We start from the raw sequence: 85,436 nt of genomic DNA, 5'->3' as shown, positions 1-85,436 counted from the left end.
GACACCCACATCTATGGGGGGGGGGGGGGGGGCGCGCGCGGCGCCGCACCCCGCCCCCCCCCTAATCACGGGGGGCCCCCGGGGGCGCCGGGGCGCCCCCGGGGGCACCCCCGTGCTACGGGTCGTCGGACGTCACTGTCGCCGCAAGGCCGTCCGGGCATGAAATCATGTCCGATACGTCAACCGGGTTGCTGCCGCCCCGGGTTGGCGTCGCACAAGTCGGGCGGCGCCCAGCGGGGCCGATGGCCTTCAGGGGGAGGAACGATGGCGGACAGCTTCGGACCGATGCGCGACGAGGACGCCCACGGCGTCGTCGGCATGGGCCCGGCCGACGGCACCCGCAAGGAGCCCATCCGGGTGTTGGTGGTCGACGACCACGCGCTGTTCCGCAGAGGGCTGGAGATCGTGCTGCACGCCGAGGAGGACATCCAGGTCGTCGGCGAGGCGGGCGACGGGGCCGAGGCGGTGGACAAGGCTGCTGACCTGCTGCCGGACATCGTGCTGATGGACGTGCGGATGCCCAAGCGGGGCGGCATCGAGGCGTGCACCTCCATCAAGGAGGTGGCCCCCAGCGCGAAGATCATCATGTTGACGATCAGCGATGAGGAGGCCGACCTCTACGACGCGATCAAGGCCGGGGCGACGGGCTACCTGCTCAAGGAGATCTCCACGGACGAGGTGGCGACGGCGATCCGCGCGGTGGCCGACGGCCAGTCGCAGATCAGTCCCTCCATGGCCTCGAAGCTGCTCACCGAGTTCAAGTCGATGATCCAGCGCACGGACGAGCGCAGGTTGGTGCCCGCGCCCCGACTCACCGACCGCGAGTTGGAGGTCCTGAAGCTGGTGGCCACCGGCATGAACAACCGGGACATCGCCAAGGAGCTCTTCATCAGCGAGAACACCGTGAAGAACCATGTGCGCAACATCCTGGAGAAGCTCCAGCTCCACTCCCGGATGGAAGCCGTGGTCTACGCGATGCGCGAGAAGATCCTGGAGATCCGCTAGCCCCGCCGAGCGGCCCGCCGAAGCCCCGGCTCTGGCTCCGGCCCGCGTTCCCGTCGCCCTACCGGCGACGGGTCAGCGCAGCGCGGCCGTCAGGGCGACGGCCAACTCCGGTCGGTTGACGCGCTCCACGCGCACGTCCTCGCAACCGACCCACTCCGCGGCCTCCCGCAGGGCCTGCGCCATGGGCGCGACGGCCTTGGGGGTGTCCAGGGACACCTGCTTGGCGACGAGGGTGCGCCCGTCACGAGCCGGGTCGACCCGGCCGAGGAGCCGTCCGCCGGAGAGCAACGGCATCGCGAAGTAACCGTGGACCCGCTTGGGCTTCGGTACGTACGCCTCAAGGCGGTGGGTGAAGCCGAAGATCCGTTCCGTCCGGGCGCGTTCCCAGATCAGCGAGTCGAACGGGGACAGCAGCGTCGTGCGGTGGCGTCCGCGGGGGGTGGTCTCCAGTGCGGCCGGGTCGGCCCAGGCGGGGCGGTCCCAGCCGGCGACCGTCACCGGGACGAGTCCGGAGTCGGCGAGCACCGAGTCGACCTGCTCGCCCTTGAGCCGGTGGTAGTCGGCGAGGTCGGCGCGGGTGCCGACGCCCAGGGACTGCCCGGCGAGCCGGACCAGCCGGCGCAGGCACTCGCGGTCGTCCAGCCCGTCGTGCAGCAGGCTGCTCGGGACGGCGCGTTCGGCGAGGTCGTAGACGCGCTTCCAGCCGCGCCGTTCGGTGCACACCACCTCGCCGTTCATCAGGGCCCGTTCCACGGCGACCTTGGAGGCCGACCAGTCCCACCACTCCCCGCCGTTCTTCGCGCCGCCCAGCTCCGTCGCCGTGAGGGGGCCCTCGGTGCGGAGCTGTTTGACGACCTGCTCGTAGGCGCCGTCCGGGAGGTCGTGGGACCACTGCGGGCGGTCGCGGTAGGCGCGGCGGCGGAACGCGAAGTGCGGCCACTCCTCGATGGGGAGGATGCACGCGGCGTGCGACCAGTACTCGAACGCGTGGGGCGCGCCGTCGGCCCCGGGCGTCCAGTACGCGCGGTCGACCACCGGGCGGCCCACGGCGCCCAGGCGCGCGTACGGCACGAGTTCGTGGGAGCGGGCCAGGACCGAGATGGTGTCGAGCTGGACGGCGCCGAGGTGGCGCAGCACGCCGCGAACGCCCGCCCGTCGGTCGGGGGCGCCGAGGAACCCCTGGGCGCGCAGGGCGATGCGGCGGGCCTCGTCAGCGGAGAGTTCGGCGGCGGGACGCGGCAGGGCGGTCATACGTCGAACGATAGACGGCGCCGCTGACAGCGGGGGCGGCCCGGTGCGGGCATCGGCCCCGACCGCACGGCAGTTGCGCACCCCGGCCGGCCCCGTCCCGGCCGACCACCTCGGCACAGCACACCCGGATCGGTCGGCCCGCCCCCGTGCCCGCCGCAGGGCACGTCGCGCCGCAGGGCACGTCGCGCCGCAGGGCACGTCACGCCGCAGGAGTCACGTCCGAGGCCGACCGCGCCGGGAGGTAGACGTGGCGGCTCGGCAGCCCCAGGTCGTGGGGGAGCAGCGAGCCCACCCAGCAGTCCCGCGCGACGCCCTTGTTCACCAGGGCCGCCCGCAGGGTGCCCTCCACGGTGAACCCGACGCGTTCCGCGACGGCCCGTGACCCCGTGTTGCCGACCTCGGCGCGCCATTCCAGGCGGGTGCACCCGAGTTCCCGGAAGCTCCAGCGGGCGAGGGCGAGCACGGATTCCGCGGTGTAGCCCCGGCCGCGGTGTTCGGCGGCGGTCCAGTAGCCGATCTCCCAGTGGTCGTCCTGCGGATGGTGCAGGCTGGCGGCGCCGACCAGCGGGCCTTCGCCGTCCTCGGTGCGCAGCCGGACGGCGAAGGCGTACTCCGTGCCGTCCTGCCAGGCGCCCGGCGCGATGCGCTGGACGAAGACGGCGGCGTCCTCGGGGGCGTAGGGCGAGGGGACGGTGGTCCACCGCTGGATGTCGGGGTCCTGGCAGGCGGCGAAGGTCTCGTCCGTGTCGGCGGGGGCGAACGGGCGCAGCAGGAGGCGTTCGGTGGTCAGGGTGACGGGTTCCATCACCTGATGATGCCCAGGCGGGGGTGGCGGGTGCCAGGTGATTTGTCGGGGCGGATGTGAGCATCCGATCACAATTCGTGCCGGGTCGCGGCACCTTCCGCGCCGCTGCTCCGTTGTCCTGGTGGCTGTCGTGGAGACGGACCTCCCGGTGCGGTGCGGTCCTCGCATACGATGGCCGTTGCTCAACGGAATCCGACCGTGCCAGGCCCGACCGGCAAGGAGATCTACCCCCGTGTCCGTCCTCCAGAAGATCATGCGTGCAGGCGAAGGCAAGATCCTGCGCAAGCTGCACCGCATCGCGGACCAGGTCAACTCCATCGAAGAGGACTTCGTCGCCCTCTCCGACGCCGAGCTGCGGGCCCTCACCGACGAGTACAAGGAGCGGTACCAGGAAGGCGAGTCGCTGGACGACCTGCTTCCCGAGGCGTTCGCCACGGTGCGTGAGGCCGCCAAGCGCGTCCTGGGTCAGCGGCACTACGACGTCCAGCTCATGGGCGGTGCCGCGTTGCACCTCGGTTACGTCGCCGAGATGAAGACGGGTGAGGGCAAGACCCTGGTGGGCACCCTGCCCACGTACCTGAACGCGCTGTCCGGCAAGGGCGTGCACCTGATCACGGTGAACGACTACCTGGCCGAGCGCGACTCGGAGATGATGGGCCGCGTCCACAAGTTCCTCGGGCTGTCCGTGGGCTGCATCCTGGCGAACATGACGCCGTCGCAGCGCCGCGAGCAGTACCAGTGCGACATCACCTACGGCACGAACAACGAGTTCGGCTTCGACTACCTGCGCGACAACATGGCGTGGTCGCAGGACGAGCTGGTGCAGCGCGGCCACAACTTCGCCGTGGTCGACGAGGTCGACTCGATCCTCGTCGACGAGGCGCGCACCCCGCTGATCATTTCGGGCCCCGCCGACCAGGCGACCAAGTGGTACAGCGACTTCGCGAAGCTGGTGAAGCGCCTCAAGCGCGGTGAGCCGGGCAACACGCTGAAGGGCATCGAGGAGACCGGCGACTACGAGGTCGACGAGAAGAAGCGCACGGTCGCGATCCACGAGCCCGGTGTGGCGAAGGTCGAGGACTGGCTCGGCATCGACAACCTCTACGAGTCGGTGAACACCCCGCTCGTCGGTTACCTGAACAACGCCATCAAGGCGAAGGAACTGTTCAAGAAGGACAAGGACTACGTCGTCATCGACGGCGAGGTCATGATCGTCGACGAGCACACGGGTCGTATCCTCGCGGGCCGCCGTTACAACGAGGGCATGCACCAGGCGATCGAGGCGAAGGAGGGGGTGGACATCAAGGACGAGAACCAGACCCTCGCCACGATCACCCTCCAGAACTTCTTCCGCCTCTACGGCAAGTTGTCCGGCATGACCGGTACGGCGATGACCGAGGCCGCCGAGTTCCACCAGATCTACAAGCTGGGTGTCGTTCCGATCCCCACGAACAAGCCGATGGTCCGCATGGACCAGTCGGACCTGATCTACCGCACGGAGGTCGCGAAGTTCGCGGCCGTGGTGGACGACATCGCGGAGAAGCACGAGAAGGGTCAGCCGATCCTCGTCGGCACGACCTCCGTGGAGAAGTCCGAGTACCTGTCGCAGCAGCTCTCCAAGCGGGGCGTGCAGCACGAGGTGCTGAACGCCAAGCAGCACGACCGGGAGGCGACGATCGTCGCCCAGGCGGGCCGCAGGGGCGCCGTCACGGTCGCCACGAACATGGCCGGCCGCGGTACGGACATCAAGCTCGGCGGCAACCCGGACGACCTCGCCGAGGCGGAGCTGCGTCAGCACGGTCTGGACCCGGTGGAGCACGTGGAGGAGTGGGCGGCTGCGCTGCCGGCCGCCCTGAAGCGTGCGGAGCAGGCGGTGAAGGAGGAGTTCGAGGAGGTCAAGGACCTCGGCGGGCTCTACGTGCTGGGCACCGAGCGCCATGAGTCGCGCCGTATCGACAACCAGCTGCGCGGTCGTAGCGGCCGTCAGGGCGACCCGGGCGAGTCGCGTTTCTACCTCTCCCTCGGCGACGATCTGATGCGGCTGTTCAAGGCGCAGATGGTCGAGCGCGTGATGGCGATGGCGAACGTCCCGGACGACGTGCCCATCGAGAACAAGATGGTCACGCGGGCGATCGCGTCCGCCCAGTCGCAGGTCGAGACGCAGAACTTCGAGACGCGCAAGAACGTCCTCAAGTACGACGAGGTCCTCAACCGGCAGCGCGAGGTCATCTACGGCGAGCGCCGCCGCGTCCTGGAGGGCGAGGACCTGCAGGAGCAGATCCAGCACTTCATGGACGACACGATTGACGCGTACATCGCGGCGGAGACCGCCGAGGGCTTCGCCGAGGACTGGGACCTCGACCGGCTGTGGGGCGCCTTCAAGCAGCTGTACCCGGTGAAGGTCACCGTGGAGGAGCTGGAGGACACGGCGGGCGACCGGGCCGGGCTGACCGCCGAGTTCATCTCCGAGTCCATCAAGGACGACGTCCTCGCCCAGTACCGGGCGCGCGAGGAGCAGCTCGGTTCGGAGATCATGCGGGAGCTGGAGCGACGGGTCGTGCTGTCGGTCCTCGACCGCAAGTGGCGTGAGCACCTCTACGAGATGGACTACCTCCAGGAGGGCATCGGTCTGCGCGCGATGGCGCAGAAGGACCCCCTGGTCGAGTACCAGCGCGAGGGCTTCGACATGTTCACGGCCATGATGGACGGCATCAAGGAGGAGTCCGTCGGCTACCTGTTCAACCTGGAGGTCCAGGTGGAGCAGCAGGTCGAGGAGGTTCCGGTGCAGGACGCGGGGCCCTCGTTGGAGAAGCGGGACGCGGTGCCGACCGGGGCGCGCCCGGAGATCCGCGCCAAGGGGCTGGACGCTCCGCAGCGGCCGGACCGGCTGCACTTCTCGGCGCCGACCGTCGACGGTGAGGGCGGTGTCGTGGAGGGTGACTTCCAGACGGGTGACGAGGAGCAGGTCCGTTCGGAGTCCGACGGCCTGACGCGGGCGGAGCGCCGCAAGCAGCAGCGCGGTGGGCGACGCCGCAAGAAGTAGGCGTGTGGAGCGCTTCCGCTGCGGCGGGGGCGCGGTGACGGGCCGGTCCCCGGTGGGGGCCGGCCCGTCGTGCGTTCTGAATCCGTCCGGTGCGTGCGGGGTCATCGGGGTCCGAGGTCGACGGCGGTGCAGCGCCAGCGCCGGTCGGGTGAGCGTTCCAGCCGGAACGCCATGGCGCTGAGCCGTTCTCCGGTGGCGATCCGGGCGAACGCCTCGACGGCGCCGGGGCGGGGCACGCAGTAGCCGACGTCGCGGATCACCGGGGCGGCGCCGGTCTCGCGCAGGGCGCCGTGTTCGGCGAGCCGGGCGAGTTCGTCGTAGGCGGGGCCGGCGGTGTGCCGGAGCATCGAGTGGATCGGGCGGCGGCCGGTGAGGACGGCCAGGAGCCGGTCGGCGAAGAGGTCGGTGGGGCGGGGCTGCGCGGCGTCCGCGCCGGGGGGCCGGTCGGTCGTCGGGCGGCGGGCGTCCCGGCGGCCCGGTGGCCGGGAGCGGTTGCGGGGCGTGCTGCGGGGGCCGGTCCGGACCGGGTCGGTGGCGGGTGGTGCCGTCGGTGGGGGGTGCGCCGCCCGGGTCATGACCTTGTGCATGGGGGAACCCCCGATCGTCGGCCCCCACGGGGGCTACTCGGCAGTAGCTCGTGGCCGTGGATCTTGTCCGCGGCCGGGTCGGGAGCGCAACGAGCGCGGGACGCGGGCCCCGGGGCGACGGAATTCACCTATCAGGGTGACGGGGGGTGCCGCTGCCCTGGCGGGGGCGGGGGGTCGGCGTCCGGGCCGACGGCGCGACGTCGACGGGGTGGGGCGGCGGCCGGTCCGATCGGGGACGTCCGCACGTATCCTGGGTCAACCGGTCCCCCGTGGATCAGCCTTCCGGGAGCCCTCCGAGGGAGCCCCGCCCCAGAAAGCGGCCCGTCATGCGCGTGTACGTCCCCCTGACCCTCCCCGGACTCGCCGAGGCGCACGCCGCGGGGGAACTGGGACCCGGACCGCTCACCGCGTACGCCGTCACCCCCGCGCTGCGCGAGTGGTACGTCTCCGACGACATCGAGGAACTGGAGTACGCGGCGCTGAACCGGGCCGCCGCGGCCTCCCTGCGGCTGCTCGCCGTCGACCCGGGGTGCCCGCGGCGCCGGGTCGTCGTCGCGGTGGACGTGCCCGACCAGACCGCCGTGGCCGACCCGGACCGCGGGCTCGACCCGGGGGCGCTGGGCGAGGTGCGGATCGCGCGGCCCGTCGCGCTGGCGAAGGCCGCCGCCGTGCACGTCGACTCCGACGAGGCCCGTGCGGACGTGACCGCGGCGGCGTCCGCCCTCGGCGCGGCGGACCTGGGCGACGACGACGCGCGGTTCGTGGTCGACGGGGCCGAGGACCACGAGCTGCTCTGGTACGCGACGCAGGAGATCCCCGGCCTGGTCGCGGACTGACCGCCCACCCCGACCGCCCGTGTCAGTGGCGACGGGTACGTTGGCCGGCATGGGGAAGCAGTCAGCGCACATCGTCTGGGACTGGAACGGCACGCTGTTCCACGACATCGAGGCCGTGGTGGCGGCCAGCAACGCCGCGTTCGCACAGTTCGGTCTTGGCCCGATCACCGTGCAGCAGTACCGGGAGCTGTACTGCGTGCCGATCCCCCGTTTCTACGAGCGCCTGATGGGACGCGTGCCCACGCAGAGCGAGTGGCTCGCCATGGACGGGGCGTTCCAGCGCCACTACGCCGGTCAGCTGGCGGGCTGTGCGCTGACCGAGGGGGCCGAGGAGTTGCTCGCCGGGTGGGGGGCCGCCGGGCGCAGCCAGTCGCTGCTCAGCATGTACGGGCACGCGGAGCTGGTGCCGCTGGTACGGGGCTTCGGGATCGACGCCTGGTTCACCCGGGTCGACGGCAGGGTGGGGCCGTCCGGCGTGTCCAAGTCCGAGGCGATGGCGCGGCACCTGGCCGCGCTCGGGGAGGTGCCGGCGTCCCGGGTGGTCGTGATCGGGGACGCGGCGGACGATGCGGTGGCTGCGCGGGCGGCGGGGGCGGAGGCGGTGCTTTACACCGGCGGTGCGCATAGTCGGGGGAGTTTGGAGGCGATGGGGGTGCCGGTGGTGGATTCGCTCGCCGAGGCGGTGGCGGTGGCTGAGCGCATGCTGTAGCGCGTTTGAGGGGTGCGCTGTCCTGCGGGGGTGCGCTGTGGTTGCCCGCGCAGTTCCCCGCGCCCCTTCGGTGCGCTTCCCTGCGGGTGCGTGGTGGCTGCTCGCGCAGTTCCCCGCGCCCCTGTTGGTGCGCTTCCGTGCGGGTTCGCTGTCCTGCGGGGTGCGTCCCGCTGTTGCGCAGTTCCCCGCGCCCCTGATCGGGGCACTCCAGGCCGGCGTGCACCTGCGGCAACACCCACACGAAGCATCGCCCCCGCAGGCGCCAGCGCCCCCGCAGCGGGGCGCCCTTCAGGGGCGCGGGGAACTGCGCGAGCAACCACGACGCACCCGCACGGGACAGCGAGCCCCTGCAGGGAAGCGCCCTTCAGGGGCGCGGGGAACTGCGCGAGTAACCACAGCGCACCCGCACGGGACAGCGAACCCCGCAGCGGAGCGCCCCTTGGGGGCGCGGGGAACTGCGCGGGCAACCACGACGCACCCGCACGGAGCATCGCACCCGCAGGGGTAAGGGCTACTGGACGTTCCTGAGGACCCTCAGGAACTCTCGCATCCACGCCGGGTGGTCCGGCCACGCCCGGGAGGACACGAGGACCCCGTCCACCACGGCCTCCGCATCCTGGAACTCCGCCCCGTTGACCGCCATGTCCGGCTCCAACGCCGGATACGCCGTGACCCGGCGCCCCCGCAGCGAGCCGATCGCCGCGGTGAGCAGCGGACCGTGGCAGATCTGGGCGACCGGCTTGTCCGCGTCGAAGAACGCCTTGAGGATCTTGCGCAGCTCGCCGTCGCCGCGCAGGTACTCGGGCGCCCGGCCGCCGGGGATCACCAGCGCCAGGTACTCGCCCGGGTCCACCTCGGCGAACGCGAGGTCCGCGGGCCAGGTGTAGCCGGGCTTCTCCGTGTACGTGTCGAAGCCGGGCTCGAAGTCGTGCACCACGAACTGGAGCTTCTTGCGGGTCGGGGCGGCGATGTGGACCTCGTACCCCTCCTCGCGCAGTCGCTGGTACGGGTACAGCACCTCCAGCGACTCCGCCGCGTCACCGGTCACGATCAGGATCTTCGCTGCCATCGCGGTCCTCACTCCATCCTGTGGTCACAGCACGATCGGGCCGTCCCGGCCGGTTCCCGCTCCCGTGCGCGGCGTTCGCCGCGAGGAACCCTTGCCGGGAGGACACCAGGGGAAACGCCGGGACGCGCACGGGGACACGCTTGCGTACCTCCTTCGTTCCCTCCCGTCACGTCCGTGCCATGCACCACGTCCGTTGCGGATGGAGGTGTGCGGAGTGTCAAAGTTTGCCTGCTGGTTTTGTACACATACGGCTCATGACGGCTCCCCGGTGCGGCGGGATAGCCTGGGACCCGTGATCAGCGCGATATCCCGCGGGGGCGCCGAAGCCCCTGCCCTTCGCCCGGTGCACGCGGACGACTTCCGTGCCCGGGCCGTCGCTGGTCCTCGCGCGCGGGGTGGTGGCCCGGTCACGGCCGACCCGGCTGATCTGGCTGAATCCACCCCGAGGATCGCGCGGCGCGGCATAACGTCACCCTTGACCGGACACCCCGTGTCGTGGCGTTCCGTCGCTTCACCCTTTTCTACGTCACGCAACGGCGCGCGACAGGAGCCAGAGGACCATGCAGACCAAGCTGGACGAAGCCAAGGCCGAGTTGCTCGCACGGGCGGCCCGGGTAGCTGAGAACAGTCCGGTCGGGAGCACGCTGCCGACCGGGACCGCGGGGGAGGGAGCCCCGGACCGGGAGACCCTGCTCGCGTTCCTCCAGCGCTACTACCTGCACACCGCCCCCGAGGACCTGGCGGACCGCGACCCGGTCGACGTCTTCGGAGCCGCCTACTCGCACTACCGGCTCGCCGAGAGCCGTCCGCAGGGCACGGCGAGCGTCCGGGTGCACACCCCCACCGTCGAGGAGAACGGCTGGACGAGCAGCCACTCCGTGGTGGAGGTCGTCACCGACGACATGCCGTTCCTGGTGGACTCCGTCACCAACGAGCTGTCCCGGCAGGGCCGCGGCATCCATGTGGTGATCCACCCGCAGGTCGTGGTGCGCCGCGACGTCACCGGCAAGCTGCTGGAGATCCTGCCCGGCCGGCGGACCAACGGCAGTCGCAAGGGCCTGCCGCACGACGCGCTGATCGAGTCGTGGATCCATGTGGAGATCGACCGCGAGACCGACCGCGCCGACCTCAAGCAGATCACCACCGACCTGCTCCGGGTCCTGTCCGACGCCCGCGAGGCCGTCGAGGACTGGGAGAAGATGCGTGACGCGGCGCTGCGCATCGCGGACGAGCTGCCGTCCGAGCCGACCGCCGACGACCTGCGCGACCAGGAGGTCGACGAGGCCCGCGAGCTGCTGCGCTGGCTGGCCGCCGACCACTTCACCTTCCTCGGGTACCGCGAGTACGACCTCCGGGATGACGACTCGCTGGCCCCCGTCCCCGGCACCGGGCTCGGCATCCTGCGCTCCGACCCGCAGCACGACGGCGAGGACCACCACCCGGTCAGCCCCTCGTTCAACCGGCTGCCCGCCGACGCCCGCGCCAAGGCCCGCGAGCACAAGCTGCTGGTGCTGACCAAGGCCAACAGCCGCTCCACGGTGCACCGGCCCTCGTACCTCGACTACGTGGGCGTCAAGAAGTTCGACGCCGACGGCAACGTCATCGGGGAGCGCCGGTTCCTCGGACTGTTCTCGTCCGCCGCGTACACCGAGTCGGTGCGGCGGGTGCCCGTGGTGCGGCGCAAGGTCGAGGAGGTCCTCCAGGGCGCGGGCTTCTCGCCCAACAGCCACGACGGCCGCGACCTGCTCCAGATCCTGGAGACCTACCCGCGCGACGAGCTGTTCCAGACCCCGGCCGACGAACTGCGGGCGATCGCGACCAGCGTCCTCTACCTCCAGGAGCGCCGCCGCCTCCGGCTCTACCTGCGCAAGGACGAGTACGGGCGCTACTACTCCGCCCTGGTCTACCTGCCGCGCGACCGGTACACCACCGGGGTGCGGCTGCGGATCATCGACATCCTCAAGGAGGAGCTTTCGGGGGCCAGCGTCGACTTCACGGCCTGGAACACCGAGTCGATCCTGTCCCGGCTGCACTTCGTGGTCCGGGTCGCGCCCGGCACGGAGCTGCCGCGGCTCAGCGACGCCGACAAGGACCGCATCGAGGCGCGGCTCGTGGACGCCGCCCGGTCCTGGGCGGACGGCTTCGCCGAGGCGCTGAACGCCGAGTGCGGCGAGGAGCGGGCCGCCGAGCTGCTGCGCACCTACGGCAATGCGTTCCCCGAGGGGTACAAGGCCGACCACTCGCCGCGGGCCGCCGTCGCGGACCTGGCGCACGTGGACGTCCTCAAGCGCTCCGCGGACGACTTCTCGCTCAGCCTGTACGAGCCGGTGGGCAGCGCCCCCGAGGAGCGCCGCTTCAAGATCTACCGCACGGGCGAGCCGGTCTCGCTGTCGGCGGTGCTGCCGGTGCTCAACCGGCTCGGCGTGGAGGTCATCGACGAGCGCCCCTACGAGCTGCGCTGCGCCGACCGCACCACCGCCTGGATCTACGACTTCGGGCTCCGACTGCCGAAGGCCGTCAGCGGCGGCAACGGCGACTACCTCGGCGAGGACGGCCGCGAACGGTTCCAGGAGGCGTTCGCCGCGACCTGGACGGGCGCCGCCGAGAACGACGGCTTCAACGCGCTGGTCCTGGGCGCCGGACTGACCTGGCGCGAGGCGACGGTGCTGCGCGCGTACGCGAAGTACCTGCGGCAGGCGGGCTCCACGTTCAGCCAGGACTACATGGAGGACACCCTCCGCAACAACGTCCACACCACCCGGCTGCTGGTGTCGCTGTTCGAGGCGCGGATGTCGCCCGAGCGCCAGCGCGCCGGCACCGAGCTGACGGACGGCCTGCTGGAGGAGCTGGACGGCGCCCTCGACCAGGTCGCCTCGCTGGACGAGGACCGCATCCTGCGCTCCTTCCTCACCGTCATCAAGGCGACCCTGCGCACCAACTTCTTCCAGCACGTCCCCGGCGGCGGGCACCACGCCTACGTGTCGATGAAGTTCGACCCGCAGGCCATCCCGGACCTCCCCGCGCCGCGACCGGCGTACGAGATCTGGGTGTACTCGCCGCGGGTGGAGGGCGTGCACCTGCGGTTCGGCAAGGTCGCGCGCGGCGGACTGCGCTGGTCCGACCGGCGCGAGGACTTCCGTACCGAGATCCTCGGCCTGGTCAAGGCGCAGATGGTGAAGAACACGGTGATCGTGCCGGTCGGTGCGAAGGGCGGGTTCGTCGCCAAGCAGCTGCCCGACCCGGCCGTGGACCGCGACGCCTGGCTCGCGGAGGGCGTCGCCTCGTACAAGACGTTCATCTCGGCGCTGCTCGACATCACCGACAACATGGTCTCCGGCGAGGTCGTGCCGCCGTCGGGCGTCGTCCGGCACGACGAGGACGACACGTACCTCGTGGTCGCCGCCGACAAGGGCACGGCGACCTTCTCCGACATCGCGAACGGCGTCGCCGAGGAGTACCGGTTCTGGCTCGGGGACGCCTTCGCCTCGGGCGGCAGCGCGGGCTACGACCACAAGGGCATGGGCATCACCGCGCGCGGCGCCTGGGAGTCCGTCAAGCGGCACTTCCGGGAGCTGGGCCACGACACCCAGACCCAGGACTTCACGGCCGTCGGCGTCGGTGACATGTCGGGTGACGTGTTCGGCAACGGCATGCTGCTGTCGGAGCACATCCGACTGGTCGCGGCCTTCGACCACCGGCACATCTTCATCGACCCGAACCCCGACGCGGCCGTCTCCTACGCGGAGCGCCGCCGCCTGTTCGAACTGCCGCGTTCCTCGTGGGCCGACTACGACAAGGCCCTGCTCTCCGCCGGCGGCGGGGTCTTCCCGCGCAGCGCCAAGGCCATCCAGCTCAACAGCCACATCCGCGAGGCCCTCGGCATCGACCCGGGCGTCGCGAAGATGACGCCCGCCGACCTGATGCGGGCCGTCCTGCACGCCCCCGTGGACCTGCTGTGGAACGGCGGCATCGGGACGTACGTGAAGTCCTCCGCCGAGACCCACGCCGAGGTCGGGGACAAGGCGAACGACGCGATCCGCGTCAACGGCGCCGACCTGCGGGCCAAGGTGGTCGGCGAGGGCGGCAACCTCGGGTTCACCCAGCTGGGCCGGATCGAGTTCGCGGAGAGCGGCGGCCGGATCAACACCGACGCCATCGACAACAGCGCGGGCGTCGACACCTCCGACCACGAGGTGAACATCAAGATCCTGCTCAATGCGGTGGTCACGAACGGTGACCTCACCGTCAAGCAGCGCAACAAGCTGCTCGCGGAGATGACCGACGAGGTCGGCGGCCTGGTGCTGCGCAACAACTACGCGCAGAACGTCGCGCTCGCCAACGCCGAAGCCCAGTCCGCTTCGCTGCTCCACGCGCACCAGCGGTTCATGCGCCGCCTCACCAAGGACGGCGAACTGGACCGGGGCCTGGAGTTCCTGCCCAGTGACCGGCAGATCCGCGAGCGGCTGAACCAGGGCCGCGGTCTGACCCAGCCGGAGCTGGCGGTGCTCCTCGCCTACACCAAGATCACGGCCGCGGACGAGCTGATCCGCACCGGGCTGCCCGACGACCCGTACCTCCAGCGGCTGCTGCACGCCTACTTCCCGGCGGCGCTGCGCGAGCGGTTCCCGGAGCAGATCGGGGCGCACGCGCTGCGCCGGGAGATCATCACCACGCTCCTGGTCAACGACACGGTGAACTCGGGCGGTTCGACGTTCCTGCACCGGCTGCGCGAGGAGACCGGGGCGTCGCTGGAGGAGATCGTGCGGGCGCAGCTCGCCGCGCGCGAGATCTTCGGGCTGAGCGCCGTGTGGGACGCGGTCGAGGCGTTGGACAACCAGGTCGCGGCGGACGTCCTCACCCGCATCCGGCTGCACTCGCGCCGGCTGGTCGAGCGGGGCACGCGCTGGCTGCTGAACAACCGTCACCAGCCGTTGGAGCTGGCCGGGACCATCGAGTTCTTCCGCGACGGGGTCGCCCAGGTGTGGGCGGAGCTGCCCGCGCTGCTGCGCGGCGCCGACCTGGAGTGGTACGAGCGCATCCGCGAGGAGCTGACCGGGGCCGGGGTGCCCCAGGAGCTGGCGACCCGGGTCGCCGGCTTCTCCTCGGCGTTCCCGACGCTGGACATCGTCGCGGTCGCGGACCGCACGGACAAGGACCCGATGGCGGTCGCCGAGGTGTACTACGACCTCGCGGACCGGCTGCGGATCACCCAGCTCATGGACCGCATCATCGACCTGCCGCGGGCGGACCGCTGGCAGTCGATGGCCCGGGCCTCCATCCGCGAGGACCTGTACGCGGCGCACGCGGCGCTCACCGCGGACGTCCTCGCGGTGGGCAACGGGGCCTCCTCGCCGGAGCAGCGGTTCACGGCGTGGGAGGAGAAGAACACGGCGATCCTCGGGCGGGCCCGCTCCACGCTGGAGGAGATCCAGGGGTCGGAGGACTTCGACCTGGCGAACCTGTCGGTGGCGATGCGCACCATGCGGACGTTGCTGCGCACGCACATCTGACCGGCCGGGCCCGCTCCGGGCCCTCCGGTTCGCGGTTCCCGAAGGGGTGCCCCCGCATCTGATCGAGATGCGGGGGCACCCCTTTCGCGTGCCCCCGCGCACCGCACGGGACCGTCCCGTCGGGATCGGCAGGGAGCGTCACACGGCACCAGAAAGTCCGCAAATACGGGCAATTGTGACTATTGGGTCTATGGTGGACCTGATTGTCAGACCGAGGGGTGCCGTTCCGTGACCGTCCATGTCTCCGACAGCCCGCCGGGCCCGCAGTGCGCGCAACGTCCGCCACGCTCACCGCACTCGCCGGACCGCTCCGCGCCCGAACGGGGGCGGCTCGGTCGACTCGCCCTGGAGATCGTGAAGTTCGGGATCGTCGGCGGGTCCGGAGTGGCCGTCAACTTCGTCGTCTTCAACCTGTTGCTGCACGCGCACGGCACCGGCCCGATGACCGCCACGGTGCTCGCCAGCTGCGCCGCGATGGCCAGCAACTACCTGGGCTTCCGCTTCTTCGCCTACCGCGACCGGGCGGCCCGCACCCAACGGCAGGTGGTCCTCTTCTTCGCGTTCAGCGGACTCGGCGTGCTGCTGGAGAGCCTGTTGTTCTCGGCCGCCTACCACGGGGCCCAGCTGACCGGGCCGCTCGCGTCGAACGCCGCCAAGGCCCTGTCGATCGGGCTGGCCTCCGCGTTCCGCTTCCTCGTCTACCGGACCTGGGTGTTCCCGCACGACCGCCCCGACCAGGCCCACCAGGCGCACGGTCCCGCCCGCACCGCAGGGGTCCCGCACCGCGCCCGGCCCTTCGCCCCCGACACCCTCCCCGGCAGCCGCCGCCCCGCCGAGCGTGCGGACGAGCGCGCGGCCCGCAGCGGACGATGACCCTGGCCCGGGCGCGCACCGTGCCGTCCGACCCCGGGGCGCGCGGCCCCGCAGCCGAGCCCCCCGCGCGCAGCGCCGCCGCCGCGCTCGCCCCGCGCGCCGCCTGGTCCGCCGCCGCGCTGCTCGTCGTACTGCTGGCCCTGGTGAGCGCCCGGCTGCCGTGGGTCGGGGACCTCGGGATGCACGCGGCGACCCTGGAACGCCTCCGCCACGACCTGCTGCACCCCGGAAACCCGCTGGTCGCCGAGGACACGCCGAGCCCGTACTACTCGCCGTGGACCGTACTGCTCGCGACGGCCGCCGAGCTCGGCGGACCGTCCACCTTCGGGGCCCTGCGGGTGGCGGCGGCCGTGGGGCTCGGCACGCTGCTCAGCGGGGTGTGGCGGTTCGCCCGGGTCCTCACCGACCGGCTCGCGGCCGTGCCGGTGGCGCTGCTCTGTCTGACGCTGCTCTGGGGCACCGACGTCTTCGCCTGGAGCGGGTTCACCGGCCTGGGGTCGCTGGCGCTGACCGTCTCCTACCCGAGCACCCTCGCCCTGGGCCTCGCCTTCCACCTGTGGGCGTGGCTGTGGCGGGCGCTCGCCGGGCGGGCGTCCTGGCCGGTGTTCCTGTGGCTGGGGCTGCTGGTGGGGGCGATCGTCCTGGTGCACCAGTTCACCGGGGTGGTGGCCGGGCTCGGGGCGCTGGCCCTGGTGCTCGGCGCGCGGCCCCGGCCCGACCGCGCGGTGTGGGCACGGCTCCTCGGCGGGGGACTCCTGGGCGCCGCACTGGTCGTGGCGTGGCCCTACTACGACGTCCTCACCCTGCTCGGCACCACCGGGCTCGATGAGATCCACCGGTCGCTGTACGGGGACCCGGTCGCCCGGTTCGGGCTGGCGGCGCTCGGCGTGCTCGCCCTGGCCGCGCGCTGGGGGCGGGACCGGCGCGATCCGCTCGTCCTCTTCTTCGCCCTCGGGCTGCTGGTCGTCGTCCTCGGCGGGGCGAGCGGTCACCACGCCTGGGGCCGGGCCCTGCCCGCGGTGCTGATCCCCGCGCAACTCGCCGCGGCTGTCGAGGCGTTCGGGGCCGGTCGGCGCAGCTGGCGCACGGGGTACGCGGTGGCGCTGGCGGGGGCGCTGGGTTTCGGGGCGTGGGCCCAGTCCGGGACGCTGGGGTACGTGGTGCCGCCCGAGCGGTTGCCGGCCGCGGTGGCCGCCAAGGCGCGCGAGCCGTGGCACGGCTACCGGTGGATCACCCCCTGGGTGCGGTACGGGGACGTGGTGATGGCCCGCACCCACCCCGCCCGGCAGATCCCCGCACACGGGCCGTACACCGTGGCCCCCGGCTACCCGGACGTGCTGCTGCCCGACGCGGCGCGGCGCGGGGCCGCGGTCGAGCGGTACTACGCGCCGGGGACCGGGCCCGGGGAGCGGGCGCGCATCCTGGCCGACTACCGGGTGCGGTGGGTGCTGGACGCGCCCCGACGGCCGGCGGACGGATTGCGGGAGGTCGCGGTGGGCCCGGGCGGCGAGCGCTTGTACCGGGTGGGGCCGTGAGGGGACGCCGCGCACCCGCCCACGGAGTCGAACGGTACGGAAGGGAGCCCGAGTGCAGGGGAGACAGGACGTGCGAACGTTGAGGAGGCGCCGTGGCCACGGATGACGCTGCGCGGAAGGCCGCGCCCCCCGACCCCGCGGCGCGGGCGGCGGACGAACCGCCCCGGCTGAGCGTGGTGGTCCACGGCGCGAACGTGCAGGGACACCTCCACGACTGCCTCGACGCCCTCGTGAGCGGCCCGGCCGCCCCGGTGGAGGTGATCGTCGCGACCACCACCCCCGCCGCGCACCGCCTGGCGGAACGGTTCGCCACACATGACCCCCGGCTCGTCCCGGTGCCGTTGGCCGACGGCACCCCGGACGCCGCCGCCCGGTCCGCCGGCGCCGCCCGGGCCACCGCGCCCTGGCTGCACTTCGTCCCGGCGAAGGACCGCGTCCCGGCGGGCGCCCCGCGGACCGTGGCCGAACTGACCGCCGAGCAGCCGCCCGAGGTGGACGTGCTGCTCCTCGACCACGTCCACTCCACCTGGCGCACCTCGGGCAGCCCGTCCCCGGACGGCACGGTCCTCGCCCGCGCCGGCCGGGTCCCCCGCACCCTGGCCGACTGCCCCGACCTGCTGGGGGTCACCCCGCTGCTGGGCGCCCGCGTCCTGCGCACCGACTTCTGGCGCGCCCACCCGGAGTGGCACGCCGGCACCCCGCAATCCCCACAGCCCTCCGAGCCCCACAAGCCCCACAAGGACTACGAGGACTACGAGGGCTACGAGCCTGCCGCGGACGACGCGTACCTCGCGTACGCGGCCCTCGTCCACGCCCGGCGGATCACCGCCTTCGACCAGGTGGCCGTCGACGACCGCCGACTGCGCCCCGCGAGCCTGCCGCCCCCCACGCCCGCCCGGACGTACGCGGAGGTGGCACGGTACGAAGCCGTGCAGCGACTGCTCGCCGAACTCGACGCACCCCGCGAGGTCCGGGCGGCCCTGTACGACGTGATGGTGCACGCCTGGCTGCGGACCATCGCCCGCGGCGCCGCTCCGGGGCCGGTGGCCCGCGAGTTCTTCCACCGCGCGGCCCGGGCCGCCACCCGCTGGCGCCCGCCCGGGCACCCCGCCCCCGAAGGGCTCGACGGCATCCGGTACCGGTTGCTGGAGCGGGACGCCTACCAGCCGTACCGTGCCGTGCAGGGCGTCAACCACAAGCGCCGCGAGGTCCGGGGCCAACTGGTCCGCCGGGGCCGCAAGGTCGCCGCCAAGCTCCGGGACCACCGGTACCGGCAGGCCCTGGACCGGCCCGTCGAACCGGACCTCGCGGTCTTCTCCGCGTACTGGGACCGGGGCGTCGCCTGCAACCCGGCCGCCGTCGCCGCGAAGCTCGCCGAACTCGCCCCGGACGTCCGGCAGGTGTGGGCGGTCGCCGCGGCCAAGGTCCCGCTGCTGCCGCCCGGCACCCGCTACGTCGTGCCCGGCACCCCGCGGTACTGGGAGGTCATGGCCCGCGCCCGGTACCTCGTCAACAACGTCAACTTCCCCGGCGCGGTGGTCAAACGCCCCGACGCCGTCCACCTCCAGACCCACCACGGCACCCCGCTCAAGCGGATGGGCCTGGACCAGCAGGACTACCCGGCCGCCGCCCAGGGCCTCAACTTCCGGGCCCTGCTCGCCCGCGTCGACAAATGGGACTTCAGCGTCTCCGCGAACGCCCACTCCACCGAGATGTGGGAGCGCGCCTACCCCTCGCGCTACGTGTCGCTGGACCACGGCTACCCCCGCAACGACGCACTGCACCGCGCCACCCCCGCCCGCATCCGGGCGGTCCGGGAGCGCCTCGGCGTCCCCCGCGGCCGGACCGTGTTCCTGTACGCCCCCACCCACCGGGACTACGAGGCCACCTGGACGCCCCGGCTCGACCTCGCGGAACTCGCCGAACACCTCGGCGAGGACACCGTGATCCTGGTGCGCGGCCACTACTTCTACGGGGGCGCCGCCGCCCCCGGCCCGCTCGCGGGGCTGCGGCGCGACGGCCGGGTCGTCGACGTGTCCGCCTACGACCCGGTGGAGGACCTGCAACTCGCCGCCGACGGGCTCATCACCGACTACTCGTCCCTGATGTTCGACTACGCCAACCTCGACCGGCCCGTGGTCGTGTACGCCGACGACTGGGACACGTACGCCAGGACCCGCGGCGTGTACTTCGACCTGCCCGCCGGCGCCCCCGGCCAGGTCGCCCGGACCCAGGACGAACTGACGGAGGTCATCCGCTCCGGCGCCTGGCAGGACGCGGCGGCGGCGAAGACCCGGGCGGCGTTCCGGCGCCGGTTCTGCGAGTTCGACGACGGCCGGGCCGCCGAACGGGTGGTGCGCAGGGTCTTCCTCGGGGCCGCGGAGGAGGAGCTGCCGCCCGTGGTGCCGGTCGACGAACGGCCCGCCGTCCCCACTCCGCAGGAGGCCGACGCGACATGAACCCGCCGGACGTCCCCCCGCCCCCGCCCCCGTCAGCCGCCCCGTCCCCGCACGTCGTGCACGCCGCCACTGCGCCCGGCGAGCCCGACGTCACCGTCACCGTCATCGTCCACGACGACGCGGACCGGCTGCCGCGCGCGGTGGAGTCGCTGCGCCGCCAGACCCACCGGGCGATCGAGATCGTCATCAGCGACGACCACTCCACCGATGACACCCCGAAGGTGGCCCGCCGGCTCGCCGCGACCGACGACCGGATCACCGTCCTACGGCTGCCGGTGAACAGCGGCGGATGCAGCGCCCCCCGCAACCGGGCCCTGGACATCGCCCGCGCCCCGTACCTGATGTTCCTCGACAGCGACGACGAACTGCCGCCCCGTGCCGTGGAGGTGATGCTCGCCGCGCACCGGGAGCGGCCGGTGGACTTCGTGCTGGGCGCGGTGGAGCGGGTGCGCACCGACACCGGGCGGACCTCCACCTGGATGCCGCACCTGGTGGCCGAGCGGCGGACCGTCGCCGGCATCGAGTCCGAGCCCCGGCTGCTGTTCGAACACCTGGCGACCAGCAAGATGTACCGCAGGGACTTCCTCGACCGGCACCGACTGCGGTTCCCCGAGGGCATCCACTACGAGGACCAGCTCTTCTCCGCCCAGGCGTACTGCCTGGCCCGGGAGTTCACCGTCCTCACCGACCCCGTCTACCGCTGGTACATCGCCCCGTACGCGACCGCCGCCGACGCCTCCATCTCCAACCAGCGCCACCTGCTCGCCAATGTGCGCGACCGCGTCCACGTCCAGCGCCTCATCGACGCGTTCCTGGTGGAGTCGGGGCACGCCGGGCTGCGCCCCGAGAAGGACCACAAGTTCCTCAAGCACGACTTCCGGATGTACGCGGGTGACCTGCCGTACCGCGACGACGCCTGGCTGGCCGCCTTCGCCGACCTGGTGAACCCGTACCTCGCGACCCTCGCCCGCACGGCGTACGCACGGCTGCCGCGGGCCGAGCGGGTGGTCCTCCAACTGGTGCGGGACGGGCGGCTCGCCGACGCCCGGGTGGCCGCGCGGGGCCTGGGTCAGGGCGTGGCGCCCCGTACCGTGACGGCGGGCACCGGCGGGCGGCTGTACTGGGGGGACCGGGTGCCCGGGTCCTCGGCGGGGCGGCGGGAGCTGGACCTCGCCGACCAGCGGGTGGACACCAGCCCGTTCCCCAGTGCGCTGTTCCGCCACGAGATCCTTTCCGTCACCCGGGCGCCCGGCGCCGCGGTGGACCTGGCGGTGCGCACCTACGACCCGGGGCTGCGGTTGGCGGTCGGGCCGCAGGCCGCGGTGCTCGCCGTCGCGCCCGGCGGGGGACGGCTCGAAGTGCCCTTCCGGATCGACCCGGTACGGCCCGGGGTGTTCGAGGGCCGGGTGCGTCTCGACCTCGCGGCGGCCCCCGTCCCCCTGCACGGCTTCGCCGGTGTCCGGCACCCGGTGCTCGTCCTCACCCAACGGGGGCTGCGCAACACGGGACTGCTGCTGGCGCCGCTCGGCTTCCCGACGTTGCGGGCCCGGGTCGAGTACCGGCACGGGCTGGCCCCGCACCTGGTCACCGTCGAACCGGAACCCCGGGGCGCGGGGCGGCTCCAGATCCGCTGGGCCCCCACCGGCGTCACCGCGCGGATCACCCGTCCGGTGGCCGGGCGGCTGGCTCCACTGCTGCGCTGACCCGGACCGGGACCGGGCTGGTCGGGCCCCGGTCAGGCGCTGGGGGCCGGCTTGCGCAGCACCTCGGTCAGCGCCGAGATGCTGTGTTCGCCGTGCCCGGCTTCGGCGGCCCGGCGCACCAGGTCGTTCAGCGGCCCGACCCACTCCGTCTCCACCTGCGCCTCGACGCCGAACTCCGCGTCGTACGCGGCCCCGGCGAGGAAGACGTTCACGGTGGACTGCGGGTCGCCGTAGTCACCGCGGTCGATCTCCTGCGCGTAGCCGGGCAGCAGGCCCTTGATCATGTCCAGCCACTTGCCGGCGAAGCGGACCGTGGACTCGGCGCTCAGCCCGCGGGACTGCACGGCGGCGGCGCCCTGGAAGAACCCGACGAGCGCGGGCAGCAGGATCGCCCCGACCGCCATCTCGTAGAGCGCCGCGAGGTCGACGTCGTCCCCGAGGTGCACGGTGTCCCCGCCGAAGACCTCCAGCGTGCTCCGGTACGCGTCGAAGACCTCCCGGTCGCCGCCGTAGTACAGCAGGGTGCCGGCCGCGCCCACGGCGGAGGGCACGTCCTTGACCGCCCCGGCGAGGAACCGCGCCCCGTGCGCGGTGGCCCAGGCGGCGGTCTCGCGGGCCCCGCCCGGGGTGCCGCTGTTGAGGGTGACCAGGGCGCGCCCGGCCAGGGCCGTGGCGGCCGGGGCCAGGGCCTCGCGGGTGTCCTCGAAGCCGGTCAGACAGGTGATCACCAGCTCGCCCGCCGCCACCGCCTCGGTGACCGACCCGGCGTGCGTCGCGCCCTGGGCCACCAGCGGCGCGGCCTTCTGCGGGCTGCGGTTCCACACCGCCGTCGGGTGTCCGGCGTCCAGGAGGGCCGCGGCGAGGGCCCGACCCATCAGTCCGAGTCCGATGACGGTGACGGGGGGCTTCGAGGTCATGTTCCGCTCCGGTGCGCAGGGGTGGCCGCGGTGTCCACGCAGCCGTGGACAGCGGTCCGTCCGGCGGCGTTTCACCGCCCGGACGGCGTCCCCACCAGGGTCGTCGCGGCCCCCGGCCGCCACAAGTACCGACTAATTGGTGGGGTACTCACCTCAAGGTCAGTGCGGGGGCCGCCTCCGGGTGTTCGCGCAGCCAGCCCTGCCAGGCCGAGGTGACGATGTCGTGCAGCCCGTGTCGGGGTCGCCAGCCGAGCACCTGGGCCGCGCGGTCCACGTCGGCCACCAGCCGGGCGGGGTCGCCGGCCCGCCGGGGGAGCACCTCCGGTGCGAGGTCGCGCCCCGCGGCCCCGGTGACCGCCGTGATCATCTCCCGTACCGAAACGCCGTGCCCCCGACCGATGTTGAGGGTCAGTTCGGCGCCGCTCCCGCCGGCCGCGGCGAGTCGCCTCGCGGTGGCCACATGGGCCTGGGCGAGGTCCGCCACATGGACGTAGTCGCGGACGCAACTGCCGTCGTGGGTGGGGCGGTCGCCGCCGAAGAGCTGGGGCCGCAGCCCGTCGGTCAGTCGGCGCATCACGAGGGGGACGAGTCCGGCCGCCGCGGTGTCGGCGAGTTCGGGGGAGGCGGCGCCCGCGACGTCGAAGTGGCGCAGGGACGCCGTGGCGATCCCGTGCGCCCGGCCCGCGGACCGCACCAGCCACTCCCCGGCGAGCTTGGTCTCGCCGTAGGGGCTCACCGGTGCGCAAGGGGTGTCCTCGGTGATGAGGTCGGCGGTGGGCGCCCCGTACACGGCGGCCGACGAGGAGAAGACGAACGAGGTCACACCGGCCTCGGCCACCGCCTCCAACAGGATCCGTAGGCCCTCCACGTTGTCGTGGTAGTAGCGCAGCGGCTGTTCGACGGACTCGGCGACCCGCTTGCGGGCCGCCAGGTGCACCACGCCGGTGACGGAGTGGCCGCTGATCGCCCGGGCGACGAGCTTCGGATCCAGTGTCGAGCCCACCACCAACGGCACGCCGTCGGGTACGCGTTGGGCGTTCCCGGCGGACAGATCGTCGTAGACCACGGTCCGCTCGCCCGCCGCGCGCATGGCGCGGACGACGTGCGCCCCGATGTATCCGGCACCGCCGGTGATCAGCCAGGTCATGGTCGGCTCGTTCACCCTGTCCTGTGGTCGGTGCGCGCGGGCTCGACGCGCGCTCAAGTGTGCGGGGGAAAGGAGTGGGTCGTACGGAAGGGCGAAGGACGTATCTCCGTACGGGGCGCAGTCTGTCAGAGCACGCCGCCGCCGCGCTGAGCTGCGACGCATCGAATTGCTGGTTTCCCCATATTCTGACTTCGCGTCAATAGCGTGCGCAAGAGACACCTTTGGGTGGTACGGCAGGGGAACGTGTGAACGGGGTGACGTTCCGGTGGGCGTTTCAGGGCCGTCGGCGCGGCTCCAGCAGCCGCACCAGTCGGCGTCGGAGGACTCCGAGCGCACCGCGCGGACCGAGCGCGATCCGTAGCGCCAGCGAACCGGAGTGGGTGGCGTACGGCTGGACGAGCCGGAGCCCGCGGCCCGCGCTGGGCAGGGCCCGGCGGCGCAGCAGTCCCGGGCCGTCCGTCGCGTGGGCGCTCGTGAGCCGTTCGGTGCCGTCGGCGAACCGCAGCAGGACACGGAGGTCCCAGGTGCCGGCGCCCAGACGGCGCAGGGGCACGGTGGCGTCCGCGGTCCAGGTGCGGTCGTCCGGCGCGGCGTCGTCCGGACCGCTGCGGAACCCGGCGGGGCACCGTGCGCCCACCCGGCCGGTGCGCCGCTCCACGAACTCGGCCTCCGCCCGCACGGGTTCGGCCCGCGCCACCCGTCCGTAGAACTCGTGCAGCCGCAGCCGCAGCGTGGTGCCCCGCAGTCGTGGGCGCAGTTGCGCCGAGACGGTGAGCGGCAGGGTGCGCAGCGGGCGGGCGGCGAGCCGGTCGAGCGGGACGGGCAGCTCGTTCGACCAGACGGGGGTGGCGTCCGGGTCCCGGGCGTGCGGCGGCAGCAACCTGGCGGGCCGGGAGGCGAGTTCGCGTAGGCGGGGGAGGTCCTGCGGCTGGGGTGCGGCGAGCAGGACCCGGGCGAGGAGACGGCCGGGGCGGTCCGCCGGGCTTAGCTCGTCGGGGTCGAAGGTGCCCAGGTAGGAGCGGGTGTGCGCCCACCACTGACGCCGGTACTCGGGGGTGCGCCGGTCCAGTTCCCGGGCGTACATGCGCAGGCCCAGGTCCAGGAAGGCGGCCCGACTGGCTCGGGCGAGGGCGTGTTCGCCGGCCGTGCGCAGCACCTCCACGGCGGTCCGGTGGGCGTCGGTGCGGGCCCGCCAGTTGTCGATGCCCGCGCGGTCCAGGGAGATCGACAGCCGGGCCGCGTCCCGCCGCACCTGCCACAGGTACACCGGGTCGGGGATCAGGGCGAGCCGCGGGCCGGCCGCGAGGACCCGGGCGGTGAAGACGAAGTCCTCGTAGGGGAAGCGCCCTTCGGGGAAGCGCACGTCGTGCTCCCGGAGGAAGTCCGTGCGGTACAGCTTGTTGACGCAGAGGGTGTCCCGGGTCAGTTCCGGCCGCTCGGACGGGTGGTCCAGGACGGCGGGCGCGGCGGGCGGGGCGTAGAGGCGGGGCTGCCAGGGCCGGTCGGGGCCGTGCGGGAGTTCCCGGCGCACGCACAGGCCCGCGGCGACCTCGGCGCGCTGCTCCCGGGCGGCGGCGAGCAGCAGGGCGGCGGCCCGGGGCGGCAGCAGGTCGTCGCTGTCGAGGAACAGGGCGTACGGGGCCGAGGCGGCGGCGAGCCCGTCGTTGCGGGGGGTGCCGCAGCCGCCGCTGTTGTCGGCGCGGCGCAGTACCCGTAGCCGCGGTTCCCGGGCGGCGAGGGCGTCCAGCAGGTCGGGGCTGCCGTCGGTGGACCCGTCGTCGACGGCGAGGACCTCCCGGACGACGGGCCCCTGGGCGAGCGCGGAGCGCACCGCGCCGGTGATGTGCGGGGCGTCGTCGTGACCGATCACGACCACGCTCACCTGGGCGTGCTGCGGGTTCCGGAGATCCATGCGGCCCCCTTCGCGTGCGCGTCCGCCGCTGCGGCGCCCGTGCCGCGCCACAGTCGGGCGAAGGACAGGGCGGTCGCGGCGACGAGCAGCCCGTTGCGCAGGAGCAGCAGGGTGCAGCCCGTCCAGGTCGAGTGGGTCACCTCCGCGTAGAGGACCGGGTAGATCACCGTGCTGAGTGCGGTGGCGGCGAGGACCAGGGCCGCCACGGGCCGCTGGCCGGTGCGGCGGGAGGTGAGGCAGACGGCGGCGAGCCCCAGCAGCCACACCAGGTACTGGGGGCTGATCACCCGGCTGGTCACCGTGAACAGCAGCACCGCGCACAGGGCGGCGTCGAACCCGGTGGCCGGCGTCCAGTGGCGGGCCCGCAGCCGCCACACCACGAGCAGCAGCGCCGCCGCGGCGGTGAGCGCCAGCGAGGCCGCGGACACCGCGTCCACGTACGGGCCGACGAACTCCATCGCCCCGTAGCGGTAGCGCACCGTGCCCGGCCAGCCGGCCTGCCGGGCGAAGCCCAGCAGGGTGCCGCCGAGGGATTCGATCTGCACGCCGCGGGCGCCCTGTTCGTGCAGGAAGCCCAGCGGGTTGCGGAAGGTGACGGCCAGCAGGACGAGCAGCGCTCCGCCGGTGGCCGCGGCGGTCGTCCACGCCCGTCGGGTGTCCGGGCCCGGGGGCGTGCCGAGCAGCGCCAGCACCGGCCATCCCTTCACGGCGGCCCCCAGTGCGGCGCAGGCCCCGCCCGTGCGCGGGGAGCGGGCCAGGGCGAGCAGGCCGAGCACGGCGAACGCGGTGACCTGCACGTCGTAGCGGGCGAGCGGGAGGTGCAGCAGCAGCGGCAGTCCGAACAGCCACAGCCGGGCGCCGTCCGGGGAGCGCCCGGGGCGGGTGCCGGCGCGCACCAGGGCCGCGGTCACCGTCGCGTCGGCGAGGAGGGTCAGGGCGACGAACGCCTCGAAGTAGCTCAGCCACGGCACCAGGTGGGGCGCCAGCAGCACCGGCCCGGCGCCGGGAGGGTACTGCCACAGCGGGTCGCCCACCGGGAAGCTCCCCTCGGACAGCTGCCCGGCCCAGCGGGCGTAGAGCCCGTGCACCTCCCGGGGGATGCCGCCGGAGCCGAGGAGGTCCGCCCCGCTGTGCACCAGCACCAGCAGCATCACCGTCCGGGTGGCGAGCCAGCCGGCGGCGTACGCCAGGGGCGTGCGACGTCCGTGCGCGCCTGACCGTGGGGGCGCGAGCGGGAGCGTGACGGGGGTCGCGGTGGGGGCGGGGGAGTCGTCGGGGGTGATCTGATGGGTCATCAGTCGGAGCGTATGCCTCGAAAAGGGTGATTTCACGGCAATACGCCCATGAGTCGCTTGGTCGTCCCACCCCTGCCCTACGCACAGGCGCACTGGTGTACGGACGCGCCGGGCGCACGCCTCACCGCACCCGCGCCAGCACCTCTCCCGTGCGCGGGTTCCAGTCGACCACCACCGCCTCCGGCGGCACCCGCTGCTCGGGGGCGAGCAGCAACCACCGCACCCGGTACCGCCGGACGATCGCCTCCCGCCGCGCGGGCGAGGAGGTCGGCGCCAGATACGTGTGCACCGTCGAGCGCCGGCGACTGCGCTCCCGTTCGTCCAACGCCGGGTCGGGCCACGCGGGCGCCAACACGTTCACCCCGTACCCGGGCAGCGACCGGGTCGGCCGGTACCCGTCGGTGAGGACCACCGCACCGCGCTCCACCCGGGCCGCCACCCACCCGTACGAGGGCCAGCGCGGCGGCTGCGGGAACCCGACCGGGTCCAGCGCCCCCGGCACCACCGCCCCCGCGTGCACCGTCAGGAACCCCGCCAGCGCCCCCGCCACGGTCGCCGCCCCCAGCGCCCGCCGGCGCCGCGACCAGGGCCGGGGCACGGCCAGCTCCACCGCCAGCGCCAACTGCGGCGCCAGCACGGCCGCCGCCCACAGCCGCCCGTACGTGAAGTGCCCGGAGAACCACCCGTACGCGACCACCAGCAGGGCCAGCCCGAACAGCACCACCAACGGGTCCCGCGGGTCGCGGCGCCAGCGTGCCCACAGCGCCGGCAACCCCAGGGCGACCAACCAGAACCGGGCCCGCACGTCCTCGTACAACAGCGCGTGGATCGCGTCCGGGCCCGCATCTCCCAGCAACGAGAACACCGAGAAGTACGGCCAGGCCGCCGCCACCGCGCACGCCACCAGCACCAGCAGCGCCCACGGCCGGGCGAACCCGCCGCGCCGCCACGCCCCCCGCTCCGCCCAGCGCCGCCCGTACGGCGGCACCGCGAACGCCACCACCCCGAGCGCCGCCGCCACCCCGGTGATCGGGTGCACCAGCACGATCAGCCCGAGCAGCGCGCCCAGCCCGGCGTGCGCCCATGGCCCGCGCGCCGGGGAGCGGACCAGCGCCGCGGTCCACGCCCACGCCCAGAACGTCAGACCGGTGGCGAACGTCGACGGGTACGACAGGTTGCCCGTCATCGACATCAGCCCGAAGAACCCGGACCACCACAGGCGTTCGGTGCCCCACAGCAGGGTGACCGTCCCCAGCGCGACCACCGGCGCCCACCGCCGGGTGTCCGGCCCGGCCACCGCCCGGGTCAGCCGACCCAGCCCGGTGAGCAGCACCAACAGGTTGACCGGCCCGGACAGCTTCACCACCGCCCACCCGGCGAGCCCGGTCACCTGCGCGACCAGCGCCTGCGCCACCGCGTACGGGGTGAAGTACGGGCTGCCGTCCCCCGGCAGGTCGACCATCGGGTGCCGCGGGCGCCACAGGTCGTCGGTGAGGCGCTCCACGACGGCCGCGTGCTGCCCGACGTCACAGCACATCGGGAGCCGCCCGTGGGCGAGGGACACCACCAGCCAGAACAGACAGCCCCCCACCAGGTACGGCGTCGGCCGCAGTCGACGGGACCCCAGGGCGGTCGCGCCCCCGGTGCGCCCGGGAGCCTTCAGTTCGGTGCTCATGGTGCGCTGGACCCCGTGTTCGTGGTGGGCGGTCGTCGCCGTGTCCCGGCAGGGGCTCCGGGAGCGGTCGGGTCCCGGAGCCCCTGCCGGTGTCCCCGTACGCCTGGACGGGGGCGGCGGGCTCCCGCGTTGCCGGGGCGACGGAGAAGACGTGGCACCGCCAGCAAACGGGACGGGCCGCGGTCCGTGTCGCTCCGCGCCCCCTCCACGCCGCCGACCACCCCAACGAGTGACGGCCGGGCCGGGCCCGGGTGGGCCGGTCCAGCGACCGACCGCCGACCCGGGCCCCGACGGGCCGCTACTTCACCGCCCCCGCCATCACCCCCGAGACGAACTGCCGCTGGAAGGCGAAGAAGACGGCCAGCGGGATCACCATCGAGATGAACGCCCCGGGCGCCAGGACGTCGACGTTGTTGCCGAACTGCCGCACCTGGGTCTGGAGCGCCACCGTGATCGGCTGGTTGGAGGCGTCCGTGAAGATCAGCGCGACCAGCATGTCGTTCCACACCCACAGGAACTGGAAGATCCCGAGGCTCGCGATCGCGGGCCCGCCGAGCGGCATCACCACCCGGGTGAACAGCCGCAGCTCACCGGCACCGTCCAGGCGCGCCGCCTCCAACAGCTCCCGGGGGATCTCCGCGAAGAAGTTCCGCAGCAGGAACACCGCGAACGGCAGCCCGAACCCCACGTGGAACAGCACCACCCCGGCGACCGAACCGAACAGCCCGACGTCCCCGAACAGCCGGGCGATCGGCAACAGCGCCACCTGCACCGGCACCACCAGCAGCCCGACCACCCCGAGGAACCACCAGTCCCGCCCCGGGAACTCCAGCCAGGCGAAGGCGTACCCGGCCAGTGACCCGATCACCACGACCAGCACCGTCGTGGGTACGGCGATCAGCACCGTGTTCCACAGGGACTCGGTGATCGAGGCGTTGTCGAGCAGCCGGGAGTAGCTGTCGACGGTCAGCTGCGCCGGTTCGGTGAGGACCGTCCACCACCCGCTCTCCGCGAGGTCCTCCGGCTCGCGCAGCGAGGACAGCAGCAGACCCGCCGTGGGCACCAGCCAGAACACGGCCACCACCAGCAGGAACACCCTCACCAGCCCCCCGCTCGCGGCCCGCGCGAGCCGGGTCGCCACCGGGGTCCGCTTCCGCGCCGCCGGGGCGGCCGTCGTACCGTGCGTGCTCATCGCCCGCCCTCCCGCCGCAGCCGCCGGATGTTGAAGACCACCACCGGGATCACCAGCAGCAACAACAGCACCGAGATCGCGCTCGCCACCCCGGGTCTGCCGTCGCTGAACGCCGAGCGGTACAGCTGGAGCGCCAGGACGTTCGCATCGTCCTGCGAGGAACCGGGGGCGATGATGTAGACCAGGTCGAAGATCTTCAACACGTTGATCATCAAGGTCACCAGGACGACCGCCAGCACCGGAGCCAACAGCGGCACCGTGATCCGCCGGAACACCTGCCACTCCGTCGCCCCGTCGACCCGGGCCGCCTCCAACAGCTCCCGGGGCACGCTCGCCAGCCCCGCCGCGATCAGCACCATCGCGAAGCCCGCCCACATCCAGACGTACGACACGATGATCGCCGGGGTCACCAACCCCGGCCCCAGCCAGTCGACCCCGCGGTACGGCTCCGCGAAGTTGGCGGCCGGCAACCGCAGGAGGGCGCCGTCCGCGGCCTGCGGCAGGGTGAACGTCCCGTCGGCCGCCGCCCGGGTCCGGGCGACCACCTCACCGTCCTTCACCGCCTCGATCCGCATCCCCGGGTACCCGAACTCCCCGTCGTCGACCCCGGCGAGGGTGCCCACCCCCTTGCCCCGGGTGAAGTCCTGCCAGGTCGTCCCGGTGACCTTCCCCGGATCGGCCTCGGCGGCCCGCGCCTGCTCGGCCCCGTCCGGCATCCGGTCCGGCGCCACCCCCACCAACGGCAGGACCACCGGCACACCGGCGCGCACCGGCTCCCCGGTGACGAACGCCCCGCCGCCGGCCTCCCCGAGCGGCGAATCCCGACCCGGGTGCGCCTTCGGGAACGCCGACGACTCGGCGAACGTGTCGTGCACCCCCACCCACACCGCGTTGGCGACCCCCCGGTCCGGGTCCTGGTCGTACACCAGCCGGAAGATGATGCCCGCCGCCAGCATCGAGATCGCCATCGGCATGAAGATGACCAGCTTGAACGCCGTGCCCCAGCGCACCCGTTCGGTGAGCACCGCGAAGACCAGGCCCAGCGCCGTGGCGACCGTCGGCGCGAGCACGATCCAGAACACGTTGTTGCGGAACGCCGTCCGGATGCCGTCGTCCGTGAACAGCTCCCGGTAGTTGTCGAACCCGGCGAAACCGCCACCGGTGTCGCTGACGAAACTGCGGATCAGCGAATACCCGATCGGGTAGACCACGAGCGCGCCGAGCAGCACCGCGGCGGGCAGCAGGAACAGCGCCGCCACCGTCGTGCGGGTGCCCGTCACGCTGCCGCGCCGCGGGCGCCGGGCGGGCACCGGTCCGGAGCCGCCCGTCGTTGCCGAGGTCATCGCCGGATCAACCCTTGTACGCCTTGGCCGCGTTGGCCTCCAGCTTGCGCTGGGCCCCGGCCACGTCCTTCGGACTCTTCAGGAAGTCCTGGAGGTCCTTCCACATGCCCTTGCCGGGGGTGCCGCCGAACGCCTGCGGCGCCTGGTCCGACAGGTCGAACCGGAAGTCGTCACCCGCGCCGACCAGCGCCTTCGCGATGTTGCGCTGCACCTCGTTCGGATACGTCGACGGGTCGAGGTTCTTGTTCGGCGACAGGAAACCGCCTTCCTTCGCCCAGACCTCCGCCGCGTCCGGGGACGCGAGGAACGTCAACAGCGCCTGGCCCGCCTCCGACTCCTTCAGCAGGACCGCGGCGTCACCCCCGCTGACCACCGGCGCTTCGGCGCCGACCGCCGGGAACGGGAACACCTTCGCGTCCTTGCCGACCTCCGCCTTCGCCTGGGCGATGTTGACGCCCACGAAGTCGCCCTCGAAGACCATGCCCGCCTTCGGTTGGTCGCCGCCCGTGAACGTCTGCTCCACCGACCGCGGGAACTCCGTCTGGAGCGCCCCGTCCGCGCCGCCCGCGAGGTAGTCCTCCTCGCCGAACAGCTGCCCGAGGGTGGTCAGGGCCTCCTTCACGGACGGGTCCGTCCACTTGATCTCGTGCTTCGCGAGCCGGTCGTACTTCTCCGGACCCGCCTGCGACAGGTACACGTTCTCGAACCAGTCGGTGAGCACCCAGCCGTCCGCGCCGCCGACCGACACCGGGGTCACCCCGGAGTCGTACACCGTCCGCACGGTCTCCAGGAACTCCGACCAGGTCTTCGGCTCCTGCGCGCCCGCGTTCTCGAAGACGGTGGTGTTGTACCAGACCAGCGACTTGTTGGCCGCCTTGAAGTACACGCCGTACTGCTCGCCGCCCACCGCGGCGAGGTCCCGCCAGCCCTTGGCGAAGTTCTTCGCCAACTGCTCCTTCGCCGCGGCGCCCACCGGCTTCGCCCACTTGTTGTCCACGGCCTGCTTCACCGCGCCGACCTGGGGGAGCATCGCCACGTCCGGCGGGGCGCCGCCCGCGATCTTCGAACCCAGGAAGTTGATGATCGGGTCCTGCGCCGGTACGAACGTCACCTTGGCGCCGGTCCGCTTCTCGAACTCGGCCAGCACCTTCTTGAAGTTCTCCTGCTCCGGCCCCGTCCAGACGGCCGCGACCTCCAGCTCCTCGCCGTCGAGCTTCGGCAGCTTCAGGGTCGCCCCGTCCGGTGCGGCGCTGGCGTCGCCTCCCTTGCCGTCGCCGTCGCCGTCGCCACAGGCGGTCAACCCCAGTGCCAGGGCTCCGACCACGGCCACGGCGGTGAGCCGGGTGGTGCGGCCCCCGGTCGTCCTGATCCCTCGTCGACTCGTGCTGCGCATCACTGCCCCGTCCTCTTGACTTGACGTGCTCGTCGCGCGTGCGGACGTTGTCCCGTGGGGTCTGGTGTACGCCCGGGTGGTTTGTTCCGACAAGGGTGGTCGGCGTCCCAACTCACCGATCGTGACGCCCTCGTGACTTCCCGCGAAGTCCGCGGGGTGCGGGGCGCGCGTACGGTTCCCTGCGGGTGCGCGGTGCTCACCCGCGCAGTTCCCCGCGCCCCTTCGGTGCGCTTGCCTGCGGGTGCGTTGCTTCCTGCGGGGCCTGGGTGGTGCCTCCCGGGGGTACGTCGTCCCGCGCGGGTACGCGATGGTCACCCGCGCAGTTCCCCGCGCCCCTGACGGGGCGCTCCTGGCGGGCGGGCCGCACCGAACAACGGACCTGCTCATGGACGCGCCCGATCAGGGGCGCGGGGAACTGCGCAAACCAACAGCGCACCTGCACAGGACAGCGCACCCGCGGGTGGACGCACCTGAAAGGGGCGCGGGGAACTGCGCGAACCCACCGCGGACCCGCGCAGGAGCAGCGCACCCGCGGGGAAGCGCCCCGAGAGGGGCGCGGGGAACGGCGCGGGCAACCACCGCGCACCCGCACGGAACAACGCACCCCGCAGGGGACCGGCGGACAGGCCCCGTCATGCCTAGAGCAAGGACGGAACCGTCATCGCCGAGACGGACCGAGCAGCCCGCTCCACCGCACTGGCCAACAACGCCAGATCCGTGGGCCCGTTCCCCAACTCCCGTACCGACCGCCGAGCGGGCGGATCCCCCATCCGCTCCCACTCCACCACCACGACGGTGGGCCGCAGCGTCGCCGTCCGCGGTATGCGCCCGGTGACCCGTCCCCCCTGGAACTCGGTGACCCGCCCGTCCCCGCCCCGCAGGGTCCCCCGCCCGGGACCGGGCTCCTCGGGCCCGCCCCGCACCGCGTCCAGCGAGACCCGGACCCCGGCCCGCCGCGCCACCTCGCTCGCGTCGACCCGCGCCCCGCTCACCGCGCCCGCCACCAGGTGCACGCCCAGGCGCTCGCCCTCCCGGGCGACCGCCTCCAGCGCCCGCACCACGGACCCGGCCGACGGACGCCCCGTGGAACCCAGCGCGGGCGACAGCAGGGCGTCGAGGTCGTCGACGACCACCACCAGGCGCGGCAGCGCCGGCGCGGGCGCGGTCCGGGCCCCGGCGGGCCGCAGCCGCAGGGTGGAACTGGGCGGCGGATCGAGGTCCCCCGCACCGTCCGCGCCGGGACGCGCACCGGAAACCCGGGAGCCGAAGGAGGGGCCCCGCTGGGCGACGACCCGCCCGGCCGGCTGCTCGCTGCCGTGCCACTGTCCGAAGTCGAGGAGCCCGAGCAGCTCGGCCCGCCGCTTGAGTTCCGCACTGAGCGCCTGCGCGAACTCCCGCATGCGTACGGGGTCGTTGGCCGCGAGATGCGTGGTGACGTGCGGCAGCTCCCCGCACACGGTGAGCCCGCCCCCGGCGCCCGCGGGCTGCGCACCGGGTCCACCGGTGGTGTCCCGACCGTCGACCAGGATCACCGAGAGCCGGTCGGGCCGCTCGGCCGCCGCGAGCGACGCGGTGACGGCCCGCAGCAGTTCGGTGCGACCACTGCCCGCCGGGCCCTCCACCAGCAGATGGGTGCCCTCCCGGACGAGGTCCACACCGACGGGCCCGCGCGGCCCCGCGCCGAGCACCACCCGGGCCCGCCCGCCCGCCGCCTGCGGGTCGTCGAACGCGTCGGCCCAGCGGGCGAGCAGTGACGCGGGGGTGGCCCGGGCGAGGCCCAGTTCGTCGAGGAGCCGTGCGGTCCGGGGCAGGGGCACCGCGGTCCGCGAGGTCCGGGCGCCGCCCTCCGCGCGCAGCGGCGCCAGGGCCCGCGCGAACCGTTCGGCCCACGCCCCCGACACCGCGTCCACCGCGGCCTCGGTGCCCTCGCCGGCGACGGCTCCGCCGGCGATGCGCACCAGTCGGACCTCGGTCGCCACGTCCCCGCCGAGCAGGGCGACCGCCCCGCACTCCCGGAGCGGGGGCAGTACCGCACAGGCGGCCCCGTACCCCTCGTGGACACCGGTGCCGGTGGTCGCCGCATCGGCGCTGCTCGGGAGCGCGGCCGTCTCCGCCAGGCACACCACGTGGACGCCGGCCGCGGGCCCGAACGCGCAGAGCCGCGCCACCGCGTCCCGCAGGGCCGGGGTTCCCGGATCGCCGTCCACGACGAGCACGGTCAGTGTTCCGTCCGCCGCACGGGCGTCGGGGTCCCCGGTCGGGCCGTCGCCGTGTTCCGCGAGCACCCGGTCGAGTTCCGCGGTCCGCGCGGCGGCCTGGTCCGTGTCGTGGGCGAGGAGCAGCCGGCAGTCCTGGCCGCGGCCGGGGCGGGTGTGCGGGAGCCAGCCGAGCCAGCTCCATTCGGCGACCCGTTCGGCGACCGGACGGGTGCGGTCCGTGCTGAGCAGCACGATCTCCAGCGATTCCGGTGCGTGCAGGGCGGCGAGCTGCGCCACCACCGACCGGGCGACCCCGACCAGCCGGGGGCGGGGCCCCGCGAGGCCCAGGGCGCCGGCCTCGCGCAGATCGACCGTCACCGGGACGCCCGCCAGCACTCCCGGGCCGCCCGGAGCGGGCCGGTCCGTGGTGCCGAGCCGTACCGTCAGCGCTTCGGGGTGGTCGTGGCCGCGTTCCCACAGCCGGGGGCCGGGGCCGAGCGCGGTGAGCAGCAGCGCGGCGGGGTCGGGCCACAGTTCGGGGGCGGCCGTGGGGTCGGCGGTGAAGGGCCCCTCCGCGTACCCGGTGTGCTCGTCCGGTGCGTGCGGGCCGTCCGTCCCGGCGGGCTCGGGGCGAGGACCGTCGTGGTCGTGGTCGTGGTCCGGGCCGCGTTCGCCCCGGAGCCTGCGCGCCCAGGCGGTCAGTCCGCCCCGGCGGCGGGCTCCCGCGCGGGTCGACCCGGTGCCGTGCGCGTCCTCGTCGGCCCGTTCGTGCCCGGAGCCCGGTATGCCCGGGACGCGGTGGTTCCCGGCGTGCGTGTCGTGCGCCCCCGCGGGGGGCGCGTGGTGGGGCGCCGCGCCCGGGGTGACCCGGTCGGTGGACCCGTACGCGTGCCCGGTGGTTCCGTTCGTCGTCGCGATCGCGGTCCGTGGGGTCCGCGGCGGTACGGGGTCGACCCCTGCATCGGGTGGCTCCGGAGTGTCGACGCCCACCCGGACGAACCCCTCGCCGTCCGGGTCGGTGCGCACCGGGCCGGGCAGTTCCCGGGGGTCGGCCAGCCGGAGCGTGGACTCGCCGAGCCGCAGCAGGGCCCCCGGCTCCAGCGGGACGGGCCGCTTCCCGATCGCGGCGCCGTACAGCCGGGTGCCGTTGGTCGAACCGAGGTCCGCGACGGTGACCCGGCCGTCCTCGGTGAGCGTCACCGCACAGTGCAGTCGGGACACGTCCGGGTCGTCGAGCGGGACCTCCGCGTCGGCCGAGCGCCCGATCCGGACGGGGCCGCCGTGCAGCAGGTGCACGCCGCCCGCGTCGGGTCCGCCCACGACCTGGAGCTGGGTGACCGCGCCGGTGGGGTCGGGGCCCGGGTCGGTGGGGGCGCCGAGCGAGAGCACCGCTCCGTCCACGAGCGGCGGCTCACCGAGCACGGCGCGCTGCGGGTCGAGGCGGTCCGCGCCGGCATACACGGCGGTCGGCCCCTCGCCGCCCGCCACGGCCGAGGCGAGCCCGGAGACCACCGCGGCCAGCGGGGTGCCCCCGGGCGCGGTGACCAGGACGTCCCGCGCCGTCGCGCGCCCCGGAGCTTCGGGGCGCGGCCCGAGGACGGTCAACCGGATCTGCATCGCCGTCAGCGGTCCCTTCTGCGGATGCGCCCAGCACGGATCGTCCGGGGGTGTGCTGTGATTCCCCCCACCGCACTCCGGGCACGTAGACCGAATACGGGGGCATCCTCGCACCTGCCACCGACAACACGCCCGGCCGCCATCGGTTCGTGATCTTGATTGGCTGGCTCTGCGCGTAAAAGTGCCTGTTCGGTGTCGTCCGTGGTCCCTTGCGTTCCCTTTGTCTTCCCTGGGTCTTTCGGTTGTCCTCCCCTTGTCTTCCACTTTGTCTTCCACTCGGGACCGTCGTCGGCAACCACTGCGCCCGGGCGGACGTCTTACGGCGGGACGAACCCGGGGGCCGAACGGCGGGGACGGCGCACCGGACGCCTCCGTCCCGCCGGGCGCCCCGGGCCGGTCGACCCCCGTCGGGTCCGGGAAACCGGGCGGGTACGGCGGGCGGCACTAGAGTGGGGCGGAACATTCGGTGCCCCGGCACCCGCCACGGCCCCGCACGGAGCCGGGCGCGGGCGGCGGGAACAGCGGTCTCCGGCTCCCCGGGCGGGCGGACCGGTCCGAATGGCACGGGGCGGGCGCGGGTAGTCCGAAGCGGTCCGGTCGACACCCCGTCGACCAGGTCGACCCGGCCGGCGCCGGGCGGAGTCGATCCGCCCGGAGCCCGGCATCCGTACGACCCGACGAGACCGACTCGACCCGAACAGATCGCGATCACGACCGACCACCACCCGACCACAGTGCGACGAGAACGCGACGAGTACCGACGAGACCGACCCAGAGCAAGGCTGAGGAAGCCCCGAGCGAGCAGGGAGCGCATGACGTGCGGCCGGTAGGAAGCAAGTACCTCCTGGAGGAACCGCTCGGACGGGGCGCCACGGGCACCGTCTGGCGGGCGCAGCAGCGCGAGACGGCGGGCGCCGAGGCGGCCGTGCCCGGTCAACCCGGCGAGACCGTGGCCATCAAGGTCCTCAAGGAGGAGCTGGCCAACGACTCCGACATCGTGATGCGGTTCCTGCGCGAGCGCTCGGTGCTGCTCCGACTCACCCACCCCAACATCGTCCGGGTGCGGGACCTCGTGGTCGAGGGCGATCTGCTCGCCCTCGTCATGGACCTGGTCGAGGGCCCCGACCTGCACCGCTACCTGCGCGAGAACGGTCCGTTCTCCCCGGTCGCGGGCGCCCTGCTGACCGCGCAGATCGCCGATGCGCTCGCCGCCAGCCACGCGGACGGCGTCGTCCACCGCGACCTCAAGCCGGCGAACGTCCTGCTGCGACAGGACAACGGCGAGATGCACCCGCTGCTCACGGACTTCGGCATCGCCCGACTCGCCGACTCGCCGGGCCTGACCCGTACCCACGAGTTCGTCGGCACCCCCGCGTACGTCGCCCCCGAGTCGGCGGAGGGCCGCCCGCAGACCAGCGCCGTCGACATCTACGGCGCCGGCATCCTGCTGTACGAGCTGGTCACCGGCCGTCCCCCGTTCTCCGGCGGGTCCGCCCTCGAAGTGCTGCACCAGCACCTGAGCGCCGAGCCGCGCCGCCCGTCCCACGTGCCCGAGCCGCTGTGGACGGTGATAGAGCGCTGCCTGAGCAAGAACCCCGAGCAGCGGCCCAGCGCCGAGAACCTCGCCCGCGGGCTGCGCACCGTCGCCCAGGGCATCGGCGTGCACGCGAACTCCGCGCAGATCGCCGCCGCCGAAGGGGTGGGCGCCCTGCTCACCCCCGACCCGGCGCCCACCGCCGTCCCCGAGGTGCCCGGCGCCGCCGACCCGACGGCCGTGCTCCCGCACACCGGAGCCCCCGGCGCCCTCCCGTTCGGCGCGCACGACCCGAACGCGGCGACCAGCTACCTCCCGCCGGTCCCGGGCGGTGCTCCCGGCGCGGCCGACCCGACGGCGGTCCTGCCGCACACCGCGCCGCAGGGCGCCGCCGACCCCACCGCCGTGCTGCCGCCGGTCCCCGGCCACTCCCCGGGCGGTGCCGACGACCCGCACCCCTGGCAGAACCAGCTGCGGGCCGCCCGCGACCGCAACGAGCAGACGCAGATCCACCACCTCGACCCGAACGAGGACCCGCTGCGCCGGCGCCCCCAGCGCCAGGTCGCCCCGCGCCCGCAGCAGCCCCCGCAACAGCCGCCCCAGCAGCAGCCGCAACAGCGGTACGCGCCGCAGCACCAGGCCCCGCAGCACCAGGCCCCGCCGCCCCAGCAGTACGCGCCGCCCCCGCAGCAGCAGCCCCAGCGGTACGCACCCGCGCCGGTGCCCGAGCGGCAGCCCCAGCACTACGCCCCGCCGCGCGAGCCCGCCCCCCGCGAGCCGCGTCCGCCGCGCGAGCCCAGGCAGCGCAGCGCCAATCCGATGCGCATCCCCGGGCTCGGCTGCCTCAAGGGCTGCCTCTTCACCTTCCTGATCCTGTTCGTGGCGGGCTGGCTGGTCTGGGAGCTGAGCCCCCTCCAGGACTGGATCGGCACCAGCAAGGGCTACTGGGCGCAGCTGAGCGACTGGGCCGGTCAGGTCACCGGCTGGGCCGGCGACGTCGCCGGGTGGCTCGGCGACCTCGGAGGCGGGGGCAGCGGCGCCTGAGCCCCGCCCGAAGACGGTCGGGTAGGAGATTTGTCGACACCCAGGGGGCGATTCGCCCCGGCGGTGTGCTGGTCGCCGACCCGGCCGCGTAGCTTTGTCGCCAACACGCGTCCGTAGGAGCAGTCTTGGCACGGAAGATCGGCAGCCGGTACAGCGCGAACCAGATCCTGGGCCGCGGCAGCGCCGGCACGGTGTGGCTGGGCGAAGGTCCGGAAGGGCCCGTCGCCATCAAACTGCTGCGGGAGGACCTCGCGGCCGATCAGGAGCTGGTGGGCCGCTTCGTCCAGGAGCGCACCGCCCTGCTCGGCCTCCACCACCCCAATGTGGTCGCCGTCCGTGACCTCGTCGTGGACGGCAACGACCTCGCCCTCGTCATGGACCTCGTCCGCGGCACCGACCTGCGCTCCCGGCTCGACCGGGACCGCAGGCTCGCCCCCGAGGCGGCCGTGGCGATCGTCGCGGACGTCGCCGACGGGCTCGCCGCGGCGCACGCGGCCGGGGTCGTCCACCGCGACGTCAAGCCCGAGAACGTGCTGCTCGACATGCAGGGCCCGCTCGGGCCCGGCGGCAGTCACCGGGCGCTGCTCACCGACTTCGGTGTGGCCAAACTCATCGACACGCCCCGCCGGGCCAAGGCCACGAAGATCATCGGCACGCCGGACTACCTCGCCCCCGAGATCGTGGAGGGTCTGCCGCCGCGCGCCGCCGTCGACATCTACGCCCTCGCCACCGTGCTGTACGAGCTGCTCGCCGGCTTCACCCCCTTCGGCGGGGGGCACCCCGGTGCGGTGCTGCGCCGGCACGTCACCGAGCGCGTCGTGCCGCTGCCCGGCATCCCCGACGAGCTGTGGCAGCTGATCGTCCAGTGCCTGGCCAAGGCGCCCGCCTCCCGGCTGCGCGCCTCCGAGCTGTGCGGACGGCTCCGGGAGCAGTTGCCCCTGCTCGCCGGGATGCCGCCGCTCGACGTGGACGAGCCGGAGGCCGGCGAGCAGGAGGCGCCCCTCGCCGAGGAGCCGGCGGAGCCCGGCGGTTCGGAGGGGGCGCCGGCGGTGCGGCGGGGAGCCGTGCCCCTGGTGTCCGGGCCCGCGCCCGACTCCAACCGGGACACCCACACCAGCATGCGGGTGCCTGAGCAGGACGAGCTGGACGGGGGTGCGCACGGGACGGCGCGGGCGCCGAGGGCGGCGGGGGCGCCTAGGCCGGGGTCCGCGCGGAATCGGGCTGTCGTTGCTCGGCGGCGGAGGGTCGCCCTCGGGGTGGTCGCCGCGGTGCTTGTCGCGGTCGCCGGGGTCGCGGCGTACGCGGTCACCGACGAGGAGCCCGCCCGCCCCCCCGGCACGTCCACCTCCCCGTAGCCCCCGGCGGGGTGCGCTGCGGTCGCCCCCCTTGGGTACGCCCATTCCCGGGTGCGCTGCCCGGGCGGGGTGCGCTGCGGTCGCCCGCGCAGTTCCCCGCGCCCCTATCGGGGCGCCGATGGGCGGGCTCGCTGTGCCCGGTGCAGCAGCGCCCCCCAGGGGCGCGGGGAACTGCGCAAACCCACAGCGCACCCGCACAGCAACAGCGCACCAGCAGGGAAGCGCACCGTTAGGGGCGCGGGGAACTGCGCGGGCAACCACCACGCACCCCGCAGGGGACCGTACCGAAGGGACGCGGGCCCAGCGGCCGAGAGCGGTTACGCTGGAGCCGTGGCAGTCGTCGATGTATCCGAAGAGCTCAAGTCCCTCTCCTCGACCATGGAGTCGATCGAGGCCGTCCTGGACCTCGACACGATGAGGGCGGACATCGCTGCGCTGGAGGACCAGGCCGCGGCCCCCTCCCTCTGGGACGACCCGGACGCGGCACAGAAGATCACCAGCAAGCTCTCGCACCTCCAGGCGGAGGTCCGCAAGGCGGAGACGCTGCGCGGCCGGATCGACGACCTCGCCGTCCTGTTCGAGCTGGCCGAGGCCGAGGACGACGCGGACACCCGCACCGAGGCCGAGGGCGAGCTGACCAACGTCCGCAAGGCGCTGGACGAGATGGAGGTCCGCACCCTCCTCTCCGGTGAGTACGACTCCCGCGAGGCCCTGGTCAACATCCGTGCCGAAGCCGGTGGCGTCGACGCCGCGGACTTCGCCGAGCAGCTCCAGCGCATGTACCTGCGGTGGGCCGAGCGTCACGGCTACAAGGCCGAGGTGTACGAGACCTCCTTCGCGGAGGAGGCGGGCATCAAGTCCACCACCTTCGCCGTGCAGGCCCCGTACGCGTACGGCACGCTCTCCGTCGAGCAGGGCACCCACCGCCTGGTGCGGATCTCGCCCTTCGACAACCAGGGGCGCCGCCAGACCTCGTTCGCGGGTGTCGAGGTGCTGCCCGTGGTCGAGCAGTCGGACCACGTCGAGATCGACGAGTCCGAGTTGCGCATCGACGTGTACCGCTCCTCGGGCCCGGGTGGTCAGGGCGTCAACACCACCGACTCCGCGGTCCGGATCACGCACCTGCCGACCGGCATCGTCGTCTCCTGTCAGAACGAGCGCTCGCAGATCCAGAACAAGGCGACCGCGATGAACGTCCTCCAGGCGAAGCTGCTCGAACGCCGCCGCCAGGAGGAGCAGGCCAAGATGGACGCCCTCAAGGGCGACGGCGGTAACTCCTGGGGCAACCAGATGCGCTCCTACGTCCTGCACCCGTACCAGATGGTCAAGGACCTCCGTACGGAACACGAGGTCGGCAACCCGCAGGCAGTGCTGGACGGTGAGATCGACGGATTCCTGGAAGCCGGAATTCGCTGGCGCAAGCAGCAGGAGAAGTAATCGCAGCCGTATGACGGCTTGCGTATATGTCGACATGACAACCCCGGCCGTCGTTCCGCGCACCTCTTCCGGATGATTTTCGGAGGTGCCACCGGTACTCGGGCGGAACCCGGCGCGAGGCCCGTGGTTCCGGCCCGACTGCCATTTCCGGTGCGGCAGTTGTGGCGAAGATCGGTGTTCTGCGTCACCGTCGGATAAACGTGCCACCCCCAACTGCCCTTATTTCGGGCATCGTGCGCGCAATGGCCTTGACGCGTTTACCGAAAGTGGGAAGGGTGAGCGCGGCATGCGCATCTCTGGGGCGCGCGTGAACGGGGCGATGGTGCGCGGCGCGCGAGAGCGACGTGCGGTACTTCCCCCTGGTGTCCGCGACCCCGGCGCTGCTCCATTGACGATGAGCTACTGGGGGTAGCAACCAGATGACCAAGAAGACGCGGGTCCGTGTCGCACGGATCGCGGCCGGTGCGCTGATCGCGGCGGGGGCGTCCCTGACCGCGGCGGGCGCGGCCCAGGCGCTCAACAGCAACGGCGTAGTCACCACCGACGCCCCGAACGACGAGCCCACCGGCATCCCGACGGCGCCCACGACCGGCGGCACCACGGACGGGGCCTCCACCAGCGGCACGACCGGCACCACTGGGACCACCGGCACGACCGGGACGACTGGGACCACCGGTACGACCGGCACGACTGGGACCACCGGTACGACCGGCACGACTGGGACCACCGGTACGACCGGCACGACTGGGACCACCGGCACGACCGGCACCACCGGGACGACTGGCACGACCGGCACCACCGGCACCACTGGGACCACCGGTACGACCGGCTCCACTGGGACGACCGGCACCACCGGGACGACTGGCACCACTGGGACCACCGGTACGACCGGGACGACTGGCACCACCGGTACGACCGGAACCACCGGTACGACCGGAACCACTGGCACGACCGGCACCACTGGAACCAGCGGCACCACCGGGACCACCGGAAGCAGTGGTACTAGCGGAACCACCGGGACCACTGGCTCCACCGGCTCCAGCGGCTCCAGCGGTTCCACCGGCGGCGACGACGGTGGCGACGACGACGGCGGCACCGAAAGCACCGGCGGCAACGGCACCACCGGCGGTACGGGTGGCAGCACCAGCGGCGGCAGCACCGGTGGCGAGGGCACCAGCCCCGACAGCGGTTCCGCCCCGCTCCCGCAGGGTCAGGGCAAGGACGGCCTGACCGACACCGGCTCCCAGCCGGTCGAGCAGGGCAAGGCCAAGGACGAGCTGGCCGAGACCGGCGCCATGGAGACCACGTTCCTGCTGGTCGGCGCCGCGACGATGATCGCCGGCGGCATCGGCTTCCGGCTGCTGCCCCGACTGGCCACGGGCAGCCGCACCGCCTGATCCACCCGCCTGATCCACCCCACGGGTCCGTCCGGACCGGGGTGCCGGGTGGCACGCAAGGACACAGAGAGGGCCCGGAGCATCGCTCCGGGCCCTCTCCGCACGTATCGGGCGCCGACCTGGCGGCGGTCGGGTCACATGGACTGGCGCGCTAGCAGGGCCAGCGTCAGGACCAGCACGGCCAGTAGGCCGATCAGGCCCGCGGGGTTCATGCCGGACCAGGGACCGCCGTTCTGCTGGAGGCGCTCCCGGTTGGCACGGCAGACCGGGCAGCGCCCCTCACTGACTGGGGCAGCGCAGTTCGCGCACACCAATCGGTCGTAGGTCATGCCCTTCCTCCTCCCGCGCGGCGGAGCCTGCCGCAACGACCTTCTCTCCGCGCAACGCTCAGGGAAACGCGAGCGTTCCCCCTACCACTGTGCCAGCTTCCGCGGATTTCGGCGCGGCCCGACCCGGGCGCCCGGATTCCGGTGTCCCCGCGGTGCCCGACACCGTCGGAAACGGGCTTCGCACGGCCGGTCGTCGACCGACCCGATCAGCGACAAACCCGTGCAGACAAACCCGTGCAAGGGCGAGCGAACGGGCGGCGCCGACTGCGCTCGTACCCCGCAGTCGCGTATGGTCACGGACACCTACCTCCGGCTACCCGTGGTGCACCCGTGATCCGATTCGACAACGTGTCCAAGAGCTACCCCAAGCAGAACCGCCCGGCCCTCAGGGACGTCTCCCTGGAGGTCGAGCGTGGTGAGTTCGTGTTCCTCGTGGGATCGTCCGGTTCCGGAAAGTCCACCTTCCTGCGGCTGATCCTGCGCGAGGAACGGGCGAGCCACGGCCAGGTGCACGTCCTCGGCAAGGACCTGGCCCGGCTGTCCAACTGGAAGGTGCCGCACATGCGCCGCCAGCTCGGCACGGTCTTCCAGGACTTCCGGCTGCTGCCGAACAAGACCGTCGGCGAGAACGTGGCCTTCGCCCAGGAGGTCATCGGTCGTTCCCGCGGCGAGATCCGCAAGTCGGTGCCCCAGGTGCTGGACCTCGTCGGCCTCGGCGAGAAGCAGGGCCGGATGCCCGGCGAACTCTCCGGCGGTGAGCAGCAGCGCGTCGCGATCGCCCGTGCGTTCGTCAACCGACCGAAGTTGCTGATCGCGGACGAGCCGACCGGCAACCTCGACCCGCAGACCTCGGTCGGCATCATGAAGCTGCTGGACCGGATCAACCGCACGGGGACGACCGTCGTGATGGCGACCCACGACCAGAACATCGTGGACCAGATGCGCAAGCGCGTCATCGAGCTGGAGAAGGGCCGTCTCGTCCGCGACCAGGCGCGCGGCGTCTACGGCTACCAGCACTGACCCGACGTACGCGACGTACGCGACACACATCACGTACCGAAAGGCAGAAAGCACGCGATGCGCGCCCAGTTCGTCCTGTCGGAGATCGGCGTCGGTCTCCGTCGCAATCTGACGATGACCTTCGCGGTCGTCGTTTCGGTGGCCCTCTCGCTCGCCCTGTTCGGCGGCTCCCTGTTGATGCAGGACCAGGTCAGCTCCATGAAGGGCTACTGGTACGACAAGGTCAACGTCTCGATCTACCTGTGCAACAAGAACGACGCGGAGTCCGACCCCGCGTGCGCCAAGGGCGCGGTGACCAGCGCGCAGAAGGAACGGATCAAGGCCGACCTGGAGAAGATGTCGGTCGTCGACAAGGTCCTCTACGAGTCGAGCGACGAGGCGTACAAGCACTACAAGGAGCAGTTCGGGGACTCCCCGCTGGCCGCGTCGCTGACCCCGGACCAGATGCAGGAGTCGTACCGGGTCAAGCTGAAGGACCCGGAGAAGTACCAGGTCGTGGCGACCGCGATCTCCGGACGGGACGGCGTCCAGTCGGTCGAGGACCAGAAGGAGACGCTGGACAGCCTCTTCGAACTCCTCGACGGCATGCGCAAGGCGGCCCTCGCCGTGATGGCGCTGATGCTGGTGGTGGCGCTGATGCTGATCGTCAACACCGTCCGCGTGTCGGCGTTCAGCCGGCGGCGCGAGACGGGCATCATGCGGCTCGTCGGTGCCTCCGGCTTCTACATCCAGGCGCCGTTCATCATGGAGGCTGCCGTCGCCGGTCTCATCGGCGGTGGAGTGGCCTGCGGATTCCTGCTGGCCGGCCGCTACTTCATGATCGACAACGGGCTGGCGCTGGCAGACAAGCTCACCCTGATCAACTTCATCGGCTGGGACGCGGTCCTGAAGACGCTGCCGTTGATCCTCGCGATCAGCGTGCTGATGCCGGCGCTCGCGGCGTTCGTCGCGCTGCGCAAGTACCTGAAGGTCTGACGGTCACCTCCCCGCCGGGGGCGCGCCCGGCGGGGAACGAGCGGCGGGTGCGTGCCGTGCCTTGCCACGGGCGCGGGCTCACGTCCATGGGCGGGCCGCACCCCGTGGTGTGAGATTCGCCCCGGGCGCCGCCTCGCCAACCCGCAGTGCGGTGCCCGACGTTGTCCTAGACTCACCGGCATGTCAGGCCCGGACCTGTTCTCGAATCCCCGCCGCGTCCGCCGCGGGGCGGCTCTGACCTTGGTGTTCACCAGTGTCCTCATCACCGGTGCCGCCGCCGGCTCTTGGACCGGCCCCGTCGGGGAGAGCGCCGCCCGGCCGGTGGCCCGGGGCGTTCCCACCGACCCCGCGCCCGGCCGGCCCGTCGCGCCCGACGAAGTGGCCGACGCCGCCGTCTCGGCCATGCTGGACGGCAAGTCCCCGTTGGAGGCCGCCGAACGCGCGGTCAGCCGGAGCGGGGACCGCTGGGGAGCGGTCTACTCCGAGGGCGAGTACGCGGAGTTCGCCCGGGCCCTGGACGGCGAGTACACCGGCGTCGGACTGTGGGCGCGGCGCGCCGAGGGCGGACTGATCGAGGTGACCCGGGTGCGGCCCGAAGGACCCGCCGGACGGGCCGGGGTGCGCGAGGGCGACCTGATCCGGCGGATCGACGCCACGCGGGTGGACGGGCGCCCCGTTACCGAGGTCATCGGTCTGCTCCGCGGCGACGACCCGGCGGCGGACGGCGGCCCGGCCGCCGCCGGAACCGAGGTGCGGCTGCGGCTCCAGCGCGGCGAGCGGACCTGGACCGAGACCCTGCGCAGGGCGGTCCTCACCACCGAGCCGGTGACCGTGGAGCGTCGCGGCACGGACCTCGACCCCCGGGTGCTGATCAAGGTCGCCGCGTTCACCCAGGGGTCCGGCGCGGAGGTCCGCTCGGCGGTGCGCGCCGCCCCGCCCGGCGCCGGCATCCTGCTCGACCTGCGCGGCAACTCCGGCGGGCTGGTCAGCGAGGCGGCCGAGGCGGCGTCCGCCTTCCTCGACGGGGGGCTCGTCGCCACCTACGACGTGCGGGGCGAACAGCACGCCGTGCACGCACGGCCCGGCGGTGACACCGCGCACCCGGTGGTCGCCCTGGTCGACGGGGGCACGATGAGCGCGGCCGAGCTGCTGACCGGCGCCCTCCAGGACCGTGGACGCGCGGTGGTCGTGGGCTCGCGGACCTTCGGCAAGGGCTCGGTCCAGTTGCCCAGCGCGCTGCCGGACGGTTCGGTCGCCGAGCTGACCGTCGGGCACTACCGCACCCCCTCGGGGCGCACGCTCGACGGCGAGGGCATCACCCCGGACCTGGAGGCCGACGGCGCCGCGCCCGGGACGCCGCCGCCCCCCGCCGACCTCGACGCGCCCGGCCCGACCGACCGGGGTTCCGGGGGCGACGGGCCCGACCCCGTGGAGCGGCAGGCCGAGACCGTCCTGAGCGGACTGGGCGACCAGCCGTAGCGCACCGGGACCGCCGCGGCGCGGTCCCCACAAATGCGCTGGCCGAGTACCCCCCGTGTGGTGCGAAAATGGCGGCACTATGGCTAAGGAAAAAGGGCGCAAGCTGATCGCGCAGAACAAGAAGGCGCGGCACGACTACCTCCTGCTCGACACCTTCGAGGCCGGGCTGGTCCTCACGGGCACCGAGGTGAAGTCGCTGCGCCAGGGGCGGGCCTCCCTGGTCGACGGCTTCGTGCAGCTCGACGACGGCGAGGCGTGGCTGCACAACGTGCACGTACCGGAGTACCACCAGGGCACCTGGACGAACCACTCGGCCAAGCGCAAGCGCAAGCTGCTGCTGCACCGCGCGGAGATCGACAAGCTGGTCGCCAAGTCCCAGGAGACCGGGCACACCATCGTGCCGCTGGCCCTGTACTTCAAGGACGGCCGGGCGAAGGTCGAGATCGCGTTGGCGCGCGGCAAGAAGGAGTACGACAAGCGGCAGACGCTACGGGAACAGCAGGACCGTCGGGAGACGGACCGGGCGATCTCGGCGGCCCGCCGACGCCAGCGCGCCTGAGCCGGAATCGCACGTCGAGCCGGGGCCGTACGCCGTCGGGCGGACTCGGCCGCGGGAATGCGCTGGCCCCGCGCGGTGCTGTTCCCGTACGATGGTGATCGCACCCCAAAGCGAGAGCGAGCGGGGTGTGGACCTTGAAAAAAACACATGGGGATGATCGGTTTCGACAGCGGCTGTCGAAGCAGGGGAAGCGTGTCGAGGAAGCGGCAATGATCTCGTAAACCATATGTCGCAACCAATAATCGCCGAAACCAAGCGCGATTCCTTCGCCCTCGCTGCCTAAGTAGCGACGCGTGAAGTGTCAGCCCGGGGGTGTTCCCGACCCGGATCCTGGCATCAGCTAGGGAACTAAACTCCTAGACCCGGTCACGGGGCCTAGGAGGAAATCTCACAGTGACTGAGCCCGTCGGAGACTTGTTCGCGTGATCTCCGGGGCCGAGAAAATCGTAGCGAACTGCACACGGAGAAGCCCTGGTTCTGCACCGTTGGACGCGGGTTCGATTCCCGCCATCTCCACATCCCTAGAAGGGCCCCCGACCTGTGAGAACAGGTCGGGGGCCCTTCTGTTTTCCCCGGTCTTGCCACCCGTAGGGGAGGGGAGGCGCCCCGCCGTCACCCCCTGACCGGGCGCCCCTCGGTCGGGCGCCCCGAACGGGTGTCCCCGGTGGCCGGTGCCGTGCGAGAGCGGTTTCCGGACAGCTCGCCGGGGGGTCCGCGTTGTCCACGTTCTGGCTCGGAACCTCCACCTTCGCTCACGTGCGCTACATTCGTCGCCTGAGCAATCGTGGTAGTGGGGGCGCTCGGACCGGGTGGGGGCCTGGTGAAGCGACGTGTGCTCGACGTCGCCGGCGCGCTCACGAAGTTCGTGTGGGGGGATGCGCGCGCGCATGGAAAATTGGCGAGAACACACCCAACCTGGGCAGACGCATGATCCGAACGAGGTCACCGTCCAGATGGACGGCGTCGGCGAGGAGCTGGGGGAACTCCTGTCCGAGTCCACCACCCGGGCCCGCCAGACGACGGTGGCCCCGGACGGTCCCGTGTTCGTGGACGAGACGGGTCGGCGCAGCCGGCTGTACCGCAGGATAGGCATGGCCGTCGTCATCGGCTGCGCGGTCTACGCGTGCGTCATCGTGGCGACGGTCGTCTCCGGCAATTCGAGCGCCCCCTGGCTGCCCATGCCCGACACCCAGGCCGAGCCCGCCGGGAAGGTCGACACCTCCCCGGGCCCCTCCGCCTCCGCCGAGCCCTCCACCTCGGCCTCGGCGCCGTCCAGCGCCCCTGCCTCCGCGACCGCGGAATCCGTGGCACCCGCCGCCGACCCCGGCCCGTCCGCCGGCGGCCGTACGCAGGCGCCGGCCGCCGATCCCGGCACGGCCACCCCCGAGGCGTCCGCCGACGCCCCCGACCCCGAGCCCACGGGCACCCGCAGCGGCGCGCCTGTCCGCCCCGAGATCGGGATCAGTCGCCCGCCGATCACCGGTGGCGTCCGTGAACCGGACGCGACCGACCGTCCCGGCGACGGCACCGCCCCGCCCACCGCCTCCGCGTCCGCCCCGGCCTCACCGAGCGGCGAACCGGAAGAGTCACCCGATGACGACGGCCAGCCCCTCGCGGCCCCGGAGGACGCTCGGTCATGAAGTCCCGCAAGCGCGGTCGCCGGGCCTCTCCCCGGCGCCGCCGCCTTCCCCTGCGCTATCTGCTGCCCAGCCTGGTCCTGGCGGCGCTGATGGCCATGCTCATGCTGCGCGGCTACGTGCACAGCGAGATCCTCGCGGACCACCGGATCGCCCCGTCGACCCACAACGACCAGGTCCCCGACGCGATCCGCAAGGGCAAGCCGGTGATCGACGTGCGGGGCGGCAAGCTCAACACCGTCGGCGTGCCGGACGACCGGATCGTCCTCACCTTCGACGACGGCCCCGACCCCGAGTGGACCCCGAAGGTCCTCGACACGCTCAAGAAGCACGACGCGCGCGGCGTGTTCTTCGTGACCGGGACGATGGCCTCCCGCCACCCGGGCCTGGTCAAGCGGATGGTGGACGAGGGCCACGAGGTGGGGCTGCACACCTTCAACCACCCCGACCTGTCGCTCCAGTCCACCCGCCGCATCGACTGGGAGCTGTCGCAGAACCAGCTCGCCCTCGCCGGCGCCGCGGACATCCGCACCTCCCTGTTCCGGCCCCCGTACTCGTCGTTCGCGCACGCCTTCGACAACCGCAACTGGCCGGTCACCAAGTACATCGGCGGGCACGGCTACCTGACCGTCGTCAACAACACCGACAGCCAGGACTGGAAGCGGCCCGGCGTCGACGAGATCATCCGCCGGTCCGTGCCCAAGCCGGGCAAGGGCGCCATCGTCCTGATGCACGACTCCGGCGGCGACCGCTCGCAGACCGTCGCCGCGCTCGACCGGATGGTGCCCGACCTCCAGGCCAAGGGCTACGAGTTCACCCACCTCACCGAAGCCCTCGACATGCCGAGCGCGCACACCCGCGTCAGCGGTCTCGACCTGTGGAAGGGCAAGGCGTGGATCTTCCTGGTCCAGGCCGCCGAGCACCTCACCGGCATCCTCGCCGGCGGCCTCGCCGTGATCGGGTTCCTCGTCATCACCCGCTTCGGGCTGATGCTCCTGCTGTCGTTCCTGCACGCCCGCAAGGTCCGCCGCCGGAACTTCCGCTGGGGGCCGACGATCACCGAACCGGTGTCGGTGCTGGTGCCCGCGTACAACGAGGCCAAGTGCATCGAGAACACCGTCCGGTCCCTGATGGACAGCGACCACCCGATCGAGATCCTGGTGATCGACGACGGTTCCTCCGACGGCACCGCCCGCATCGTCGAGGACATGCGGCTGCCCAACGTGCGCGTGGTGCGGCAACTCAACGCGGGCAAGCCCGCCGCCCTCAACCGCGGCATCGCCAACGCCCGCTTCGACCTCATCGTCATGATGGACGGCGACACCGTCTTCGAGCCGTCCACCGTCCGTGAACTCGTCCAGCCCTTCGGCGACCCCAAGGTCGGCGCCGTCGCGGGCAACGCCAAGGTCGGCAACCGGGACTCCCTCATCGGGGCCTGGCAGCACATCGAGTACGTGATGGGCTTCAACCTCGACCGCCGCATGTACGACCTGCTGCGCTGCATGCCGACCATCCCCGGAGCGGTCGGCGCCTTCCGCCGCTCCGCGCTGGAACGCGTCGGCGGCATGAGCGACGACACGCTCGCCGAGGACACCGACATCACCATGGCCATGCACCGCGACGGCTGGCACGTCGTCTACGCGGAGCGGGCCCGGGCCTGGACCGAGGCACCCGAATCGGTGCAGCAGCTGTGGTCCCAGCGCTACCGCTGGTCGTACGGCACCATGCAGGCCATCTGGAAGCACCGCCGCGCCCTGGTGGAGCGCGGCCCCTCCGGCCGCTTCGGCCGGGTCGGACTCCCGCTGGTCTCCCTGTTCATGGTCCTCGGCCCGCTGCTCGCCCCGCTGATCGACGTGTTCCTGCTGTACGGGCTCGTCTTCGGGCCCACCGGCAAGACGGTCGTCGCCTGGCTGGGCGTCCTCGCGATCCAGGCCGCCTGCGCGGCGTACGCCTTCCGGCTCGACCGGGAGAAGATGGTCCACCTGATCTCGCTGCCGCTGCAACAGATCCTGTACCGGCAACTGATGTACGTGGTGCTGCTCCAGTCCTGGATCACCGCCCTGACCGGCGGCCGACTGCGCTGGCAGAAGCTGCGCCGCACCGGTGTCGTCGGCGCCGCCCCGGGCGGCGCGCCCCGGCCGGACGACGCGCGCGACCGGAGGCCGGTGGCATGACGTACCCACCGCAGGGGCCCGGGTCGGGCCCCGGGGCCGGCACGCCCGACTGGGTCACCGCCGGCTGGGACACCCACCAGTCCGCCCCGGCCGCGCCGCCCGCGCCGGCGGCCCCGGCCCCGGCCCCGGCCCCGGACGAGTCGCCGCAGCCGTCCACCAAACGGGCCGCGGGCCGTGACCGGTACCTCGACCTGCTGCGCACCTTCGCCCTGGTCCGGGTGGTCGTCTACCACATCTACGGCTGGGCCTGGCTGACGATCGTCTTCCCCTCCATGGGCGTGATGTTCGCGCTCGCCGGCGCCCTGATGGCCCGCTCCCTCAAGCGCCCCGCCTGGGGAGTGATCAAGAGCCGGGTCCGCCGGCTGCTGCCCCCGCTGTGGCTGTTCGGCGCGGCGGTCGTGCCGTTGATGTTCCTGGCCGGCTGGGACCCGGGCAACGACCCCAACCAGACGGGCAACTGGGGCTGGATCAAGCTCCTCAACTACCTGCTGCCCGTCGGTTCGCCCGTCTACCCGCTCAGCGTCGGGCACGAGGGCGGGCTGCTGGACCCGGAATGGGCCATGTACGCCGCCGGGCCCCTGTGGTACCTGCGCACGTACCTGTGGCTGGTCGTCGCCTCGCCGCTGTTGTTGTGGGCGTTCCGCCGGGCCCCCTGGGTCACGATGCTCGCCCCCCTGGGGCTGACCGCCGTGGTCGGCACCGACCTCGTGGAGATCCCCGGTTCGACCGGTTACGCGATCGAGGGCTTCGCCGTCTACGCGGGCTGCTGGGCCCTCGGCTTCGCCCACGAGGAGGGCGTCCTGCGGCGGCTGCCGCGCTACGTCACCATCTCGGTCGCCGCGTTCATCATGGCGTTCGGCCTGTGGTGGGCCGCGGGCCACCAGACGAAGTTCGGCATGGACCTCAACGAGATCCCGCTCGCCCAGGCCACCTGGTCGTTCGGCGCGGTGGCGATCCTGCTGGTCTACGCGCCCTCCTGGCAGCAGTTGCCCGGTCGCTTCGCCCGTTGGGACAAACTCGTCACGCTGTTCAACAACCGGGCCGTGACGATCTACCTGTGGCACAACGCCCTGATCGTCGCCACCATCCCGATGATCTCCGAGCTGTACAGCCTGCCGTTCATGACGGAGGGCTCGATGCGGGTGCTCACGGCCACCTTCCAGTTCTGGATGCTGGTCCTGATCTGGCCGCTGATCGCCTTGATGATCCTCTCCGTGGGCTGGTTGGAGGACGTCGCCGCCCGGCGCCGGCCCCGGCTCTGGCCGACCACCCCGCCGCGCCGCGGCTCCCCGCGCCGCCGCACCTGACCCCACGGTCCGGGGCGGGGCCCGCGCCCCGTCCGGACGGCGACCCGCTCCGGACCGCCCGACGTGTCGCGGCCTTACCGCCGGCGCGGCGGCCCCCGGCACCGGCCCGTCACGCGGGCGTCCTACTCGGTCGCTCGTCGGCGGGGCGCCCGTGGTTCCGGTCGACCCGGTGACCGTTCGGCCCCGCTCGCCGGCGCGGCGGCCCCGCCGGTCCCTCACCTGTCCATGCCGGCGCCGGCAACGAGTGCCGCCCGCCCCGCCGCGGTCGGCCACCCGGTCGCTCTGGGGTCGGCCGCTGGCGCGGTGGCCCCCGCCCGGGTCGGTCGCGGGCCGGCGACCCCGGCCCCGGGTGTCGGCGCGGCGGCCCCGGTCGGTGCGTCACAGGGGCACCCGCCCCGGGCGCGGGCACCTCGGCCGCGGTCCGTCATACGGCCACCTGACGGGGTGCCGGTACCGGCACCGGCGCGACGGCCACGGTCCGGTACGCGACCGCTCCGGGCGCTGGCGCGACGGCCCGGACCCCCGGCACCCGGCCGGTAGCCCCCGCCCGGCCCGCCGCACGGCGACCCCGCTCCGGACCGTCAGACGCGTGGCTGGTTCGCCTCGGGCACCTGCGAGGGTGACCGCGGCTCCGGTCCGCCCTGCGGTCCGGTCGACCGCGGCGGGCCCCCGGTCGGCAACCTGGTCGTTCCCGCTTCGGCCGCTGGTGCGGTGGCCCCCGCCCGGGTCAGTCGCGGGCCGGCGACCCCACCCCGGTGCCCGGACGGTGGCCACGGTCCGGTGCGTCACGCGGTCACCCGCCCCGGCGGCACGGTGGCCCCCGGCCCCGGGCGTCCGGTCGGCAGCCCCCGCTCGGCCCGCCGCACGGCGACCCCGCGCGGGGTCTTCCCCGGGCGCCCCCCGACGGGCACTGTAGGGACGACCGCTTGGCCCACGGCACCGTGAAGGGCCGGTGACCGCGCATGCCCCCGCTCCCCTCCGAATCCGCCGAGCCGTCCTCCCCGGCCGGCCGCCCCTGCCTCGACCTGCTGGACACCGCACACGCCGGGGACCGGCTGGACACCCTCGACGCCCTGCGCGCCTGGTGCGCCGAGACGGGTCTCGTCCCGCCGGGCACCCCGCTGCGCACCGCGACCACCCGCTGGCTCACCGCGTTCCGTGACCTCCGCACCCAGGTGACGGTCCTGGTCCGGGCCGAACTCGCGGCCCGGGTCGATCCCGCGCTGCCCGTCGCCCTCGCCCGGATCAACGCCCTGGCCAGATCGGCGCCCCCCACCCCGCGCGCCGTGCGCACCGACGACGGCACCCTCACCCGGGCCCTCCACCCCGACCCGGGCTGCGCCGCGCTCCTGGCGCTCGTCGCCCGGGACGTCATCGACCTGCTGACCGACCCCGAGGCGCGGGCCCGACTGCGCGAGTGCGCGGCCGACGACTGCTCGCGGGTCTACCTCGACACCTCCCGCGGCGCCCGCCGCCGCTGGTGCTCCAGCGAACGCTGCGGCAACCGCACCCGGGTGGCCCGCCACCGGCGCCGCGCCCAGGTGGCCCGGGCCTGACCTGGCCGCCGCCCGCCACACTCCGGCATAACCGGACATGCCCCGTTCCAGCCCTCACCCACCGTGCGCCCGTCGCTACAACTCCCGCTGTTGCGCGGTCACTTCGCAGCTCCGTTGAACAGCTTCCCGACCCGGCGCGTATCCCGGGGTGCAAGCGAGCGGTCGGGCCCCGCCCGGTCGAATCGGGGACACCGGAGGTAGGCGTGCGCAAGGATTCAGCCGTGGCCGATGAACGCCCGCCAAGGGCCCGACATCGATTGGTCCAGCCCACGTCCGAACCGGACGAGGAGCTGATGCGCGCGCTGTACCGGGAGCACGCCGGCCCCCTGCTCGCCTATGTGCTGCGGCTGGTCGCGGGAGACCGTCAGCGGGCGGAGGACGTGGTCCAGGAAACCCTCATCCGGGCCTGGAAGAACGCCGGTCAACTGGGCCGGGCAACGGGTTCGGTACGCCCCTGGCTGGTGACGGTGGCCCGACGTATCGTGATTGACGGCCACCGCAGCCGGCAGGCCCGGCCGCAGGAGGTCGAACCGTCACCTCTGGAGGTCATCCCCGCGGAGGACGAGATCGACAAGGCGTTGTGGCTGATGACACTTTCGGACGCGCTCGACGACCTGACGCCCGCTCACCGGGAGGTCCTCGTCGAGACCTATTTCAAGGGCCGCACGGTCAACGAGGCGGCCCAGACACTCGGCATACCCAGCGGGACCGTGCGGTCACGGGTGTTCTACGCCCTTCGCTCGATGAAGTTGGCACTGGAGGAGCGGGGGGTGACGGCATGACACCGAACGAGGCGAATGACGTCCACGAGACGGTGGGCGCCTACGCCCTGGGGATCCTGGACGAGCACGAGGCGAGCGCCTTCGAGAACCACCTCGCCGGCTGCGAGTGGTGCGCCGGCCAACTGGACGAACTGGCCGGCATGGAACCCATGTTGGCCGCCCTCGCCGATCTGCCGGCGGCCCCCGGGCTCCCGGCCGGCAACCCGGCGGTCGCCCGGCAGCTCACGACGCGGCCGAGCCCCCGGCTCGCGGAGCGGCTGGTCGACGAGGTCGCGGCCCGGCGCATCCGCAAGAAGCGCCGCGGACTGTACTTGGTGGCCGCCGCGGCGGCCCTGATCGTCGGGGGTCCGCTGGCGGTCGTCGCGGCCACCGGCGGTCAGGACGCCCCGCCGCCCACCGCCGGCCACGGAACCCGCCCGACGAGCCCGGCGGAGGACGCCTTCTTCCACCACATGGACGAGAAGGTGGTGGCGACCGACGTCAAGACGAAGATCACCGCCACCGTCGGGATGGAACACAAGGCGTGGGGCACCCACACCGTGCTGGAGCTGAAGAACGTCAAGGGCCCCGAGAAGTGCAGTCTGATCGCCGTCGGCAAGAACGGCGAACGCGAGACCGTGACCACCTGGTCGGTGCCCACCTGGGGGTACGGGATCGCCGGCGCCGAGCGCCGCGAGGCACGCAACCCGCTGTACGTGCACGGCGGCGCCGCGATGGCTCGTGAGGACATCAGCCACTTCGAGGTGCGGACCCTGGACGGGAAGGAACTGGTGAAGGTGGAGGCGTAGTTCCGACGGCCGCTCCTCAGTGCCGGCCGGGTTCCCTCACCCGGCCGCCCCCGCGCACCGGCCCCCCACACCGGCCCCCGCGCACGTACGCCCGGCACACCCCGCAGCGCGGGGCAGCGTCCGGGCGTCTTGTCGTCCCGGGCGCCGGAAGCCCCCACGGAGCGGGCGGTCGGGACGGGCCCGGCGGGACGGGTCCGGCGGGCGACGCCGGTGGACGACGGGGCCGGGCGGGCGGACCCGTCTCCCGAGGGCGGCGGCGCGTGGCGCCCGGCGGGTCCGGTGGCGTACGGTGGACGGCTGCCATGCACGTCAGAAGGGGGCCCGGTGGCCGCTCAGCACGCCGCTCTCGACTCGGTCCGTGAACGCGAGATCGGTGTCGAACAGGATCATCTCGACCAGGTCTACCGACGCCTTGAGGAGAAGATCCAGGACGCCGAATTCCTGATGCGGGACGCGGCCAGGCTCAGCCAGGTCGGCACGCCCGGCGCACTCGCCGAGCGCGATGCGCAGGTCTTCCGCGCCGGAGCGCATCTCAACCGTCTCAACAACGAGTTCGAGGACTTCCTGTTCGGTCGGATCGACCTGCTGGAGGGCAAGGACGGCCAGCGGGGGCCCGACGGCGCGTACACCTCCGTCGAACCGGCCGACGGCGTCATCGGCGTCGACCCCGAGGACCCCGCCCGCCAGGTCGCGGACATCGCGGAGACCCTGCACATCGGTCGGATCGGCGTCCTCGACGCGGACTACAGCCCGCTGGTCATCGACTGGCGGGCGCCCGCCGCCGCGCCCTTCTACCGCTCGACGCCCGTGGAACCCGGCCGGGTCGTCCGCCGCCGGGTGATCCGCTCCCGGGGCCGCAAGGTCCTCGGCGTCGAGGACGACCTGATGCGCCCCGAGGTGACCGCCTACCTCGACGGCGACGAACTGCCCGTGATCGGGGACGGCGCGCTGATGGCCGCGCTGGGTCAGGCCCGCGGACACACCATGCGGGACATCGTCGCCTCGATCCAGGCCGAACAGGACCTCGTGATCCGCGCCCCCGCCGCCTCCGTCACCCTGGTCGAGGGCGGGCCCGGCACCGGCAAGACGGCCGTCGCGCTGCACCGGGCCGCGTACCTGCTCTACCAGGACCGGCGCCGCTACGCCGGCGGCATCCTGATCGTCTCGCCGACCCCGCTGCTGGTCGCCTACACCGAGGGCGTGCTGCCCTCGCTCGGCGAGGAGGGCCAGGTCGCGATCCGGGCGCTCGGCAACCTCGTCGACGGCGCCGAGGCCACCGTGTACGACGCCCCGGCGACCGCCCGGGTCAAGGGCTCGTCCAGGATGGTGCGGGTGCTGCGCAAGGCGGCCCGCGGCGCCCTGGAAACGCCCCCGGCAGCGGCTGCGGCTGATGTCTCGACGCACCGACTGCGGGTGGTCGCGCACGGCCGCCGCCTGGAACTCGACGCCGACCGGCTCGCCCGCATCCGCGAGGCCGCCCTCGGCGGCACCGCCCCGGTGAACCTGCTGCGCCCGCGGGCCCGCCGGCTGCTGCTGGACGCGCTGTGGGCGCAGTCCGGCTCCGCCTCCCGGCACACCGATCCCGAACTCGCCGCCGAACTGCGCTCCTCCTTCGACGAGGACGTCACCTCGGAGGACTCCTTCACCGGCTTCCTGGACGCCTGGTGGCCGGAGCTGACCCCCCGCCGGGTGCTGGCCGCGATGGGCGACGAGAAGCGGCTCGCCCGCTGGTCGCGCCGCATCCTCAACCCGGGGGAGGCACGGCGGGTGGCCCGCTCCCTGAGCCGCGGCGCGCTCTCCGTCCACGACGTGGCGCTGCTCGACGAGCTCCAGGCGATCCTGGGCACCCCCGCCCGCCCCCGCCAGCGCCGCGAGGCCGACCCGCTGGACCAGCTCACCGGCCTGGAGGAGCTGATGCCGGTGCGCGAGGAGTCCCGCCGCGAGCGGGCCGAGCGACTGGCCGCCGAACGGGTCGAGTACGCGCACGTCATCGTGGACGAGGCGCAGGACCTCACGCCCATGCAGTGGCGGCTGGTGGGCCGCCGCGGACGGCACGCGACCTGGACCGTGGTCGGTGACCCGGCGCAGTCCTCCTGGTCGGACGTGGACGAGGCGGCCGAGGCCCGGGACGAGGCGCTGGGCAGCCGCCCCCGCCGCCGCTTCACCCTCACCGTGAACTACCGCAACCCGGCCGAGATCGCCGAGCTCGCCGCGAAGGTCCTGGCCCTGGCGATGCCCGGCGCGACCTCGCCGTCCGCGGTGCGCTCCACGGGCCTGCGGCCCCGGTTCGCGACCGTCGGCGACGAGGGGCTCGGGGCCGCCGTGCGCGCGGAGGCCGAACGGCTGCTCGGCGCGGTGGACGGCACGGTCGGCGTCGTCGTGGCCATGAACCGCCGGGCGGAGGCCGCGCGCTGGCTCGCCGGGCTGGGGGACCGGGCCGTCGCCCTCGGCAGCCTGGAGGCCAAGGGCCTGGAGTACGACGCCACGGTCGTGGTGTCCCCGGCGGAGATCGCCGACGAGTCGCCCGCCGGGCTACGGGTGCTCTACGTGGCGCTGACCCGCGCGACCCAGCAGCTCACGGTGTTGTCCGGGGCGCGTGACGAACCCGATCCGGACGGTGTTCCCGACCTGCTGAGGGAGTGAGGCCCACTCCCCAGGGTGACCCGGCACCGTCCGTTCGGCCTGATGCGGGGCGGACCCGGGCGACGGGAATTGCCTTGCGGGGATCCTTTGTTACCGTGGACGTGACACCGGCCCGATCCAAGCCCCCGGGCCCAACCTTCGTCGCTACGAGCGACCACTTGCCGCGAGGCGAGCATGGCGGGTCGGTGTCGTCCAGCAAGACCGAGAGGCCCGCGTCCTTCGTGACGCGGGCCTCTCGGCTGTGACGCGGGCCTCTCGGCGGCCCCGGCGGATTCCGTATGCTGGAAGAGAACTTCCGTAAACAACGGTCCGGCTGCGTGAACAAAAGCTTCGCAATACGGGGCGGCTACCACGTACCCGACGGTAGGTGCGACCATCGGAAGGCGCTGTCCGGCCCCGCCGGGCGGCGCGCACGTGACACGACGACGTGCACGCGACACAGAGGGAAGAAGAGGAAGTCGGCCATGGCAACGGCGCCCAGCGTCTCCTACTCGATGACGGTCCGCTTGGAGGTGCCCGCCAGCGGAACCGCGGTATCGCAGCTCACGACCGCCGTCGAGTCCTCCGGGGGCTCGGTGACCGGCCTCGACGTCACCGCCTCCGGCCACGAGAAGCTGCGCATCGACGTCACCATCGCCGCGACCTCCACCGCGCACGCCGAGGAGATCGTCGGCAAGCTGCGCACCATCGAGGGCGTCGTCCTCGGCAAGGTCTCCGACCGTACGTTCCTCATGCACCTCGGCGGCAAGATCGAGATGCAGTCCAAGCACCCCATTCGCAACCGCGACGACCTCTCCATGGTCTACACGCCCGGGGTGGCGCGGGTCTGCATGGCCATCGCCGAGAACCCCGAGGACGCCCGCCGGCTCACCATCAAGCGCAACTCCGTCGCCGTGGTCACCGACGGTTCCGCCGTCCTCGGCCTCGGCAACATCGGCCCCAAGGCCGCGCTGCCCGTGATGGAGGGCAAGGCCGCCCTCTTCAAGCGCTTCGCCGGCATCGACGCCTGGCCGCTGTGCCTGGACACCCAGGACACCGACGCGATCGTCGAGATCGTCAAGGCCATCGCCCCCGGCTTCGCGGGCATCAACCTGGAGGACATCTCCGCGCCCCGCTGCTTCGAGATCGAGGCACGGCTGCGCGAGGCCCTCGACATCCCCGTCTTCCACGACGACCAGCACGGCACCGCCATCGTCGTCCTCGCCGCCCTCACCAACGCCCTGCGCGTGGTCGGCAAGGCGATCGGCGACGTGCGCGTGGTGATGTCGGGCGCCGGCGCCGCCGGTACCGCCATCCTCAAGCTGCTGCTCGCCGCCGGGGTCAAGAACGCCGTCGTCGCCGACATCCACGGCGTGGTGCACGGCGGGCGCGAGGACCTGGTGTCCGCCGACTCCGAGTCGCCGCTGCGCTGGATCGCCGACAACACCAACCCCGAGGGCCTCACCGGCACCCTGAAGGAGGCCGTGCGCGGCGCGGACGTCTTCATCGGCGTCTCCGCCCCGAACGTCCTCGGCGGCGAGGACGTCGCCGCGATGGCCGACGGCGGCATCGTCTTCGCCCTGGCCAACCCGGACCCTGAGGTCGACCCGACGATCGCCCGTCAGACGGCCACCGTGGTCGCCACCGGCCGCTCCGACTTCCCCAACCAGATCAACAACGTGCTGGTCTTCCCGGGCGTCTTTCGCGGTCTGCTCGACGCGCAGTCCCACACCGTCAACACGGACATGATGCTGGCCGCCGCCACCGCGCTGGCGGGCGTCGTCACCGAGGACGAGCTGAACCCGAACTACATCATCCCGAGCGTGTTCAACGACAAGGTCGCCCCGGCGGTCGCCGGAGCCGTCCGGCAGGCCGCCAAGGCCGCTGCTGCCGCCGCCGAGCGGGGCTGACCGCCACCCGGAGGAACCCACGGGGTCGGCGCGTCGCGAAAACCGACCGCCGACCCCCCGCTTAGGCTTGCGGCCAGCAGGGGACCGGCCGACCCAACAGCCCCCTGCGCTCCGCTTCCGGGACCGAACGGAGCGTCACCGTTTCGCGGCGGTGGCGCTTTTCGTGTGACTCCCAGGGGTGCCGGATTGGCGTTCCCGCCGCAGGTGGGGGCAGGATGCCTCTCTGGGCGCGAGGGTCCGGCGACGGACCCGGGTCAGGGGCCCGACCGAGGAACCTGGCAGCATCGGCTTCGATCTCACGCCTCAACGGCAAGATGAACACGGGAGTACAAACATGAACCGCAGTGAGCTGGTGGCCGCGCTGGCCGACCGCGCCGAGGTGACCCGCAAGGACGCCGACGCCGTGCTGGCCGCGTTCGCCGAGACGGTCGGCGAGATCGTCGCCAAGGGCGACGAGAAGGTCACCATCCCCGGCTTCCTGACCTTCGAGCGCACCCTCCGTGCCGCTCGCACCGCCCGCAACCCGCAGACCGGTGAGCCGATCAACATCCCCGCCGGGTACAGCGTGAAGGTCTCCGCCGGGTCCAAGCTGAAGGAAGCCGCCAAGGGCAAGTAAGGCGGCCCGTGCCCGCGCCGGAGACGGCGCGGGACCCACACAGGCGAAAGGGGCGGCACCCGGGCCAGGGTGCCGCCCCGTCGCGTTCCGTACCGCCCGTCCGGTCCCCGGCCCCCCCGTCCGGCGCCCGGGCGGCGCGCACGAGGACCCCGGGGCGGCCCGCACGGGCCCACGAGGCGCGTGTACCGCCCACCGAGGCGCCAGGAACGCCCTGCGGCACCCGAAGGGCCCCGGACGACCGTCCGGGGCCCTTCTCGACCGTGTACGGCCCGCTCAGTCGCTCAGCGGGGCCCCGCCCGGCAGCTCCACCTTCGCGCCGAGCGCCTGGAGCTTGTCCATGAAGTTCTCGTAACCCCGGTTGATCAGCTCGATCCCGTGCACCCGGGAGGTGCCCTGCGCGGCCAGCGCGGCGATCAGGTACGAGAACCCGCCCCGCAGGTCCGGGATGACCAGGTCCGCGCCCTGGAGCCGGGTGGGCCCGGACACGACCGCGGAGTGCAGGAAGTTGCGCTGCCCGAACCGGCAGTGCGAACCGCCCAGGCACTCGCGGTACAGCTGGATGTGCGCGCCCATCTGGTTCAGCGCCGAGGTGAAGCCGAGCCGCGACTCGTACACCGTCTCGTGGATGATAGACAGCCCGGTGGCCTGGGTCAGCGCGACCACCAGCGGCTGCTGCCAGTCGGTCTGGAACCCGGGGGCCACGTCCGTCTCCAGCGCGATGGCGTTCAGGGTGCCGCCCGGGTGCCAGAAGCGGATGCCCTCGTCGTCGATCTCGAAGGCGCCGCCGACCTTACGGTAGGTGTTCAGGAACGTCATCATGGAGCGCTGCTGCGCCCCGCGGACGTAGATGTTGCCCTCGGTCGCCAGCGCGGCGGACGCCCAGGAGGCCGCCTCCAGCCGGTCCGGGAGCGCCGCGTGGGTGTAGCCGCCGAGCTTGTCCACACCGGTGATGCGGATCGTGCGGTCCGTGTCGATGGCGATGATCGCGCCCATCTTCTGGAGCACGCAGATCAGGTCTTCGATCTCCGGCTCCACCGCGGCGTTCGACAGCTCGGTGACGCCCTCGGCGAGCACCGCCGTCAGCAGCACCTGCTCGGTCGTGCCGACCGACGGGTACGGCAGCCGGATCTTGGTGCCGCGCAGCCGCTGCGGCGCCTCCAGGTACTGGCCGTCGTCGCGCTTCTCGATGCGCGCGCCGAACTGCCGCAGCACGTCGAAGTGGAAGTCGATCGGACGGCCGCCGATGTCGCAGCCGCCGAGGCCGGGGATGAACGCGTGGCCGAGCCGGTGCAGCAACGGGCCGCAGAACAGGATGGGGATGCGTGAGGAACCCGCGTGGGCGTCGATGTCCGCGACGTTCGCGCTCTCGACGTGCGTCGGGTCGAGCACCAGCTCGCCCGGTTCCTCGCCGGGGCGCACCGTCACGCCATGGAGCTGGAGCAGACCGCGGACGACCCTGACATCACGGATGTCCGGAACGTTGCGCAATCTGCTGGGACCGCTGCCGAGCAGGGCGGCGACCATGGCCTTGGGCACAAGGTTCTTCGCGCCGCGGACACGGATCTCGCCCTCCAGCGGGGTTCCGCCGTGGACAAGCAGGACATCGTCGTTGACGGTCATGTATCTCGCGTTCCGAGTGAGACGGGCAGGGGGCCGAGCAGCTAGCGTAATGGCCGCGCACCCCCCTTCTGTAAGCCCGCTGCGGCCACGGGTCCGTCATGACTTCGCCACAACACGAACCGGGGTCATTCGGGCACACGGGGTGACCTCCGGCGTCCGCCGCCCAAACCCGTCAGCGGGCGGGCGGACAGCGCACGTCCCGGTCCGGGAGTTGACGCCCCCGGGGCGGGGAAGATGCGGGATCATGTCCTCCATGACCGAGGTGTCCTCGCTCACAGGGCGGCTGCTCGTGGCAACGCCCGCCCTGGCCGACCCCAACTTCGACCGCGCGGTGGTGCTGCTCCTCGACCACGACGAGGAGGGCTCGCTCGGCGTGGTCCTCAACCGCCCGACGCCGGTGGGCGTCGGCGACATCCTGGAGGACTGGGCCGAACTGGCCGGCGAGCCGGGCGTCGTCTTCCAGGGCGGCCCCGTCTCGCTCGACTCGGCGCTCGGCGTCGCGGTGATCCCCGGCGGCGGTTCCGCCGAGCGGGCGCCGCTCGGCTGGCGCCGGGTGCACGGCGCGATCGGCCTGGTCGACCTGGGCACCCCGCCGGAGCTGTTGGCCGCGGCCCTCGGCTCGCTGCGGATCTTCGCGGGGTACGCGGGCTGGGGCCCCGGCCAGTTGGAGGAGGAGCTGCGCGAGGGCGCCTGGTACGTCGTGGAGTCGGAGCCCGGGGACGTGTCCTCGCCGGTGCCCGAACGGTTGTGGCGGGAGGTCCTGCGGCGGCAGCGCAGCGAGCTGGCGATGGTGGCGACCTATCCGGACGACCCGTCCCTCAACTGACGGGGACGGGACCCGCACCCCGGCGCCCGTGGGACCGGATACCCCCGGGTTTCAGTACCCTTGGCAGCTATGAGCACTCTTGAGCCCGAGCCCGAGCGCGGGACTGGTACGGGGACCCTCGTCGAGCCGACGCCGCAGACTTCGCACGGTGACGGTGATCACGAGCGCTTCGCCCACTACGTCCAGAAGGACAAGATCATGGCGAGCGCGCTCGACGGCACTCCCGTCGTCGCGCTCTGCGGCAAGGTCTGGGTGCCGGGCCGCGACCCGAAGAAGTATCCGGTGTGCCCCATGTGCAAGGAGATCTACGAGTCCATGGGCATCGGCGGCAAGGACGGAAAGAACGGCAAGGACGGCAAGTAGGTCCGTCCTTCGGTACGGAACGAGTTGCGTGGCGGGGCCCTTCGGTGGGCCCCGCCACGCGCATTTCACCGTCCGGTGCGCTGTCCCGTGCGGGTGCGCTGTCGTTTCGCGCAGTTCCCCGCGCCCCTATCGGGGCACTCTGGCAGGGGTGCGCGGTCCCCCCTCGGCAGGACAGCGCACAGCGGGCGAATCAGGGGCGCGGGGAACTGCGCAAACCAACCACGCACCCGCACGGGACGGCGCACCGCAGGGTGATCGCACCCCGATAGGGGCGCGGGGAACTGCGCGAAACGACCACGCACCCGCACGGGACGGCGCACCCCCACAGAGTGAACGCCGGCCCGGCGAGGGCTACGTCCCAATGGTCCAGACCTGTCGGGATCAAAACGCCACAAAGCACAGCACCCCGTTGCGCACCCTGCATTCGCCGGTCACGGACTGGTTGAGACCGCCCGCTGAACCCTTGATGAACCCAGGGAACCGCCTTAGCCTCCGTCTTGTTGTGCACCGCGAAACACTCGTTGCGCATATTGCAACGTGAACTCGGAGGACCGCTCGATGAAGCTCCCGCAGAAGTTCATGAACCGGGCAACGCCCGGCCAGCGTCGACGGTCCGCCGCCCTCGCCGCACTGACCGTCGCCGCCCTGACCGCGACCGCCTGCGCCCCGCAGAGCTCGGACAACTCGTCCGACAAGGACGAGAAGTCCGGCACCCTGCGCGTCTGGCTCTTCCAGGAGGTCAACAACAAGCCCAAGGAGGACGTGGTCAACCGGGCCATCGACTCCTTCAAGAAGGCCAACGACGGCGCCGACGTCAAGGTCGAGTACATCCCCGTCGAGACCCGCGCCGAGAAGATCAAGGCCGCGTTCAACGACCCCAAGAGCGCCCCGGACATCGTCGAGTACGGCAACACCGACACCGCCGGCTACGTGAAGGACGGCGGGCTCGCCGACATCACCAAGGAGTTCGGCGACTGGGCCGACGCCAAGGACACCGACCCCACGGCCCGCGAGTCGGTCACCGTCGACGGCAAGGTCTACGGCGCCCCCTACTTCGTCGGCGTGCGCGCCCTGTACTACCGCACCGACATCCTCAAGGAACTCGACCTCGCCGTCCCCAAGACGCAGGCCGAGCTGATCAGCACCGCGAAGAAGATCCGCAAGGCCAAGCCGGAGCTCTACGGCCTCGCGGTCGGCGGCGCGTACACGTACGGCGCCATGCCGTTCCTCTGGTCCAACGGCGGCGAAATAGCCTCGGAGAGCGGCGGGAAGTACCAGTCCGCCCTCGACAGCGCCGCCTCCCAGAAGGGCATCAAGGCGTACACCTCGCTGTTCGGCGACGACAACTGTCCGGCCGCCAAGTGTGCGGGCATGGGCGGCAACGACACCGTCACCGCCTTCGCCTCCGGCAAGGCGGGCATGGCGATCGGCGGCGACTTCAGCCACGCCGCGGTGGAAGCCGGCAAGGTCAAGGACAAGTACGCCGTGGTCCCGCTGCCCGGCGTCAAGGAGGGCGACATCGCCCCCGCCTTCGCCGGCGGCAACAACATCGGCGTCCTCAAGAGCACCGAGCGCCGCACCCTCGCCGTGAACCTCGTCAAGGAGATCGCCGGCAAGAAGACCCAGGGCGAACTCTTCGAAGCGATGGGCTTCCTGCCCACCTTCACGGACGTCCGCAAGGACGCCGCGGCCGAGCAGCCGTTCATCAAGCCCTTCATCGACACCCTCGCCTCGGGCGCCAAGTTCGTGCCCGCGTCGCCCGCCTGGGGCCAGATCGACGCCTCCCTGGTGCTGCCGACGATGTTCCAGGAGGTGGTCAGCGGCCGCAAGGACGTGGCGACCGCCTCCAAGGACGCGGCGAAGAAGATGAACGACGCCTTCTCCTCCGCGGGCTGAACCGAGAGTCCTGACCCATGACGCACGACATCACCGTCGACAAGCCCCCGACGGCGTTGCGCGGGCGGGGGCGCCGGCCGAACAGGTCCGGCGCCCGGCCGCCCCGGCGCCCCGGGCGCTCCGCCTGGACACCCTGGCTGTACCTCGCGCCGGCCCTGGTCGTCCTGGCCGGCCTCCTCGTCTACCCGATCTACCAGCTCGGTCTGATCTCCTTCCTGGAGTACACCCAGGCCCAGGTCAGCGGTGGCGAACCGACGACCTTCAAGGGGTTCGACAACTACGCCACGCTCTTCCGCGACGAACAGTTCTGGCAGGTCCTCCTGGCCACCGTGCTGTTCGCCGCCGCCTGCGTGGTCTCCACGCTCGCCATCGGCTGCGCGCTGGCCGTCCTGCTCACCCGCATCCGGGCCGTGCCCCGGCTCGCCCTGATGATGGCGGCCCTCGGTGCCTGGGCGACCCCCGCGGTCACCGGCTCCACGGTGTGGGTGTTCCTGTTCGACCCCGACTTCGGCCCCGTCAACAAGGTGCTCGGGCTCGGGGACCACTCGTGGACCTACGACCGGCTCAGCGCCTTCGCGCTGGTCCTGTTCGAAGTGGTCTGGTGCTCGTTCCCGTTCGTGATGGTCACCGTCTACGCGGGCATCCGCGCGGTGCCCTCCGAAGTGCTGGAGGCCGCGTCGCTGGACGGCGCCTCGCAGTGGCGGATCTGGCGGTCGGTGCTCATGCCGATGCTGCGCCCCATCCTCGTGGTCGTCACCATCCAGTCCATCATCTGGGACTTCAAGGTCTTCACCCAGATCTACGTGATGACCAACGGCGGCGGCATCGCCGGCCAGAACATGGTCCTCAATGTGTACGCGTATCAAAAGGCGTTCGCGTCCTCGCAGTACAGCCTCGGCTCCGCCATCGGCGTGGTCATGCTGCTGATCCTGCTCGTGGTCACGCTCGTCTATCTGCGGCTGCTGCGGCGCCAGGGGGAGGAACTGTGAGCGGCACGGCGGTGGAGGGCGGCCACGCGGACGCCCCGCGCGACGGCGGCCCCGGCACCCTGGTGGACGCCCCCGCCGAGGACCGCGCGGACGGTTCCCCGGCGGACGGGACACCCGAGCGCGGCGGGAGCGGCGGCGGGCGTCGGCTTCGGCTGGGCGGCGGACTGATCCAGCGACCCTGGCGGCTGGCCGCCGAACTGACGGCCCTGGTGGTCGCCGCGGTGGTCGCGTTCCCCCTGTACTGGATGGTCCTCTCGGCCTTCAAGCCGGCCGGGGAGATCGAGTCGACCGAGGCCCGTCCCTGGACGTTGAACCCCTCGCTGGATTCCTTCCAACGGCTCTTCGGGCAGCAGGATTTCGGTCGCTACTTCCTCAACAGCCTCATCGTCGCGGTATCCGTGGTCCTGGTGTCCGCGATCATCGCGTTCCTCGCCGCCACGGCGGTGACGAGGTTCCGTTTCAAATTCCGCACCACCCTGCTCATCATGTTCCTCATCGCGCAGATGGTGCCGGTGGAAGGGCTCGCGATCCCGCTGTTCTTCCTGATGCGGGACCTCGGTCAGCTCAACACGCTGGGCGCCCTGATCCTGCCGCACATCGCCTTCTCGCTGCCGTTCGCGATCTGGATGCTCAGGGGCTTCGTGAAGGCCGTTCCGGAGGCCCTGGAAGAGGCCGCCGCACTCGACGGCGCGAGCCGCAGTCGATTCCTCTGGCAGATCCTCTTCCCGTTGGTGTTCCCGGGTCTCGTGGCGACGAGCGTGTTCTCCTTCATTTCCGCGTGGAACGACTTCCTCTTCGCCAAGTCCTTCATCATCAGCGACACCTCGCAATCCACGTTGCCGATGGCCCTGCTCGTCTTCTTCAAGCCGGACGAGAACGACTGGGGCGGAATCATGGCGGCGTCTACAGTGATGACCATTCCGGTGCTGATCTTCTTCGTGCTCGTGCAGCGCCGTTTGGTGTCCGGGCTCGGGGGAGCGGTCAAGGACTGACCGGACCCGCGGCACCCGACGAGCACCGGCCAGCACCGACGAGCAGACGAGCAGACGAGCGCGATGACACCACCGACCACGACCACCGACGACCAGGGAACCGGGGACCGGAGAGGGGACGGACGCTCAGTGCAGGGCGGACGGACAACGGATGACACGAGTGATTCCACCACTGATGCGGGGACGGGTGACGTGATGACGGGTGACGCCGTGACGAACGCGACCGAGCGGACCGGAGCCCCGGCGCACGACGGGGCGCTGATCCCCGCCCCGCTGCGCCTGGCGCACGCCGGGGACCAGCGCCTCGCGCTGCACGCCGGGACGCTGTTGGAGACCGGACCGGGCACCGAGGACACCGCCCGGTGGCTGCGGACGTACCTCGGTGCGGCGACCGGACTGTCGCTGGGGGAGGCCCCCGCCGACGGAGCACCCGCCGGTGACGGCGACGGCGCCCTGATCGACCGACTGGCGCTGGCGATCGACCCCGAACTGCCGCAGGAGGGCTACCGGCTGACCGTGGCGGCGCCCACCGCCCGCATCGAGGGTGGCAGCGGGGCCGGCGTGTTCTGGGGCGCCCAGACCCTGCGCCAGCTGCTCGGCGCCGAAGCCCACCGCCGGGCGCCCGTCGACCCGGCCCGGAGCTGGACGCTGCCCGCGGTCACCGTCGAGGACTCGCCGCGCTTCGGGTGGCGGGGCATGATGCTCGACGTCTCGCGCCACTTCACGCCCAAGGAAGGCGTACTGCGCTACCTGGACCTCCTCGCCGCGCACAAGCTGAACGTCTTCCACTTCCACCTCACGGACGACCAGGGCTGGCGCATCGAGATCAAGCGCTACCCGAAGCTCACGGAGGCGGGCGCCTGGCGCTCCCGCACCAAGTGGGGCCACCGGGCCTCCCCCCTGTGGGAGGACAAGCCGCACGGCGGCTACTACACCCAGGACGACATCCGCGAGATCGTCGCCTACGCCGCAGCCCGGCACATCCGCGTCATCCCGGAGATCGACGTACCGGGCCACTCGCAGGCGGCCATCACCGCCTACCCGGAGCTCGGGAACACGGACGTCATCGACACGGCCGCGCTCTCCGTCTGGGACACCTGGGGCGTCAGCCCCAACATCCTCGCCCCCACCGACCACACGCTCCGCTTCTACGAGGGCGTCCTGGAGGAGGTGCTCGACCTCTTCCCCGTGGAGACCTCGCCGTTCATCCACATCGGCGGCGACGAGTGCCCCAAGGACCAGTGGAAGGAGTCCCCGGCGGCGCAGGCCCGCATCCGGGAACTGGGCCTCAAGGACGAGGACGAGCTCCAGTCCTGGTTCATCCGCCACTTCGACACCTGGGTCTCCGAGCGCGGCCGGCGGCTCATCGGCTGGGACGAGATCCTGGAGGGCGGCCTCGCACCCGGCGCGGCGGTTTCCTCCTGGCGCGGCTACGGCGGCGGCATCACCGCCGCGCGCGCCGGTCACGACGTCGTCATGTGCCCGGAACAACAGGTGTACCTGGACCACCGTCAGCACGGCGGCCCCGACGAGCCGGTACCGATCGGGTTCGTCCGCACGCTGGAGGACGTCTACCGCTTCGAGCCGGTGCCGCCGGAGTTGACCCGCGAGGAGGCCCGCCGGGTGCTCGGCACCCAGGCCAATGTGTGGACCGAGGTCATGGAGAACCCCTCGCGCGTGGACTACCAGGTGTTCCCGCGCCTGGCCGCGTTCGCCGAGGTGGCCTGGAGTGCGCTCCCGCCCTCCGCCGAGCGGGACTTCGACGGTTTCGAGGACCGGATGACGGAGCACTACCGCAGGCTCGACGCGCTCGGCGTCCAGTACCGGCCGCCGGCCGGCCCGGCGCCCTGGCAGCAGCGGCCCGGACTGATCGGCCGTCCGATCGACGGACCGCCGCCGAACGTGTGAGTTTCCCGCGGGGGCGGTCACTCCAGGGTGACCGCCCCCGCGGCGTGTCCGCGGGACGTCCGCCGGGTGTCCGCCGCGGCCCGCGCACGCCTTCCCCGCGGAGGAACCGCGAAGGCGGTCCACGGCCTCCGGGAGCGGCCCGCCCCGCCCCCCGGACCCGGCGGAGATGTCACACAACTGCCGCCAAAAGAGTGGCAAGAGGTGCGCACCGCCAAGCACGTGGGAAAACGGACGATTCCCCCGGAGTTCGGAAGAAAAACTCCTAGCGGACCCCCGCGTCGGGCGCCGGTGAAGATGTGCCAGAGTTGCCACGGCCGGCCTGTGAGCACGTACCGTACGGCCACAGGACGACCAGGCGGGACAGCGGGAAGGGGCAGCCGGTTTGACCACGCACGCACCGCAGGCGGCGCGATCCGTGACGCTGCCGAGCACACTCGACGACGCGGTCGCGGCCCTCGCCGCGACGCCCGCGGCCGTGCCCGTAGCGGGCGGCACGGACCTGATGACCTCGGTCAACTCGGGTCAGTTGCGGCCCGCGGCCCTCGTCGGGCTCAGCCGCATCAGCGAGATCCGGGGCTGGCAGTACCAGGACGGCCACGCGCTCCTGGGCGCCGGCCTGACCCATGCCCGCATGGGCCGCCCCGACTTCGCCGCGCTCATCCCGGCGCTCGCCGCCGCGGCCCGCGCCGCCGGCCCGCCGCAGATCCGCAACGCGGGCACCCTGGGCGGCAACATCGCCACCGGTGCCCCCACCGGTGACGCACTGCCGGTGCTCGCGGCGCTCGAAGCCACCGTCATCGTCGCCGGCCCCGGCGGCGCCCGCCGGGAGATCCCCGTCTCGCACCTGCTCGCGGGCGTGGCGGGACTCGGCGGCGGCGAACTCATCGGCTACGTGCGCGTACCGCTGCTGCACGCCCCGCAGATCTTCCTGAAGGCCACCGGACGCACCGGCCCCGGCCGGGCCACCGCGTCCGTCGCGCTGGTCCTCGACCCGGCCCGGCGGGGGGTGCGGTGCGCGGTGGGCGCCGTCGCCCCGATGCCGCTGCGGCCCCTCGACGCCGAGCAGTGGGTGGCCTCGCTGATCGACTGGGACGGCAGCCGCACCCTGGTCCCCGAGGCCCTCGAAGCGTTCGGCGAGTACGTCGCCGCGGCCTGCATCCCGGACGCCGCCCCGGCCGAGGACGGCACGCCGCAGCCGCTGCCGCCCGCCGTACTCCACCTGCGGCGCACCGTCGCGGTGCTGGCCCGACGAGCACTGGGGAGGGCACTGTCGTGACCGACCGACACGGCGGCGCGGGCGGCTGGGAGCCGATCCCGCGCGGCGAGCACGATCCCGAGGCGGGCGCCGACGCCACCGCCTTCGTCCGGCTCCCCGAGGGCTTCGACCTGCACGCCCACTCGCCGCTCGCCGCCCCCGGCCACGGCTACGTGCCGCCGCGGATAACGGCCGCCCCGACCACCGGACAGCCCGTCGACCCCGCGGCGCCCCCCGCCGGAACGTGGGCGCCGCAGGGCGCCGCCGGGCCCGCGCGCACGGTGGGCTGGCCCGAACCGGCCGCGTCCGGTGGCCATGTGCAGCACCCCCCGCGCGACACCGACGTCCCGTACGGTCCCGACACGGGCGACGGACCCGCCGGTACCGGCCGGGAGCACGCCTTCGAAGCGGGGCGCACCGCCCCCGGACGCTCCGGCTACGACCCGGGGGAGACCGCCCAGTGGACGTTCCCGGACGTCGTGCCCACCGAGGGGTCCGCACCGGGCGGGCCGGGGCACGAGCCCACGCAGGACGGCACCGGGCAGTGGACCATCCCGCTGGCCGCGAGCGACCTGCCGGACGAGTCCGGTGAGTTCACCACCTCCACCCTGGCCTCGCAGTGGGGCGCCACCGCACCGGCGACCCTGCCCGGCGGGGCCCCCGCGCCCTGGGCCACCGGCCCGGGCCCGGACTGGACCGCCCCCGCGGCAGACCACGGCACCCCGGCACACGGCACGCCCGCGCACGGCACGGACACCGCGCACCCCGCGGACGCGCCCACCGGAGCGCAGGGCCCCGGCGCGTACCCGACCGGTGCGCACCCGCCGGCCGCCGAACACCCCGTACGGAGCGAGGGCGAGGCCGGACCCGCGCCGGCCCCCGACAGCGGCGCGCCCGAGGCCGCCGAGGACGGACCCGGGGCACCCGTACCGGTGCCGGCCGCCCAGGACGCCCCCGAACACCCCGCCGACGACCCGGCCGCAACCGCTCCGGGCCGCGTCCGCGAGGACACCACCGCGGCCGACCCCGCCGACGGCACGGACCCCGCCGGACGCACGGCGGCCGACGAACCCGCGGAGACCCCGGAGGGCGCCCCGCAGGACCACGTCGAGCACGACGGAGCGGCGGACGAGGACCCCGCGGCACCGGCGCCCGCCGCGGCCGAGGAACCCCTCGTCCACCACGACGAACACCCCCTCATCTCGTACTCCCTGCGGGTCAACGGCGTGGACCGCCCCGTCACCGAGGCGTGGATCGGCGAATCGCTGCTCTACGTCCTGCGCGAGCGCCTCGGCCTCGCGGGCGCCAAGGACGGCTGCTCCCAGGGCGAGTGCGGAGCCTGCAACATCCAGGTCGACGGTCGCCTCGTCGCCTCGTGCCTGGTGCCCGCCGCCACCACGGCCGGCAGCGAGATCCGCACCGTCGAGGGGCTCGCCGCCGACGGCCGGCCCTCCGACGTGCAGCGGGCCCTCGCCCGGTGCGGCGCCGTCCAGTGCGGGTTCTGCGTACCCGGCATGGCGATGACCGTCCACGACCTGCTGGAGGGCAACCCCGCCCCCACCGAACGCGAAGCCCGCCAGGCCCTGTGCGGCAACCTCTGCCGCTGCTCCGGCTACCGCGGCGTCCTGGAAGCCGTCCGCGAGGTCGTCGAGGAGCGCGAGGCGCACGCGGCGGCCGTCGCCCCCCCGGCACCCTCCGAGCCCACGGCCCCCGCCGACACCGGCGAGGCACCGCCCCACCTCGGCGGCCCCGGCGAACCCCGCATCCCGCACCAGGCCGGCCCCGGCGCGGGCGGCGTCCACCCCCACGCGCACGACCCCTACGGTCCGTACGGCCAAGGCGGAGGCCAGGCATGAGCAACGAGGCGACGGCCATGGTCACCACCTCCGCCGGCACCGAGCCCGGACCCGATCCGTCGCCCCACGGCATCGGCTCCTCGCTGCCGTCCCCCGACGCCCGCGCCAAGACCGAGGGCACCTTCCCGTACGCGGCCGACCTCTGGGCCGAAGGGTTGCTGTGGGCGGCCGTGCTGCGTTCGCCGCACGCCCACGCCCGCATCGTGTCGATCGACGCCTCGCACGCCCGCGCGATGCCCGGCGTGCGCGCCGTCATCACCCACGAGGACGTCCCCGGCAACGGGATCGGCGCCGTCTACGGGCGCGGCGTGCGGGACCGCCCCGTCTTCGCCTCCGAGGTCGTGCGCCACCACGGCGAGCCCATCGCCGCCGTCGCCGCCGACCACCCCGACACCGCGCGGATGGCCGCCGCCGCCGTCATCGTCGAGTACGAGGTCCAGGAACCCGTCACCGACCCGGAGAAGGCGTTCTCCGCCGAACCGCTGCACCCCGACGGCAACCTCATCCGCCACATCCCGCTGCGCCACGGCGACCCCGAGGCGACCGGCGCCGTCGTGGTGGAGGGCGTGTACCGGGTCGGCCGCCAGGACCCCGCCCCGATCGGCGCCGAGGCCGGCCTCGCGGTACCGCGCCCCGACGGCGGCGTCGAACTGTACGTCGCCTCCACCGACCCGCACGGCGACCGGGACCTCGCGGCGGCCTGCTACGGGCTCGACCCCGAACGCGTCAAGATCGTCGTCACCGGGGTGCCCGGCGCGACCGCCGACCGCGACGACCCCGGCTTCCAACTCCCCCTGGGGCTGCTCGCCCTGAAGACGGGCTGCCCCGTCAAGCTGACCGCGACGCGCGAGGAGTCCTTCCTCGGCCACTCCCACCGCCACCCCACCCTGCTGCGCTACCGCCACCACGCCGATGCCGAGGGCCGGCTCGTCAAGGTCGAGGCCCAGGTCCTCCTGGACGCCGGCGCCTACGCCGACACCTCCTCCGAGGCGCTCGCCGCCGCCGTGGCGTTCGCCTGCGGGCCCTACGTGGTCCCCAACGCCTTCGTCGAGGGCTGGGCCGTGCGCACCAACAACCCGCCCTCGGGCCACGTGCGCGGCGAGGGCGCCCTCCAGGTGTGCGCGGCGTACGAGGCGCAGATGGACAAGCTCGCCCGCAAGCTCGGCGCCGACCCGGCCGAGGTGCGGATGCGCAACGTCCTCGCCACCGGTGACGTGCTGCCCACCGGCCAGGCCGTCACCTGCCCCGCGCCGGTCGCGGAACTCCTCACCGCGGTACGGGACTTCCCGCTGCCCGCCCTGCCCAAGGACACCCCCGAGGACGAGTGGCTGCTGCCGGGCGGACTGGAGGGCGCCGGGGAACCCTCCGCGATCCGCCGGGGCGTCGGCTACGGGCTCGGCATGGTCCACATGCTCGGCGCGGAAGGCACCGACGAGGTCTCCACCGCCACCGTCAAGGTCCACGACGGCGTCGCGACCGTCATCTGCGCCGCCGTCGAGACCGGCCAGGGCTTCGGCATGCTCGCCCGTCAGATCGTCCAGGAGACCCTGGGCGTCGACGAGGTGCACATCGCCCCCGTCGACACCGACCAGCCGTCCGCCGGAGCCGCCTGCCGGAGCCGCCACACCTGGGTCTCCGGCGGGGCCGTGGAGCGCGCGGCCAAGATGGTCCGCACCCAACTCCTCCAGCCGCTGGCCCACAAGTTCGGCATGTCCACCGAACTCCTCCAGATCACCGACGGGAAGATCACCTCCTACGACGGCGTCCTGTCCACCACCGTCAGCGAGGCCCTCGAAGGCAAGGAACTGTGGGCCACCGCCCAGTGCCGCCCGCACCCCACCGAGCCGCTGGACGAGAACGGCCAGGGCGACGCCTTCGTGGGCCTCGCGTTCTGCGCGATCCGGGCGATCGTCGACGTCGACATCGAACTCGGCTCGGTGCGCGTGGTGGAACTCGCCGTCGCCCAGGACGTCGGCCGCGTCCTCAACCCGGCGCAGCTCAGGGCCCGCATCGAGGCCGGTGTCACCCAGGGACTGGGGGCCGCGCTCACCGAGAACCTGCGCACCCCGCGCGGACTCGTCCGCCACCCCGACCTCACCGGTTACGCCCTGCCGACCGCCCTCGACGCCCCGGACATCCACATCGTCACCCTCATCGAGGAACGCGACGTGGTCGCCCCCTTCGGGGCGAAGGCCGTCAGCGCGGTGCCCGTCGTGACCAGCCCCGCGGCCATCGCCTCGGCGGTGCGCGCGGCGACCGGCCGCCCGGTGGCCCGGCTGCCGATCCGCCCCCAGGCCGCGGTGGTCACCACCCCAACCGCCTGACCCGCCCCGCCCGGCCTCCGCGCCCGGGGCGCTGTCAGTGGTGCCGCGTACCGTCGAAGTCGTTGGGGATCACGCCCGGTTAGCCGGTGCGGAGCCCCGCCGACCGTTCGTTGACACGCCACGGGGGGTTCCATGGCCACGACCGAGACGATCAGGTTCACCGAGGACGAGCTGCCGCGCTCCCTCACCCACGGGCCCACCCGGCGCCACCTCACGGGCCCCGGACTGCCGGCCGGGGGAGGGCACCTGTTCCGCTTCGGCCCGCCGCGCACCCTGGCGGGCGACCTCCTCGTCCTCGGCGGTCTGAGCCCCGGCGGCGCAGGGTCCGACGGGGTGCGGGGGCAGCACCCCGGGCCCCTCGTCACCCTCGAAGGCGCCACCGGACGACTGTTCCTCACACCCCGCCCCGACCTCGACCCCGGGCGCCCCCACCCGTACGACGGCCCCGGGCCGCGACCGGCACCCGGCGACCCGCTCGCCCCCGACCTCGCCACGCTGCTCCGGTTCGCGCGCGCGGTGCGGGAGTGCACGGAACCGGCGGACCCGGGCGGACCACCCGCCGTCCACGACGGCCCTCGCTACGGACCCGGCGCCGCCGCCCTGGCCCGCAGCCACCTCCTCGACCTGTTCCGGGCGGAGCTGCATGGAGCGCCCGTCCCGGTCTTCTGGCTGGTCACCGCCTGGGTCAGACCACTGGCCCGGGTCCCGACCCCCGGTATCCACCTCCAGATCGACCTGCCCGGCCGGCTGCTCGACGAGGAGTTCGGCGCCGGGGAGGTCAGCCGCTGCGAGGACGCCGACCTGCCCGCCGCACTCACCCACGAACCGACCCGCCGCTTCCTCAAGGACGTCGGACTGCCCGAGGAAGAGGACGACTTCGTCGCCGCCCGGCTCCCGCTGCGGACCCTCGCCGAGCACCACGCCGGGGCGCATCCGGTCACCGGCCGGCCCGCCGACCTCCCCGCCCGGGCGGCCCGGCTGATCCCCGTCGGACATCTGATGCACGACACGGACGTCGTGGTCGACGGCGCGACCGGTGCGGTCCTCTCCTGGCACTGGGCCGCCCCCTGCCCCCGCCCCCTCAACACGGACGTCTCCACCCTGGCGTTCACCCACTGGCTCGGGCACCGGGCGCGCGAGTGGGACGCCGACCGCGACCGCCGGCTCACCGCGCAGTCCGGGGACCTGCTCGCGGGCGCGGTCCACGCGGTGCTGAAGTCCGTCGACCCGGTCACCGCCCGCCACCCGGAGACCGCCTGGACCCCGCCCGGAGGGCGCCCCGACCGTTTCGCCCCCCTGCACCTGCCCTACGACGAGACGTCCCCCGCGACGTTCGCCTGGGAGTCGGCCGACTGAGGACCCGCGGCGATCGCCCGGACCAGGGTCGTGATGACCTCGGCCCGCTGCGCGGCGGTCAGGCCCGCGTCCGCCACCAGACGCTCCGCCGCCAGGTACCGGGCGAACTCCAAGGGCTGGTCGAAGTACGCCTTGAGGTGCCCGGCTGCGGTCTCCTGCGACTTCACGAACGTACTGCTCACGAACCCGGACAGCGCAGCGGACACCGCGCCCAGGGCCCCGGCGACCACCGCCCCCGCCGTCGTGCTCGCGTTCAGCGCCACGATGACGAACGCCGTCAACAGCACGAAGCCGATGACCATCGCCACCTGCGCGTTGCGGAACGACTGCCGCGCCTGCTGCGTGGCGATCTCGTGGTAGAGGTCCAGTCGGCTGTGGGTCAACTGCCACAGCTGCGCCAGCGCCAACCCCCGCCCGGCCGCCGGCTCGTCGGGCCCCGTGGCCCCGTCCTCGGTCTCCTCCAGCCCCGGCACCCCGCCCACCGCGGTGCGGGGAGCGGGTACGTCAGGGTGCGAGAGTGCGGCCTCCAACCCCTGCTCCGCCTGCCGGACCCGCATGCGCCCCTCGGCGACCTGCCGCGGCTCCTTCGGGTCCAGCGAGGTGAAGACGGCGAAGGCCAGCCCGATGGTGGCCAAGGTGGCCGCGCCCCCGATCGTCAGGCTCTCGGACAGCGGCCGGCCCTCGTGAACGGCGATGACCGCGAAGGCGACACCCGAGAGGGAACTGCTCAGAAGGGTGGCTCCCACCCAGAGCGTGCGCTTGGTCGACATGACTGATCATTCTCGCGAGGTGCCGCGGGCCGCGCCACCGCTTCCCACGAACCGGGACGGGCCGAAGGGCGACACCCCGTTCCGGGTGCTGCCGAAGTACTACTGGGCGGTGACCGGGTCGAGCAGGCCGGTGGTCTGGGCGGGGATCGCGACGAGGCTGCCGCGGTGCATGTCCCAGTGCTTGGCGAGCCACTTCCGGTGGCCCGCGTCGACCGGGACGGTCAACGGCCGGCCGTGGAGCCGGTCGTAGACCGGGTAGGCGCGGGTGCTCGCGGCCACGTCCAGAGTGAGGGTGTGCGGGTCGATCGCGATCTCTCCGAGGTCGAAGAGCCGGTGCACGTCGCGGCGCAGCAGGAGACCGCCGCTCGCGTGGTGCACGCTCTTCTTGGCGTAGCTGTAGAGGTGGGCGGCTTCCAAGACCGTGGCGGGCATGCTGCCGGTGAAGGCGCAGACCTCGCCGAACGTGGTCAGCAGGGCGGCCCGGAACGCGGGCTGGCCCTTGCGGACGCGGACGACCGACTCGGCGTGGCCGCCGGCGATGACGTCCTCCGCCCGGTCGATGACGCTGAGCGGGGTGGCGTTCCTGCCCGACTCGACCCGGGCCCGGAACTCGTCCCAGTGCAGCCGGCGCAGCGCGTTCTGGGACTTCTTCTCTTCGCACAGCGCGCGCAGTTCGGGCGCGGTGAGGTGGCCGTGGAGGTCGATCCAGCCGGCCTCGTAGCGGGCGCGGTAGGTGAGGACGTCGACGGTCTCGACGGCGGGCCGGTCGAACTCGGCCCTGCACTCCTTGGTCCAGCACCGGTACGTCGGCGTCATCGTCTTGCGCGGGGCGATGTCGGCCTTCCCGCACTTCGGGCAGGAGCTGAGGTCCTTCGTCCCGGTTCCCGTCTCGATCGTCTCGATCACCGACAGGCCCAACGAGCTCTCGCCGTCCCACAGCACGATCCGGTCGCCGACCCGGACGCTGGTCGCGTTCGGCACCCGACTGTCCCAGCTGTAGTGGGTGGCGCTGTTGTCGTCGTACCCGCCACCGACCCGCTTGGGGTCCTTGCCCAGGTACATCAGCCACGCCGTCATCTGTCCCCTCCCGTCGATCAGACCCGCGCCGTGTGACGCGTCGCCCCGCTGATCAACGTACCGAGAGCCACTGACACTCCACCCCGCTACGGTCCTCCTCGCCGTGCGGACGGACCTCGTGCGACGGGTGGACGGCCGCACGGACGGGAACTGAGACGGGCGCACGGACGGGCACACGGATGGGCGGCACCCCGAGGGGTGCCGCCCATCCGTCCTGCTTGCTCAAGACATGGAGGCCGTGGCGGGAATCGAACCCACGTAACTCGCTTTGCAGGCGAGTCCCTAAACCACTCGGGCACACGGCCGTGTGTTGAAGACGTGTTCACCGTAGGAGAGGAGCGCACTCCTGCTCAAGGTGTGGCGCCGCTGTGCCACGGGACCGCAATCCGCCGTTCACAATCGGGCGGCGGCCCGTTGCGCCGCGCCCTCCCTGCCGCGCCCCTCAGGGGCCGGGAAGAATCCAGGGGCGCGTCACGGGCGGCCCGCCTAGGCTGAGCCCTCGCCCGCACTGGCTTGGGAGTCATATGACCAGCAGGTTCACGGAGTTGACCGTCGACTGTCACGATCCGGAGCGGCTCGCGGCCTTCTGGTGCGCGGTCCTGGACTTCAAGGTGATCGACCGGAGCGCGCACAAGGTCGAGATCGGCTCCTGGGAGCCGACGGCCGAGGAGGTCCGGGCCCGACAGATGCCGCCCACCGTGCAGTTCATCCGGGTGCCCGAGGGCAAGGACGCGAAGAACCGGCTCCACCTGGACGTCAGCCCGATCGACTCCAGCACCGCCGACGAGGTGGCCAGGTTGCGGGAACTCGGCGCCACCGAGGCGGACGTGAGCCAGGGCCCCGGTCGGAGTTGGGTGGTCATGGCCGATCCCGAGGGGAACGAGTCCTGCGTCCTGCGCACGCTGGCACCCTCCGGTCAGTGATCCGAACGCCGCCGGAACTGCCCCTCTGACGGCAATACTTGGGGGCTACCGCCCTATGGGACCACGGTGTGATGTGGCGCCCGGGCAATGGCTACCGCAGGGTGATGCGGGGCCGGGTACCTCGGCCCTACCTTGTGGCCATGATCCGAATGAGCCGGGCGGCCACCGCAGCCGCCCTCGCGATGTCCCTCGCCGTGCCGCTGGGCCTGGCGAGCACGGCGACCGCCCAGGACCGGTCGGCGTTCCCGTCAGCGGCGCCCTTGTGGGCGCCCCCGTCGGCGTCCTCGCCGGCATTCCGATCGGCGGAGTCCGTCCCCGCCCACCCCGCCCGACTTCCGCGCCCCACCGGAAAGCACGGCGTGGGCAGCAAGGTCCTGCACCTGGTGGACCACTCCCGCGCCGACCCCTGGGTGCCCACCGCGGACGGGCGGGAGCTGATGGTCACCCTGCACTACCCGGCCGCCCGCTCGGCCAAGGGCAGCCCGACCCGGTACGCCACGGTCGAGGAGACCCGAAGGATGCGGGACGGCTTCGCGCTACCGGCGGCCATCCCCGCCGAGCAGATGAGTCGGATACGGACGCACAGCAAGGTCAACGCCCCCATCGCGAAGGGACGTTACCCCCTGGTCCTGCTGTCGCCGGGCTACGGTGCCGGTCGCTACACCCAGACGAGCCTCGCCGAGGACCTGGCCAGCCGGGGTTACGTCGTGGCCTCCATGGACCACGCCTACGAGTCCTTCGGCACCTCGATGCCGGACGGCCGCACGCTGACCTGCGCTTCCTGTGAGGCCGTCGACTACAACGGCGTCCCGATCACCTTGGTCACCCAGACCCGGGCGAAGGACGTGTCCTTCCTCCTGAACCAGCTCACCGGCCCCGATCCGGTCTGGCCCCACTCCGGGGCGATCGACAAGAAGCGGGTCGGCATGGCCGGCCACTCCATCGGTGGCGCGGGTGCCGCTTCCGCCATGGTGGGCGACCGCCGGGTGCGCGCCGGGATCAACATGGACGGAGCGTTCTGGGAGGAGATGCCCCAGGGCGGCCTGGGCGGGCGACCGTTCATGTTCCTCGGCACGGACGACGAGATGCACCGCCCCGGCGGCGTGGACCGGTCGTGGGACGCCACCTGGTCGAAGCTGGACGGCTGGAAGCGTTGGCTCACCGTCTCCGGGTCGCACCACGGCACCTTCTCCGACTTCCCGGTGCTCACCGAGCACTACGGGCTGCCCGGTGAGCCCTACCCGGCGGCCCGGGGCATCGGCATCACCCGTACCTATGTCGCCGCCTTCTTCGACCGGCACCTGCGCGGCGCCGCCCGCCCGATACTCGACGGCCCCACGACCGGGAACCCGGAGGTGAAGTTCCACAACCCCTGACCCCGTGGAGCGTGGCGCCCCCGGCACCGACCGGATCGGTCGGTCCAGGCCGGTGCGGGGGAGGAGACCCGCGCGACTCAGGACGGACGGTGTTCCCATCCCCGCGCCGTGCGGGTCAGTTCACGGAAGCCGCCGGCAGCGAGCAGGGCGAGGTCATCGCTTTCGTCCGGTGCGGCATACGTGAGGACACGGTCGACCCCGCACAGGGCCAGCCAGGCCCGGGCCTGACCGAGGAGCCAGCGGAACAGCTCCGGGTGCGCGTCATCGGGCAGGTCGAAGTCACTGAGGTCGGCCATGCCGCCGGGACGCGCATGCCGTTCGGGACGGCCGAGGGAGGTGTCGAGTTCGACGTACCCCAGGTCGTCCGCCCCGCTCCGCGCCGTGAGCCGGATGCCCAGCCCCGTGCCGAGGGTGCGGTGCACGGTGAGCCCGGGCAGCGGTGGGGCGAGCGCCGGATCGGGGAGGTCGGAAAGGGGAGCGAGCAACAGGATCTCGGTGTCCCCGGTGTGCACGAAGCCCGCCCGTTCCAGGGCCGTGCTGATGTGCGGCCAGGGGGCAGGGACCCCGTAGACACCGGGGGCGGGCAGCTGCCCGTCGGCGTACCGGACCCGGACGTGCCAGCGGGTGAACTGGGCGAGGCACGCGGACAACAGCAGATCGGCCACCCACTCCTCGTCCCCGGCAGCAACGTCCGCGGACCCATGGGCCTTTGCGGGGGCGTCGTGCTCGATCGGGAGGTGAACGGACCAGAGGAGGGAACCGGCGTCGCGGAAGTCCTCGCCGACATCGGGATCGTTGCGGTACCGCAGCAGATGGGCGGCGCCGACGATGCGACGCCGGTGCTCGACGACCAGCGTCACCCGCTCGGCGACCCAGGGGTCGAGGACGTACTCGTCGGGGCGGCGCTCCAGGCTGCTGATGACGGTGTTGACCGACACGCTCGCGCCGGGGACGACCGCGGCCACATGGGCGTTGATCAGATCGGTGAGTTGGTCGCGATCCTCGCGGTGAAAGGTACGCACGTTCAGAGAAGTGGGCACGACGATGCCTCCGTGGAGTAACGAGGGGGAGGCCGCCATGAGGTGCGGTACGCCGACCACGGTAGCACTCCGCAGTTCACGGGGAGCGGGCGAAGCCCGCGGGGCGCCGCCGCGCGCGGTCGGGTCCGGGCCGAGCCCGCTCCTTCCACCGCCCGGCGGGTCCTAGGACCAACGGACCAAGGGATTCCTGTTCCGCGGCAATGGCCACAGAGGGGGTTCGCCTCTTACGTTGGCTGTCATGAGCACCGACCCCAGTGAGTGTGAACCAGCCACGGACGGAACCGGAACCGACGACCTGGGGAAGCGGAGCAGCAACACCACGCCCAGCGCAACCGTGCACACCGCAACCGTGCAGGCCACCGCATCCCCTCCGGTCCCCACGGACACCGCCGCGCAGCACACCGACGTCACGGACGGAGTGCTCGGCACGTCGTACCGCGCCCTGAGCATCGGCATCGTGTCGGTCGTGCTGCTGATCGCGTTCGAGGCGACGGCCGTGGGCACGGCCATGCCGGTGGCGGCCCGCGAACTGGACGGGGTCTCGCTCTACGCATTCGCCTTCTCCGGGTACTTCACGACCAGCCTGTTCGGCATGGTGCTGTCCGGGCAGTGGGCGGACCGGCGGGGTCCGCTCCGACCGCTGACCACCGGGATCATCGCCTTCGGAGTGGGGCTCGCCCTGTCGGGGACGGCCGGCACGATGTGGCTGTTCATCCTGGGCCGCGCGGTGCAGGGCCTGGGCGGCGGCCTGGTGATCGTCGCGCTGTACGTGGTGGTGAGCCGGGCGTACCCGGAACCGTTGCGGCCGGCGATCATGGCGGCGTTCGCGGCGTGCTGGGTGATCCCGTCCGTGGTGGGGCCACTGGTGTCCGGAGCGGTCACCGAGCAGTTGGGCTGGCGCTGGGTGTTCCTGGGCATCCCGGTACTGGTGCTGCTCCCGCTGGCACTCGCACTGCCGCAGATACGGCGACGTGCGTCGGGCCCGGCACCCGGGAGCGAACAGGACGGAGCCCCGACCGACCGTGTGACGACCGCGCCCAAGGGGCAGCGCATCCGGCTGGCGTTCATGATCTCGGCCGGGGCCGGACTGTTGCAGTACGCGGCACAGGACCTGCGCTGGTTCTCGCTGCTCCCCGGCGCGCTGGGCATCGCCCTGCTGGTCCCGGCAGTGCTGGGGCTGCTGCCGCGCGGAACCTACCGGGCGGCCCGGGGGCTGCCCTCCGTGGTGCTGCTGCGCGGCGTGGCGGCGGGTTCGTTCATCGCGGCGGAGTCGTTCGTGCCGCTGATGCTGGTCACCCAGCGGGGACTGTCGCCGACGCTGGCGGGGCTCTCCCTGGCCGCCGGCGGGGCCACCTGGGCGCTCGGCAGCTTCGTGCAGTCACAGGGCCGGGCCGCCGCGCACCGTCACCGGCTGATGGCGTTCGGCATGGTGCTGGTCGCCGCGTCGATCGCCGTCGCGCCGACGGTGCTGATCGCCTCGGTGCCGGTGTGGATCGTCGCGGTCGCCTGGGGGTTCGGCTGCTTCGGCATGGGGCTGGTGATCTCCTCCACCAGCGTGCTGCTCCTCCAGCTGTCGCCGCCGCAGGAGACCGGCAACAACTCCGCGGCGCTCCAGATCTCGGACGGCCTGTCGAACGTGCTGCTGCTCGCGCTGGGCGGAGCGGCGTTCGCGGCCCTGGGCGGCGGTGCCGTGGGAGCCGCGCACGGGGCCGCGGCCACGGGGGGCTCCGAGGCCCACACCGGAGCCTTCGTGGTGGTGTTCCTCCCGATGGCGGTGGTGGCCGCGCTGGGCGTGTGGGTGGCCACCCGGGTGCGGGTGCGGGAGCCCCACTGACCCCACGAGGGCCGGACACACCGGATGTTAACGGGGCGTATCCACCGGGTCGGGTGAACCGTGACGTCTCGGTGGCCGTCCCACGTGGTCCGTCGTGTGAAGCCCGTCTCACCCCAGCCGGGCGGACCCCGTCCCGCCCGGACCGGGTTCTGAGCACCGATAGGGTGGCCCGGTTGTCATACCCGTGCGGGCGGCTCGACGGCCCGCCGACCGGACCACCGTCGAACCGGAGACCGTGACTACCACCGCCACCCACTCCCATCACCTGTCGCCCGCCTTCCCCAACCGTGCACCGTGGGGAACCGCCAGCAAGCTGCGCGCCTGGCAAGAGGGGGCGATGGAGAAGTACGTCCAGGAACAGCCCCGCGACTTCCTCGCCGTCGCGACCCCGGGCGCCGGCAAGACCACCTTCGCGCTCACCCTCGCGTCCTGGCTCCTCCACCACCACGTGGTGCAGCAGGTGACGGTGGTCGCGCCGACCGAGCACCTGAAGAAGCAGTGGGCGGAGGCGGCGGCCCGGATAGGCATCAAGCTGGATCCCGAGTACAGCGCCGGCCCCCTGGGTCGCGACTACCACGGGGTGGCCGTGACGTACGCGGGCGTCGGCGTCCGGCCGATGCTGCACCGCAACCGGGTCGAGCAGCGCAAGACGCTGGTGATCCTCGACGAGATCCACCACGCGGGCGACTCGAAGTCCTGGGGCGAGGCGTGCCTGGAGGCGTTCGAGCCCGCGACCCGGCGACTGGCGCTCACCGGTACGCCGTTCCGCTCGGACACCAACCCGATCCCGTTCGTGGCGTACGAGGAGGGCAACGACGGCATCCGCCGCTCCTCCGCCGACTACACGTACGGCTACGGCAGCGCGCTCGGGGACGGGGTGGTGCGGCCCGTCATCTTCCTCTCGTACAGCGGCAACATGCGGTGGCGCACCAAGGCGGGGGACGAGATCGCCGCCCGGCTCGGCGAGCCGATGACCAAGGACGCGGTCTCGCAGGCGTGGCGCACCGCCCTCGATCCGCGGGGCGACTGGATGCCGAACGTGCTGCGGGCCGCCGACCGCCGGCTGAACGAGGTCCGCAAGGGCATCCCGGACGCCGGCGGGCTGGTGATCGCCACCGACCAGGACTCGGCCCGTGCGTACGCCAAGCTGATCCGGGAGATCACCGGCGACAAGGCGACCCTGGTCCTCTCGGACGACTCGGGGGCCTCGGACCGCATCGACGAGTTCAGCCACAGTGATGACCGCTGGATGGTCGCGGTGCGCATGGTGTCTGAGGGAGTCGACGTACCTCGACTGGCCGTCGGCGTCTACGCGACGACCATCTCCACGCCCCTCTTCTTCGCGCAGGCCGTCGGTCGTTTCGTGCGGTCCCGGCGCCGCGGCGAGACCGCTTCGGTGTTCCTGCCCACCGTCCCCGACCTGCTCGGCTTCGCCAACGAGATGGAGGTCGAACGCGACCACGTCCTGGACAAGCCGAAGAAGGAGGGCGAGGAGGACCCCTACGCCGAGTCCGAGAAGGAGATGGACGAGGCGAACCGGGAGCAGGACGAGGACACCGGCGAGCAGGACTCGCTGCCCTTCGAGGCGCTGGAGTCCGACGCCGTCTTCGACCGGGTGCTCTTCGACGGCGCGGAGTTCGGGATGCAGGCGCACCCCGGCAGCGAGGAGGAGCAGGACTACCTCGGCATCCCCGGTCTCCTCGAACCCGACCAGGTGCAGATGCTGCTCCAGAAGCGGCAGGCCCGGCAGATCGCGCACTCCCGCAAGAAGCCGGACACCGAGGCCGACCTGCTGGAACTGCCTGCGGAGCGGCGCCCGGTCGTCTCCCACAAGGAGCTGCTGGAGTTGCGCAAGCAGCTCAACACGCTGGTCGGTGCGTATGTCCACCAGAGCGGGAAGCCGCACGGGGTGATCCACACCGAGCTGCGGCGGGTGTGTGGGGGGCCGCCTAGCGCGGAGGCCACGGCGGGTCAGCTTCGGCAGCGCGTCGACAAGGTCCGGGAGTGGGCCACTCGCATGCGGTGACCCTCCCGGGTGGGGGGCGGTGCGGGTGGCGCGGGTCCGCGGTGGCCTTGCGCAGTTCCCCGCGCCCCTGGGGTGCGTTGCCCCTGCGCGGGTGCGCGGTGGTTTTGCGCAGTTCCCCGCGCCCCTATCGGGACGCACCCATCCAGCACAGCGCACCCGCACAGGAACGACGCACCCGTAGGGAAGCGCACCGGAGGGGCGCGGGGAACTGCGCGAGCAAGCACAACGTACCCGCACAGGGACAACGCACCCACCCAGGGGCGCGGGGAACTGCGCAAAGCAACAGCGCACCCGCACAGGAACGACGCACCCGCAGGGAAGCGCACCGAAGGGGCGCGGGGAACTGCGCGAGCAAGCACAACGCACCCGCACAGGAACGCCGCACCCCTCACGGCATAGCACCGACCAGC

58 protein-coding genes, 1 tRNA gene and 1 other RNA gene are annotated in these 85,436 nt (G+C 72.9%); 41 read left to right on the top strand and 19 right to left on the bottom strand.

The window, feature by feature from the left end; translation table 11 throughout:
- Positions 1-264: 264 nt before the first annotated feature.
- Positions 265-1,005 carry a response regulator gene (locus tag ACFWIA_RS22200; RefSeq protein WP_385486785.1) on the top strand — a complete coding sequence of 247 codons (741 nt, stop codon included), beginning with the start codon at positions 265-267 and terminating at the stop codon, positions 1,003-1,005.
- Positions 1,006-1,077: 72 nt separating this feature from the next.
- Here ACFWIA_RS22200 and ACFWIA_RS22195 read toward each other — a convergent pair whose 3' ends face one another.
- Complete coding sequence (locus ACFWIA_RS22195) at positions 1,078-2,256, bottom strand: winged helix-turn-helix domain-containing protein (protein ID WP_387007697.1); 1,179 nt, start codon at positions 2,254-2,256, stop codon at positions 1,078-1,080.
- Between the two features lie 199 nt (positions 2,257-2,455).
- The gene (locus ACFWIA_RS22190; protein WP_387007696.1) at positions 2,456-3,061 is read right to left on the bottom strand and encodes a GNAT family N-acetyltransferase; all 606 of its coding nucleotides are present in this window, start codon (positions 3,059-3,061) and stop codon (positions 2,456-2,458) included.
- Between the two features lie 232 nt (positions 3,062-3,293).
- Between ACFWIA_RS22190 and secA the strand changes: the two genes are divergently transcribed.
- Complete coding sequence (secA, locus tag ACFWIA_RS22185; RefSeq protein WP_387007694.1) at positions 3,294-6,104, top strand: preprotein translocase subunit SecA; 2,811 nt, start codon at positions 3,294-3,296, stop codon at positions 6,102-6,104.
- Positions 6,105-6,205: 101 nt separating this feature from the next.
- On the opposite strand, the gene ACFWIA_RS22180 is transcribed toward secA, so the two are convergent.
- Complete coding sequence (locus tag ACFWIA_RS22180; RefSeq protein WP_387007692.1) at positions 6,206-6,691, bottom strand: Rv3235 family protein; 486 nt, start codon at positions 6,689-6,691, stop codon at positions 6,206-6,208.
- Positions 6,692-7,017: 326 nt separating this feature from the next.
- Here ACFWIA_RS22180 and ACFWIA_RS22175 point away from each other — a divergent pair, with 326 nt between their 5' ends.
- On the top strand, positions 7,018-7,527 hold the full coding sequence (locus ACFWIA_RS22175) for a DUF6912 family protein (protein WP_387007690.1): 510 nt from the start codon (positions 7,018-7,020) through the stop codon (positions 7,525-7,527).
- Positions 7,528-7,576: 49 nt separating this feature from the next.
- Positions 7,577-8,236: an HAD family hydrolase gene (locus tag ACFWIA_RS22170; protein ID WP_387007689.1), complete on the top strand. Its 660-nt coding sequence runs from the start codon at positions 7,577-7,579 to the stop codon at positions 8,234-8,236.
- 511 nt (positions 8,237-8,747) lie between these two features.
- On the opposite strand, the gene ACFWIA_RS22165 is transcribed toward ACFWIA_RS22170, so the two are convergent.
- Entirely contained in the window at positions 8,748-9,305 is a 558-nt protein-coding gene (locus ACFWIA_RS22165; protein WP_385486799.1) for a DJ-1/PfpI family protein, read from the bottom strand.
- Positions 9,306-9,865: 560 nt separating this feature from the next.
- Between ACFWIA_RS22165 and ACFWIA_RS22160 the strand changes: the two genes are divergently transcribed.
- From ACFWIA_RS22160 to ACFWIA_RS22140, 5 genes are all read left to right on the top strand, one after another.
- The gene (locus ACFWIA_RS22160; RefSeq protein WP_387007687.1) at positions 9,866-14,815 is read left to right on the top strand and encodes an NAD-glutamate dehydrogenase; all 4,950 of its coding nucleotides are present in this window, start codon (positions 9,866-9,868) and stop codon (positions 14,813-14,815) included.
- Positions 14,816-15,043: 228 nt separating this feature from the next.
- Positions 15,044-15,688 (top strand): GtrA family protein, encoded by a 645-nt coding sequence (locus tag ACFWIA_RS22155; RefSeq protein ID WP_387007685.1) that lies wholly within the window; start codon positions 15,044-15,046, stop codon positions 15,686-15,688.
- Positions 15,685-17,223: a hypothetical protein gene (locus ACFWIA_RS22150; protein ID WP_387007683.1), complete on the top strand. Its 1,539-nt coding sequence runs from the start codon at positions 15,685-15,687 to the stop codon at positions 17,221-17,223. The genes ACFWIA_RS22155 and ACFWIA_RS22150 overlap by 4 nt, the downstream gene beginning before the upstream one ends.
- Before the next feature lie 173 nt (positions 17,224-17,396).
- Entirely contained in the window at positions 17,397-19,682 is a 2,286-nt protein-coding gene (locus tag ACFWIA_RS22145; protein WP_387007717.1) for a CDP-glycerol glycerophosphotransferase family protein, read from the top strand.
- Entirely contained in the window at positions 19,679-21,385 is a 1,707-nt protein-coding gene (locus tag ACFWIA_RS22140) for a glycosyltransferase family 2 protein (protein WP_387007681.1), read from the top strand. The genes ACFWIA_RS22145 and ACFWIA_RS22140 overlap by 4 nt, the downstream gene beginning before the upstream one ends.
- A 32-nt stretch (positions 21,386-21,417) precedes the next feature.
- Here ACFWIA_RS22140 and ACFWIA_RS22135 read toward each other — a convergent pair whose 3' ends face one another.
- The 9 genes from ACFWIA_RS22135 to ACFWIA_RS22095 all read right to left on the bottom strand — a co-directional run bounded on the left by ACFWIA_RS22135 (position 21,418) and on the right by ACFWIA_RS22095 (position 36,074).
- On the bottom strand, positions 21,418-22,302 hold the full coding sequence (locus ACFWIA_RS22135) for an NAD(P)-dependent oxidoreductase (protein ID WP_387007679.1): 885 nt from the start codon (positions 22,300-22,302) through the stop codon (positions 21,418-21,420).
- 148 nt (positions 22,303-22,450) lie between these two features.
- The gene (galE, locus tag ACFWIA_RS22130) at positions 22,451-23,449 is read right to left on the bottom strand and encodes a UDP-glucose 4-epimerase GalE (RefSeq protein ID WP_387007714.1); all 999 of its coding nucleotides are present in this window, start codon (positions 23,447-23,449) and stop codon (positions 22,451-22,453) included.
- Between the two features lie 274 nt (positions 23,450-23,723).
- Positions 23,724-25,361 carry a glycosyltransferase family 2 protein gene (locus ACFWIA_RS22125; protein ID WP_387007677.1) on the bottom strand — a complete coding sequence of 546 codons (1,638 nt, stop codon included), beginning with the start codon at positions 25,359-25,361 and terminating at the stop codon, positions 23,724-23,726.
- Positions 25,328-26,656, bottom strand: a complete 1,329-nt coding sequence (locus ACFWIA_RS22120; RefSeq protein WP_387007675.1) for a glycosyltransferase 87 family protein — start codon at positions 26,654-26,656, stop codon at positions 25,328-25,330. Before ACFWIA_RS22120 ends, ACFWIA_RS22125 begins: the two co-directional genes overlap by 34 nt.
- Positions 26,657-26,777: 121 nt before the next feature.
- A complete protein-coding gene (locus tag ACFWIA_RS22115; RefSeq protein WP_387007673.1) occupies positions 26,778-28,331 on the bottom strand; it encodes a hypothetical protein in 1,554 nt (517 codons plus the stop codon).
- Positions 28,332-28,629: 298 nt separating this feature from the next.
- The gene (locus ACFWIA_RS22110; protein ID WP_387007671.1) at positions 28,630-29,523 is read right to left on the bottom strand and encodes a carbohydrate ABC transporter permease; all 894 of its coding nucleotides are present in this window, start codon (positions 29,521-29,523) and stop codon (positions 28,630-28,632) included.
- Positions 29,520-30,866: a carbohydrate ABC transporter permease gene (locus ACFWIA_RS22105; RefSeq protein ID WP_387007669.1), complete on the bottom strand. Its 1,347-nt coding sequence runs from the start codon at positions 30,864-30,866 to the stop codon at positions 29,520-29,522. Before ACFWIA_RS22105 ends, ACFWIA_RS22110 begins: the two co-directional genes overlap by 4 nt.
- 7 nt (positions 30,867-30,873) lie before the next feature.
- Positions 30,874-32,259 (bottom strand): ABC transporter substrate-binding protein, encoded by a 1,386-nt coding sequence (locus ACFWIA_RS22100; RefSeq protein ID WP_387007667.1) that lies wholly within the window; start codon positions 32,257-32,259, stop codon positions 30,874-30,876.
- Positions 32,260-32,897: 638 nt separating this feature from the next.
- Positions 32,898-36,074 carry an FHA domain-containing protein gene (locus ACFWIA_RS22095; RefSeq protein WP_387007665.1) on the bottom strand — a complete coding sequence of 1,059 codons (3,177 nt, stop codon included), beginning with the start codon at positions 36,072-36,074 and terminating at the stop codon, positions 32,898-32,900.
- Between the two features lie 817 nt (positions 36,075-36,891).
- Here ACFWIA_RS22095 and ACFWIA_RS22090 point away from each other — a divergent pair.
- The 4 genes from ACFWIA_RS22090 (at position 36,892) to ACFWIA_RS22075 (ending at position 42,841) form a co-directional block, all read left to right on the top strand.
- Positions 36,892-38,652 carry a protein kinase gene (locus ACFWIA_RS22090; RefSeq protein ID WP_387007663.1) on the top strand — a complete coding sequence of 587 codons (1,761 nt, stop codon included), beginning with the start codon at positions 36,892-36,894 and terminating at the stop codon, positions 38,650-38,652.
- A gap of 125 nt (positions 38,653-38,777) precedes the next feature.
- Positions 38,778-40,007, top strand: a complete 1,230-nt coding sequence (locus tag ACFWIA_RS22085) for a serine/threonine-protein kinase (protein ID WP_387007661.1) — start codon at positions 38,778-38,780, stop codon at positions 40,005-40,007.
- Positions 40,008-40,337: 330 nt separating this feature from the next.
- Positions 40,338-41,444, top strand: a complete 1,107-nt coding sequence (prfB, locus tag ACFWIA_RS22080) for a peptide chain release factor 2 (protein ID WP_387007659.1) — start codon at positions 40,338-40,340, stop codon at positions 41,442-41,444.
- Between the two features lie 419 nt (positions 41,445-41,863).
- Positions 41,864-42,841: a hypothetical protein gene (locus ACFWIA_RS22075; protein WP_387007657.1), complete on the top strand. Its 978-nt coding sequence runs from the start codon at positions 41,864-41,866 to the stop codon at positions 42,839-42,841.
- A gap of 134 nt (positions 42,842-42,975) precedes the next feature.
- Here ACFWIA_RS22075 and ACFWIA_RS22070 read toward each other — a convergent pair whose 3' ends face one another.
- Positions 42,976-43,170: a hypothetical protein gene (locus tag ACFWIA_RS22070; RefSeq protein WP_387007656.1), complete on the bottom strand. Its 195-nt coding sequence runs from the start codon at positions 43,168-43,170 to the stop codon at positions 42,976-42,978.
- A gap of 330 nt (positions 43,171-43,500) precedes the next feature.
- Here ACFWIA_RS22070 and ftsE point away from each other — a divergent pair, with 330 nt between their 5' ends.
- From ftsE to ACFWIA_RS22000, 14 genes are all read left to right on the top strand, one after another.
- Positions 43,501-44,190 (top strand): cell division ATP-binding protein FtsE, encoded by a 690-nt coding sequence (gene ftsE, locus ACFWIA_RS22065; RefSeq protein ID WP_387007654.1) that lies wholly within the window; start codon positions 43,501-43,503, stop codon positions 44,188-44,190.
- Between the two features lie 57 nt (positions 44,191-44,247).
- On the top strand, positions 44,248-45,165 hold the full coding sequence (ftsX, locus tag ACFWIA_RS22060) for a permease-like cell division protein FtsX (protein WP_385486841.1): 918 nt from the start codon (positions 44,248-44,250) through the stop codon (positions 45,163-45,165).
- A gap of 180 nt (positions 45,166-45,345) precedes the next feature.
- Positions 45,346-46,644, top strand: a complete 1,299-nt coding sequence (locus ACFWIA_RS22055; protein WP_387007651.1) for a S41 family peptidase — start codon at positions 45,346-45,348, stop codon at positions 46,642-46,644.
- Between the two features lie 79 nt (positions 46,645-46,723).
- Entirely contained in the window at positions 46,724-47,203 is a 480-nt protein-coding gene (smpB, locus tag ACFWIA_RS22050; RefSeq protein WP_387007649.1) for an SsrA-binding protein SmpB, read from the top strand.
- Between the two features lie 149 nt (positions 47,204-47,352).
- Positions 47,353-47,722: a transfer-messenger RNA gene (ssrA, locus tag ACFWIA_RS22045) on the top strand.
- Between the two features lie 368 nt (positions 47,723-48,090).
- Positions 48,091-48,843: a hypothetical protein gene (locus ACFWIA_RS22040; protein ID WP_387007647.1), complete on the top strand. Its 753-nt coding sequence runs from the start codon at positions 48,091-48,093 to the stop codon at positions 48,841-48,843.
- Complete coding sequence (locus tag ACFWIA_RS22035; protein ID WP_387007645.1) at positions 48,840-51,014, top strand: glycosyltransferase; 2,175 nt, start codon at positions 48,840-48,842, stop codon at positions 51,012-51,014. Before ACFWIA_RS22040 ends, ACFWIA_RS22035 begins: the two co-directional genes overlap by 4 nt.
- Positions 51,011-52,321 (top strand): acyltransferase, encoded by a 1,311-nt coding sequence (locus tag ACFWIA_RS22030; protein ID WP_387007643.1) that lies wholly within the window; start codon positions 51,011-51,013, stop codon positions 52,319-52,321. The genes ACFWIA_RS22035 and ACFWIA_RS22030 overlap by 4 nt, the downstream gene beginning before the upstream one ends.
- 962 nt (positions 52,322-53,283) lie before the next feature.
- Positions 53,284-53,877, top strand: coding sequence for a CGNR zinc finger domain-containing protein (locus tag ACFWIA_RS22025; protein WP_387007641.1), 594 nt, complete (start codon positions 53,284-53,286; stop codon positions 53,875-53,877).
- 203 nt (positions 53,878-54,080) lie between these two features.
- On the top strand, positions 54,081-54,659 hold the full coding sequence (locus ACFWIA_RS22020; RefSeq protein WP_387007639.1) for a sigma-70 family RNA polymerase sigma factor: 579 nt from the start codon (positions 54,081-54,083) through the stop codon (positions 54,657-54,659).
- Positions 54,656-55,447: a zf-HC2 domain-containing protein gene (locus tag ACFWIA_RS22015; protein WP_387007637.1), complete on the top strand. Its 792-nt coding sequence runs from the start codon at positions 54,656-54,658 to the stop codon at positions 55,445-55,447. The genes ACFWIA_RS22020 and ACFWIA_RS22015 overlap by 4 nt, the downstream gene beginning before the upstream one ends.
- Before the next feature lie 297 nt (positions 55,448-55,744).
- Positions 55,745-58,090: a HelD family protein gene (locus tag ACFWIA_RS22010; protein WP_387007712.1), complete on the top strand. Its 2,346-nt coding sequence runs from the start codon at positions 55,745-55,747 to the stop codon at positions 58,088-58,090.
- 464 nt (positions 58,091-58,554) lie between these two features.
- Positions 58,555-59,979 (top strand): NAD-dependent malic enzyme, encoded by a 1,425-nt coding sequence (locus ACFWIA_RS22005; protein WP_387007635.1) that lies wholly within the window; start codon positions 58,555-58,557, stop codon positions 59,977-59,979.
- A 334-nt stretch (positions 59,980-60,313) separates the two neighbouring features.
- Positions 60,314-60,595: an HU family DNA-binding protein gene (locus tag ACFWIA_RS22000; RefSeq protein WP_385486861.1), complete on the top strand. Its 282-nt coding sequence runs from the start codon at positions 60,314-60,316 to the stop codon at positions 60,593-60,595.
- 273 nt (positions 60,596-60,868) lie between these two features.
- Here ACFWIA_RS22000 and murA read toward each other — a convergent pair whose 3' ends face one another.
- Positions 60,869-62,215, bottom strand: coding sequence for a UDP-N-acetylglucosamine 1-carboxyvinyltransferase (gene murA, locus ACFWIA_RS21995; RefSeq protein ID WP_385486863.1), 1,347 nt, complete (start codon positions 62,213-62,215; stop codon positions 60,869-60,871).
- Between the two features lie 253 nt (positions 62,216-62,468).
- On the opposite strand from murA, the gene ACFWIA_RS21990 reads away from it, so the two are divergent.
- The 10 genes from ACFWIA_RS21990 to ACFWIA_RS21945 all read left to right on the top strand — a co-directional run bounded on the left by ACFWIA_RS21990 (position 62,469) and on the right by ACFWIA_RS21945 (position 75,980).
- On the top strand, positions 62,469-63,041 hold the full coding sequence (locus ACFWIA_RS21990) for a YqgE/AlgH family protein (protein WP_387007711.1): 573 nt from the start codon (positions 62,469-62,471) through the stop codon (positions 63,039-63,041).
- A 69-nt stretch (positions 63,042-63,110) separates the two neighbouring features.
- Positions 63,111-63,404 carry a DUF3039 domain-containing protein gene (locus ACFWIA_RS21985; protein ID WP_387007633.1) on the top strand — a complete coding sequence of 98 codons (294 nt, stop codon included), beginning with the start codon at positions 63,111-63,113 and terminating at the stop codon, positions 63,402-63,404.
- A 579-nt stretch (positions 63,405-63,983) separates the two neighbouring features.
- Entirely contained in the window at positions 63,984-65,300 is a 1,317-nt protein-coding gene (locus tag ACFWIA_RS21980) for an extracellular solute-binding protein (RefSeq protein ID WP_387007709.1), read from the top strand.
- A 17-nt stretch (positions 65,301-65,317) separates the two neighbouring features.
- Positions 65,318-66,289, top strand: a complete 972-nt coding sequence (locus ACFWIA_RS21975; protein ID WP_387007631.1) for a carbohydrate ABC transporter permease — start codon at positions 65,318-65,320, stop codon at positions 66,287-66,289.
- A 152-nt stretch (positions 66,290-66,441) separates the two neighbouring features.
- Positions 66,442-67,281 (top strand): carbohydrate ABC transporter permease, encoded by an 840-nt coding sequence (locus ACFWIA_RS21970; RefSeq protein WP_387007708.1) that lies wholly within the window; start codon positions 66,442-66,444, stop codon positions 67,279-67,281.
- Between the two features lie 195 nt (positions 67,282-67,476).
- A complete protein-coding gene (locus ACFWIA_RS21965) occupies positions 67,477-69,189 on the top strand; it encodes a beta-N-acetylhexosaminidase (RefSeq protein ID WP_387007629.1) in 1,713 nt (570 codons plus the stop codon).
- A gap of 382 nt (positions 69,190-69,571) precedes the next feature.
- Positions 69,572-70,465, top strand: coding sequence for an FAD binding domain-containing protein (locus tag ACFWIA_RS21960; protein ID WP_387007627.1), 894 nt, complete (start codon positions 69,572-69,574; stop codon positions 70,463-70,465).
- Positions 70,462-72,300, top strand: coding sequence for a 2Fe-2S iron-sulfur cluster-binding protein (locus ACFWIA_RS21955; protein WP_387007625.1), 1,839 nt, complete (start codon positions 70,462-70,464; stop codon positions 72,298-72,300). The genes ACFWIA_RS21960 and ACFWIA_RS21955 overlap by 4 nt, the downstream gene beginning before the upstream one ends.
- Complete coding sequence (locus tag ACFWIA_RS21950; protein ID WP_387007623.1) at positions 72,297-74,624, top strand: xanthine dehydrogenase family protein molybdopterin-binding subunit; 2,328 nt, start codon at positions 72,297-72,299, stop codon at positions 74,622-74,624. The genes ACFWIA_RS21955 and ACFWIA_RS21950 overlap by 4 nt, the downstream gene beginning before the upstream one ends.
- Before the next feature lie 132 nt (positions 74,625-74,756).
- Positions 74,757-75,980, top strand: a complete 1,224-nt coding sequence (locus tag ACFWIA_RS21945) for an SUKH-4 family immunity protein (RefSeq protein ID WP_387007622.1) — start codon at positions 74,757-74,759, stop codon at positions 75,978-75,980.
- Here the strand turns inward: ACFWIA_RS21945 and ACFWIA_RS21940 are convergent.
- The 3 genes from ACFWIA_RS21940 to ACFWIA_RS21930 form a co-directional block, all read right to left on the bottom strand.
- The gene (locus tag ACFWIA_RS21940; RefSeq protein ID WP_387007620.1) at positions 75,932-76,750 is read right to left on the bottom strand and encodes a hypothetical protein; all 819 of its coding nucleotides are present in this window, start codon (positions 76,748-76,750) and stop codon (positions 75,932-75,934) included. The two genes, ACFWIA_RS21945 and ACFWIA_RS21940, sit on opposite strands and share 49 nt — an antisense overlap.
- 99 nt (positions 76,751-76,849) lie before the next feature.
- Complete coding sequence (locus tag ACFWIA_RS21935) at positions 76,850-77,827, bottom strand: HNH endonuclease (RefSeq protein ID WP_387007618.1); 978 nt, start codon at positions 77,825-77,827, stop codon at positions 76,850-76,852.
- Positions 77,828-78,057: 230 nt separating this feature from the next.
- Positions 78,058-78,132 (bottom strand) — tRNA-Cys (locus ACFWIA_RS21930).
- 219 nt (positions 78,133-78,351) lie between these two features.
- Between ACFWIA_RS21930 and ACFWIA_RS21925 the strand changes: the two genes are divergently transcribed.
- Together ACFWIA_RS21925 and ACFWIA_RS21920 are read left to right on the top strand one after the other, a co-directional pair.
- The gene (locus tag ACFWIA_RS21925; RefSeq protein WP_387007616.1) at positions 78,352-78,750 is read left to right on the top strand and encodes a VOC family protein; all 399 of its coding nucleotides are present in this window, start codon (positions 78,352-78,354) and stop codon (positions 78,748-78,750) included.
- A gap of 140 nt (positions 78,751-78,890) precedes the next feature.
- Positions 78,891-80,126, top strand: a complete 1,236-nt coding sequence (locus ACFWIA_RS21920) for an alpha/beta hydrolase family protein (RefSeq protein WP_387007614.1) — start codon at positions 78,891-78,893, stop codon at positions 80,124-80,126.
- A gap of 77 nt (positions 80,127-80,203) precedes the next feature.
- Here ACFWIA_RS21920 and ACFWIA_RS21915 read toward each other — a convergent pair whose 3' ends face one another.
- Entirely contained in the window at positions 80,204-81,205 is a 1,002-nt protein-coding gene (locus ACFWIA_RS21915) for an N-acetyltransferase (RefSeq protein ID WP_387007706.1), read from the bottom strand.
- A gap of 199 nt (positions 81,206-81,404) precedes the next feature.
- Between ACFWIA_RS21915 and ACFWIA_RS21910 the strand changes: the two genes are divergently transcribed.
- Positions 81,405-83,000, top strand: a complete 1,596-nt coding sequence (locus ACFWIA_RS21910; protein WP_387007612.1) for an MFS transporter — start codon at positions 81,405-81,407, stop codon at positions 82,998-83,000.
- Between the two features lie 235 nt (positions 83,001-83,235).
- Complete coding sequence (locus ACFWIA_RS21905) at positions 83,236-85,026, top strand: DEAD/DEAH box helicase (RefSeq protein ID WP_387007610.1); 1,791 nt, start codon at positions 83,236-83,238, stop codon at positions 85,024-85,026.
- The last annotated feature ends 410 nt before the right edge of the window (positions 85,027-85,436 follow it).

The sequence above is a fragment of the Streptomyces sp. NPDC127068 genome (genome assembly GCF_042724695.1).
In the GTDB taxonomy this organism is placed as follows: domain Bacteria; phylum Actinomycetota; class Actinomycetes; order Streptomycetales; family Streptomycetaceae; genus Streptomyces.
The sequence above is the reverse complement of the archived record's forward strand: the minus strand, read 5'-3'. Positions and strand labels throughout refer to the sequence as shown.

What these genes read in the sequence shown, in the direction of transcription:
- ACFWIA_RS22200 (WP_385486785.1), top strand. Translation starts at nt 265, where the DNA reads ATGGCGGACAGCTTCGGACCGATGCGCGACGAGGACGCCCACGGCGTC.
- ACFWIA_RS22120 (WP_387007675.1), bottom strand. Translation starts at nt 26,656, where the DNA reads ATGACCCATCAGATCACCCCCGACGACTCCCCCGCCCCCACCGCGACC.
- smpB (WP_387007649.1), top strand. Translation starts at nt 46,724, where the DNA reads ATGGCTAAGGAAAAAGGGCGCAAGCTGATCGCGCAGAACAAGAAGGCG.
- ACFWIA_RS22105 (WP_387007669.1), bottom strand. Translation starts at nt 30,866, where the DNA reads ATGACCTCGGCAACGACGGGCGGCTCCGGACCGGTGCCCGCCCGGCGC.
- ACFWIA_RS22100 (WP_387007667.1), bottom strand. Translation starts at nt 32,259, where the DNA reads ATGCGCAGCACGAGTCGACGAGGGATCAGGACGACCGGGGGCCGCACC.
- ACFWIA_RS22005 (WP_387007635.1), top strand. Translation starts at nt 58,555, where the DNA reads ATGGCAACGGCGCCCAGCGTCTCCTACTCGATGACGGTCCGCTTGGAG.
- ACFWIA_RS21980 (WP_387007709.1), top strand. Translation starts at nt 63,984, where the DNA reads ATGAACCGGGCAACGCCCGGCCAGCGTCGACGGTCCGCCGCCCTCGCC.
- ACFWIA_RS21925 (WP_387007616.1), top strand. Translation starts at nt 78,352, where the DNA reads ATGACCAGCAGGTTCACGGAGTTGACCGTCGACTGTCACGATCCGGAG.
- ACFWIA_RS22025 (WP_387007641.1), top strand. Translation starts at nt 53,284, where the DNA reads ATGCCCCCGCTCCCCTCCGAATCCGCCGAGCCGTCCTCCCCGGCCGGC.
- ACFWIA_RS22170 (WP_387007689.1), top strand. Translation starts at nt 7,577, where the DNA reads ATGGGGAAGCAGTCAGCGCACATCGTCTGGGACTGGAACGGCACGCTG.
- ftsX (WP_385486841.1), top strand. Translation starts at nt 44,248, where the DNA reads ATGCGCGCCCAGTTCGTCCTGTCGGAGATCGGCGTCGGTCTCCGTCGC.
- ACFWIA_RS22015 (WP_387007637.1), top strand. Translation starts at nt 54,656, where the DNA reads ATGACACCGAACGAGGCGAATGACGTCCACGAGACGGTGGGCGCCTAC.
- ACFWIA_RS22115 (WP_387007673.1), bottom strand. Translation starts at nt 28,331, where the DNA reads ATGAGCACCGAACTGAAGGCTCCCGGGCGCACCGGGGGCGCGACCGCC.
- ACFWIA_RS22055 (WP_387007651.1), top strand. Translation starts at nt 45,346, where the DNA reads ATGTCAGGCCCGGACCTGTTCTCGAATCCCCGCCGCGTCCGCCGCGGG.
- ACFWIA_RS22000 (WP_385486861.1), top strand. Translation starts at nt 60,314, where the DNA reads ATGAACCGCAGTGAGCTGGTGGCCGCGCTGGCCGACCGCGCCGAGGTG.
- ACFWIA_RS22110 (WP_387007671.1), bottom strand. Translation starts at nt 29,523, where the DNA reads ATGAGCACGCACGGTACGACGGCCGCCCCGGCGGCGCGGAAGCGGACC.
- ACFWIA_RS22160 (WP_387007687.1), top strand. Translation starts at nt 9,866, where the DNA reads ATGCAGACCAAGCTGGACGAAGCCAAGGCCGAGTTGCTCGCACGGGCG.
- ACFWIA_RS22040 (WP_387007647.1), top strand. Translation starts at nt 48,091, where the DNA reads ATGGAAAATTGGCGAGAACACACCCAACCTGGGCAGACGCATGATCCG.
- ACFWIA_RS22030 (WP_387007643.1), top strand. Translation starts at nt 51,011, where the DNA reads ATGACGTACCCACCGCAGGGGCCCGGGTCGGGCCCCGGGGCCGGCACG.
- ACFWIA_RS21950 (WP_387007623.1), top strand. Translation starts at nt 72,297, where the DNA reads ATGAGCAACGAGGCGACGGCCATGGTCACCACCTCCGCCGGCACCGAG.
- ACFWIA_RS22140 (WP_387007681.1), top strand. Translation starts at nt 19,679, where the DNA reads ATGAACCCGCCGGACGTCCCCCCGCCCCCGCCCCCGTCAGCCGCCCCG.
- ACFWIA_RS21915 (WP_387007706.1), bottom strand. Translation starts at nt 81,205, where the DNA reads ATGGCGGCCTCCCCCTCGTTACTCCACGGAGGCATCGTCGTGCCCACT.
- ACFWIA_RS22175 (WP_387007690.1), top strand. Translation starts at nt 7,018, where the DNA reads ATGCGCGTGTACGTCCCCCTGACCCTCCCCGGACTCGCCGAGGCGCAC.
- galE (WP_387007714.1), bottom strand. Translation starts at nt 23,449, where the DNA reads ATGACCTGGCTGATCACCGGCGGTGCCGGATACATCGGGGCGCACGTC.
- ACFWIA_RS21920 (WP_387007614.1), top strand. Translation starts at nt 78,891, where the DNA reads ATGATCCGAATGAGCCGGGCGGCCACCGCAGCCGCCCTCGCGATGTCC.
- ACFWIA_RS22165 (WP_385486799.1), bottom strand. Translation starts at nt 9,305, where the DNA reads ATGGCAGCGAAGATCCTGATCGTGACCGGTGACGCGGCGGAGTCGCTG.
- ACFWIA_RS21945 (WP_387007622.1), top strand. Translation starts at nt 74,757, where the DNA reads ATGGCCACGACCGAGACGATCAGGTTCACCGAGGACGAGCTGCCGCGC.
- ACFWIA_RS22095 (WP_387007665.1), bottom strand. Translation starts at nt 36,074, where the DNA reads ATGCAGATCCGGTTGACCGTCCTCGGGCCGCGCCCCGAAGCTCCGGGG.
- ACFWIA_RS22070 (WP_387007656.1), bottom strand. Translation starts at nt 43,170, where the DNA reads ATGACCTACGACCGATTGGTGTGCGCGAACTGCGCTGCCCCAGTCAGT.
- ACFWIA_RS22195 (WP_387007697.1), bottom strand. Translation starts at nt 2,256, where the DNA reads ATGACCGCCCTGCCGCGTCCCGCCGCCGAACTCTCCGCTGACGAGGCC.
- ACFWIA_RS21990 (WP_387007711.1), top strand. Translation starts at nt 62,469, where the DNA reads ATGACCGAGGTGTCCTCGCTCACAGGGCGGCTGCTCGTGGCAACGCCC.
- ACFWIA_RS22135 (WP_387007679.1), bottom strand. Translation starts at nt 22,302, where the DNA reads ATGACCTCGAAGCCCCCCGTCACCGTCATCGGACTCGGACTGATGGGT.
- murA (WP_385486863.1), bottom strand. Translation starts at nt 62,215, where the DNA reads ATGACCGTCAACGACGATGTCCTGCTTGTCCACGGCGGAACCCCGCTG.
- ACFWIA_RS21965 (WP_387007629.1), top strand. Translation starts at nt 67,477, where the DNA reads ATGACGGGTGACGCCGTGACGAACGCGACCGAGCGGACCGGAGCCCCG.
- ACFWIA_RS21940 (WP_387007620.1), bottom strand. Translation starts at nt 76,750, where the DNA reads ATGTCGACCAAGCGCACGCTCTGGGTGGGAGCCACCCTTCTGAGCAGT.
- ACFWIA_RS22150 (WP_387007683.1), top strand. Translation starts at nt 15,685, where the DNA reads ATGACCCTGGCCCGGGCGCGCACCGTGCCGTCCGACCCCGGGGCGCGC.
- ACFWIA_RS22180 (WP_387007692.1), bottom strand. Translation starts at nt 6,691, where the DNA reads ATGCACAAGGTCATGACCCGGGCGGCGCACCCCCCACCGACGGCACCA.
- ACFWIA_RS22035 (WP_387007645.1), top strand. Translation starts at nt 48,840, where the DNA reads ATGAAGTCCCGCAAGCGCGGTCGCCGGGCCTCTCCCCGGCGCCGCCGC.
- ACFWIA_RS21985 (WP_387007633.1), top strand. Translation starts at nt 63,111, where the DNA reads ATGAGCACTCTTGAGCCCGAGCCCGAGCGCGGGACTGGTACGGGGACC.
- ACFWIA_RS21975 (WP_387007631.1), top strand. Translation starts at nt 65,318, where the DNA reads ATGACGCACGACATCACCGTCGACAAGCCCCCGACGGCGTTGCGCGGG.
- ACFWIA_RS22075 (WP_387007657.1), top strand. Translation starts at nt 41,864, where the DNA reads ATGACCAAGAAGACGCGGGTCCGTGTCGCACGGATCGCGGCCGGTGCG.
- ACFWIA_RS21910 (WP_387007612.1), top strand. Translation starts at nt 81,405, where the DNA reads ATGAGCACCGACCCCAGTGAGTGTGAACCAGCCACGGACGGAACCGGA.
- ACFWIA_RS22190 (WP_387007696.1), bottom strand. Translation starts at nt 3,061, where the DNA reads ATGGAACCCGTCACCCTGACCACCGAACGCCTCCTGCTGCGCCCGTTC.
- ACFWIA_RS21935 (WP_387007618.1), bottom strand. Translation starts at nt 77,827, where the DNA reads ATGACGGCGTGGCTGATGTACCTGGGCAAGGACCCCAAGCGGGTCGGT.
- ACFWIA_RS22125 (WP_387007677.1), bottom strand. Translation starts at nt 25,361, where the DNA reads ATGGATCTCCGGAACCCGCAGCACGCCCAGGTGAGCGTGGTCGTGATC.